We start from the raw sequence: 114,821 nt of genomic DNA, 5'->3' as shown, positions 1-114,821 counted from the left end.
AGCGGCTGCGTCGTTATTGGTGGGTAAGCCAATGGCCAGTCTATCGGCGGGAATTGTTGTGAAGCCACGTGTACCGTGGATCAGGCTATCAGTCAGGTAGTAGAGAAAATCTTTCTTGTGAGCATCGTTGTTTTGAGTGACCCACAGGCCGCTGCCATTATTGGCTTCATCGACCCATAAGCCATCGCCGCCCTGGTTGTAGTACTGGGGCGCAATAAAGTCATAGATGTCTTCCAGAGCGTTGATGTAGGCCAGGTAAGCGCCGCCGCTTCTCAACGATTCCAGGAACGTCACGACGTCTTTTAGAAACGGAAAGTACGTAGTGATTTCTTTCAATAAAGGAAGTTTTTTGCTGACTCTAAGGTAAGGAAATTCCGGGGCCATGCTGATGATGAAGTGCTTCCCTTCTGTCTCGTAATACTCGCGCACCATCCTCAACGCAGCGGGTAATACGGTCTGGTTATCGGCAAAGGTAATAGCAGCTTGTTCAAGGTCGATATCCAGGCCGTCAAAGCCATAGGTTTCAACCAGACGAATAATTTCATAGGCCAGTGCATCTTCCTGACCGGCATGCAACTCAATATGCGCGTCAGCCCCGCCAAGAGAAATCAGCACTGCACGGCCTTGTGCATTCAGTGCTGCCACCTGAGCGCGAAACGCATCATCACTCAGGTTATAAGGTTTGAAGGTGGGAATGCCGGCACCTTTCATAAAGGCCACTGCCACAACGTTATACGCTTCGGGTATGTCGGTCAGCGCCATCTCTTTGAAGAGGCCTTGCTGGTAACCTTGATCGGGTTCGGAAGGCCAGTTATGCCAGAACCCCATGAGAATATTTTTGCCCCTTATATCCGGCATGGCCGAGGCGGCATCGGTTGTTTTGTTTTTATATTGATCAATGATTTTTGGGTTGAGCATAGTCCGTGTCTCCTTCCGTTGGATTGACTTCCACGAGAGTTGATCACGAGAGGGGTTTTCAGGTAACTGTCAGAAATGACGGTATCGGCGGAGGAGTTGTTGTGCGGGGGAAACGGGAAATTCGTCAGTCGACGATCGTTTGAGCAGGCTCACCTCGCTGAAGAGTGAGCCGTACTCAGTATTGCCAAGGGCAGGTGTGCCCTCTACTCGTGATTCACCGCCACGCCCTTCAGATAGGGTGCTGGCTCTGCCCCGAGGTTTTCCAGCATACGCGAGCTGTACCAGTCGACGAAGTTGACCACGCCGAACTCATAAGTTTTCGAATAAGGCCCGGGTTGATAGGCGGTAGAGTTAATGCCGCGCTGGTTTTCTTCGGCAAGACGGCGGTCCTGATCATTGGTGGCATCCCAGACCTGGCGCATGCGTTCCACGTCATAGTCAACGCCTTCGACTGCATCCTTGTGGACAATCCACTTGGTGGTGACCATGGTTTCCTGTGCACTTATCGGCCACACCGTGAATACGATGATGTGATCGCCCATGCAGTGGTTCCAGGAGTGCGGCAAATGCAGAATACGCATCGAGCCCAGGTCCGGGTTCTGGATGCGGCCCATCAGCTTTTTGCAGCCGACCTTGCCGTCCAGGGTCATCGACACCGTGCCTTTGAGCAGCGGCATGCGCACGATACGGTTACGCAGGCCGAAACTGGCGTGGGCGTAGGGGATTTTCTCGGCGTCCCACGCAGCAGCAGATGCGGCCACGTGATCCTTGAAGGCCTGATCGGCGCGCGGGTCTGTGACATCGTCCCATTCCAGCAGGGTTTTGAGCAGCTCAGGGTGCGAGCCACCGCAGTGATAGCACTCGCGGTTGTTCTCCAGCACCAGCTTCCAGTTGGCCTTTTCCATCAAGGTGGTTTGCACCGCCACCTTGGTGTTCTCCATATCATAGGGTTCCATGTAGTGCCGCAGCGTCGACAGGAACTCGTCGATGGCAGGCGGGTTCTCCGCCAGGCTGATGAAAATGTAACCGCCTGCGGTCTTGACGTGCACCGGCTTGAGGCCGAACTGCTTCATGTCGAAGTCGTCGCCCATTTCAGTGCCCGCATACAGCAGGCGGCCATCCAGCTCGTAGGTCCACTGGTGATAGTGGCAAACCAGTTTGGCGACTTTTCCTTTCTCGGCAGTGCACAGGCGCGAGCCGCGATGGCGGCATACGTTGTGGAACGCGTTGACTGCGCCGTCCGGACCACGCACCACCAGGATCGGGTTCTTGCCGATCTGCAGCGTCAGGTAATTGCCCTTGGTCGGGATCTCGCACGTCATCCCGGCAATCAGCCACTCCTTGTGAAAGATTTCCTGCATGTCGATTTCAAACAGTCGGTCATCACTGTAAAAAGGCTGCGGCAGCGAGTAGGTGCGCTCGCGATTCTGCAGCATCTCGGCAGTGGCCTTGCGTGCAGGTTCCAGCGGATCGCCCAGGCTCAAGGTTGCGGTGACGTCCATCGATTAAATCCCTCATGACCGCGGCATGGGCGGCCTGCGAATGTGGCTGATACGGGTGTGATCGCGTTGCACGCATGACGATAGATCAGTCAATCATGCTCATGACCCTTGATGGCGAGTGTGGAGCCGGGCGCTGAGTGAACCTTATCCATAGGCGACATGGCCGCATCCGTTCCCGACGCGACAGGCCTTGTTGCACGGGGCTGGTCGCGGTAAGTACGTGAATGTCGTTGATAGGTAAATGGCCGCCTCGCGCGTTACGCAGAATCCGCAGCATGAGAGGCCGACAGTCGGCCGTGGAGATCGAGTATGTCGCAAAGTTTCCTGAGCCCGGTCACGACCCAGACATGGGCCAACGGTCGCCACCAGGTACGTGTCGTCAAAGTCATCCAGGAAACCTGGGATGTGCGCACGTTCTGCTTCATGGCCGACCAGCCGATCATGTTCTTCTTCAAGCCGGGCCAGTTCGTGACCCTGGAGCTGGAGATCGACGGCCTGCCGATCATGCGCTCTTACACCATCTCCAGCTCGCCGTCGGTGCCCTACAGCTTTTCGATCACCGTCAAACGCGTACCGGGTGGCAAGGTCTCCAACTACCTGCATGACACGCTCAGTGAGGGTCAGGAATTGGCCGTGCACGGGCCGGTCGGGCTGTTCAATGCCATCGATTTCCCCAACCCGAAGATTCTCTACCTTAGCGGTGGCGTCGGCATCACGCCGGTGATGTCCATGGCGCGCTGGTTCTATGACACCAACGCCAATGTCGACATGGTGTTTGTGCACAGCGCCCGCTCGCCCAAGGACATTATCTATCACCGCGAGCTGGAACACATGGCCTCGCGGATCGATAACTTCAGCCTGCATCTTGTCTGCGAAAAGCATGGGCTGGGTGAGCCGTGGGCCGGTTATCGCGGCTACCTGAACCAGAAAATGCTTGAACTGATGGCCCCGGACTTCATGGACCGCGAGGTGTTCTGCTGCGGGCCGACGCCTTACATGGCGGCGGTCAAGCGACTGCTGTTGGAAAACGGCTTCAACATGGCGCAATACCATGAAGAGTCGTTCGGTGCGACGCCGCCCGAGGCCAGGGCAGACGCCGTCGAGCAGGCCGAAATCGCCGCCGACGCGCCGGATGTCGACGCCGCCGACCTGCATCAGGTGGAATTCACCGACACCGGCAAGAGCATTCGCGTGGCCCCGGGCGAAACTGTTCACGCCGCTGCCGCCAAACTCGGCCTGATGATCCCCAAAGCCTGTGGTATGGGCATTTGCGGCACCTGCAAGGTTATGAAGCTGAGCGGCGAAGTGGAAATGGAACACAACGGCGGCATCACCGACGAGGATGTTGCAGAGGGTTACATTCTGTCCTGCTGCAGCGTTCCGAAGGGGGATGTGCGGATTGAGTATTGAGCACGCCGAAACTGTGTAACGCGGAGCGTCCGGAACGGCATACCCACGCGGAGCATGGGCACGATAGTGATCTCTCTGACGACTATCGTTCCTCATGCTCCAGCGTGGGAATGCCGTGGGTGACGCTCTGCGTCACAAATCTACGCCGCGCTGCAGGTTCAAGACCGGACGCGGAGCGTCCAGAACGGCATGCGACGCGGAGCGTCGCACGATAGTTGGTGTCATCCTTCCGCACGCTCCAGCGTGGGTACGATAGGCGTTCTTTAGGGCACCTATCGGTTACGTTCCACTATGACTCTGCTTATAAGCCGCCAGCGCTGGCAGCAGTTGCTGGTCGATGGCCTGGCGTACCGCGGGGAGGAGGGTGGCGCTGCCGGTCAGGAGTTGCTCTACCAGACGTCGCAGGGCTGTAGCGCGTTCGGCGTTCAGGCCGCAAACGGCTTGCGCGCAGGCTTGTTCAGCGGTTGCGCCGCCGGGTGCTTCGAAGCCCAGGGCTCTGAGTTGGCCGAGCAGGTCTTCCTGGTCAATCAAATCTGCGTGCATCATGGCTTCTGTTCCTTTGATCGGGCTTTTTTCCGATTCTGGTAGGGCAGGCTGCCAAGGGCAAGTCCTGTGCGTCGCGCATGGCAGGATTGACTACAGGTACGTCGTTTTCAGTTCAGGTCGCGCTTATTCGATTTGCAGGTTTTCTATTGTGTTGTCGACCATGACCTTTGCCATTTCCACCAGGTGCATGATCGTGAGCGTCATATCTCTTTGCGCGCCGGTCATGCTGTCGCTGAACTCGTAAGCGCTGGTTGCTGCACAGCGCAGCAGGTCGCTGGCATACATCAGCGCATCTTCATGGCTGACTTTGGGGCGGGCGTTGAAGAGGGGTGGGTCGGGGACGATTTTTAGCATGTGATGTATCTCCTGGAGTTTTAGAAGACCATCACCGTCGGCTACTAAGCGAGGGTGGTGATCATGCGCAGGTAGTAGCCCGGTCCAGGAACCCCGGTGCATCCGAAGATGCCCCACGCACGACCACCATAAAAAATGCAGGCCGTGAAAGGGCACCTGCACAAGGTGGCGCAATGCGCCTGGATTTAACGAGGGCTACTAATCCTCATCGCTGAATATGCAGCGACGGGCGCAGAGTAGTGATCGAAATCGGCAGGCACAAGGGGGCGGGAGTTTCTCGGAAATTTCCTTCAAACGAAAGAGACGAGTCCCGCAAATTCGTTACAAATTCTTGTTCATTGCTCAGGTTTGCTAAACTGCGCAGCTTGCCAGGAGCTGCCATGAATTACCGTCACGCCTACCATGCCGGCAACCACGCCGACGTGTTCAAACACCTGACTCTGACTCGCTTGATCGCCCTCATGGCGCGCAAGGAGCAGCCGTTCGCCTATCTCGACACCCACGCGGGGTTGGGGTTATACGACCTCAAGGGCGATCAGGCCACCCGCACCGGAGAGTGGCTGGAAGGCATCGGCCGTCTTTGGGATGCACCGGACTTGCCCGCGTTGGCCTCCGATTACTTGCAAGTGCTGCACGACATGAACCCCGACGGCGAGCTGCGCTACTACCCCGGCTCGCCGGAGCTGGCCCGCCGCCTGACTCGCGAGCGCGAGCGTGTGCTGCTCAACGAGAAGCACCCCGAAGATGGGCGTCTGCTCAAGGAAAACATGAAGGGCGATCGCCGCGTGGCAGTGCATCTGGGGGAAGGCTGGCATGTGCCACGCGCCTTGCTGCCGGTGGCTGAGAAGCGTGCCGTGATGCTCATCGACCCGCCATTCGAGCAGCTCGATGAAATGAAACGCTGCGCTGTAGCGCTCAAGGAAACCATCGGACGCATGCGTCAGACGGTGGCTGCTATCTGGTACCCGATCAAGGACCCGCGCCTGCTGCGGCGTTTTTATCAGGACCTGGCCGAGACTGGCGCACCCAAATTGCTGCGCGTCGAGCTGTTCGTCCACCCGCTGGACACCCCGGCCAGCCTCAACGGTTCAGGCCTGGCCATCGCCAACCCGCCGTGGGGTCTGGAAGAAGAATTGCGTGAGCTGATGCCTTATCTGGCAGACAAACTGGGCCAGACCCAGGGCGGCTGGAAGATGGACTGGTTGATCGCCGAGTAATTGAGCCAGCCGTGACCACTCTGAAGCCCGAAGGGTGCGAGAGGTTCAGGAGATAGCTCTTGTATTCCCAAGCGCAGCAATGAATGAGCTTTTGTGGGAGCGAGCTTGCTCGCGAAAGGGCCAGTGCAGTCCTCGAAAAAGGGGCGTTTGAACTATTGCCTTCGCGAGCAAGCTCGCTCCCACGGGGGCTAGCCCTATCCAGCTACCAACGCTTCAGCCCCTTTTTTCAGCTAGTCAGCCAGTTCAAGCTGGCAGACAAACTCCGGTACCACCCAGGCCGCAATAGCCCTGAGGGTTCTTGGCCAGGTATTGCTGGTGGTAGGCCTCGGCAAAGTAGACCGTCGGGGCTTCTTCGATTTCAGTGGTAATTGCGCCTAGCCCGGCCTTGCTCAGTTCCGCCTGGAACTCCGCAGCGCTGGCCTTGGCGGCGTCGAGCTGTTCGGGAGTGGTGCAGTAGATCACCGAGCGGTACTGAGTACCGATGTCGTTACCCTGACGCATACCCTGGGTCGGGTTGTGCGCTTCCCAGAACACCTTGAGCAACGACTTGTAGCTGATTTTCTCGGGCTCGTAGACAACCAGCACCACTTCAGTTTGGCCAGTCAGACCGGAGCAGACTTCTTCGTAAGTCGGGTTCGGGGTAAATCCGCCCGCATACCCCACGACAGTGCTCACCACACCGTTCTGTTGCCACAGGCGGCGTTCTGCGCCCCAGAAGCAACCCAGGCCGAAGATGGCGAATTCCACATTGCTCGAAAACGGTCCCAGCAGCGGGTTGCCGTTGACGAAATGAGTTTCCGGAAGCGCCATAGGCGTTTCACGACCCGGCAGTGCCTGTTCGGCGGTGGGCAGTACGTTTTTGTTCACTAGAATTTCCGAGCGCAGAGTCATGAACCATATCCTCTCGTTTAGAGACAGGCAGCAGGGGCCAGGACAGATGAGCAGAGTTACATAGGTCCCGTTACACGCACAAACAAGTGCTGCCGTGTAATAACAGCCTGACAGTGTGCCCGAGAGAGCAGGGTGCAGGGAAGGTTGTCAGGCGGACGGACGACGCGGGTAGCGCTTCAGTTTCTCGATCAGCTCTTCGCCGGGGATAGGCTTGTCGAACAGATAGCCCTGGCCCACATCGCAACGATGACGGCGCAGGAACGTCAACTGTGCAGCGGTTTCAATGCCTTCGGCGACCACTTTGAGCTTGAGGTTGTGGGCCATCGCGATGACCGCAGAGGTGATTTCCATGTCGTCTTCATCATCCGGAATATCGCGGATGAAGCTGCGATCGATCTTGATCACATCAATGGGGAATTTCTTCAGGTAGCTGAATGACGAGTAACCGGTGCCGAAGTCATCCATGGCCAACGACAGGCCAAGCTTCTTCAGCGAGTCCAGCTGCTGGCGCGTGTCTTCGGTGGCTTCCAGCAGCAGGCCTTCGGTCAGTTCCAGTTCCAGCAGCGAAGGATCCAGCTCTTCTTCTCTGAGGATAGCGGCAATCGATGACACCAGCTCGGGGTCGGAAAACTGCTTGGGTGACACGTTGATCGCCACCTGCAAATTGCCGAAACCAGCGGCGGTGAGGTCCTTGCTCATGCGGCAGGACTGGCGAGCGACCCACTTGCCGATGGGGATGATCAGGCCGGTTTCTTCCGCCACGCTGATGAACTGATCGGGGCGGATCATGCCTTTTTCAGGATGATTCCAGCGCAGCAGCGCTTCCATGCCCAGCAGACGACCGGTCAGCAGGCACAGCTTGGGCTGGTAGAACACCTCCAGCTCGTTCTGGGTCAGGGCGCGGCGCAGGTTGTTTTCCACAAACAGCTTGTAGCTGGCCTCGGCATTCAAGGCTTCGGTAAACACCTGAACCTGGTGCTTGCCGTTGGCTTTGGCCTTATGCAGGGCCAGGCCGGCGTTTTTCATTAAGGTCTGCGGGTCACGGCCGTGCAGCGGCGCGCAAGCAAGGCCCACCGAGCCGGTAACGCTGATCAGCTGATTATCGACGAACATCGGCTTGTCCAGCGTGGCCAGTACCTGACTGGCGGTGGCCTGTCCGGCTTCCTGATCCGTGTTGTCGAGCAGAACGGCGAATTCGTTACTGGCAAAGCGCGCCAGCACGTCGGACGGGCTCAAGGTGTTACGCAGACGGCGCGCCAGACTGATCAGCAGTTTGTCGCCGGTCTGGTGGCCAAGACTGTCGTTGATGCGCTTGAAGTTGTCGATGTCGACCAGCAACAGGCTCATCGGCGTGTCGGTGTCACGGACAAAGCGTTCGTCCAGGTTGCGGATGAAGGCCGGACGGTTGCCCAGATTGGTCAGGTTGTCAGTGTAGGCCAGGCGCTCGATACGCTGCTGGGCCAGCTTGCTCTGAGTGATGTCTTCATAGATGCCGATGTAGTGCGTCAGCTCGCGATTATCGCCATACACCTTGGAAATCGACAGCTGGCCCCAGTAGGGTTCGAGGTTCTTGCGTCGACTTTTGAACTCGCCCTGCCAGCTGTTGCTGTTGGTCAGGCTGGAGTTGGCTTCCAGCAGCAACTGGTTGAGGTTTTCCAGCGCAGGCAGTTCAGAGAGCTTGTGCCCGGAGACTTCATCGGAACTGTACTGCGTGATCGCCGTGAAGCTTGGGTTGACGTATTCGACCACGCCGTTGCAGTTGACCAGCAGAAAGGCGTTGGCGCTCTGTTCGACCGCACGCTGGAACAGGTGCAGCGCATTGGTCGCGGCTCGACGGTTATGGTTGTTGATGACCTGAGCGAACTGGTCGGCCAGCTCCCCGGCGAAGGCGATTTCGTCGGACTGCCACTCGCGTGTCGAGCCGGACTGTTCCAGGCAGAGCACGCCAATGACCTGGCCATCGATACGAATACTCGCATCGAGGACCGCCTTGTCTTCTCCAGGGTTCAGGCTTTCGGCCATTTCGCGGGTGCGCGGGTCGGTCTGGATATTGCTGGCGTCAATCGCCCTGCTGGTATTGAGCGCTTGGAGATAGGTGGGGTAGGCGCTGATATCAATCGGCGTACGCGACTGATAGTCGCCGCTTTCCCGACGATAGTCGGTGATCGGTTCCAGACGCTTGTCGATGAGGTTCCAGATACTGACATGATCGACGTCATAAATGTCGCAGGCACTCTTGGTGATCAGCTTTGCCGCTTCCAGCAGGGTATTGGCTGTGGTGTAACGATGTCGGGTCAGGCGCAGGATCAGGTCCTGCTGGGCACGCACGCGTTCCAGATGGGCAAACTGGTCACGCTGGGCGCGCTGGTTGAGTTCAAGGGCAATCTGCAGGCGCAGGTTACGGGTTTCGAGATCGGAGTCAGTGGCGGTCTCGCTTTCTGTGACAAGGCCATCGACGATCAGAAAATAACCACGCAGCAGATGACGATTGTGCTGCTTGTAGGCTTCGCCGATTTCCAGCAAGCCAAGCGCGCCCTTGGGGCTGTGCAGGGTGTAGCGAATCAGGTAATTCGGAGAAGAAGCCAGTTGCTGCTGGATGTCGTCATGCAGTTGATAGCGTGCTTGCGGCTCCATGAGGCTGGCATAAGGGGATCCAATCAAGGCGCAAAGGTCGACGGCGGGCAGGCCGAACTGCTTTTCGCAATTCGGATCGAGAAACAATAGCGCCCAATTGGCTTCATTCAGCCGCTCGAAACGCAGCATGCCCAGGCGCGAAGGCACTGGCAATTGCGTCACTACCTCGGCTGCGGATCTACCGGCAGCATCGGTTTGGCTTTTCATGAACAAACTCGCTTCCGGAATACTAGTCGCGACGGGCGTAAACCCCACTTTCGCGTATGGCAAGGTTGCATGATGCGGCTCGTGCTTACAAGAGACCACAGTGGCTTAGTGCTATAAAAGTGTCGGCCGATTGCCCAGGTTCTTCAATGTATCTGGTCGGATACTTGAAACTGCTCGTTTTTCGGGCAAAGTTCCTGTTTTAAAGGGGATTTCGCCATACAGGTTTGCTCCTGTCCGGAAGGGTTGTCAATCAAGTCGTCGCTACCCTGGCCTCCTTCGCTGGTAATTGCAGGAAAATCCCGGCGGCAAACATGGCCAGAACTCCGACGCTCAGGAACGTCAGCTGGAAAGCCTCCAGCACGCTGCTCAGCTCGCCGGTGGCCACTTCTTCGCTGAAACCGCCCAACAAGGCCGCAGCGCTTGCAACCCCAAGGCTCAGCGAAAGTTGTGCCACCACCGAGAGCAGGCTGTTGCCGCTTGCCGCGCTGGCATCGTCCAGATCGATCAGGGTGACGGTATTCATCGCGGTGAACTGCAAGGAGTTGACCGCACCGAGCAGGCCCAGATGCACCAGCAGAACCCAGTAAGGCGTCTGCACATCGACCAGTGCCAGGCTTGCCAGCAGGATGCCCAGCAGCAATGTGTTACCGGTCAGAATGAGGCGATAGCCCATATGCTCGATCAGCCAGCGCGCTACCGTCTTGGCGAACATTCCTGCAGCTGCCAGCGGCAACATGCTCATGCCCGCCTCGGAAGGCGAATACCCCAGTGCCACTTGCAGCAGCAATGGGATCAGGAAAGGCAAGGCTCCGCTGCCCAAACGGGCGAACAGATTGCCCAGAATACCGACGGCAAATGTCCGGGTGCGAAACAGCGAAGGGGCGAACAACGGCGATTCGATGTGCCCGGCGCGCAGCCAGTAGGCCGCCAGGCAGCCCATCCCGGCAAACAGCAGAAGCACCACGCGCATATGTGGCAGGTTCAGCTCGCCCAGCCCCTCGAGGGCAATGGTGATCAGCACCATTGCCGCGCCAAACAGGATAAACCCGATGCCGTCAAAACGCGTTCGACCGCCTCCGGGAAGGTCGGGGAGAAGTGTTTGACGGCGTAGCAGCCGAGAATCCCGACTGGAATATTGAGCAGGAAAATCCAGTGCCAGCTCAGGTACTCGACCATCCAGCCGCCAAGCGTCGGCCCCAGCAACGGTCCCAAAAGACCGGGCACGGTGATAAAGCCCATGATCCGTACCAGCTCCGACCGAGGATACGCACGTAAGACGATCAGGCGTCCGATGGGCAGCATCAGCGCGCCACCCAGCTCCTGAATCACCCGCGCCGCCACCAGCACGTTGAGTGACCAGGACAGCGCACGCAGCAACGAGCCGAAGCTGAACAGCAGAATGGCGCTGAAGAAGATGCGCTTGATCCCGAACCGATCGGCAATCCAGCCCGAGGCCGGGATCAGCAGTGCGATGGTCAGCATGTAGGCGATAACCACCGACTGCATGCGCAGGGGGTCTTGCGCCAGCGAGCTGGCCATGGACGGCAGGGCGGTGTTGAGGATCGTGCCGTCCAGGCTTTGCATGAAGAACGCAATGGCGATGACCCAGGGCATCCAGCGCAGGGTCTTTTCATCCATGATTGGCGCTGCTGAGTTCGACATAAGCTCCTGCTACAAGGTTAGGGTGAGTCGGCTTATCAGAGCGCCGGGCAGTTGAATCGACCCCGTCTGGCGCTGAGTGTAGGTACTCGATTGAAGAATCAGTTCCCGCTCGCGAGTCAGGTCCTCCAGTGCGCTACCCAACAGGCTGTAGGCGCTGTCATCGAAACGCATGGTGCTGACCGGTGCGACGATCTTGCCGTCTTCGACCCAGAATGTTGCGAAACGTGTCATCCCGGTCAGACGTGCGGCAGCGCGATCCGAAAAGTTCAGGTACCACAGGTTGCTGATGTAAAGGCCTGTGCCGAGCTTTTCAAGGATCTGGTCCAGCTCCAGCGAGCCACCGGCAATGCTCAACGCGCTTGGACCCTCGCCATAATCCGCGCCGTTGGCAGGCAGGTCGTACTCAGCGGCGCTGCTCGAGTCCACCAGTCGCTCGCGGGCCTGCCCGTTGACGATCAGCTTCAGATCCTTGCGCGGGTAGCCTTCGCGTGAGAAGGCTGGCGAGAGCGAGCCACTGACTTGCTCGTCGAAGCTGATCAGCGGGCTGAAATGAGTCTCGCCGTCATACAGCCTTTGCAACGGGCTGCGCTTGCTGGCCACCGCTTGCGCGGAAAACCCGCCCCAGCTGAGCATGCCAATGACTTCGTCCAGCGCCGCCGGAGCCAGATAGGCACGGTATTGACCGGGCTTGAGGGTGTGCAGTGGGCGGCCGAGAAATTCGAGCTGTTCACGGGCCTGCTGAAAGCGTTGCGCGAACGCTTCGTTGTTCCAGTCGTGACCTGCGTAATTGGCTTTCACCGCCTGGCCGTTTTCATGAAACAGGCTCCAGTCGAAATTGAAGCTGTTGGCCTGATGCCAGCCCAGCGCGCCCCACGAACTGGCGAAACCCCGATACAGCGGACCAGCCGCGTAAAAACCCACCAGATCGAGGTCGCCTGACAGTTGGCTGATCTGCTCGACTACCTGCGCGCTGTCCGGCAGCGGTAAGTCCTGCACATTGCTGCTTTGCCAGGCCTGCGTGTTAGGCAACAGATACGGGTCTTTCGCCAGCGAAGGCAGGGTTTCGCGCAACTGCTGCAAGGCATTGGAAAGGCGCCGAGTATCGGTCTCCTGATCCCCGGACAAGGTCACTTCCAGGTTGGCATGACGCCCGTCGTCGATCAGTTTGAAGGTCGCAATGACCTGCTGCACGCTCCCGGCCTGCCGAACCTGGCCGTGGTTGAAACGAATGAAGTCGGACGCTTCGGCGTCGTAGGCCAGGGTGAAGTGTTCCGTCGGGCTGATGGCAGCCTTGAGCACGGCGACCAGCGCCTCGAATTGCTGTTGGTGCGACATCAGGCATCCCCTCCAAACACATCGACATTGGCAAATACACACGCCGGAGAGGCATGGCCTACACGGATCACCTGATTGGGTTCGCCCTTGCCGCAGTTGGGCGTGCCCAGCACTTTGAAGGTACTGGCGTCACCGACTGCGCTGAGGTTTTTCCAGAACTGAGCAGAAATCGCCCGATAGTTGGGGTTCTTCACAACGCCCTTGAGTTCACCGTTTTCAATCAATTGGCCCCATTCGCAGCCGAACTGGAACTTGTTGCGCGCGTCGTCGATGGACCAGGAGCGATTGCTCGACATCAGGATGCCGTGCTCGATGTTACCGATCAGGCCGTCCAGTGACTGGTCGCCCGGTTCGATGTTCAGGTTGGCCATGCGATCGATGGGCGCACGGTTCCAGCCGCAGGCGCGGCTGTTGGCAACCCCGTCCAGGCCGCTGCGGTATTGCGACAGTGCGCCGCCGAGCGGGCGTTGCAACAGGCCGTCACGAATCAGGAACTGTTTGCTGGCGGCCGTGCCATCGTCGTCGTGCGCATAGCTGGCCAGCTGTTCAGGAATGTCCGGGTCGAACGTCACGTTCAACAGGCTGGAGCCATATTGCAACGTGCCGAAATCAGTCGTCTTGACGAAGCTGGTGCCTGCGTAATTACGCTCGTCGCCAAGAATCCGGTCCAGTTCCAGAGGATGGCCGATGGACTCGTGAATCTGCAGAACCATCTGATCCGGCATCAGCAGCAGGTCGCGTGGGCCTGACGGTGTGTTGGGTGCGAGGATAAGCTGCAAGGCCTCATCGGCGACGTTGGCCGCAGAGCCGATCAGGCCGCAACTGCTCAGCACTTCGATGCCGCCCTGCTGGCCGAAGTTATGGCCACCCAGCGTGCGGGTCTGGCTGTCACGACCGTCGTAGGCTGTCACGCTCATGCCGGGGAAAATGAAGCGTTGCGCCTGACGAAGCTCTGCGCCCGCGGTGTTCAGGTAAATCTGCTCAACCGTTTCCAGCCCCAGTACGGCCTGCCAGTTGACCAGCCGTTCGTCTTTCGGGACGGCGCTGGACTCGGCCATCAGCAGGCCGATGCAGTCGCTCAGTGGCGGGAAGGCTTGATCCATGTGCGGCGACAGATAGTCAGCCTTGGCAGTCGAGACAGCTTGATCGCTCAGGTTCAGTAACGCATGCGGTGCCAAGCGACGTGCCAGCGCTTCGGCCTGCTGCAAGGCGGCTTGCAAACCCCGAAGGGAAATGTCGTTGGTGGCGGCGTAGGCTTCAACACCGTTCAGGCGCACGGTCAGCATTGCGCCCTCGTCGCTGCTCAGCGACGGCGGCTCGGCCACATTCTTGCGCACGCACAGGCGTTGGCCGGTGCGGTGCACGTAACGTACGGAAAAAAATTGCGCTTCACTCTGCAGAGCAGCGAAATGCTGCTTGAGCCGGGCGGAGAAATCGAACATGCAGACAAGCTCCTTCTTGAGGGTGGTCAGTGAAGTCCGGGCGGCCTTTTGGGCCGATTGCCGTTGAGGGGGAGATTGCCCCCACCACGATTGCCAGGCTGCACCTGCAAGCTTTGAGCCAGACGCTTCAGCCCTGCATCACCAGCTTGATATCGGCGGCCAGTTCACGCACGCGCTCTTCTTCGGTGTCCCACGAGCACATGAAGCGTGCGCCGCCGTTGCCGATGAAGGTATAGAAACGCCAGCCCCTGGCCGTCAATGCTGCAATGGCCGGTTGCGACAATTGCAGGAACACACCATTGGCCTGTACCGGAAACATCAGCTCCACGCCGGGAATATCCTTGACCAGTTCGGCCAGCAGTTGTGCGCAATGGTTGGCGTGGCGTGCGTGTTTGAGCCAAGCGTCGTTTTCCAGCAGCCCGACCCACGGAGCAGACAGAAAGCGCATTTTCGACGCAAGCTGCCCGGCCTGTTTGCAGCGGTAATCGAAATCTTCAGCCAGGTCATGGTTGAAAAACAGGATGGCTTCACCCACCGCCATGCCGTTTTTGGTACCGCCGAAGCACAGCACATCGACGCCGGATTTCCAGGTCAGTCCTGCCGGTGAGGCCTCCAGAAAGGCGCAGGCATTGGAGAAGCGGGCACCGTCCATGTGCAGATGCAGGCCCAGCTCCTTGCAGGTCGCACTGATTGCCTTGAGTTCTTCGGGCTGATAAACGCCGCCTACCTCGGTGGCCTGGGTCAGCGTCACGACGCGCGGTTTGGGGTAGTGAATATCCTGACGCTTGAGCGCCACTTCGCGAATCGACTCCGGGGTCAGCTTGCCGCCTGCGCTTCGTGCTGTCAGCAGTTTGGAGCCGTTGGAGAAAAACTCCGGCGCGCCGCATTCATCGGTTTCAACGTGAGCCGTTTCCGAACAGATGACACTGTGGTAACTCTGGCACAGCGATGACAGCGCCAGCGAGTTGGCCGCTGTGCCGTTGAAGGCAAAAAACACTTCGCAGTCGGTTTCGAACAGACGGCGGAAATCATCTGATGCGCGTGCAGTCCATTGATCGTCACCATAGGCACGTTGATGCCCCTTGTTCGCCTGCTCCATGGCTGCCCAGGCTTCAGGGCAGATACCGGAATAGTTGTCGCTGGCGAACTGTTGGCTTTGGTCTGTCATGGCCGATTCCTTATGGGCGATTATGGTGCGCACTGTAGCGACAATATAAGGTTCGGTCATGTGTTGACTGCATGACGCAATTCCCCATTCAGGAGCGATATGGATCTGTCCAACCCGCCTTTTCTGCCCGGACGCAACAAGGCGCTGGACCTGCTCAAGTGGCTGGCGATGCTGAGCATGGTGCTCGATCATCTTCGCTATGTGGGCTGGTCAGTTGATTTTCTTTACGTACCGGGGCGTTTCGCCTTTCCCTGGTTCTGTCTGGCAATTGCCGTAAACCTTTCCCGGCGCAGCGCAGCCATTCTGGCCCCGCGGGTGCAATGGCGCTATCTGGGCTGGCTGCTGGCATTCGCAGCGCTAGCAGAAATCCCGTATCGGCTGTTCATGGCGGACGTGACCGTGCTGAACGTGATGCCGACCCTGTTGCTGGGGCTGCTGATTGCTCAAGGCTGGCAGCATCGCAACGTGACGACGCGGATCATGGCCATCGTGGCCCTGCTGTTTGGGGCGGTTTTTCAGCAACAATTGATGTTTGGTTTTGCTGGCGTGCTGCTGCCGCTGGTTTTTCTGTTGGTGCTGCAAAAGCGCCTTTGGTATTCGGTGTTTCCGGCAGTTTTCTGTCTCGCAGCCAATGCCTGGCCGCAGATGATTGCCGGCGCGAGCTGGGGCGACCCGATTTCCATTGGCTCGATAGCCGCCTGCCTGGTGGCACCTGCGCTGGGCATAGCGCTACTGCGCACCAGACCGAAGTTCGCAGTGATCCCGATGCGGCGCTGGGCCTATGCGATTTACCCGCTGCACTTTCTGGTATTGCTGGGTTTACGGACGGCGTTGGAGCGTGGCTGAACGATAACCTCAACTATCGTGCGACGCTCCGCGTCGCATGCCGTTCCGGACGCTCTGCGCCCTCTTGCAAGGCAGAGCGTCCTGAACTGCATTCCGATGCTGGAGGCATCAGCTATTAGGCAGCAACCGGCAAGTAATGCTCTTGATGTAGCGTGTCTCGGCAATTGCCGGGTGCACCGGATGGTCCGGGCCCTGGCCGCCGCGTTCCAGTAGCTGGATATTGCGGTCCAGATGGCGGGCGCTGGTCAGGAGGATGTTTTGCAGGTCGTCTTCCGGCAGGTGCATGGAGCAGGAAGCGCTGACCAGAATGCCGTCCTTGCTGAGCAGGCGCATGGCTTGCTCGTTCAGGCGGCGGTAAGCGCCTTCGCCGTTTTTCATGTCTTTCTTGCGTTTGATGAACGCAGGTGGATCGGCAACGATCACATCGAAACGCTCTTCACCGGCTTTCAGCTCTTTCAGCGCCTCGAAAACATCGCCTTCGATGCAGGTCATTTTTTCTGCGAAGCCATTCAGGGCTGCGTTGCGCTCAACGCCATCAAGGGCGAAGGACGATGCGTCGACGCAGGTCACGTCACTGGCACCAAAAGCCGCTGCCTGAATTCCCCAGCCACCAATGTAGCTGTACAGGTCCAGTACACGCTTGCCTTTGACGTAGGGGGCAATGCGTGCGCGGTTCATACGGTGGTCGTAGAACCAGCCGGTCTTCTGCCCGGCCATCACCGGTGCTTCGAACTTCACGCCGTTTTCTTCCAGCGCAACCCATTCGGGAACCAGGCCGAACACGGTTTCGACGTAACGATTCAGACCTTCCGCATCGCGAGCGGCTGAGTCGTTCTTGAACAGGATGCCGCTTGGCTTGATGACCTGAACCAGCGCGGCAATGATGTCTTCCTTGTGGTTTTCCATGGTGGCCGAGGCCAGCTGGACAACCAGAATGTCACCGAACCGGTCCACCACCAGACCCGGCATCAGGTCTGAATCGCCGTAGACCAGACGGTAGAAAGGCTTGTCGAACAGACGCTCGCGCAGCGACAGCGCCACGTTCAGGCGGTGGACCAGCAAAGACTTATCGAGCGGCAGCTTGATATCGCGCGATAGCAAACGTGCGCAGATCAGGTTGTTGGGGCTCATGGCGACGATGCCCAGCGGCTTGCCGCCAGCAGCTTCGAGGATGGCCTGATCACCGGCTGCAAAACCATGCAGCGGGGTGGCGGCTACGTCGATTTCGTTGCTGTAGACCCACAAGTGACCGGCGCGCAGGCGGCGGTCGGCGTTGGCTTTGAGGCGCAAGCTAGGCAGGGACATGACGTCGCTCCTGAAAAAAGAGCGGGATTATAGCGCGTCATCCCGGTAGTGCGCCGGGATGACTACAATAATCGCAACCGATCAAGCCGACAGCGCTTCAATCAACTTGCTGTTGAAGGCCGGGATGTCATCAGGCTGGCGGCTGCTGATCAGCGTGCCGTCAGTGACAACTTCCTGATCAACCCATTTAGCCCCGGCGTTGACCAGGTCATCCTTCAGCGTCTTGAAGCTGGTCAGGGTTTTACCCTTCACCAGGCCTGCCGATATCAACAGCCAGCCGCCGTGACAGATAACCGCCACTGGTTTGCCGGAGCCCTCTATGTCCTTGACGAGCTTCTGTGCGTCAGTGTCTATGCGGATGGTGTCGGAGTTCTGTACGCCGCCCGGCAGAACCACGCCATGGTAGTCGCTGGCGTTGGCCGCCTTGAACGTGCGGTCGATCTTGAAATCATCGGCAGGTTTGTCGTGATTCCAGCCTTTGACCTGGCCCTCTTCGGTGGACAGGATTTCCACGGTGGCACCTGCTTGCTCCAGCGCTTCTTTCGGGCCGGTCAGTTCGACCTGCTCGAAACCGTCGGTTACAAGAATTGCGATGCGTTTGCCAGTCAGTGCTTTAGACATGGGATCCTCCAGTGTCGGGCTTTCAGGGTGGCGTCTGGCGGTCGTTTTGAGGCCGCCATATACGCCGTCAACACAAGGTCCGAAGCCTGGCATTTGGCAAAGTTCCGAGAATATCTTCGTCTTGGGTGATGGACCGTTTCCCCGCAAGGGGTCAGAATCCAGTCATTACGGTGAGTAAATTCCTATGTCCGAAGAGCTAAGCCCAGAACAGATCCAGCAAGCGTTGCAGGGTATCAGTGTGCCCCCGCAGCCGCAGATCATGGTGGATCTGCAGATGGAGCAATACATGCCCGATCCGGACCTTGGGGTAATTGCGCGGCTGATTGCGCAAGATCCGGGGTTGTCCGGGGCGCTGCTGAAGATCGTCAACTCTGCGCACTATGGCCTGTCCAACAAGATTGCCTCGATTGACAAGGCTGTGAATCTGCTGGGCAGCCGTACCGTGATCAATCTGATCAACGCGCAGTCGATCAGGGGTGAGATGACCGATGAGACCATCGTCGCGCTTAATCGCTTCTGGGACACCGCGCAGGATGTCGCAATGACCAGTCTGACGCTGGCCAAGCGCATCGGCTCGCAGACTGTGGATGAATCCTACGCATTGGGCCTGTTCCATGACTGCGGTATTCCGTTGATGCTCAAGCGCTTCCCGAATTACATGCCGGTCCTTGAAGAAGCCTACGCCAACGCAGGGCCTGATTGTCGCGTTGTCGATACTGAAAACGCTGCGTTCGACACCAATCACTCGGTGGTCGGCTATTACACGGCCAAGTCATGGCGCTTGCCTGCGCACGTGACTGACGCGATCGCCAATCATCACAACGCATTGGCGATTTTTCAGGACGATACCAGTCGCAATGCCCCGCTCAAGAACCTCTTGGCCCCCCTGAAAATGGCCGAGCACATCTGCCAGTCCTACCAGGTGCTGGGCAATCAGGGCGAAGATCACGAATGGGAATGCATTGGTGCGCTGGTGCTGGATTACGTGGGCTTGTCCGAATATGACTTTGAATACCTGAGGGAAAGCATCCGCGAGCTGGGCGCGCGCTGAGCCTGTGCGCTGCTGGCTTGCCCTTCCTGTAAAACCGAGTGATACATGCCTGAATTACCCGAAGTAGAAACCACCCGTCGCGGCATTGCACCCCATCTTGAAGGTCAGCGTGTCAGCCGCGTTATCGTACGCGACAGCCGTTTGCGCTGGCCCATTCCCGAAGATTTGGACATCCGGCTTTCCGGACAGCGCATTGTGCAGGTGGACCGGCGCGCCAAGTACCTGCTGATTCAGGCCGAAGTGGGCACGCTGATCAGCCACTTGGGCATGTCGGGCAATCTGCGCCTCGTCGAGGCCGGGCTTCCGGCGCTCAAGCACGAGCATGTCGATATCGAACTGGAGTCCGGGCTGGCCTTGCGCTACACCGACCCGCGTCGATTCGGGGCGATGCTCTGGAGCCTTGATCCGCATAACCACGAGTTGTTGATTCGTCTGGGGCCGGAGCCGCTGACTGATCTGTTCGACGGTGAGCGCCTTTACGAGCGCTCGCGCGGCAAGTCGATTGCGGTCAAACCGTTTGTCATGGACAACGCCGTGGTGGTCGGGGTGGGCAATATTTACGCGACCGAAGCACTGTTCGCGGCTGGTATCGACCCGCGACGCGAAGCCGGAGGCGTCTCACGGGCTCGTTATCTCAAGCTTGCCATCGAGATCAAGCGCATTCTGACCTACGCTATAGAGCGCGGCGGTACCACCCTGCGTGACTTCATCGGCGGCGACGGCAAGCCGGGGTATTTCCAGCAGGAATTGTTTGTCTACGGGCGTGGCGGCCAGCCATGCAAGGTCTGCGGTACAACGCTGCGTGAAATCAAGTTGGGGCAGCGCGCCAGTGTTTACTGTCCAAAATGCCAGCGCTGAAACACCAGAGGCGCAGAGCGTCAGGCCACTTGCTTAAGCTGCACCCCTGTTTATAGTGATGGCACCTTAATTATTTGCTACGCCTGAAGGACCAAGCCATGAGACCGTTTCGTATTCTTGCTGCCACGCTGGCGCTGTTTATCGGCCTGCAGGCGCTGCCTGCGATTGCCGCCGATGTCTCCACCGGCAGCGGCGATCCGGTCTACACCATTCAAAACCCGCCAGCGTTCGCGATGATCGGCGATCTGCTGATTGCCCGACCGCTGTTGATAGCAGCCACGGTCATCGGTACAGGGCTGTTCGTGATTGCAGCGCCTTTTGCAGCGGCAGGCGGCAACCTCGGCGCAACGGGCAAGGCGCTGGTGGTCGATCCGGGCAAGGCAGCCTTTGTGCGTTGCCTGGGTTGCACCGGTGACGGGTACGGCAAGCAGCAGTAAAGGCTGTATCAGACCTTGCTGGTGATGATTCGGTACTTGTCCATCAGCTGCTCTTTGCTCTCGACGTGATTTTCATCCAGGGGGATGCAGTCGACCGGGCAAACCTGCTGGCATTGAGGCTCGTCGTAGTGACCCACACATTCGGTGCACAGGTTCGGGTTGATCACGTAGATCTCCTCGCCTTGTGAAATCGCCTCGTTTGGGCACTCGGGTTCGCAGACGTCGCAGTTGATGCAATCGTCAGTGATGATAAGGGACATGAATTGCTCCTGCCGCAGCCGACGCCGGGGCACATTAAAACCAATGCGGCGAATTGTGCCGCATTAGGCTTCGGGATGCACCTTCACATGCGGTGCGTCTAGCGCTTGAAGCGTTCGGTCAGCGCCTGAGCGACGGCAGGATGAACGAATTTGGTGATATCACCGCCCAATGCCGCTATTTCACGCACCAACGTCGAGGAAATGAATGAGTAGCGCTCTGAGGGCGTGAGGAACAGGCTTTCGACGTCCGGTGCCAACTGACGGTTCATGTTGGCCAGCTGAAACTCGTACTCGAAGTCTGATACCGCGCGAAGGCCGCGCAGAAAGACGTTGGCATTCTGTTCCTTGGCAAAATGCGCGAGCAGCGTCGAGAAGCCGACGACTTCCACGTTGGGCAGGTGTTTGGTGACTTCGCGGGCCAGTTCGACGCGTTGTTCCAGAGGAAACAGCGGGTTTTTCTTCGGGCTGGCGGCAACCGCAATGACCACGTGGTCGAACAGGCGCGAGGCGCGCTCGACCAAATCTCCATGGCCCTTGGTAATCGGGTCGAAGGTGCCTGGGTACAACACTCGGTTCATCGCGTCGTCCTGGTCGGAGTCCGTTGTGGGACTCGGATGGTATCGCAGCCTTCCCGATGGGCCAAGCTGCGTAATAAGCGCCAAGCGTCGTATTGCGCCGATTATCGGCCATGTTTCAGCCCAAACCCCCGATTTTGGGGCTATTTACTGTGGTGCGGATGATGCTCGACGCGCAGCAATTGGCTAAGACACCTTGTGTTCAGCTTGCCTGCGTCGACTCTTCACTGGTGCTGCTTCGATTCTGCCACCATTGCGGCATCTGCCTGCGTTAAGATTGCCATCATCTGATTAGCACTTAGAGTGGCCTTGTCCGCATGGCAACCCGTACCAAAACCCGTGAACGCATCGTGCAAACCAGTCTGGAGCTGTTCAATCAGCAGGGCGAACGAAGCGTGACCACCAATCATATTGCTGCGCACATGGAAATCTCGCCCGGCAATCTCTATTACCACTTCGCCAACAAGCAGGTGATCATCGCCGAGTTGTTCACCGAGTATGAAACGCTGGTGGGCAGTTTTCTGACCCTGCCTGCCGACCGCCCGCCGACCATCGAAGACAAGCGCGATTATTTTCTGGCGATAATGGACGCCATGTGGCGCTACCGTTTTCTGTACCGCGACCTTGAGCATCTACTGACGTCGGATGCAGAGCTGGCGAGGCGTTACCGGCGCTTTTCGTATCGCTGCCTGATGCAGGCGATGACTATCTATCGGGGGTTTATCAAGGCTGGCATCCTGAAAATGGATGAATCGCAGATCGAATGGACCAGTCTCAACACCTGGATCGTTCTGACGTCGTGGGTGCGTTTTCTGTGCACCAACCGGGAAAACGCTACAGAGTTGAACGAATCGGCGATTCGACGTGGCGTCTATCAGGTACTTATGCTCGAATCTGTGTTTGTCGCGCCTCAGGCTCGCGAAGCGTTCGACGCGCTATGCGAAACGTTTCACTCGACGTTGCCTGAGGTTCTGATGTGAATTTCAGAGCCGATGAGCGGCCTGCTTGTCGGTTCTCTGCCACAGGAGTGTGTCATGTCCATTGCGCAACTGATCAGCCCCGAGCAACTGGCTGCACGACAGAAAACCCCAGGTCTGGTGATTCTCGATTGCCGTTATGCGCTTGAAGATTCCGATTACGGTCAGCGCACTTACGCCCAAGGGCGTATCGAGGGCGCGTCCTTTGCCGATTTGAAGCGCGACCTCAGCGGGCCGATGATCAAGGGCAAAACAGGCCGCCACCCGCTACCGGACCCCGACGCCTTGTTACAGTGCTTTCAGGCATGGGGTATCAACGCTGACAGCGATATCGTGCTGTACGACGACGGACCTGGAATGTATGCCGCGCGCGCCTGGTGGTTGCTGGCCTGGATGGGCAAGCGCGAAGGCGTGTACCTGCTCGATGGAGGGCTGAAAGCCTGGCACGCCGCCGGGTTGCCGTTGAGCCTTGACGCGCCGAATCGTGAGCCAGGCAGTTTCAGCGGTGAGCCGGACATGTCGATGGTTCTCAGCGGCAGTCGCTTGCATGGCCGTCTCGGTCGCCCGGAAATGACCTTGATCGACGCCCGCGCCGAGGCGCGCTTCCGAGGTGACGTAGAGCCTTTGGACCCTGTCGCCGGGCATATTCCAGGTGCTCAGTGTGCGGCCTGTACCGATAACCTCGGGCCGGATGGACGCTTTTTGCCACCTGAGCAGCTCAGGCAGCGTTTTGCCGAAAAATTGCAGGGTCGTCCGCCGGAAAGTCTGGTGTCCTACTGCGGATCAGGCGTCACGGCCTGCCATAACCTGTTCGCCCTGTGTCTGGCCGGCTATCCGCTGGCAACGCTGTATGCGGGCTCGTGGAGCGAGTGGATCAACGATCCCGAGCATGAAATCGCCACGGGCGCCGGTTGATGCTTCGTCAGCCTGATCAGGCGTTTTCGCGCTGATGTGCAGCGCTTAGCCATAACGGGATGCGGCGCTCAAGGTAATAGCCCGGATTGCGCAGCGAGCCGTCGACGAAACCGACATGCCCGCCTTTGGCGTGTAGCTCGAACTCGGTGCAGGACGACAGCTCGCTCGGTTCGGGGAGGCTGTGGGGGAACACGAACGGGTCGTCGCTGGACTGAATGATCAGCGTCGGCGTCTGAATCTGACCCAGATAGTAGCGGCTGGATGCCCTGCGGTAGTAATCCGTGGCGTCGGAAAAACCATGCAGCGGTGCAGTCACCCGTCCATCGAAGTCCCAGAACGTTCGCATGTTCTCCAGTGAGCCCAGCGCGGCGAGTTCGGCCAGCCCCTCGCTGATGCCTTCATGCTGGAAGCGATGCTGCTTGTCACGGATATACGCCAGCATTTCGCGCATGAAGTGCCGTTGATAAACCCTGGAGAACCCTTGGCCGATGCGGTTGGCGGATTCGTCCAGCCGAAACGGCACTGACACCGCCACCGCGCCCCGAAGATCACTGCTGGCGCCGGATTCACCCAGGTACTTGAGCAACACATTGCCGCCCAGCGAATACCCCGCCGCATAAATCGGAGCCAATGGCCGCAGCGAACGCAAATGAGCGATCACCTCGGCCAGATCCTCGCTCGCGCCTGAGTGATAGCTGCGCGACAGCAGATTCGGCTCTCCCGAGCACCCGCGCCAGTTCAGCGCCACACTGGGCCAGCCCTGCGCCGCCAGGGCCTTTTGCAGACCGGCTACATACGGCGAATTGGACGACCCGGTCAGGCCGTGCAGTACAAGAACCAGGGGTTTATGGGGCTCATCCGGACCATGCCAGTCCATATCCAGAAAATCCCCATCCTTCAGCCACAACCGCTCGCGAGTGCGCGCCAGCAGCGTCGGCCTGCGCAGCAGCGGGCCCCACAACGTCTGCAAATGCGGATTGCCCATGCCAGCGGCCGGGACGAATGGATTGGCATGGGACAGAAAGGTAGGGCGTGTGGACACGTGCTTGCTCAACGATCGGTGCAGTGACTGAAGCTGTACGTTGCCATTAAGTGGACCGGGATGTAAGTGGCTTGACGGTGTCGTTGCGTATAGAAATGCGTTTCGTGACGCTCTGCATCGCAAAAGAGTACGCACAGCGTCCAGAACTGCATGCGACGCGGAGCGTCGCACGATAGTCGAGGTTATCGTTCCGCACGCTCCAGCGTGGGAATGCCTTTCACGACGCTCTGCGTCGTCAAGAGGATGCGGAGCGTCCAGAACTACATGCGACGCGGAGCGTCGCACGATAGTTGTAGTTGCTCCAGGGTGGGAATGCCTTTCATGACGCTATGCGTCGTCAACAGGACGCGGAACGTTCAGAGCTGCATGCCAAACGCGGAGCATTGGTTCGTGAGCTGTAAGCCCTGGCCCCGCTGCCACAACGCGTAATACACCTGACCAGCCTTTTTCTCGCGGTGCAATCGCCAACTGCCCGGCAAGCCGGTGGTCGATGGCGGGGTTTCGCTTTCGGTGTAGATCCAGGCAGTGTCGGCCAGCCAGCCGTGGCTTTCCAGCAGGTTGCAGGCTGAAGCCAGCAGGCCTTGATGGAAGGGCGGGTCGAGGAACACCACGTCAAAGGGCGATGCCGTGGCGGTTTCCAGATGGCGCAGGGCGTCGGTCTGGGAGACCTGGCCGCTGGTGCAGTTCAGTGCGTTGAGGCTCTGGCGCAGGCTGGCGATGGCTGCCGCGTTGCTGTCCAGCGCCAGGCCCATGCTGGCGCCACGGGACAGGGCTTCGAAATACAGTGCGCCGCTGCCAGTGAAAACGTCCAGCACCCTGGCACCAGCGATGTAGGGCGCCAGCCAGTTGAACAGGGTTTCGCGCACGCGATCAGGCGTCGGGCGCAGGCCGGGGGCGTCGGGGAAGGTCAGGCGACGGCTGCCCCATTCTCCGCCGATGATACGAAGCTGACCCAGGCCGTTGTGGCCCTTCGGACGTGGATTGGCCATCAGTGTTCCGGGACCCCTACAGGTTGGCGAGTGGGTTTGTCGGTCGGTGCCGGCAGTGGCTTCTGCTCCACGGTCGGGCCAACGGTAACAATGACCATCTTGTCGGCGCTCAGGTGCTTGCTCATCGCAGCTTTCACCTGTTCGACGGTCACGCTCTGGGCGGCGGCCATGTAGTCCTCAAGGTAGGTCAGCGGCAGGTTGTAGAAGCCGATTGCACCTAGCTGACCCACGATGGCCGAATTGCTGGCTGCGGTGAGCGGGAAGCTGCCGGTCAGTTCGCGTTTCACATCGTCGACTTCTTTCTGGGTCGGGCCGTTGGCGAGGAAGTCGCGAACGATGTCCTGCACCAGCTTGAGGGTGTTTTCGCTCATTTCCGCACGCGTTTGCAGGCCGATCATGAACGGTCCGGCAACCTGCATGGCGGTGAAGCCTGACGACACACCGTAGGTCAGGCCGCGTTTTTCCCGCACTTCGGTCATCAGTCGACTGCCAAAGCCGCCACCACCCAGTACCGAGTTACCCACGGTCAGCGCCGCGTAATCCGGGTCGTTACGGTCGATGCCCAGTTGCGCGAGCATCAGGTGGGTCTGGTTGGACGCGAATTCGATATGCGTGGTGCCTGCCTTCGGTTCAACCGGATCGGCGGCCTTCGCCAGCGCCGGGCCTTTGGGCAGCGAGGCGGAAACCTGCGCCGCGACGGCTTGCGCTTCGTCTCGCGACAGATCGCCTACCAGAGCAATCACCGCGTTGCCTGCCGCATAGCCTTTGGCGTGGAAAGCCTTGAGCTGAGCCAGGGTAATGGCATTGATGCTTTTTGCGTCGCCTTCGCTCGGGTGAGCGTAGGGATGGTCGCCGTAGAGACGGTTGAACAGTTCCTTGCTGGCGATAGCGCCGGGGTTCTGTTTCTGAGTCTCGAAGCTGGCGATCAACTGGTTTTTGATACGGGCCAGAGAGTCGGCAGGGAAGGTGGGCTTGCCCACGACTTCGCTGAACAGCTTCAGTGCCGGGTCGCGCTTGTCGGCAGCACTCAGGCTGCGCAAGGACGTGACCGCCATGTCACGGTAGGAACCGTTGCTGAAATCCGCTCCCAGGCCTTCGAAGCCCTGAGCGATGGCATTGACGTCCTTGCCTTTGACGCCCTCGTTGAGCATGGCGTTGGTCAACAGGGCAATGCCGGGCGATTTCTGGTCCTGGCTGCTGCCTGCGGCGAATGTCAGGCGCATGTCGAACATCGGCAATTCGCGTGATTCCACGAACAGCACCCTGGCACCCTCGGCGGTATTCCAGGTTTGTATGTTCAGGGCACGACGGGCCGGCGCCTTGCCGTCCAGTTCCTTGAGGGTTTGCAGGTTGCTGCCCAGTGCAGGAGTGGTCTGGCCCTGCTCGGCAGGGGCGGCGTTGTCTGCCACGGCTGGCAATGCGACAAAGGTGCCGAGTGAACCGGCCAGGATCAGGCCAAGCAGCGCATGACGTGGAGCGTTGCGCGTGATCATTTGGCTTTCTCCTCAGGCAGAACGTGCGCAACGCTGAGGCGCTCACGGGTGAAATAGGTATTGGCTGCTTTCTGGATGTCTTGCGGGGTCACGCTTTGCAGCGCCTCCAGTTCATTGTCCATCAGCTTCCAGGACAGACCGACGGTTTCAAGCTCGCCGATCATGGTCGCCTGGCTGGTAATCGAGTCGCGTTCATAGACCACGCCCGCAATGACCTGAGCCCGAACGCGCTCCAGTTCTTCGGCCGACGGTGCCTTGGTTTTCAGCTCGTCGAGCAGACGCCAGATGCCGGCTTCCACATCGGCCAGGGTCTTTTTCTTTTGCAGATTGGGTGTAGCGCTGATCATGAACAGGCTGTCGCCGCGAGCAAATGCGTCGTAGCGCGACGATGCGCCGGAGACCAGTTCTTCGCCACGTTCCAGGCGTGAGGAAATGCGTGCGCTGTAACCACCGTCGAGCAGTGCCGCAATCAGGCGCAGGGCATTCGCCGAACGTGGGTCTTCAGCGGTCGCAACGCTTGGCACGTTGAAGCCGTAAATCAGGCTCGGCAACTGGGTTTTGACGTGCAGAGTGATCTTGCGCTCGCCCGGCTCGGCCAGTTCCAGCGGTTTTTTCGAGGGCGGCACGTCGCGGCGCGGGATCGGCCCGAAGAAACGCTCTGCCAGGGCTTTGACCTCGTCCGGCTGCACATCGCCAACCACCACCAGCGTGGCGTTGTTCGGCGCATACCAGGATTCGTACCAGTGGCGCAGCTCTTCAACCTTCATGCGCTCCAGGTCCGCCATCCAGCCAATGGTCGGCGTGTGATAGCCGCTGGCAGGGTAGGCCATCGCCTTGAAGCGTTCGAATGCCTTGCCCATCGGCTTGTCATCGGTGCGCAGGCGACGCTCTTCCTTGATGACTTCGATCTCGCGGCTGAATTCGTCGGCGGGCAATTTCAGGGTTGCCATGCGATCGGCTTCCAGTTCCAGCGCTACGCTCAGACGATCGCGGGCCAGGACCTGATAGTAGGCGGTATAGTCATCGCTGGTGAACGCATTCTCTTCAGCGCCCAGATCGCGCAGAATCAGCGAGGATTCACCCGGTCCGGTCTTGCTGCTGCCCTTGAACATCATGTGCTCAAGCGCATGGGACAGGCCGGTCTGGCCGGGTGTTTCGTAGCTGGAGCCGACCTTGTACCAGATCTGCGATACCACCACTGGAGCGCGGTGGTCTTCGCGGACGACAACTTTCAGGCCATTGTCCAGGGTAAATTCATGAGTCGGTTGCGAATCAGCAGCCAATGCTGTCAAGGGCAGACAAATAGTGCTGAGCAGCAGGCCTGCGGCGCGGCGGGCTAGAGCATTCATTCGTAGTTTGAACCTGTAGGACGGCCCGCGTGAACTTAGCGTCGGCGGGCGCGGGGGTGTTAGGATACTGATCCGTTTGCTTCAGAGACAGCCTTCACTGGCCGATTGCGAGTGAAACCTGTCTGAAACGCAGGTAAAGGTAGCGCTTCAAGCGGCCGTTGAGTGAACAAGAAGTCCTAAACGCAGTCTGTTTTGCATGTCAGAATTTTTCCGGGTCGCCCTCTGGCGCCCCGCAACCTTGAGATAGCCGTCCTCCATGTTTGGTTCCAACGACGACAAGAAGACCCCAGCCGAGGCTGGAGAGAAGAAAGGCCTGTTCGGATGGCTGCGCAAGAAACCGCAGCAAGCCGAGCCAGCGCCACAAGAATCATCCCCGACGCAACCCGATCCGGTCCACGACCCGGTTGTGATCACGCCGCAGGTTGAGCCTGCTGTTGCCTCGCAATCTGTACCCGAGAGCATCGTCGAGCCGGTTGCGAATTCGCAGCAAGGCCATGTCAAGCCAGGTGCGCCGTCGCCTCAGCCGTGGCTGACCTTGCCGGTAACCGAGGAGCCAGTGGCACTGAGTGACGAGCGCGAGCCGCACATCACCCCGCCAATTCCAGAGCAAAGTCAGGCTCATGCCATGCCCGAGCCGGTCGCAGCGCAACCTGTGGCTGATATCGTGCCGCTGAGTGTTCCCGAGCCACTACTGGTTCAGCCTGTTCCAGAACCAGAACCCGTCGTAGCGCAGGCTGTGCCACAACCGGTAGCGCCTGTTCCGCAAGTGGTTCCTGCTCTGGCCCCTGCTCCGGTACAAGAGCCCGAAACCGGCAAGGTCGGCTTCTTTGCTCGCCTGAAGCAGGGGCTGTCGAAAACCAGCGCCAGCATTGGCGAAGGCATGGCCAGCCTGTTCCTGGGCAAGAAAGCCATCGATGATGACCTGCTGGAAGAAATCGAAACCCGTTTGCTGACCGCCGATGTCGGCGTTGAGGCCACATCGGTCATCATCAAGAGCCTGACTCAGAAGGTCGCGCGCAAGCAGTTGACCGATGCTCAGGCGTTGTACACCTCGTTGCAGGGCGAACTGGCTGCGATGCTCAAGCCTGTCGAGCAACCGCTGGTGATCAAGGCCGAACACAAGCCGTTCGTGATTCTGGTGGTCGGCGTCAATGGCGCGGGCAAGACCACCACCATCGGCAAGCTGGCCAAGAAGCTGCAACTGGAAGGCAAGAAGGTCATGCTGGCCGCGGGCGACACGTTCCGCGCTGCAGCCGTCGAGCAATTGCAGGTCTGGGGTGAGCGTAATCACATACCGGTCATCGCTCAGCACACCGGTGCCGATTCCGCCTCGGTGATTTTCGATGCCGTGCAGGCCGCCAAGGCCCGTGGCATTGATGTGTTGATCGCCGACACCGCCGGTCGCCTGCACACCAAGGACAACCTGATGGAGGAGCTGAAGAAGGTTCGCCGCGTGATCGGCAAGCTGGACGCAGATGCTCCTCACGAAGTCCTGCTGGTCCTCGATGCGGGCACCGGGCAGAACGCTATCAATCAGGCCAAACAATTCAACCAGACGGTTACGTTGACCGGGCTGGCGCTGACCAAGCTGGATGGCACAGCCAAAGGCGGCGTGATTTTCGCCCTGGCCAAGCAGTTCGGCTTGCCGATTCGCTATATCGGCGTTGGTGAAGGTATCGATGACTTGCGTACCTTCGAGGCCGAACCCTTTGTTCAGGCACTGTTTGCGGAGCGGGAGCGTCCATGATTCGATTCGAGCAGGTCGGTAAGCGCTACCCGAATGGACATGTCGGGTTGCATGAACTGAGCTTTCGAGTACGTCGCGGCGAGTTTTTGTTTGTCACTGGTCATTCCGGTGCCGGTAAAAGCACGCTGTTACGCCTGTTGCTGGCCATGGAGCGTCCGACCACCGGCAAACTGATGCTGGCCGGCCAGGACCTTGGGCAGATCAGCAACGCACAGATCCCGTTTCTGCGTCGTCAGATCGGCGTGGTGTTCCAGAATCACCAGTTGCTGTTCGATCGCACGGTGTTCAACAACATCGCGTTGCCCTTGCAGATCCTCGGTCTGTCCAAGCCCGAGATTGCCAAACGGGTCGATTCGGCCCTTGAGCGTGTGGCGTTGTCCGATAAGGCCGAGCTGTACCCCGGCGACCTGTCCACCGGTCAGCAACAGCGTGTCGGGATTGCTCGCGCCATTGTCCATCGCCCGGCCTTGCTGCTGGCCGATGAACCGACCGGTAACCTCGACCCACGTCTGGCGGCGGAAATCATGGGCGTGTTTGAAGATATCAACCGACTGGGGACCAGCGTGCTGATCGCCAGTCACGACCTTGCATTGATTGCCCGCATGCGCCATCGCATGTTGACCCTGCAACGCGGTCGTTTGATCGGTGACGGGGAGGCCGGAGTATGAGTGCTACACGCAGCCCCAAGGTTTCCGAACGCGTTGCGCCCAAGGCCGCCGATCCAGTGCCGCCGAAAAAGAAAAAGCAGCGTCACGACCATGATGATGACGGCCCGGATTTCAGTGCGTTGTTGTCGGCGTGGCTGGAAAGCCATCGCTCCAGTCTGCTGGACAGCCTGCGACGTCTGGCCAAACAGCCGATAGGCAGCTTTTTTACCTGTCTGGTGATGGCGATTGCCTTGAGCCTGCCGATGGGCTTGTCATTGCTGCTAAGTAATGTCGAGCGTCTGGGTGGTTCATGGCAGCGTGCGGCGCAGATTTCCATCTACCTGAAGCTGGATGCCAATACTGCTGATGGCACTCGCTTGCGCGATGAAATCAAGTCGATGCCCGGTGTGGCAGATGCCGAGTACATCAGCAGCGAGCAGGCATTGGGTGAATTCAAGCAACAGTCCGGTCTGGGCGAGGCGCTCAAGGAATTGCCAGAGAACCCGCTTCCAGGCGTGGTGTTGGTAACGCCGGATGAAGTGGACAAACCTGCGCTGGAAGCCTTGCGCACGCGGTTGGCAGAACTGCCTAAAGTCGAGCAGGCGCAACTGGATCTGGTCTGGGTCGAAAGGCTGGCCGCGATCCTCAAGCTGGGTGACCGATTCGTTTTCGGCTTGACGGTTTTGCTTGTCTCAGCTTTGCTGTTAGTAATTGGTAACACAATTCGTCTACATATTGAAAACCGCCGTATCGAAATCGAAGTTATCAAGCTGGTGGGCGGTACTGACAGCTACGTGCGCAGACCCTTCCTTTATATGGGCGCGCTGTACGGTTTCGGGGCAGGTATCCTGTCCTGGGGCGTTCTGGCTTATGGCCTGAACTGGCTGAACGGTGCGGTCGTCGGGCTGGCAGGTCTCTATGGAAGCGACTTTGCGCTGGCAGGTGTTCCGATGGGTGATGGTCTTTCGCTCTTGCTTGGAGCGGTTCTGTTAGGGTATATCGGTGCCTGGATTGCGGTCGCTCGTCACTTGCGTGAGCTGGCGCCCCGTTAGAGGCAAATTTTTCGTTCACCAGACTGGCTTCTGAAAATCAAGGAACTTGGTTAGCGGTTCCGGGTCAATCTGGCTATTGCTGAACTGCACATAACCTGTGCGCTGGAGGTTTTTTCGTATGACCACTTCTTTGCGACCTGCTTATGCTTTAGTCCCGGGTGCGAACCTTGAGGCCTATGTGCACACGGTCAACAGCATTCCCTTGCTGACGCCCGAGCAGGAGCGTGAACTGGCTGAAAGTCTCTACTATGAGCAGGATCTGGACGCGGCCCGACAAATGGTCCTCGCCCACCTGCGCTTTGTCGTGCACATCGCTCGCAGTTATTCGGGTTACGGTCTGGCTCAGGCTGACCTGATTCAGGAAGGTAACGTTGGTCTGATGAAGGCCGTGAAGCGTTTCAACCCCGAAATGGGCGTGCGTCTGGTGTCCTTTGCCGTGCACTGGATCAAGGCCGAAATTCACGAGTTCATCCTGCGTAACTGGCGCATCGTCAAGGTCGCCACCACCAAGGCGCAGCGCAAGCTGTTCTTCAACCTGCGCAGCCAGAAGAAGCGTCTGGCCTGGCTGAACAACGACGAGGTGCATCGCGTCGCTGAAAGCCTTGGCGTCGAGCCGCGTGAAGTCCGTGAAATGGAAAGCCGTCTGACGGGCCATGACATGGCCTTTGACCCGGCAGCCGAAGCGGATGACGACAGTGCGTTTCAGTCACCAGCCAATTATCTGGAAGACCACCGTTACGACCCGGCGCGTCAACTGGAAGACTCCGACTGGACTGACAATTCCACCGCCAACTTGCATCAGGCGCTGGACGTGCTGGACGAACGCAGCCGCGACATCCTCTACCAGCGCTGGCTGGCAGAAGAAAAAGCCACGCTGCACGACCTGGCGCAGAAGTACAACGTCTCCGCCGAGCGTATTCGTCAGCTGGAAAAAAGCGCGATGAACAAGCTCAAGACGTCGATAGCTGCGTAAGGCTACCCGGTGACGAAAAAACGCCCCGAGATGATCGGGGCGTTTTTGTTTGTGTACCAGCTATCGAGCGTCGCTCCGCATCGCATGCCGCTTCAGACGCTTCGCGTTCTCTTTTGTGACGCAATCACCACCGACGGCTGCTATTGAGTCCCTGCAAATACTCATCCCCACCCAACTGACGCATTTGCTGACGAATCCAGCCGGCGCGACGCGAGACGTAGCTGCTCGGGTGGCTGGCGCTCCACTCGCGCGGGTTGGGGAGGACGGCGGCGAGGTAGCTGGCCTGCTGTACAGAAAGCGCGCTGGCGTTGGTGCGGAAGTGATGTTGCGCTGCTGCCTGCGCGCCGAATACGCCTTCGTCCCATTCGACGCTGTTCAGGTACACCTCAAGGATGCGCTCCTTGGACCACAGCAGCTCGATGAGCATAGTGAACCACGCCTCCAGCCCTTTGCGCAGGTAGCTGCGACCGGACCACAGGAACAGGTTTTTCGACACCTGCTGGCTAAGCGTACTGGCGCCACGGATCGAGCCGCCGCGCTCGTTGTGCAGGATGGCCGCTTGAATGGCGTCGACGTCGAAACCCCAATGCTCTGCGAATTTCTGATCCTCGCCGGCAATGACCGCAATTTTAAGGTTGTCGGAGATCCTGTCCCACGGTTCCCAGTCGCGTTGCAGGTCGATAGGCTCGCCGTCGACCCAGGATTCGACCTTGCGTTCGACCATCAGCGCGGTGCCTGGTGGCGGTACCCAGCGCAGAACCAAAACCACGAGAACACTGCCTGCGGCGAACCACAGCAGGGCTTTGACGATGCGACGAAGGATAAACTGCAGCATAGAGATGGCTTGGCCGAACCCGTTGAGCGGGCCATTATACAGACCGTGCGCCTTTCGACGATTTTTCACTGGAGTTCCTGATGCTTCGTAGCTTTTTGATGCTTGCTGCCTTCTTTGGCTTCACGGGTGTGGCGTTGGGCGCATTTGCCGCCCACGGTCTCAAGGAACGCCTGAGTGCCGAGTACCTGGCGGTGTTCCATACGGGTGTGCTTTACCAACTGATCCACGCGCTGGCCCTGCTCGGTGTGGCGATACTGGCGACGCACATCCCCGGGCGTCTCGTCACTTGGGCCGGATTCTCGTTCGCTATCGGCATACTGTTGTTCTCCGGCAGCCTGTACGCGCTCACCCTGACCGGCATCGGCAAGCTGGGCATCATCACCCCGTTCGGTGGTCTGGCCTTTCTGTTTGGCTGGTCGATGCTGGGTCTGGCTGCCTGGCGGTTGGGCTCTGCTCCTTGAGTGACGGCTTGCACGGCAGATCGCGCTTGAGACGAATGGCGTGGCTTTGCCTTGGTCATACCCGCTGATCGGGCTAGAATGCTGGCCCCCCAAAAATGATGGCTGCTCTCGCATGCACATTCAGTTGAACGGTGAACCCTTTGAATTGCCCGATGGCGAAACCGTCGCGGCATTACTGACCCGCCTGGACCTTGCCGGACGCCGGGTTGCGGTGGAACTGAACCTGGATATCGTGCCGCGCAGTCAGCATGCGGCGACCGTCCTGGGTGAAGGCGATCAGGTCGAAGTGGTTCATGCCATTGGCGGTGGCTAGTTCGCAACCTGCACTTAGCCCAACCCCCATCTGCACGTTATGAGGATTTCCGATGAGCAATGTTCGCAGCGACAAGCCCTTCGTCCTGGCCGGTCGGACTTTCGAGTCGCGTCTGCTGGTAGGCACCGGCAAGTACATCGATATGGAACAGACCCGTCTGGCCATTGAAGCCTCGGGTGCCGAGATCGTGACTGTTGCCGTGCGTCGCACCAACCTCGGCCAGAACCCCGGCGAGCCGAACCTGCTGGATGTGCTGCCACCTGATCGCTACACCATCTTGCCGAACACCGCTGGCTGCTTCGATGCAACCGAGGCCGTGCGCACCTGCCGCCTGTCCCGCGAACTACTCGACGGCCGCAATCTGGTCAAGCTCGAAGTGCTGGCCGACCAGAAAACCCTGTTTCCGAACGTCATCGAAACCCTCAAGGCCGCCGAGATACTGGTCAAGGACGGTTTCGACGTGATGGTCTACACCAGCGATGACCCGATCATCGCCCGCCAGCTGGCCGAAATCGGCTGCATCGCGATCATGCCGCTGGCCGGCCTGATCGGCAGCGGTCTGGGTATCTGCAACCCCTACAACCTGCAGATCATCCTTGAAGAAGCCAAAGTGCCGGTGCTGGTCGATGCCGGTGTCGGCACTGCCTCCGACGCCACCATCGCGATGGAACTGGGCTGTGAAGCCGTATTGATGAACTCGGCCATCGCCCATGCGCAGCAGCCGGTGATGATGGCCGAAGCCATGAAGCACGCTGTAATTGCCGGTCGTCTGGCGTACCTCGCCGGGCGCATGCCTCGAAAACTCTATGCCAGCGCATCTTCGCCGCTGGATGGCCTGATCAAGTAAGAGCCCGTTGATGACTGATTCGCACGTTCCGCACCCAGAGTCGCCTGCTGTCGAAGAAGGCGAAGAGCGCCCGCACCGCCGCATCAAGAGTTTCGTGATGCGTGCCGGTCGCATGACCGAGGGTCAGCAGCGCGGCCTTGATCAAGGTCTCCCCCTGTATGGCCTGTCGCTGACCGATGCACCGGTGGATTTCGATCAGGTGTTCGGTCGCGCTGCGCCGCGCACGCTGGAAATCGGTTTCGGCATGGGCCACTCGTTGCTGGAAATGGCGGCAGCGGCTCCCGAGCACGATTTTATAGGTGTCGAGGTGCACTCCCCAGGCGTAGGCGCGCTGCTCAACGGTGTGCTGACCCAAGGGCTGACCAATGTGCGCGTCTACGATTGCGACGCCATTGAAGTGCTGAACCGCTGCGTCGCCGATAACAGCCTTGATCGCCTGATGCTGTTCTTCCCGGATCCGTGGCACAAGAGCCGTCACCACAAGCGCCGTATCGTGCAGCCGGAATTCGCCGCACTGGTGCGTAGCAAGCTCAAGGTTGGCGGTGTGTTTCACATGGCCACCGATTGGGGGCCTTACGCGGAATACATGCTGGAAGTGATGAGCGTAGCGCCTGGTTATCGCAATCAGGCTGAAGACAACCAGTACGTTCCGCGCCCCGCGGAACGGCCGATCACCAAGTTCGAACGCCGTGGCGAGAAGCTCGGACACGGCGTATGGGATCTGAAGTTCGAGAAAGTCGACTGAGCGTGCTGATCGTGCCCGGTTACATGGGCACGATCACGCAGTATGAAGCCCGTTACTGAATCTCGTCCGGCTTGACGATCACCCAGTTCTTGTCCGCCGTGACCGGCAGCTTCTCCTTGGCCTGAGCTTCGGCATTGTCCTTGATCATGCCGTTCAGCTGGGTCATGTACTTGTCCTTGCGGTTGATCCACAAGTGCACGCCGCCCTTGCTCACGTCGACGCTGTGAAACAGCATGTAGCCGTCGCTGGTCGGGGTATCGCCGCCGACCAGAACCGGTTTTTTCCACTGATCGATGTAGGTCAGAATCGCCGCCTGCTTGCCGGCCATCCAGGTCGCCGGGGTCCACAGATAAGGTGTCAGCTCCAGTCCCATGTTGCTTTTCGCATCGTATTTGCCTGCGGTGATCTGCTTGCGTGCGGTAGTCAGCTCACCGGTCTTGCGGTCTTTGAGCAGGGTGGTGACGCCTATCACGTTCTGCGGTTTGACGTTGTAGCCGTACTTCGGATCGGCGGCGACCATGCGCACCAGCTCTTCGGACGCTGCGGTCATCACGTAGACCTCGATGCCGTTCTCCATCAGCTTGTTGTACAGCTCGGTCTGCCCGGTGAATACGCGCGGCGGCTCGACATTGAGTTGCTTGACCGTATCGCCGTCGTAATAGGTCGCCGGGATCGGCTTTTTCAGGGCCATCAGCTCATCGACATAGCCTTTGAGCTCCTGCAGGGTAAAGCCGGAAAACACCTGCACGACCCACGGGTAGCAGACCATGTCGTCTATTTCGCAAAGGCGATAGTAGTAACTGAACAGGCTTTCCTTGTGGTCGGCGGTGTCTTTGAAGGGGATCAGCTTCAGCGAAGGGTCGAGCGTTTCGCGGGTAATCAGTCCTTTGTTTTCCATGTACGGCAGCAGCGACTCTTCAAGGTCGAAGCGGTAGCTGGTGTTGTCCATGTCGAAGACCGCATAGTTGCCCTTGTTGGCATTGGCGGCAATCATCGCGTCGAGTGCCTTGGCGGCAGGCTCGGGCCAATGCTTCAATTCGGTGGCCGCGGTAGCCTGGCTGGCAAGCCCGAAAAAGACGGCAGCAGCCAACAGTTTTGGCACGAGTTTCATAGGCGATTTCCCCTTGTCGAAAAAACGAAGGGGCAGACCGTAACAAATTATTGTGAAGGCAAAAGTACGTCAGCGACCCGAAAAAGGCCAAAAGACGCCGTTTGCCCCTTTATTTGCGACAGTTAAACCAAAAGCGACACTTTTATTGCAGTTTTTCGTCAGCGACCTCAAATGCGCCGAAAAACGCTTATCAGACGCGCTCCCAGACTTCGAAGTTGTAGGCAGGCTTGCCGTCGACAGCCGCGTTCTCGGTATCGGACACCAGCGCCCACTGCGCCGTATCGAATTCAGGAAACCACGCGTCGCCATCAGGGCTCAGCGCTACGCGAGTCAGGTACAAGCGATCCGCCTGTGCAAGGCCCTGAGCATAAAGCTGCGCGCCGCCGATCAGCATCACCTCGTCGACACCCTGTTCCTGCGCCCATTGCTCGGCGCGCACGACTGCGGCATCCAGCGAAGGGAAGACTTCCGCGCCCTCGAGCTGCAAATCAGTCTGGCGGCTGACCACCAGGTTCAGGCGACCGGGCAGGGGACGGCCCAGCGAATCCCAGGTCTTGCGACCCATGATGATCGGCTTGCCGAGCGTCGTGGCCTTGAAGTATTTGAAATCCCCCGGCAAATGCCAGGGCATGGAATTGTCGACGCCGATCACTCGGTTTTCACCAAGGGCGGCAATCAGGCTAAGGGGGAGATGAGTTTTCATGCGCCGAGGATATCAGAGGTCGCAGGGCAGGCGAATGAACTGACACGCACCGTGCTCAGTCCCATGACAGCGGTTATGCTCACCGCTGAATTCAATCAAGAGACACTGTGTGACTGCACTGACCCCACTCGATACCCTCTGGCTGACCGAAGCCGTGCGCCTGCGTGAACAACAGGCTGGCGCGCTGGATGATCAGGAAGCCAATCGCCGCGCCCGGGCGGCCGGAGGCGACCTGACTGCCCGTATCACCCATCGCGCCCTTGGGCTGGCACAGCGCGACGGCATGCTCGGCGCATTGCATCACTGGAAGCAGGGCGCGCGGTTGGCGTTGATTGCGCTTGCCGTATTCGCTGTCATCAGTGGCGCGGGCCTGGCCTTCGCCGCAATGGGCGACGGGCAGGCACCGGTCAATGTGTTCTGGGCGCTGGGCAGTCTGCTTGGGTTTAATCTGGTGCTGCTGGCTACCTGGGCGCTGGGCTTTATCTTCGCTGGCCGCAGCAACAGCGGGCTGGGCCGCTTATGGCTGTGGTTGAGTGAAAAGCTTGCCCGTGACGCCCAGGCTGCGCAATTTGCTCCGGCATTGGTTCTGCTGCTGCAACGCAAGCGTCTGAATCGCTGGGTGCTTGGCCTGGTGGTTCACAGCCTGTGGCTGCTCTCGCTGGTCAGTGCGCTGGTGGTGCTGTTGATGCTGATGGCGACCCGGCGCTACGGGTTTGTCTGGGAAACCACCATTTTGAGCAGCGACACGTTTGTCAGCCTGACTCAGACACTCAGTACCGTCCCGGCCTGGCTGGGCTTCAGTGTGCCGGACGAAGCCATGATTCGCGCCAGCGGCAATGCAGCGCTGAGTATCGAGAATGCACGCCAGGCCTGGGCTGCGTGGCTGGTGGGCGTGCTGCTGGTCTACGGCATTGTGCCGCGTCTGTTGCTGGCAGCGTTCTGCCTGTGGCGCTGGAAGCAGGGGAGTGCGGGGCTGCGTCTCGATCTTGAGCTGCCCGAGTACCTTGAGCTGCGTGAACGATTGATGCCCAGCAGCGAGCGATTGGGTGTCAATGACGTCGAACCTGCCGCGCTGCATCAGATTCAGCCCGGCGTGGGTGCGTCCGACAGTAATGGCGCGTTGCTGGTGGCCATCGAGCTGGATGATCAACAAGTCTGGCCGCCAGAACTGCCGTCAGGCGTGGTCGATGCAGGCATTCTCGACAGCCGTGAGTCGCGCCACAAGCTGCTTGAACAACTGACTCACTATCCGCCTGCGCGCATGGTGGTCGCCTGTGATCCGCGCCGCTCACCGGATCGTGGCAGTCTGGCACTGATTGCCGAACTGGCGCGCAGCGCGGGGGCGACACGTGTATGGCTGTTGCCCGCGCCTGCCGGGCAGGTGCTCGATCTGGAGCGTCTGGGCGACTGGCACAGCGCGCTGGATCAATTGCAGTTGCCGCGCACAGACAGCGCGCCCTTGAACTGGCTGGAGACGGGCCATGACTGAAGCAGACAATGTCCGCGCCATCAAGCTGGCGGTGGTTGGCCACACCAATGTCGGCAAAACGTCGCTGCTGCGTACCCTGACCGGCGATGTCAGCTTTGGCGAAGTGTCTCACCGGCCAAGCACCACCCGCCATGTGGAAGGTGCGCGCCTATCCGTGGACGGTCAGGCGCTGGTCGATCTGTACGACACGCCCGGCCTGGAGGACGCCATTGCGCTGCTCGATTACCTGGAGCGGCTTGATCGTCCTGGTGAACGTCTGGATGGCCCGGCACGGCTGGCGCGCTTTCTGGAGGGCAGCGAGGCACGCCAGCGTTTTGAGCAAGAGGCCAAGGTCATGCGCCAGTTGCTCGGCTCGGACGCCGGGCTGTATGTGATCGATGCACGCGAACCGGTGCTCGCCAAGTACCGTGATGAGCTGGCGGTGCTGGCCAGTTGTGGCAAGCCGTTGCTGCCGGTGCTGAATTTCGTCAGTGCGCGCGAGCACCGCGAGCCGGAATGGCGAGAGTCACTTTCACGCCTGGGGCTGCATGCATTGGTGCGCTTCGACAGCGTCGCACCGCCGGAAGATGGCGGTCGTCGTCTGTACGAAAGCCTGGCGCTGCTGCTGGAAAGCGCGCGGCCTCGGCTTGAGCGTTTGATTGAGGATCAGGAGAAACAACGTCGAGCCAGAAAACACAGCGCGGCGCGGCTCATCGCCGAACTGTTGATTGACTGTGCAGCGTGTCGGCGTAGCGTCGAGACCACTGCCGAGCAGGAACATCAGGCTGTGGAAGCGTTGCGCAAGGCTGTTCGCCAGCGTGAGCAGCAATGTGTCGAGGCGCTGCTCAAGCTGTATGCGTTTCGCAAGGATGATGTGTCTACCAGCGATTTGCCGTTGATGGATGGCCGTTGGGGCGATGACCTGTTCAATCCGGAAACCCTCAGGTTGATGGGCGTGCGGGTTGGCGGCGGCGTGGCAGCCGGTGCGGCGGCCGGGGCAGGGGTCGATCTGATGGTCGGCGGCGTAACGCTTGGCGCGGCGGCTTTGGTTGGTGCGATTGCAGGCGGTGCCCTGTTGACGGCGCGCAGCTACGGCGGACGATTGCTGGGCAAGTTGAAGGGCCGCAGGGAATTGACGGTGGACGATGCAGTGCTGCGCCTTCTCGCACTGCGACAGGGGCACTTGTTGCTGGCATTGGGAGTGAGAGGCCACGCGGCCATTCACCGCATGGAATTGACCACCCCGCAGGACAAAACCTGGCGCAAAGGCAAAATCCCCGAGCCGCTCACCCGTGCCCGCGCCCACCCGCAATGGTCAACACTCAACTCGCACGCCAAACCGAATCAGGCTGAGCGGCAGGAAGCGATTGATGAGCTGGCGGATGTGGTTTTGCAGGATTGACTATTCCAGCGCTGAAGACCGGACGCAAAGCGTCCAGAACGGCATGCGACGCGGAGCGTCGCACGATAGTTGAGGTGATCGTTCCTCACGCTCCACCGTAGGAATGCCGTTGCGTCACAGGTCTGTGCAGCGCCACGGCCCCAAGACTGGACGCGGAGCGTCGTACGATAGTTGAGGATGAAGCTGAGCACGATAGTTGAGATATCGTTCCTCACGCTCCAGCGTGGGAATGCCGTGGGTGACGCTCCGCGTCACAAATCTGCGCCTTGACGCATCCTCCAGAACCCTCGCATTCAGGCGCTTTTCAGCTTGCCGTTTGCCGGCGAAAACCTGCCGATTATTTTTATTGATTGATCGTTCAATAAAAAATCTTTAGACTGGCCTCACCGTTTTGGTACAACGATCATTGCAGACACCCGGGAGAATCGCGCCAATGCCCAAGGTCGGAATGCAACCCATCCGCCGCCAACAACTGATCCAGGCCACGCTTACTGCGGTCGATCAGGTCGGTATGGGCGACGCCAGCATTGCTCTGATCGCACGACTGGCGGGCGTGTCCAACGGCATCATCAGTCACTATTTTCAGGACAAGAACGGCCTGATCGCCGCCACGATGCGGCATCTGATGAACGCCTTGATCCAGAACGTCCGCGAACGTCGGCAGGCGCTGACCGAAGACAGCCCAAGGGCTCATCTGCAAGTGATCATCGAAGGTAACTTCGACGCCAGTCAGGTCAGCGGCCCGGCCATGAAAACCTGGCTGGCCTTCTGGGCGACCAGCATGCATCACCCTTCGCTGCACCGATTGCAGCGTATCAACGACCACCGTTTGTATTCGAACCTGTGCTGTCAGTTCCGCCGTACCTTGCCACTGGAACAGGCACGCAGCGCCGCCCGCGGGCTTGCTGCCCTCATAGATGGGCTGTGGCTGAGAGGCGCGCTGTCAGGCGATGCATTCGACACCGAGCAAGCGCAACGGATCGCTTACGAGTACATGGATTTCCAATTGGCGAAATCGGCGAGCTGAGGCTTTCGAAGCCCCTTACCGAACGACTGTAAAAGCCTGTTGCCGAACGAACCTGGCACACTGAAATCAGTCATCGCCCCCCACTGAATTTGCGAGGACTTTATGGCCCGTTTTGAACTGCAGAAACTTTACATCGATGGCGGTTACGTCGATGCCAGCAACACTGAAACCTTCGATGCCATCAACCCGGCGAACGGCGAAGTACTGGCGCAGATCCAGCGCGCCGGCAAGGAAGACGTCGAGCGCGCAGTCGTTGCTGCTGAAAAAGGCCAGAAGATCTGGGCGGCCATGACCGCCGTCGAGCGTTCGCGCATCCTGCGCCGTGCTGTCGACATCCTGCGTGAGCGCAACGATGAGCTGGCCGCGCTGGAAACGCTGGACACCGGTAAAGCCATTTCCGAAACCCGCTACGTGGATATCGTGACCGGCGCTGACGTACTGGAATACTACGCAGGCCTGGTGCCTGCAATCGAAGGCGAACAGATCCCGCTGCGTGATTCCTCTTTCGTTTACACCCGCCGAGAGCCGCTGGGTGTGGTTGCAGGCATCGGTGCGTGGAACTACCCGATCCAGATCGCCCTGTGGAAATCCGCACCGGCGCTGGCTGCGGGCAACGCGATGATCTTCAAACCAAGTGAAGTCACCTCGCTGACCACTCTGAAACTGGCAGAAATCTACACCGAAGCTGGCGTGCCAAATGGCGTGTTCAATGTGCTGACCGGTAGCGGTCGCGAAGTCGGCACCTGGATCACCGAGCACCCGCGCATCGAGAAAGTCTCGTTCACCGGCGGCACCGACACCGGCAAGAAAGTCATGGCCAGCGCCTCGAGCTCGTCGCTCAAGGAAGTGACCATGGAGCTGGGCGGCAAATCACCGCTGATCGTGTTTGACGACGCTGATCTGGACCGTGCTGCCGACATCGCAATGATGGCCAACTTCTATAGCTCCGGCCAGGTCTGCACCAACGGCACGCGTGTGTTTGTACCGAACGCGTTGAAAGCCGAGTTCGAAGCGAAAATCCTCGAGCGTGTGAAGCGTATTCGCGCCGGTAACCCGGAAGACGAAAACATCAACTTCGGCCCGCTGGTCAGCTTCGAGCATATGGAAAGCGTGCTGGGCTACATCGCCAAGGGCAAAGAGCAGGGCGCACGCCTGTTGTGCGGCGGTGATCGTCTGGCCGGTGGTGTGTTCGACAAGGGCGCTTTTGTTGCGCCAACCGTGTTCACCGACTGCACCGACGACATGACCATCGTGCGTGAAGAAATCTTCGGCCCGGTAATGAGCATCCTCGGCTACGACACCGAAGAAGAAGTGGTGCGCCGCGCCAACGACACCGACTTCGGTCTGGCCGCAGGCATCGTGACTCGCGACCTGAATCGCGCACACCGCGTGATTCATCTGTTGGAAGCCGGTATCTGCTGGATCAACGCCTGGGGCGAGTCGGCGGCACAAATGCCGGTCGGCGGTTACAAGCAATCGGGTGTTGGTCGTGAGAACGGCATCAGCTCGCTGGCGCAGTACACGCGGATCAAGTCGGTACAGATCGAGCTGGGCGACTACGCCTCGGTTTTCTAAACACGCTTCAAGTGGCACGCGGCAAATCTCAAGCAGACGCAATCAAAAGCGGTTTGCCGCACCCCATTTTCACAAGTATCGCCTCGCTGCTTCTGCTTGCAGCCAAGGCTTGAGACTTGCAGCTCTATGAGGGAGCCTCTATGACGACTCAATCCGAATACGACTACATCATCATTGGTGCCGGCTCTGCCGGTAACACCCTGGCAGCCCGTCTCACCGAAGACGCAGGCGTCACTGTTCTGCTGCTGGAAGCCGGTGGCCCGGACTACCGTCTGGATTTCCGTACCCAGATGCCAGCCGCACTGGCATTCCCGCTACAGGGACGCCGCTATAACTGGGCCTACGAGACCGAGCCAGAGCCACACATGAACAACCGCCGCATGGAATGCGGTCGTGGTAAAGGCCTGGGCGGCTCGTCGCTCATCAACGGCATGTGCTACATCCGCGGCAACGCGATGGACTATGACGGCTGGGCCAAGGAGCCGGGTCTCGAAGACTGGAGCTACCTCGATTGCCTGCCGTACTTCCGCAAGGCCGAAACCCGCGACATCGGCCCGAATGACTACCACGGTGGTGAAGGTCCGGTCAGCGTGACCACGCCCAAGGCGGGCAACAATCCGCTGTTCCACGCGATGGTCGAGGCGGGCGTGCAAGCCGGTTTCCCGCGCACTGACGACCTCAACGGTTATCAGCAGGAAGGTTTCGGTCCGATGGACCGCACCGTGACGCCTAACGGTCGTCGCGCCAGTACCGCCCGTGGTTATTTGGACGAGGCCAAGAAGCGCTCGACCCTGACCATCGTCACTCACGCGCTCACCGATAGCATTCTGTTCGAAGGCAAGCGTGCCGTCGGCGTGGCGTACCTGGTAGGTGACAGCGACACCCGCATCCAGGCCCGTGCCCGCAAGGAAGTGCTGCTGTGTGGCGGCGCGATCGCTTCGCCACAGATTCTCCAGCGTTCCGGCGTCGGCCCGGCCGAAGTGCTGAACAAGCTGGATATTCCGGTGGTTCATGACCTGCCGGGCGTTGGCCAGAACCTTCAGGATCACCTGGAGATGTACCTGCAGTACGCCTGCACCCAGCCGGTGTCGCTGTACCCTTCGCTGAAGTGGTGGAACCAGCCTGCCATCGGTGCAGAGTGGATGTTCCTCGGCACCGGTATCGGTGCGAGCAACCAGTTTGAAGCCGGTGGTTTCATTCGCTCCAGCGAAGCGTTCGAATGGCCGAACATTCAGTACCACTTCCTGCCGGTCGCGATTAACTACAACGGCACCAAGGGCGTTCAGGAACACGGCTTCCAGGCTCACGTCGGCTCCATGCGTTCGCCGAGCCGTGGTCGTGTGCAGGTCAAATCCAAAGACCCGCGCGAGTACCCGAGCATCCTGTTCAACTACATGTCCAGCGAGCAGGACTGGCAGGAGTTCCGTGATGGCATCCGCCTGACGCGCGAGATCATGCAGCAACCGGCTCTGGACCCGTACCGTGGCCGCGAAATCAGCCCCGGTATCGATGTGCAGTCTGATGAAGCGCTGGATCAGTTCGTGCGCGAGCATGCTGAAACGGCTTATCACCCGTCCTGCTCGTGCAAGATGGGCACCGACGAGATGGCCGTTGTCGACGGTCAGGGCCGTGTGCATGGCCTGCAAGGCCTGCGCGTAGTCGATGCCTCGATCATGCCGATCATCACCACGGGCAACCTGAATGCACCGACAATCATGATCGCCGAGAAAATCGCCGACAAGATCCGCGGTCGTCAGCCCCTGCCACGCAGCACCGCCGACTACTTCGTTGCAGGCGACAAACCTGCACGTGGCAAGCCGCTGCGCGAAATCAGCCACCAGGCCTGATCTGACAACGGGCGTCCTCCCTGGACGCCTTTCGTTGTGCATGCTCCAGCGTGAATGCATTTCACACTGGAGCATCGGCACGATAGTTACAAGATTCTCGTTCCTCACGCTCCAGCGTGAGACTGCATTTCCCCGACGCTCCGCTTCGCAATTTGCGCTGAGCATGGGTACGAGCGCCAACTCGATTCAGACCCTCCTCCCGACAGACGCGAATTGCCACCATCCCTCCGCTCTGCCACAATCGCGAATGATTCTCTTTAGTTAGATCTTTCTCATCGAGGCTATTCGTGTCGTCAGTCCCAAGCACTCATAGCGAGATTGTTGGCGCGCTGTATCGCGATCATCGTGGTTGGCTGCTGGCCTGGCTCAGACGCAATGTCGCCTGTCCACAGCGTGCTCAGGATTTGAGTCAGGACACGTTCGTGCGTTTGCTCGGGCGACAGGAATTGCTGACGCCCAGAGAGCCGCGAGCGTTCCTGGCGGCCGTTGCCAAGGGACTGATGTTCGACTACTTCCGCCGCGCTGCGCTGGAGCAGGCTTATCTCGGGGAGTTGATGCAGGTTCCTGAGGCCGAGCAGCCTTCGCCGGAAGAGCAGATGCTGATTCTGGAAGACCTCAAAGCGATCGACCGTATGCTGGGCAGTCTCTCCAGCAAAGCACGGGCAGCCTTTCTGTACAGTCGCCTCGACGGGCTGAGCCACGGCGAAATTGCCGAGCGGCTGGGCGTCTCGGTTTCGCGCGTCAGGCAATACCTGGCTCAAGCCATGCGTCAGTGCTATGTGGCGCTCTACGGTGAGCCGACATGAACACCAGGCCGGTATCCGCTCATGTTCTGGACGCCGCGATCCAGTGGCAATTGAACATGGATGGCAGCAGCGGCAATGACGCTGAGCTTGCTCGCTGGCTGGCCGCCGACGAAGAGCATGCCAGGGCCTGGAGCCAGTTGGGCATGGTCAATCAGCGTTTTGCCTTGCCAGCAGGTCCGGCGCGCAAGGCATTGCAGCAATCGCCTGGTGCCCAGCGGCATAGCTTGCGCAAGCTTGGCGGCGGTCTGGTCGGCGTGTTCATGGCGTTGGGGCTGGCATTGTTCGTCGGCGACCGCTACCTGCCGATAGATTACTGGCTTGCCGATCAGCGCACCGCCACCGGTGAACAGCGTGACGTGCGTCTGGCGGACAACACCCTGATTCGCCTTAACACCCACAGCGCGATTGATGTGCGCTTCGATGCGCAGCAACGTCGGGTGATTCTGCAGGACGGCGAAATAATGGTGCAGACCGGCAATCATGACGATCCGCGTCCCTTCATCGTCGAAACTGCGGATGGCAAAATGCGCGCCCTGGGTACGCGCTTTCTGGTCCGTCGCGAGCCAGACGGAACACTGCTCAGCGTGCTGCAATCAGCGGTTGCCGCCAATGCGCGCAATGCGTCCGGTGAACAGGTTCTGCGCGAGGGCCAGCAGGTTCTCCTCACGCGCAATGGCCTTGGCCCGTTGCTCAGCATGCCTTCCGGCGTCGACGCCTGGACGCGCGGCATGTTGGTGGTGGACAACGCCCGGCTGGCGGACATGCTTGCTGAACTGGGTCGTTACCGTACAGGCCATCTGGGTGTCGACTCGACCGTGGCTGATCTGCGTATTACCGGCACATTCCCGCTGGCCGACACTGACCTGGCGCTCAAGGCGTTGTTGCCGACCTTACCCGTGCAGATCGAACAACACACCGCGTGGTGGGTCACTGTGCTGGCCAGGGATGAGCAGGCCAGCAGCAATCCGGCAAAACTCTGAAACATACCTCTTCATGCCTGCACCGGATCGCCCTGACACTTTTCCGGTTTCGAGCGGCTTAGTCTTACAAGTCATTTCGGGGACGCGCTCGGTTTTGCGTCCCTTCGCCTGTGGATAAACCATGAAAAGCCAAACCGTGCGCCGCTGGTCCATCGTGCATACCTGGAGCAGCCTGATTTGCACCCTGTTTTTGTTGATGCTCGCGGTTACAGGACTGCCGTTGATCTTCCATCATGAAATCGATCACCTGCTGGGCGACGCCCCGCAGTACCAGGAGATGCCTGCCGACACGCCGCATCTGAACCTGGAGCAACTGGCCAGGGCCGCCGAAGCACATCGCCCCGGCGAGGTGATGCAGTATTTCGGCTGGGATGACGAAGACCCCAATGGCGTGATGGCCATCACCGCGGCAACCGCAGATACCGAGCCCAACTCATCGCACACCTTCGCCCTTGATGCACGCACCGGTGAAGCGCTGGAAATGCCTTCTGCCAACGGCGGCTTCATGATGGTCATGCTGCGCCTGCACGTAGACATGTACGCCAACCTGCCCGGCAAATTGCTGCTGGCGTTCATGGGTTTGCTGTTTGTGGTGGCGATTGTTTCCGGGACCGTGTTGTATGCGCCGTTCATGCGCAAGCTGGAGTTCGGCCAGGTGCGGGTCAATAAATCCAGGCGTACGCGTTGGCTGGACCTGCACAACCTGATCGGCGTAGTGACATTGACCTGGGCGCTGGTGGTGGGCGTGACGGGGGTGATCAGTGCCTGTGCCGATCTGCTGATTGCCTCCTGGCGCAATGATGCGCTGGCCACCATGATCGCCCCTTACAAAGACGCGCCGCCATTGACCCAGCGCGCCCCGGCGACTCGATTGCTGGAAATTGCCGAATCCGCTGCGCCCGGTATGCAGGCCGATTTCATCGCTTTCCCCGGCACGCGCTTCTCCAGCGAGCATCATTACGCGGTGTTCCTCAAAGGCAACACGCACTTGACTGCGCACCTCGCCACACCGGTGCTGATCGACGCGCAGACCCTGCAAGTTACCGCCGTGGTCGAACGTCCCTGGTATATGGACGCACTGGGCATGTCGCAACCTCTGCATTTCGGTGATTACGGCGGCATGCCGATGAAGATTCTCTGGGCAGTGCTGGACGTGCTGACCATCATCGTACTCGGCAGCGGCGTCTATCTGTGGTGGGTGAGGCGTCGTGCCGCGCGCTCGGTGAGCGTGGTTCGGGCTCAGGTGGCGCAATGAGTTCCAGGCCATCGCGATTCTGGAGGACCTTTGCGATACCCGCCGTGATAGCGCTGCTTATCGGCGTCGGCTTGTTCGCCGCGCTGCTGGGTGATGGCTGGTGGGATACGCTGGCGTGGCTGGGCATGGGGACGGCTGCCCTGTTGAGCATCAAGGGCTTGCTGGTGCGGCGCGGCTGATTGAAACGCTGATTGCAGACGCGTCACAGGCTGACTAGTCTAGGATCCTGTCTCATTCGAGGAATACCCATGTCAGCGCCCACGATGACGTTGTACTTCAACGCGGCTTCACCCTTCGCCCGCAAGGTGATGGTGATGCTGCATGAAACCGCTCAGCTCGATCGCGTCGAGTTGCAGACCACAGTGCTGACGCCGGTCAGCCCGTCTGCCGAGCTCAATGAAGACAACCCGGCCGGCAAACTTCCCGCGCTAAGGCTGGCTGACGGCAACGTCATTCACGACAGCCGGGTGATTCTTGATTATCTCGACCACCAGCACGTGGGCCTGCCACTGATCCCCCGGGAAGGCTCGGCACGCTGGAGGCGCCTGACCCTGGCTTCGCTGGCCGATGCGGTGTTGGATGCAGCGGTAATGATCCGCTACGAAACTGCCTTGCGTCCGAAGGAAAAACACCGGAACCAGTGGCTGGACAACCAGCAGCAGAAGATTGAGCGCTCGCTGCATTACTTCGAAAGCGACGCGGTCACCGAGCTCAGCACGTCCTTCGATGTCGCATCGATCAGCGTCGCCGCTGCACTTGGATATCTGGATTTCCGCCAGCCGGATCTGAACTGGCGCAGCACTTATCCGCGACTGGCCGCCTGGTATCTGGACGTCAGTCAACGCCCGTCGATGATCGCGACCCTGCCGCCAGTTTGAGTCAATCTGCGCCGCGCCGCATAGTCAAGATTGGACTCGGAGCGTCCTGAACGGCATACCCACGCGGAGCATGGGCACGATGGTGTTCTCGCGTGCGGCTATCGTTCCTCACGCTCCAGCGTGGGAATGCCGTGGGTGACGCTCTGCGTCACAAATCTGTGCCGCGCCACGCCCTCAAGACCGGACGCGGAGAGTCCAGAACGACATGCGACGCGGAGCGTCGCACGATAGTCAGGAAGAAGCATGAGCACGATAGACGCCTCAGCAGTCAGGCTGGTCAGCGGTATAGCGGCGTGCCGGATTAACCGCAGCGTCAAACTCGCGCAGGGCCTTGGCACCGATCAGTAGCGGGAAGTTGAAATGGCTGCGGTCGACCAGGTTGACTTCGACCGTACGCTTCTTGTTTCCCAGGCACAGTTCCAGGTCTACAACAGGACGCTTGGCAGGGTTGATACCTTCGTCGTCTTCGTCATCACCTTCTGCACGCCCTTTGATCTTGCTGATCCGCGACACCTTGTGCTCATACACCTTGTTGTCGGCGCCCTTGGTTGCCAGACGGAATCGCACCCAGTCATCGCCATCACGCTGGAACAGCTCGATGTCCTTGGCCGACAGCGATGCAGTGAGTGCGCCGGTGTCCATCTTGGCCTTGAAGGTCTGGTCCACGTCCAGAACCTTGATGTTCTCGTAGCGGCCATACAACGTCGGTTCAGCGGCCATGACCGGCAGGGCCAGCAAAGACAATAGCGCCAGGATCGGTTTCACGTGAGAGGTTCCTCGCAATAGTCAGCGCCTGATTGGCGCCCGTTTTTAGACAGCGAACCTGCAGTAGGTTCGTCAGGATGAATATGACGTCAGCATAAAGGCCGAGACGTGAAACATTTGTAAGCACCTGTGTAATTGGCGTAAAACGCGTGGGTCTTTATTATTGCCGCCCCTGAACCTTCAAGAGTCCGTCATGCGCCGTCTGCTCACCGGCTGTTTTGTTGCTTTGTTGTTACTGATCAATACGCTGGTATTGATAGGTCCGTTATTGGTTTTTGCCTTGCTCAAGCTGCTGTTCAGAGGCCGAATGCGTGATCGCTGTTCAGTCGCCGTTATGTGGATTGCCGAAACCTGGGCCGAGATCGACAAGGTCATCTTCGCAACCTGTGTACCGACGCAATGGGATATTCGTGGCGATGAGGGCTTGCGCGGTGATACTTTGTATCTGGTCATCAGCAATCATCAGTCGTGGGTGGATATTCCCGCGCTGGTCCAGGCACTCAACCGGCGCACGCCCTTCTTCAAGTTTTTCCTGAAAAAAGAACTGATCTGGGTGCCTCTGCTGGGCCTGGCGTGGTGGGGGCTGGATTACCCGTTCATGAAGCGCTATAGCAAGGCGTTTCTGGCGAAGCACCCGGAACTGAAGGGCAAGGATCTGGAAATCACCAAGGCCGCCTGCGAGCTGTTCAAGCGTCAGCCAGTGACCATCGTCAACTATCTGGAAGGCACGCGCTTTACTCCGGGCAAACATGCGACTCAAGCATCGCCCTATACCCATCTGCTCAAGCCCAAGGCCGGTGGCGTCGCATTCGTGCTGGCTGCCATGGGCGAGCAACTGGACGCCATTCTGGATGTCACCGTGGTCTATCCGGGTTCAGGCATCCCGGGGTTCTGGGACATGCTGTGCGGGCGGGTGCCCAAGGTGATTGTCGACATCAAAACCCGCGAAATGGACCCGGCACTGTGGCAGGGCGATTACGAGAACGATCCGGTATTTCGCGAGAAAATCCAGAGCTGGGTCAACCAGCTCTGGGTGGAGAAAGATGCGCGTATTGCGGCGTTGCGGCTTGAATCAGCTGCCTGTACCCCATAACCCACTCAGGCTCTGCAACGCCGAACCGCTGGCACCTTGCTGCCCGAGGTACTGCAGAATCAGCGGGGCAAACTGGCTGACCATCGTGCTGTCCATGCCCAGTGCCTTGAAGGCGTTATTCACATCACCCATGCTCTGCACGTTGCCCAGTGCGCTGTTGAGCATCGAGTTATCGCCGGACTTGCCACCGAGCAGGCTGCCCAGTGCGTTTGCGCCTCCCAGGCTGTCCAGTGCGGAGGTGCCGGACATCTGCTCCAGACCGGGAACCGATTTGGCCAACTGCGAATAATCGGTGCTGGTCAGCTTGTTCTTCGCCAGCCCGAGCAATGCGCCTGTTCCGCCAACGGCTTGTTCAGGGGTGACATTGAGCTGGGTGCCAAGGGTATTAAGCAGTCCTGCGACTTCAGGGGCCGCTGTGGCTTTCTGATTGCCACTCGTGGCATTGGAAACCGCATTTGCGGCGTCATTCAGATTGAAGGCAAACACCGGGCTTGCAGCCAGTGCCATCAACGTTACCAAAGCCATACCGCGTGCAGTTTTCATTGCGTCACCCTTATCAAACCTGAACCGCCCATGAGTGGGCGGTAAAGCAGACGGTTTGACTGTGAGCAACAGAGGCTTGTTCCCAACGCGCTGAAGACAGGCAGTTATTTCATTTGCCTGAATCGGCTCTGGCAGACGAGGTGGGGTCCCTAGCATTTCTGCTAGCTGTGCAGCACGAGATCACACGCCCAGAATTACGGTTCTATCATCGATTGCCGCAGGTGATGTTCATGTCTTCTGCCAGCCCTGTAGTGCTCTGCACTTACCATTACGACGCAACGGATCGCTTGGCCGACTGCTCGCCTGCGGGGCAGGGGAGCGCCCGGTTCTTTTATCAGCAGAATCGCTTAGCGACGCAAATTCAGGGGCAGATACAGCACACGCTTCTGCGTACGGACGAGCATTTGCTGGCTCACCTGAGTGTAGAAAACAACCAGAACGATTGTCTGTTACTGGCGACGGACCAACAGCAGTCCGTGATCGCGGCACAGGGTTTGGCGTTTGCTTATACGCCTTACGGCCATCGTTACCCTTCAGGCCCCGCAAGCCTGCCGGGCTTTACCGGCCAGCGGCTTGACCCGATTACAGGGCATTATTTGCTGGGCAATGGGTACAGGGCTTTTAATCCGGTGTTGATGAGGTTCAATAGTCCGGACAGTTTGAGCCCGTTTGGCGAGGGCGGGTTGAATGCGTATGCGTATTGTGAGGAGGACCCGGTTAATCGGGTTGATCCGGGCGGACATTTGCCAACGTTTTTAGTGAATATTTTGAAAAGAGCAAGCAGTGTGAAAAAGCGCTTACTTGGTCGAAAAGTTAGCCAGGATTCTCTATCTTCCCCGTTGCTTTATCCTGTCGAAAGTTTCGGGTCCACACAGGTACCTACTTCAACTAACTCGGTGAGCTCGCATATGTCTGCATCTGGTATTATCGATGGGTCACAATTTGTAGCCCCACCACCCCGTCCTCCCAAGAAAGGACTGCCGAGCAATGTACCTCCGCCCATCCCTCCAAAGAAAGCGCCGCCCAGCAATGCCCCACCATCCGTTCCTGCTCGAAAAAGTTACCTGAGGATAGAAGGTGAAGATGTAGATATTCATGAAGCTAAAAGACGGCTTGATGAACTGGTCCTGACAAATGAATCATATATTGGTAAAGGTGATGTTGTACCGTATGTTGTAAGGAATAATCTTGACTATTATAGACGTGCGGTTAAGCGTCTTAGAGGTGGCAGTGGCACTATCGAGAAGCGGGCGGGCGCGTCAAATCGATTCCGATAATGGCCAACCACCCAGTTGGTTAAAGGGGTAGGCGGAGCGCCTTTTAACCATGACGCTGATAATAAGTTTTGTTGCGTTTAAGTCACGCCCATCAATGAGTGAAGAGCGCTTCGGTCTGTGCGCCGGCATGACTGTGTTCAGCGCCTTTCGGCCTGGCACCTAGTAGTTCTGCTAGCTGGGCGCAAGCAGATAGTCAGCCCAGACTTGCTGCCATGGGTGACTTCAAAGGAGTGAAGCCATGGCTTCGTCTGGGCAATCCGTGCTCTGTGTTTATCGCTACGATCCATTGGATCGCCTGGCCGATTGTTCGGCCGCGGGGCAGGGCAGCACTCGCCTTTTTTATCAGAAGACACTCTTGGCTACGCAGATTCAGGGGCAGGTCCAGCACACGCTTATGCGCACGGATGAGCATTTGCTGGCGTGCCTGAGTGCAGAAAATAATCAGCGCGACGGCGCGTTGTTGGCGACGGATCAACAGCAGTCAGTGATTGTCGCTCAGGGGTTGGAGTTTGCCTACACGCCTTACGGACATCGTCATCCTTCAGGCCCCGCAAGCCTGCCGGGCTTTACCGGCCAGCGAGTTGACCCGGTGACGGGGCACTATTTGCTGGGGAATGGGTATCGGGCGTTTAACCCGGTGTTGATGAGGTTCAACAGCCCGGACAGTCTGAGCCCGTTTGGTGAGGGTGGGGTGAATGCGTATGGGTATTGTGGGGGGGATCCGGTTAATTGGGTTGACTTGACAGGGAGTACACCAACCTTGATGAAGGGACTTTTAAGAGCTTTTAAAATAATGAAGCCTTCCCGGCGTTTGTCTACGGATGGCGTTATTGGTAGTTCTGTGTTGCGCGGTTCTGACGGGATGAACTTAAGTGCGAGTGCGCCACAGTTAAGTCGCTCTGCAGCGGTGCGACAAGTCGAGTCAGTGAGTGTGTCTGCAAAAAAATTGAATAAACAAGCAGGTCTTGACTATAGAAAATCTGCAAAAGAGTTTAAGGCCAACGATAAGCTTTATAGTCAGTATGTTGAAAGGGCTACACAGCTGAAAAGAGAGGCAAACACGGCGTTAAGTTTGTATGATGAGGATGGTCTCCCTTATGAGTATGATCTGGTTCAACAATACAAGAAATCGCAGAAAAACCTCGCTAACCCTATTCAGAATCTATCGACGCCACCCTCTTACAAATTAGCGCTTAAAATTTCTAATGCTGAAGAAGAGTTAAGATTAATACGCCAGCAGATGTGAGAGAGCATTCCCCGCTCTTGAATCTGCTGACGTAATTAGTCAATAAACCCATTTGCTATTAGATGCCTACACAGCACCAAACAACCGATGCGGATCAATCACAAACTTCTTCGGCACGCCCGCATCAAACTCCCCATAACCCCGCGGAGCCTCATCCAGACTGATCACCTCGACACCCACTATGTCGGCGATCTTGATGCGGTCCCACATGATTGCCTGCATCAGCTGGCGGTTGTATTTCATGACCGGGGTCTGGCCGGTGTGGAAGCTGTGGGATTTGGCCCAGCCCAGGCCGAAGCGAATGCTCAGGCTGCCCATTTTTGCGGCAGCGTCTACGGCACCTGGGTCTTCGGTGACGTACAGGCCGGGGATGCCGATCTTGCCTGCGACGCGCACTACGCCCATCAACGAGTTGAGAACGGTGGCGGGTGCTTCGGCCTGTGCTCCGGCGTGACCGTGGCCGCGAGCTTCGAAGCCTACGGCGTCGATGGCGCAATCCACTTCAGGCTCGCCGAGCAGGGCAGCGATCTGTTCGTGCAGTGGCGTGTCCAGGGACAGGTCAGCAATTTCGAAGCCTTGGGCCTTGGCGTGGACCAGGCGTTTCGGGTTGACGTCGCCGACGATTACCACCGCCGCGCCCAACAAGCGTGCTGACGCCGCCGCAGCCAGGCCGACCGGGCCAGCGCCTGCTACGTAAACCGTGCTGCCAGGGCCAACCCCGGCAGTCACTGCACCGTGGTAGCCGGTGGGCAGGATGTCGGACAAGCAGGTCAGGTCGCGGATTTTCTCCATCGCCGCGTCGCGGTCTGGCAGTTTGAGCAGGTTGAAGTCAGCGTAAGGCACCAGGACGTATTCAGCCTGACCGCCGACCCAGTCGCCCATGTCGACGTAGCCGTATGCACCGCCGGGGCGGGCCGGGTTGACCGTCAGGCAGACGCCAGTGTTCTGTTCCTTGCAACTGCGGCAGCGACCGCACGCCACGTTGAACGGCACAGAAACCAGATCACCGACTTTCAGATGTTCCACGTCTCGCCCGGCTTCCAGCACCTCGCCGGTGATTTCATGACCCAGGACCAACCCGGTTTGCGCCGTCGTGCGACCACGCACCATGTGTTGGTCCGAGCCGCAGATATTGGTGGAGACTACGCGCAGAATCACGCCGTGTTCGATGCGCTTGCCGCGTGGGTCTTCCATTTTCGGGAAAGGAATTGATTGCACTTCGACCTTGCCAGCGCCGAGATACACTACACCGCGATTACCAGACATACATGTCACCTCGCTTTTATTGTGGTGGAGCAGAGAGAAGCCGTTGCAGCTATAAAACCACCGTCCTGTTGGCGTTGAGAAACACCCGCCGTTCGATGTGATAACCGACCGCACGGGCCAGTGTCAGTCCTTCGATGTCCCGACCCTTGGCGATCAGGTCTTCGGGATAGTGGCTGTGATCGACCACTTCCACGCCCTGGGCAATGATCGGACCTTCGTCCAGATCGTTGTTGATGTAATGCGCCGTGGCTCCGACCAGTTTTACCCCCTTGTTGTAAGCCTGATGGTAGGGCTTGGCACCTTTGAAACCGGGCAGCAACGAGTGGTGGATATTGATCGCCTTACCGTCCAGCTTGCGACACAGGTCCGGAGACAGGACCTGCATGTAGCGGGCAAGAATCACCAGTTCTGCACCAGACTCTTCAATGACCTGCCAGACTTTGGCTTCCTGCGCAGGCTTGTCGTTCGGGTCCAGAGGGAAATGGTAGTACGGAATACCGTGCCAGCCAGCCAATGGCTCAAGATCCGGGTGATTGGACACCACCGCGACCACGTCCATGGACAGTTGATTGATACGCTGGCGATAGAGCAGATCGTTCAGACAGTGATCGGCTTTTGAAACCATGATCACCACTTTTGGCCGGTAGTTGGGTGCTGTGAGTTCGAAGATCATGCCGAAGGCTTCGCCTCGTTCGCTCAGCCCGGCCCGGAAAGCCTGTTCGTCGAAAGCCTGGGGCTGACGAAATTCCACGCGTATGAAGAAACGCCCTGACAGGCGATCATCGAAGGAGTGGTGCTCAGTGACGTAGCAGCCCTGCTCGAACAGGAAGCGGGTCACCGCATCTACCGTGCCCAGTACACTGGGGCAGTCGGCGGTCAAAATCCACGTATCGGGCGCGCGGCTCATTGAATCAAAGCTCCTGAATGTTCGTTATCCACAGATCCGGCTGACTCTTGTGCCAATGCTCCGCGTTATACACAAATCTTGTGGGAGCGTACCGGGCGACGCTTCGCTTGTTCGCGAAGGGGGCGGTACATTCACCGGAAATGTATCGTCTGGACTACCGTCTTCGCGGACAAGTCCGCTCCCACAGGCCTCTCCCTCTGGAGTCTTCATTGAGACCGGCGCTGCGGTTTCAGCCCCGGTTCCCGGCTCTTCACGCCTGAATGCTCAGCCCGTACTCTGCGCTCGCATCCTGCAACCACAGCCACCAGTAATCCGAGAAGCTGCGGCGGACCAGCAGTTCCCAGGTTTCTTCACCGGTCCGGCGGATCACCAGTTGCGACTTGGCGAACACCGTGCCGACGGCCTTGCCCACCGGGAAGTTGTCCGGGTGCACGTCGTAGCTGGTGGATTTCATCAATACCTGGCGCACTTTCGGACCGGTCAGTTCGAGGATCGACTGGCCGCCACTGACATTGACGATGGAGATATGCAGCCCGGTCAGCGCCTCGCGCAGCTTTTGCTCTGCCGCGAACTCTTCGCCGCTCGGCACGATCAGCAGCCATTCATCCGGGCCAAGCCATTGCAGCGAGCTTTCGCCACTAATGACCAGCATCAGTGCGGCGGGCAGCTCCATGCCCAGCGCCTTGTGTACGCCTGCGGCGAAGGCCTGGTCGTGGGCATTGCCACGAATCGTCAGATGGCCCAGCAGCTTTTTCTCGCGCAGGAACACGCCGGGGCTGGCGCGTCCCTTGCCGATCAGGCTGTCGAGGTTTGCGTGGAACAGCGGCGACTCGGCTTTGACATCGGTGGTCGGGCGCTGCTGGTAAACGTTCGCTGTGGTCATGAATCACCTGCCTTGAATTCTGTGTGCTGCTGATGATCGGCGCTCCGCGTGTTACTCGACATTCTGGCGCTCGCCCTTTGGATCGAAGAACACCGAAGAAACGATCTCGGCTTCGATCACGCTGCCGTCTGCCAGAGGCGCGAAGACCCGCTCTCCCATGCGCGCCAGGCCGCCTTTGACCACGCCCATCGCAAACGAATAGCCCAGCGAGTTGTGTGCATAGCTGGAAGTCACATGGCCAACCATGCTCATCGGGATCGTCTGTTTGGTATCGGACACCAGTTGCGCGCCCTCTGGTAGCCATTTGGTCGGGTCGACAGGCTTGAGGCCGACCAGTTGCTTGCGCTGTTCTCGTACACAGTCTTCGCGATTCATGCCGCGCCAGCCGATCCACGAGAATGGCTTGGTCCGGCCGACACACCAGCCCATGTTCAGGTCGTCCGGAGTCATCGAACCATCGGTGTCCTGGCCAACGATGATGAAGCCCTTTTCGGCGCGCAGTACGTGCATGGTTTCAGTGCCGTAAGGCGTCAGGTTGTACTGTTTGCCTGCCTCGGCGATCTTTTCCAGAACGCCCATGGCGTAGTCAGCCTGAATGTTGACCTCGTAGGACAGCTCGCCGGTAAACGAGATACGGAACACGCGAGCTGGCACACCGGCGACCAGACCTTCCTTCCAGGTCATGAACGGGAAGGCTTCACGGCCCAGGTCGATATCAGTGACTTCGCTGAGCAGCTTGCGGCTGTTGGGGCCGGACAGCGTCAGCGTCGCCCAGTGATCGGTCACTGAGGTGAAATACACTTTCAGGTCCGGCCATTCGGTCTGCTGATAGATTTCCAGCCATTGCAGGACGCGTGCAGCGCCGCCTGTGGTGGTAGTCATCAGGAAGTGGTTGTCGGCGAGGCAGGCAGTCACGCCATCATCGAAGACCATGCCGTCTTCCTTGCACATCAGGCCGTAGCGGGCCTTGCCCACGTCCAGTTTGGTCCACGCGTTGGTGTAGATGCGGTTGAGGAATTCGCGGGCATCCGGGCCTTGAATGTCGATCTTGCCCAGCGTCGAAGCGTCCAGCAGACCCACGCTGTCGCGCACCGCCTTGCATTCGCGAGCGACGGCTGCGGGCAGGTCTTCGCCGTTTTTCGGGAAGTACCACGGGCGTTTCCACTGGCCGACGTCTTCGAATTCGGCACCGTTTTTGACATGCCAGGCGTGCAGTGCGGTGAAACGCACCGGTTCGAAGATGTGCTTGCAATGACGCCCGGCTATCGCGCCGAACGTGACCGGCGTGTAGTTGGGGCGGAACATGGTGGTGCCCATTTCCGGGATCGACACGTTCAGTGAACGGGCGGCGATGGCCAGACCGTTGACGTTGCCCAGCTTGCCCTGATCAGTACCGAAACCCAGCGCGGTGTAGCGTTTTACGTGCTCGACCGACTCGAAGCCTTCACGGGTCGCCAGCTCGATGGCAGCAGCGGTCACGTCGTTCTGCAGGTCGACGAATTGCTTGGGTGCCCGTGCGGTGCCTTTTTCGTGCGGCACCTGAAACAGCGCCAGTGTCGGTTCTTCGGCGCGACTGAGGGCTTTGGGCATCACGCCTTCGACCACCTTGAAGCCTGCTTCGCTGGCCGCGCGCACGCCACCTTCAAAACCATCGGCCAGGCTGTCTGCAAGACTGTAGACACCATTGACGCCGCCTACGCAAATACGTTTCTGCGGTGCTTCACCCGGCACAAACCCGAGGATGTCTTCACGCCATACCGGTTTGCCACCCAAGTGCGAGGCCAGGTGCACGATCGGGCTGTAGCCGCCAGAGCTGGCCACCAGATCGCAATCAAGCCATTCGCCGGGGCTGGTGACTGCGTGCGTCTTGACGTCGATTGCGGCGACGCGGGCAGCTGTCACGCGTTTGCTGCCACGGGCTTCAATCACTGCGCTGCCGGTCAGAATGCGAATGCCTTTGGCGCGGGCTTCCTCAACCAGCGGGCCGCGCGGGTTGTGCCGCGCATCGGCAATCGCAACCACTTGCAGGCTGGCGTCGAGCCAGTCCAGCGCAACGCGGTAGGCATGGTCGTTGTTGGTGGACAGCACCAGTTTTTTACCCGGTGCTACGCCGTAACGCCGGACATAGGTCGAAACGGCGCCGGCCAGCATGTTGCCCGGCACATCGTTGTTGCCGTAAACCAGCGGGCGCTCGTGAGTACCGGCAGCCAGCACCACACGCTTGGCGCGTACCCGGTGCATACGTTGGCGAACCATGCCGATGGGCGCGCGATCACCGAGGTGATCGGTCAGACGTTCGTGAATGGTCAGGAAATTGTGATCGTGGTAGCCGTTGACCGTGGCGCGCGGCAGCAGTGTCACGTTGCGCAGGCTTTTCAGCTCGGCGACCACCGTAGCCACCCATTCGGCAGCGGGTTTGCCATCTAGACTTTCACGGCTGTCGAGCAGACTGCCGCCGAACTCTTCCTGTTCATCCGCAACGATCACTCGGGCACCACTGCGGCCCGCAGCCAGCGCGGCGGCCAGGCCGGCAGGGCCTGCGCCTACGATCAGCACGTCACAGTGCTGGTTCATCGCGTCGTAGCTGTCCGGATCGTTCTCGGTCGGCGAGCGCCCCAGGCCCGCAGCCTTGCGGATGTACTTTTCGTAAGTCATCCAGAACGATTGCGGGTACATGAAGGTTTTGTAGTAGAAGCCCGGTGGCATCAGCTTGCCGCCGACCTTGCCCAAAATGCCCATGACGTCGGTGTTCACGCTTGGCCAGCCGTTGGTGCTGGTGGCGACCAGTCCTGCATAGAGCGCTTGTTGCGTGGCGCGCACGTTGGGGATTTGCGTCGCTTCGGTCGCGCCGATCTGCAATACGGCGTTTGGCTCTTCCGAACCCGCTGCGAAGATGCCGCGCGGGCGGGAGTATTTGAAACTGCGGCCGATGATATCGACGCCATTGGCCAGCAGGGCAGAGGCCAGCGAGTCGCCTTCAAAGCCCTGATAGGTCTGGCCGTTGAAGGTGAAGTTGAGCACCTTGCTGCGATTGATACGGCCGCCGTTGGGCAAGCGCTGGGTCTGGCTCATACCTTGTCTCCCTGATCCGTGAACTGCGGCTTCGTACCAATCGGATAGGTTTCGAGAATCTCGTAGGTCACGGTATTGCGCGTCATGTTGAAGTACTGGCGGCAACCGGCAGCGTGTATCCACAGCTCGTGGTGCAGGCCGCGCGGGTTATCGCGAAAGAACATGTAGTCGCCCCATTGCTCATCGGTGCAGGCACCTGGGTCCAGCGGGCGTGGAATATGCGCCTGGCCGGACGGGTGGAATTCCTCTTCGGAGCGCAGTTCGCCACAGTGAGGACAGAAGATATGCAGCATGGTCGGGTTCTCCTGTTAGTGGGCTACGGCTGCAGCGCCGTGTTCGTCGATGAGCGCGCCGTTGTGGAAACGGTCGATGGAGAACGGCTTGGCCAGCGGGTGCATCTCGCCCTTGGCCAGGCTGGCGGCAAATACGTTGCCCGAGCCCGGCGTGGCCTTGAAGCCGCCTGTGCCCCAGCCGCAGTTGAAGAACATGTTCGGCACCGGCGTCTTGGAAATGATCGGGCAGGCGTCCGGCGTGGTGTCGACGATGCCGCCCCACTGGCGGTTCATGCGCACACGCGACAGCACCGGAAACATCTCGACGATGGCCTGAATAGTGTGTTCGATCACCGGGTATGAGCCACGCTGGCCATAACCGACCCAGCTGTCGATACCGGCACCGATCACCAGGTCGCCCTTGTCGGACTGGCTGATGTAGCCATGCACGGCGTTGGACATGATGACGCTGTCGATAATCGGCTTGATCGGCTCGGAGACCAGTGCCTGCAAAGGATGTGATTCGATCGGCAGACGAAAGCCTGCCAGTTTGGCCATGTGCCCGGAGTTACCGGCGGTTACCACGCCGACACGTTTGGCACCGATGAAACCCTTGTTGGTTTCGACGCCGATGCACACGCCGTTTTCCTTGCGAAAGCCGATGACTTCGGTCTGCTGGATAAGGTCCACGCCCAGGGCATCGGCGGCACGCGCGAAGCCCCAGGCCACTGCGTCGTGACGGGCCACGCCGCCACGGCGCTGAACGGTTGCGCCGATGATCGGGTAGCGGGTGTTTTTCGAGCAGTCCAGGTATGGGATTTCCTCTGCGACCTGCTTGCCGTTGAGCAGTTCGCCATCTACACCGTTCAGGCGGTTGGCACTGACACGCCGCTCGGAGTCGCGCATGTCCTGCAAGGTGTGGCACAGGTTGTAGACGCCGCGCTGGGAAAACATGACGTTGTAGTTCAGGTCCTGAGACAGGCCTTCCCACAGTTTCATCGCGTGCTCATAAAGGTGGGCCGACTCGTCCCACAGGTAGTTGGAGCGCACGATGGTGGTGTTACGTGCGGTGTTGCCGCCGCCCAGCCAGCCTTTCTCGACCACGGCCACATTGGTGATGCCGTGCTCCTTGGCCAGATAGTAGGCAGTCGCCAGACCGTGCCCGCCACCGCCGACGATGACCACGTCGTAGACCTTTTTCGGGGTCGGCGTGCGCCACATGCGCTGCCAGTTTTCGTGATGGCTGAGGGAATGCTTGAGAAGGCCGAAGCCTGAGTAATGCTGCATGTAAGGCTACTCCTGACTCAGCGATAAACCGGGAAATCGGCGCACAGGTCTGCTACCTGACTGGCGACGTTGGCCTCGACATCGGCATCACCGAGGTTATCGAGAATGTCGCAGATCCAGCCTGCCAGCTCGACGCATTGGGTCACCTTGAAGCCGCGGGTGGTGACGGCCGGCGTGCCGATGCGCAGACCGGAGGTCACGAACGGCGACTGCGGGTCGTTGGGCACCGAGTTCTTGTTGACGGTGATGTGCGCACGGCCCAGAGCGGCGTCGGCGTCCTTGCCGGTCAGGCCCTGACGGATCAGGCTGACCAGAAACAAATGGTTGTCGGTCCCGCCTGAAACCACATCGAAGCCGCGGTCGATGAATACCTGCGCCATCGCTTGTGCGTTGTCGATGACCTGCTGTTGATAAGCCTTGAAACCTGGCTCCATCGCTTCCTTGAAGCACACGGCCTTGGCGGCGATAACGTGCATCAGCGGGCCGCCCTGACCGCCGGGGAAGACGGCGGAATTGAATTTCTTCTCCAGCTCTTCGTTGGCCTTGGCGAGAATCAGGCCGCCGCGTGGGCCGCGCAGTGTCTTGTGCGTGGTGGTGGTGACCACATCGGCATACGGCAGCGGGTTCGGATAGAGACCGGCAGCCACCAGACCTGCAACGTGTGCCATGTCGACAAACAGGTAGGCACCTACCTTGTCGGCGATTTCACGGAAGCGCGGAAAATCCAGCGTCTTCGAATAGGCCGAGAAACCGGCAATGATCATTTTCGGCTGGCATTCCACGGCGATGCGTTCGACTTCGTCGTAATCGATCAGCCCGGTGGTGGTGTCGATGCCGTACTGCACGGCGTTGTAGAGTTTGCCCGAGAAGCTGACCTTGGCACCGTGGGTCAGATGACCGCCGTGCGCCAGGCTCATGCCCAATACAGTGTCGCCTGCCTGCAGCAACGCCAGATAGACCGCTGCGTTGGCCTGGCTGCCGGAGTGTGGCTGGACGTTGGCGTAATCGGCCCCGAACAGCTGTTTGGCGCGCTCGATGGCCAGTTGCTCGACCTTGTCGACGTGCTCGCAGCCGCCGTAGTAACGCTTGCCGGGATAGCCCTCTGCGTACTTGTTGGTCAGGCCGCTGCCCTGCGCCTGCATCACGCGTTTGCTGGTGTAGTTCTCCGAGGCGATCAGCTCGATATGGTCTTCCTGACGCTGCTCCTCGGCGTTCATTGCCGACAACAGTGCGTCGTCATAACCCTGGATCTGGTCTTGCTTGCTGAACATCGCGGATCTCCCAGCGGCGGCGCGGCGCCTGACTTGTCGTTAGGGCCGAACAGAGCCCTCTGAGAGCGATGGTAGGGCCGGACCGAAGTCGCCAAATGCCTATGGACGCCACACAAAGGTGCGTTTACGACATGGGGGCCAAGGGAACGGAAATAGCAGAAGAGGCGTTGCGCGGTGACGAGGCCGCAAACGAAAAAGCCCGCTCCCGGCTGGAGTGATTCCAGCACAGGGAAGCGGGCTTGTCGGTTTCAGACTTTAATTTTCAGGCCTTAGCCGTGGTTTTTGCCCAGCAGCGCGTGATACAGCTCGGTATCCCCGAGAATGCCGACCACTTTATTGCCGTCCTGCAGGACCAGCTTGTTGCCGGTCTGGTAGCGGATCTGCAATGCGTCGCGCATGCCGATGTTGGAGTGCACCAGGGTAGGGCGACGGTCGAGCGTGCCGACGTCCTGGCCGGGGGTCCAGTTCTGCAGATCGAGGGGCGTAGCACCTTGCCGTGCGCCCTTGATCACATTGCCTTCAGCCAGGTCAAGCCATGAGTCGCCGCTCGGGTCCAGGCACACCGAATCGTTGACGTGCGTGCACTCATCGACCGTGCGCATCAGGCTACGACCACACAGCACGTTCAGTGGATTGGTGTGCGCAACGAAGGTGCGCACGTATTCGTCTGCCGGATTGAGCACGATCTGCTCTGGCACGCTGTATTGCACGATGCGGCCGTCTTTCATGATCGCGATTCGGCTGCCGAGCCTCAGGGCTTCATCCAGGTCGTGGCTGACGAAGACGATGGTCTTGCTCAGCTTGCTTTGCAGGGCCAGCAGTTCGTCCTGCAAGCCTTGGCGGATGAGCGGGTCAAGCGCCGAGAACGGTTCGTCCATCAGCAGAATGTCGGCATCCATTGCCAGTGCGCGGGCCAGCCCGACTCGCTGCTGCATGCCGCCGGACAGCTCGTCCGGCTTCTTGTTGCGCCACTGGGTCAGGCCCACTAGCTCGAGCTTTTCATCGACCAGCTTGCGTCGTTCCTTTTCCGGGCGACCCTGCATTTCCAGGCCGAAGCTGATGTTCTCGCGTACTGTCAGCCAGGGCATCAGGGCGAACTTCTGAAAGACCATCGCAATGCGTTTGGTGCGCATCATTTTCAGTTCGGCCGCGCTGCAGTTGGCGATGTTGATCTGCGAGCCTTCATGCTCGACGAACAACGAGCCACGGCTGACGGTATTGAGACCGTTGATGCAGCGCAACAGGCTGGACTTACCCGAGCCGGACAAGCCCATCAACACGCAGATTTCGCCTTTCTCGATGTCCAGACTGGCGTTCTCGACGCCGACGATCTGCCCGGTTTTCTTCAGAATCTGGTCACGCGTGAGGCCTTCGTCCAGCAGCTTGAGGGCTTCACGCGGATCCTTGGAGAAGATGACGTCTACCTTGTCGAATTTGATGATACTCATGCGTCGGACCCTACCTTGGCTTCGGGTTGTTTGCAGATGCGGTCGAGCATGATGGCCAGCAATACGATTGCCAGACCGGCTTCGAAGCCGAGCGCGATATCGGCTGTGTTCAGTGCGTTGACCACGGGTTTGCCCAGACCATCGGCACCGACCAGCGCGGCAATCACCACCATCGACAACGACAGCATGATGCACTGGGTGATCCCGGCAGCGATGCTGGGCATGGCGTAGGGCAGTTCGATGCGGGTCAGCAACTGGCGGCGCGACGAGCCGAAGGCCTTGCCGGCGTCCAGCAATTCCTGGGGTACATCGCGGATGCCCAGATACGTCAGGCGAATCGGTGCAGCAATGGCGAAGACCACGGTCGAGATCAGGCCGGGCACCACGCCCAGACCGAATAGCGTAAGGGTCGGGATCAGATAGACGAACGTGGGAACAGTCTGCATCAGATCGAGCAATGGCCGGATGATGGTGTAGAACAGCGGCTTGTGCGCGGCAATGATGCCCAGCGGCACGCCGATGACGACACACACCAGCGTGGCGAAGAGCACCTGCGCCAGGGTTTCTATGGTTTCCTGCCAGTAATGCAGGTTGAGGATCAGCAGAAACGAAAGGATGACGAAAACCGTCAGGCCCCACTTGCGCTGGATGAAATGCGCGAGGGCGGCGATAAGGCCGATCAGTACGAATGGATTGAACCAGGTCAGCGCGAAAGTGAACCCGTGGATCATCATTTCCAGTGTCGAGGCAATCGCGTCGAAGTAGTCGGCGCCGTTGGCCGTCAACCAATCGACAAATGCGGCGATGTACTCGCCCAGAGGGATTTTATGGTCAGTCAGCATGATTTCGGGTGTCCGCTTGCGGAAGGTGAGGAGGGCAGCAGGCGGGTCAGCCCCGCCTGCTGTCGGCTTACTGGGTCAACTTGGCTTTGGCTGCCTCCAGGCCTGGCTTGCCATCGACGGTGGTCACGCCGGCGAGCCAGGTGTCGAGTACTTGCGGGTTTTTCTTGATCCACGCCTTGGCGGCGGCATCAGGCTTCATTTTGTCGTCCAGGACGTTGCCCATCAGGGTGCTTTCCATGTCCAGTGTGAAGGACAGGTTCTTGAGCAACTGACCTACGTTGCTGCATTCCTGACTGTAGCCTTTGCGGGTGTTGGTGTAGATGGTCGCCTGGCCATAGTTGGGGCCGAAGAAGTCATCACCGCCAGTCAGATATTTCATCTTGAAACGCGTGTTCATCGGATGCGGTTCCCAGCCGAGGAACACGACATCGTTTTTGCGTTTCACGGCGCGGTCGACCTGCGAAAGCATTGCGGCTTCGCTGGACTCTACAACCTTGAAACCTGCGTCCTTGAGGCCGAAGGCGTTCTTGTCGATCATGCTCTGGATCAGGCGATTGCCATCATTGCCGGGCTCGATGCCGTAGATCTTGCCGCCCAGTTCCTTCTTGAATTTGGCGATGTCGGCGAAGTCATGCAGGCCTTTGTCGTAAAGCGCCTGAGGCACTGCCAGGGTGTACTTGGCGTTCTCCAGGTTGGCACGCACGGTTTCGACAGTCCCGGCTTCGCGATACGGCTTGATGTCGTTTTCCATGGTCGGCATCCAGTTGCCGATGAACACGTCCATGTTCTTGCCGTCGGCCAGCGACTTGTAGGTCACCGGTACGGAAATCATGGTGGTCTTGGTCGTGTAACCCAAGGACTCGAGTACGGCGCTGGTGACCGCAGTAGTAACGGTGATATCGGTCCAGCCTACGTCGGAGAAGTTGACCGTATGACAGGCCTCTGGCTCGGCTGCCTGAGCAAGCACCGGCATACAGAGCGTAGCGGCCAATAGCAACGATTTGGAACCTTTCATGGGTGGACTCCTGTGAGTTTCTTCTAGTCATCAGCAGGTGAACGCTGACGCGGCTTATGGGTTGGCGAGGCTTTTCGCGAAGCTCCATCACTGCGCCGGGCGATCGAGTCGGAACTGATCATGTAACAGGGAAAATCAAACGCCTACAGGGGGCGTCGTATCCAGTGCAGGAGGCGTCGTATCCAGTGCGCGCAAGGTCGCTTACAGATTCGTTGCATCGTACACACGCCCGGTTGCAGTGTTGGGACTGCTGAAAAACGGCCAGTACGTTACACAGTCGCTGCGCAGGTCGGCAGCGGTCGGTTGGCAGGTCGGTGCCTGCGCGAACGCGGTCTTTTGGAGGGGGGTAACGCCGACAAGTTCATTATCGGGTCAGCCCGTGCGGTCGTGACGTCAGGTCTGACCATCACTTTTGATGGCTGCGCGGTTTTTGATCACACGTCTCGATGGCCGCCACCTTTTAGCGCGAAAACCCGCTGACGATCTGATTTTTCAGGGCGTGCCTTGAGTAGCACTTGGGGCACGTCTAGCCCCATGACGTTTCCCCGCGTGCTACCGAATTGCTCATCAGGAGTGCAGCCAGCGCGCCTTGGCGTCGCAAACAGACACTCGGGTCGCTGCTGGATAGACACTTCGCGACGTCGTTTTCAGGTGTTGTTGAATGGCTGATCAATTTCCGGCATGGGATTTGCGATGTCATCACAAAGCCCATCAATGAAGAGGGCTATAAGAAGAGCCTGTCCTGGGGCCAACCAATGCCATATGTGAGGAGATAGTGTGATGACATCGTTCAATCAAGGGGCCCAACCTCAGAACCGCGCGCCACAATCCATCGGCTTTCTGCTGCTGGATAACTTCACCCTGATCTCCCTCGCATCGGCGGTAGAACCTCTTCGCATGGCTAACCAGCTGTCGGGCCGCGAGTTGTATCGCTGGACCACGCTGAGCGTGGACGGCGGTCAGGTGTGGGCCAGTGACGGTTTGCAGATCACACCGGATGCCGCCATGCACAAGGCTCCGGCACTCGATACCGTCATCGTCTGTGGTGGTGTCGGCATTCAGCGCACCGTGACGCGTGAACACGTGAGCTGGCTGCAGAGCCAGGCGCGTCAGTCACGTCGCCTCGGCGCGGTGTGCACCGGCAGTTGGGCGCTGGCGTGTGCCGGCTTGCTGGATGGCTTCGATTGCAGTGTGCATTGGGAGTGTCTGGCTTCAATGCAGGAAGCCTTTCCACGCGTGTCGATGAGCACCCGGCTGTTTACCCTGGACCGCAACCGCTTCACCAGCTCGGGTGGCACGGCGCCATTGGACATGATGCTGCACCTGATCAGTCGCGATCATGGTCGTGAATTGTCTGCCGCGATTTCCGAGATGTTCGTCTACGAACGCATTCGCAACGAACAGGATCATCAGCGCGTGCCGCTCAAGCACATGCTGGGTACCAATCAGCCAAAGCTGCAGGAAATTGTGGCGTTGATGGAGGCCAATCTTGAAGAGCCGATCGACCTTGACGAGCTGGCGGTGTACGTCGCCGTGTCGCGCAGGCAGCTGGAGCGACTGTTCCAGAAATACCTGCACTGCTCGCCGTCGCGCTACTACCTGAAACTGCGCCTGATCCGCGCCCGGCAACTGCTCAAGCAGACACCGATGTCGATCATCGAAGTGGCGTCGGTGTGCGGCTTCGTATCGACGCCACACTTCTCCAAATGCTACCGCGAATACTTCGGCATTCCGCCGCGTGACGAGCGCGTGGGTTCCAACACCGCGCAACAGGTCGCCATGATGCCGATCCCGCAGGCAATGGTGCTCGCCCCATTGTCCGGACCGATGTCGGCGTTGAGTCAGGCGCGTAATGAATCGACGTTTGCGAGTGTGAGGCTTTAGTCGCCCTACGCCACAAGAGGACGCGGAGCGTCCGGAAAGGCATGCGACGCGGAGCGTCGCACGATAGTCGGGATCCAGCGTGGTATGCAGTTCGCGACGCTCTGCGTCGCAAGAGGACGCGGAGCGTCCAGAACGGCGTACTGACGCGGAGCGCCGGCACGCCAGCTGGGTTTTCGCGTGTTTACAGTGCGAAGCGCGACACCATGCTGTTGAGGTCCACGGCCAGGCGGGATAGCTCGGTGCTGGCCGCGCTGGTCTGATTGGCGCCGGTGGTGGATTGTGCAGACAGGTCGCGGATGTTGACCAGGTTGCGGTCCACTTCGCGAGCGACTTGCGCCTGCTCTTCGGCAGCACTGGCGATGACCATGTTGCGTTCGTTGATCTCTTCGACTGCAACGTTGATGGTGTTCAGCGCCAAGCCCGCGCCTTTGGCGATGTTCAACGTCGATTCGGCGCGTTCGGTGCTGTTGCGCATCGAACTCACTGCCTGCTCTGTACCGCTCTGAATGCTACCGATCATGCGTTCGATTTCACTGGTCGATTGCTGCGTGCGGTGCGCCAGGGCGCGGACTTCGTCGGCGACTACAGCAAAGCCACGCCCGGCTTCACCAGCGCGTGCAGCCTCGATGGCGGCGTTGAGGGCGAGCAGATTGGTCTGGTCTGCCAGGCCGCGAATCACGTCCAGCACCTTACCGATATCACGCGATTCACTGGCCAGATTGATGATCAGTTCAGCCGTACCTTTCACATCGCCGCTCATGCGTTCGATGGCGCTGACGGTTTCCTGAACCAGATCACGACCGTCGCCAGCAGATGTCGCAGCATTGCGAGACGCTTGTGACGTGCTGACGGCATTGCGCGCGACTTCTTCCACGGCGCTGGTCATCTCGTTGACCGCGGTTGCAGCCTGCTCTATTTCGTTATTCTGCTGCACCAGCCCGCGTGCGCTTTCGTCGGTGACAGCATTGAGCTCTTCAGCAGCCGAGGCCAGTTGCGTGGCCGAACCGGAAATTCCCTGCAACGTATCGCGCAGCTTGTCCTGCATGGTTTTCATGGCCAGCAGCAAACGACCGGCTTCATCGGTACCGTCGATCTGGATCGGCCGGGTCAGGTTGCCTTGTGCGATGGTTTCCGCTGCATGCAGAGCCGTGGCAATCGGCGTGGTAATACTTTTGATCAGCATCCAGGCAAACACGATGGTCAACAGGGTGGCAGCTATCAACAGTCCGACGACCAGATTGAATGCCGAATCGTACTCGCTGGACGCATCCTTCTTCACCTGGTTCAACTGAGCCGTGTTGAACTCCACCAGTTTGCTGAGCACAACATTCATCTGGTCGGAGTTGTTGAGCATTTCGTTATTGAGCAGGCCCTGCAATTCATCGATCTTGTTGGCGCGAGTCAGGGTCTTCAGGCGCTCTTCAAGCTGGCGATATTGTCCCAGCAGTTGTACGTACTGGCTGTAAAGATTGCGCTCGTCGGGATCGCTGATGAGCTTCTCGTAAATCGCCTGAGCGTCAGTGATCTGCTTGTTGCGCATCGCCATCAACTCGATGGTTTTCTGCTGGGTTTCCGGGTCGCGGTTGACCAGCAATCGATAGGACAGAACGCGCAAACGAATGCTGACTTCAGCGAATCGGTCAAGGCTCTTGATGCTCGGCACATTGTTATCGGCCAGCACTTCAGTGGCGCCACGGATCTTGCTCATCTGAGACAGTGCAAATACACCCAGAACCAACATGAGTGTGCCGATAATGGCAAATCCAAGAAACGCTCGGGGCGCGATGTTCATATTTCGCAGGGACATAGAAAGCTTCCAGGGTCAGGTACGCAATTCATGCGATTTAACGGTGAAGGGAATGCAGTGAATGGCTGCCTATCGGTCATGCGACTAACGTCTTGAGTCAGCAGGCACTAAATATTGACGACTTATTACTGACGGTTATCTTTGGATATGGCTGACATTCGCGCAAACCCTTGAAAAGGCTGGGTTGAGGGGGGCTAGGGTGATGTCAGTTTGCCCATTGGCTGCGCGCATTTGTCGCAGTTCTGGGCGGTCTGACGAACAGCAGGAACCGGATTCCGAATACGTAGTCACAAGCCCCCTACGCGTCTACGTTATGGACATGTCAACGTCATGACAGATCAGTATCAAAGCCTGAGCGCTGGCATGCGCAGCGACTTTTCTTTATCGTACGCGCCCGTTGAAATTTGCTTGAGAAATCAAAATGTTGGAAGCCTCCCTTAGCCAATTGGAACAACTTGTCGGTGATCTGGTGCAACAGAACCAGGCCCTTCAAGACACAAATGCACAGCTCGGTGCCGAGCTGGCAAAAGCCAAGGACGAGAACGAGAACTTGCAACTGAGCCTGATGGAGCAGGAAGAGAAGCAGGGCAGCACCGCCGCCCGTATCCAGGCACTGGTTGATCGCGCGACCAGCGCAAGCGCTGTTGGCGCATGAACGTCGATGGCAACGGTGTAACCGTTCTCACCATTCTGGGTAATGAGTACTCGGTCAAAGCCCCTGCCGGTGAAGACCTGACCCTCATGAAGGCCGCGGCGATGCTCAACGCGTCGCTGGCCGACACCAAGCGCAAATACCCGACGTTGATCGGTGACCGTCTGCTGGTTCTGGCTGCGCTGAACCTCTGTTCGCAGCAAATCGAGCTTGAGCAATTGCACAGGGTCGAGCTCAAGCGTTACCGCGAGCAGGTCGACGCGACGGTGGATGTAATCGCCAAGACCATTTCCCAGAGCTAAGTGCAGGTCGCAGTCAAAACGAGTGCGATTGCTTGCGTCTGCGCCATTGCCCGAGTCGCTCCTCCAGTAGCCGCGGGCTGTCGATCTGCTGACGACGGGCGTGGCTGAACAGGATCAGCGCCAGCTCTGCGGTGACCAGTGCATCAGCGCTGGCGTTGTGACGCTCTTCGGCATGCAGGCCAAAAAACTGCGTCCAGTCGTCCAGCCCTGCGTGACGCAGGTTGGCTTGTTCACAGAGCATCGGGGCTATTTCTGCGGCATCGAAAAACGGATGCCGCAAGCGGTAGTCCAGGCTTTCTTTCAGTGCGCGCGACAGCATGTGCTGATCGAACGGCGCATGAAAACCCAGAATCGGGCTTTCGCCGACGAACTCCATGAAATCCAGCAACGCCTCGGCCGGCTCGCTGCCCGCGGCAATCGCACTGGGCGCCAAACCATGAATAAGCACGGCCGGGCTGACCTTGTGGTCGACGCGCAACAGCGTACGCTCGAACTGTTGACCCAGATCGATGGCACCGTCTTCAATTACGACCGCACCGATGGACAGCACTTGATCGCGGTTCATGTTCAAGCCGCTGGTTTCAAGGTCCAGCACGACCCAGCGCTGTTGGCGCAAAGGCTTGTCGCTGAGGTTCGCGCAGACCGGCAGCTTTTTGAGGCGATCCAGTTGATGCGCTTGCAAGGGTGTCTTTTTCGCGCGCGGCTTGAGCCATTCGAACAGGTTCATAGTTGATAACGCAGGGTCAGGCTGGTTTGCAGCCGCTGCGCCTGGCGAAACGATTCGCGCAGAATGCGTCTGTCCAGATGGTTGAGCGTGTCAGGGTCGATGCGGTTGGAGTAAGGAAGGTTCTGGCGGCTTTGCAATTGATGTTGCTGCATGCGTGTCTGCTGAATGAAGTGGTACGCCTCTTCATACGCAGCGCCATCCAGGGGGTCGATGACTTCACGTTCGACCAGTTGGCGCAGGCGTTCCTGGGTATTGTTGACGCCGACACCATTGGCAAGCGCCAGCAGGCGCGCACCGTCGACAAAGGGCGTCAGGCCTTCGGTCTTGAGGTCCAGGGTGTCTTTTTCGCTGCCTTTGCGCGCCAGGACGAAATCCTTGAAGCGGCCCACCGGCGGCCTTTGGCGCAGTGCGTTCTCGGCCATCATGCGCTGGAACAGCTTGTTGTCTGCTACCTGATCAAGAATGCCGCGGCGCAGTTGCTCGCCGCCGCTCTCATCGCCCCAGACCACGCGCAGATCGAAATAGATACTCGATGCCAGCAGGTTCTCCGGAGTTGCCTCGCGAATAAAGGCTGCAAAGCGCTGTGACCACTCAAGCCGGGACAGGCACAGGTCGGGATTGCCGGCCATGATGTTGCCCTTGCACAGGGTAAAACCGCACTGTGCCAGGCTCTGATTGATACGTTCGGCAATCGGCAACAATAACGTGCGGATCTGCTCTGCCTCCGCCGCATCGCTGGCTTCAAACAGAATGCCGTTGTCCTGATCGGTATGCAGCGTCTGCTCGCGACGGCCTTCGCTACCAAAGCACAGCCAGCTGAATGCAATGCCGGGGTCGCCATTTTCTGCAAGCGTCAGCTCGATCACGCGGCACACGGTGTGGTCATTGAGCAGGGTAATGATCTGGGTTATCTGGGTCGAAGAGGCACCATGGGCCAGCATGCGGTCGACCAACTGGATGATATCGCCCCTCAAACCGGCGAGCGCCTCGATACGCGGCGCATTGCGGATGGTCCGTGCCAGGTGGACCAGGTCGACCCGTTGCAAGGAAAACAAATCGCGCTCCGATACCACGCCACACAATCGCCCGTCTCTGACCAGGCACACGTGGGCGATGTGACGTCCGGTCATGGCGATGGCCGCGTCGAATGCGCTGGCGTCCGGGCTCAGATGGAACGGCGACAGGCTCATGGTGCGTCTGACCGGCGCGCTGAAATCGGCATTCACATCGGCAACTGCCTCACGCAGGTCGCGCAGGGTAAAAATCCCCAGCGGGGCCTGCTGCTCGTCGACAATCACGATGCTGCCTACCTGCTGTTCATGCATCAGTTTCACCGCGTCGCGCATGGGTGTTTCAGGGCTGCACATCACCGGGTGACGCATGGCCAGTTCGCCCAGACGTGTATTCAGGGAATACTGCGTGCCCAGGGTTTCAGCGGCGCGCTGCTGGACCTGCTGATTGACCTGATCCAGCAGGCTGCTGACACCACGCAGGGCAAAGTCGCGAAACGTTGTGGAAAGCGCGAATAGCTTGATGAACGCCTGCTTGTTCAATTGCAGGCAGAAGGTGTCTTCTGCAGCCAGGTGTTCAGTGCGAGTGGCACGCTCGCCCAGCAGGGCCGCAAGTGGAAAACACTCGCCAGTGGTAATTTCAAATGTTGTTTCTGTGCCGCCTTTGGCAGAATGCGGACGTTCACCGACGATTCGCCCCTGCTTGACGATGTAAAAGTGCTCTACCGGGCCATCGCCAGGCTTGATGATGCTTTCATCCGCAGCATAGAACCGGAGCTGACACTGCTCTACAAGGTACGCCAGATGCGCGTTTTCCATCTGGTTGAAAGGCGGGAATTTTTGCAGAAACTGCATGGTGCCGTGTATGTTCTGTAGCACGGCTGTCTTGCCTGCCTGGGTGAAAGCATCTGCCTTGCTCATGGCCTGTTCCGCGTTCTTGTTATTGGTGCTCATGGTCGGCCGCTTGCAGCCAGGTGCCCATTGGACGTAAGTCTTACGCTTGAACCGAGTGACAGTGCCGTGCCTGCTGCGGCGTAACTGATTTGACGAACGCAATGGATTGCGAGCGAAGACTGGCCAGGATGCCGACGAAATGCATCGCAGATTTATCCATATCTGCTGTCGGATTAGTTCAGGGAATGATGAGACTGCAATGATTGACCACGACATTTTGAGCGATGAAGAGCGCAATGCCCTCCATGAGGTCATGCTCACGCCCGCCCGTGACGCACCGCAACGAGTTCTGATCGTCGATGACGACAGCGACGCGCGCGAGCTGCTGGCCGAAATTCTGAGCCTCAATGACATCAGTTGCATGACCGCACCCGGTGGCGACAGCGCGCTCGAAATGATCCAGACGCGTCAGTCCATCGGACTGCTGATTACCGATTTGCGCATGGCACCTTTCGACGGGCTGGACCTGATCCGCAAGGTAAGGGAGTCGGATCGCGCCGAACTGCCGATCATTATCGTCTCCGGCGATGCCAACGTGCGCGATGCCATCGATGCCATGCACTTGAACGTGGTGGACTTCCTGCTCAAGCCGCTTAACACCAAGCAGCTGGTGAAGCTGGTAAAGCGTGAGCTGGGAATGAATTGACGCGTTAGTCGTACAGTTGAATGACCAGCGTGTCGATCCCCGTTTTCATGGCGGCGGAAACTGCGCTGCAGTGCGCTGACCGTCGATATTGGAGAGCTTCTGCCAACGCAGCAGGTTACGCCAGCCGACAACGGTTGAGTCCCGTGCCCGTTCACGAACGATCAACATCAGTGGTCGCCAGGTTTCTTTGGTCAGCAAAATATCGTCAATGGCCTGCTGGGCCTTCTCCGCTGCCTGCACATCCCCGCGCTGCAAAGCCACAGCCTGAATGCCGCGATAGCCGTCTATTTCGGCGCCTGCCCGGCCCTTCATCGAGTAATTGACGTTGTACTGGCAATACTTGCTGTCCTTGCCCAGACGTTTGATTGTCGCCTCGAAAGCGTCAAGGTGTATAGCCGCGCGCAGGCGGTTGTCGGGGGTGTTTTTGTTGCCTGTCTCATCCGGCTCCAGTGTTTCGATGCAACGCATCAACCACAGATCGCGGTTGGCGGTGATTTCGGCCTGCATGTCGCGCGGCGTGGAGTAGTGCCGGTCCAGATCGGCGTCCTGTTTGTCGCCAATCAGGAAGGGCGATATTTCGTTCTTTTCCAGCGCCCAGGCCAGGTCTCGGGACATGCCCAGTTGCAAACCCAGCCCCTGACCCTGAACCCCATGGTTGGCACCTTTTTCTACTGACGTGGCCGAGCTGGCAATCGGCGCGAAGTTCAGGTTGGCGGTGACCCCCGCCCGTTGCTGAGCAGTGTCACCCTTGGCGCCGACAACGCTGATGAATCCGCCGGTTTCCGTGCGTGTTTCCTTGATTCGATCCGCTTCGACGTACACCGAAGGTTCCGGCGTCAGGGTTTGAGAGGCATCGCTTGCGCCATCCTTGAAACGTACCGCCGGGACGCGCAATGCCACACGCGCCGCGACGTTCCGGGTGCTGGACGTCGCATCTATCTGGCTGACAGAGACCTCCGGGTTACGCGCCAGTATGGCTTCCAGCGGCCCGGCGTAGCGCTGGCCCTTTTGCGGGTCGATGATGTCCCAGCGCACCATGCTGTCCAGCGCGGTCAGCATGTTGCCGCGCATTTCATCGTCCTTGTGACGGGTGCGGAAAAAGCGCATGAGGGTCGAGCTGGTTTGGGTTTCCTGAGCGGTAAAGCGGCCAGTGAGCGCAGCCTGTATCCCCACACCCTCTGCAACCGCGCTTCCTGCCGCCACACCGATGGTGACCTCGGCGGCTTCGGTTCGTGCTTTGCCGAAGGACATTTCCATCCCCAGAATCGGCATGAACAACTGGGCAAACGCTTCGTCACTGCGAGATTTCTCTGCCGAAAAGATCGGTGACACGATGGGCGATATCAAGCTGTAGGGCAGCGACGGCAAGCCTACGCCCAGCGTGCCTCCGCCGCCCAGCCGAAGCCGGTCGCGCAGGCGGCTTTCAAGAATGAACGGCTTGAAAAACGTCACAATGTCGCTTTTCTCGCTCAAATGCCGTGTTTTCAGCAGTTTTATCGCCGCGTTCAAGTCCTGATCAAGCACCTCTTCAACAGACTGAGCAGGTTGCAGCGCTGGCGGCAATATCTCGCGCAGGTGCTCATCCACGCGATTGATTGCCTCGTAGACCGACAGCTTGCTGTTCGCCAGTTCGCTGTACAGCGGCGGCAGTTCGATGTGCTGAGCTTTGTGCAGTACGTTGACTGCGCGCTTGCCGTTCGCGTCCGGCTTATCCCATATCTGTGATAGCCGCTGCTGTTGAACGCGGGCCTTGAGCAGGCTTTGCATCGATTTGCCATCGCGGTTTTTAAGCGTCACCTGCGACAGGTGAGTGCCTTTCTTTTCCAGAGATTTGAGGTGATCGAGCATGGCGTGGGCGGCCGAGATTTCAAGTTGCAGTCCTGGTGCACCCTTGGCGTTTTTCAGGGTTTCTTCCAGCATGCTGATACGCGCAGAAATCACCTGATCAACCTGCTTTCTGGGCGATTGCAGGCCCATGCTTTCGCCCACCGAGTAGGCCCGATCCAGCGTCGATTTAGCAAAGGGTGTTTTGTTCAGCGTGGGGACCAGGCGGCGTGGTAACGAGCTTTTCGCTGGGGCAGTTGCTGTTGCTTGCTCCGGGGTATTGGCCGCCACGGCGCGCATGACCCATTCCATCGTCGCTTTTTTCAGGCGCTGGTCATGCTGCGCATAGGGCGTGCCGGGAGCGTTGCTGAAATAACCGTTACGAACCGCGTTGAAGGCGGCGTGATCAACATCGTCGAACGACTTCTCGTCTCCATCCAGCTTGCTGCGCGCCACCTGTTTGGCGGTTTGCAGCCATGCCTTGACCTTGCCGTCGGGCTCTTTCTGCTGCGCTTCATCGGCATTCCAGAACACGCGCAAAGGCTTGGCCCGCTCGGCCACTATCGGTGCAGTGCCATCGCTGGAGAGCACTTGCAGCATTTCCATGCCACGCGGCACAGTTGCCAGTTTTCGACAGAGGTTGAGCGTGTCCTGCTGAATGCTGTTGTTTGTGGCGCTGCGGGTCCTGACCGACTTCGACATTTCTTCGGCAACGCGTGGCCAATGTTCCAGTGGGTGCTGGCTCAGTACGTCGAGCACACGGTTGGCACGTGTGGCGTCATTGCCCGTCACGTCTGCCAGCGCCGACGTTATTACCTCGATAACCGCGAAGGCTGGCAGCGATGTGGGTGGCGGCGTGCCTTGCAGGCGATCGCCGATACGTTGCAGGGCCGCTTGAATTTCATCCGCACCGGTTGCTACAAAAGCGTGCGCTTGACTGATCTGACTGGCGAGGTACTGCTCGCGGACGTTCTTGAGAGCGGTTTTATCGATTCGTTCTTGGACCTCGCCCTCTGCAGGCGTGGTGACCTGGTCTGATGCGGGCAGTTTCTGATCAAGTGTCTTGAGTGCAAAGCGCTCGTCATTGACGATCGCGATTCGCTGATGAATCTCGCCCAGCTCGTCGTTCAGGCGCGCAACATCGGCATCGACCCGCACCAGTCTTTTTGCCAGTTGCTGATGTGTTTGCATGGCCTGTGAACGCGTTGCAAGCGTCTGTCCAATGGCGGTGTCCAGCCTGGCGGCTTCGTCTGACCCTTCGGGCGTCTCCTGTCGCTGGGCGCGCAACGCAGAAAGCTGCGTATTGGCGTGCGCGGCCGTGTGCTCGGCCGCGGTCATGTCGTGATCGAGTGAAATCAGCTCACGAGTCTCTGCCACCTTGAGTTGCAGTTCGATTTCGATGGCAGCGTGCCGGTCGGCGAAACGGACATCCAGCGCCTGCATGCGTGTGCGCAACTCGCCCAGCCACTGCTGAGAGAACTCGGCTTTCTGTTTAACCTGATCCTGCCCCTCACTCAGCGCGCCCAGTTGCAGTACCTCTGTGCCCTGAATCAGCTCCCGAAGTTGCTGGCTGGCCAGGCGGGTGGTGGAGTCGGCCTGTTGAACGCGAGCCCTGGCATGGTCCAGTCGTTCGGTCGACGTGGGCGGGGTGGCCTGTTCGAGCGATTCAAGATGCTCGCGCGCAGCGACCAATGCGAGGGTGGCTGTGGCGAGCACCTTGCTCTGATGATCCAGCCGGGTGCTCAACTCTTTCACCGCCGCTGCGATGGTTTCAGGGCTCTGCTGTGATTTATCGGCCTTGGTCTTGGCGTTGCTGCCATTGCTGGCGACCTCGCGTAGCGGGGCAGGCTTTAGCCACGGAAAAACCTTGGTGGTAATACCCCTTACCGTTGAAGGGGCGGGGCGCTCCCAGAGAGACGTCGGCGCCGCCTTCAGGTGGGTCAGCGCCGAATCGACCATGCGCTGCAGTTCATGCGCTTCTTTTAGCAACGGATCGTGTTTCTCCTCGCTCGATAGGTGCTCACCTTCCTCCGGAATCCCGCTGCGCAAGGGCCGGTTTAAAGTACGACCGGTGCCGGGAATACCGAGACTGAAATTGGTCTGACGCTCGGAAAGCTTGCCAGCGATGCGCGTCTTCAGCCCGTGAGTTTGCTGAACACCTGGCGCTGATTTAGGTGCAGCAGGATTGGCGACTGGCGGAGGCTCAGTCGGTCTTGCCGTGACAGACGGTACTGCCGGCTGCGACGAAGATCCTGTTTCCAGAGGTACAACCGGGGTAGCAGAACGAGTATTGATTCTTAAGGTCATGAGCGGGCTCCATCGGCTCAGATATCAAGTTCGACAGATCAATACAGGTGGTGGTAGTAATCGACACTGCACATTCGGTGGTGCGTAAAACGTGTTTGAAGGGCTGTCGCCATGACGCCAAGAGGTTGCAGGCGACACTTCTTCAAACTGCCAGGGCGGCACGGGGCAGGCGTGTTTGCTCGGGGGCATAACGGGGGCTACGTTGCTGACTCGCGGTTTGCTTCCGTTGGTGAGTCAGCTGTGGCAGGTGCCTGAAACGTTTCCCTGCTTGAACGGGAGGTTTTCGTACCTGTCTGGATGGGTGGTCGATATGTGGATTCGGTTCCGCTTTTATTTTGGTGCGCGCGAGGATGGGTGAAAGGTCGTCGGGGATTCAAGGAATGGCAGGTTGATCACCGACGCAATCAGAGACGTTCGGCCCGATGAGGATCATTCCGGCATAGGCCATTCCTGACCCACCGCCCCAAGACATTGGCCCACCTGCCGACTCCAGATCATGAATCTCGGTTTCCGAGAGCAATTCGCCGGTGCGGTTATCGTAGAGACGGAAAAATGCAGGGTAGCCCCACCAAGGAAGCCATTTCGGTGAATGATCTTTATAGGGGTATGACTTTTATTAATGCGGCAGGGAGAGATATCACTGTGTGTCGTGCGCGGAAATACCTTGTAGTTACATTTTTATAATTAAGGATCGGGCTTACACATGTTGATCAAGCGCCTTACATCGGGAATGACTTTTTCCCACAAATAGGGTGGGATTCGTTTTGCTTCCACGATGTGGCGAGTTGGAAAGTATCTGGGGTATTCGAACAAAAAACGCGATGTTTACTCATCGCCTTCCCGAAGAGGCAGCAAGCTGCCTCTCAGGTCCGATGACTAAAATCCTTACATTCCTTTTTTGGCCTTGAACTCACGACGGCGACGATGCAGTACCGGCTCGGTATAGCCGTTAGGCTGTCGCGTACCTTCGATCACCAGTTCGACGGCTGCCTGGAAGGCAATGTTGCTGTCGAAGTCTGGCGCCAGCGGGCGATACAGCGGGTCATTGGCATTCTGGCGATCCACGACCGGTGCCATGCGCTTCAAGCTTTCCAGCACCTGAGCTTCGCTGACAACGCCGTGACGCAGCCAGTTGGCCATGTGCTGGCTTGAGATGCGCAGCGTTGCGCGGTCTTCCATCAGGCCGATGTCGTTGATATCCGGTACTTTCGAGCAACCTACACCCTGATCGATCCAGCGCACCACGTAGCCGAGAATGCCCTGTGCGTTGTTGTCCAGTTCGTTCTGGATTTCTTCGGGCGTCCAGTCGGTGTTCGGCGCAAGGGGAATGGTCAGAATATCATCCACCGATGCCTGCTCGCGTTGAGCCAGTTCGGCCTGGCGAGCGAATACATCGACCTTGTGGTAATGCAGGGCGTGTAGCGCAGCCGCTGTAGGCGAGGGCACCCAGGCAGTGTTTGCGCCAGCCAGCGGGTGAGCGATTTTCTGTTCCAGCATGGCGGCCATCAGGTCGGGCATGGCCCACATGCCTTTGCCGATCTGTGCGCGACCTTGCAGGCCGCATTTCAGGCCGATGTCGACGTTGGAGTTCTCGTAGGCACTGATCCATTTCTCGGCTTTCATCTGCGCCTTGCGCACCACCGGGCCCGCTTCCATCGAGGTATGGATTTCGTCACCGGTGCGGTCGAGGAAGCCGGTGTTGATGAATACCACGCGCTCGCTGGCTGCCTGAATACAGGCTTTGAGATTGACCGTGGTACGGCGCTCTTCGTCCATGATGCCGACTTTCAATGTGTTGCCCGGCAAGCCCAGCACCTGCTCGATACGCCCGAACAGTTCGTTGGTAAACGCGGCTTCCTCCGGCCCGTGCATCTTCGGTTTGACGATGTACATCGAGCCGCTGCGGCTGTTGCTGCGCGAGGTATTGCCGTTAAGGTTGTGGATCGCAGCCAGACTGGTCAGCAGGCCGTCGAGAATACCTTCCGGCACTTCCTTGCCATGCTTGTCGAGAATCGCGTCGATGGTCATCAAGTGACCTACGTTACGAATGAACAGCAGCGAACGACCGTGCAGCGTGACTTCGCCGCCTTGTGGCGTGGTGTAGACGCGGTCCGGGTTCATGGTGCGGGTGAAGGTTTCGCCGCCTTTGGACACCGATTCCGCCAGGTCGCCTTTCATCAGGCCTAGCCAGTTGCGGTAGACGACCACTTTGTCGTCGGCGTCGACGGCTGCAATGGAGTCTTCGCAATCCATGATGGTGGTCAGCGCGGCCTCCATGAGGATGTCTTTCACGCCTGCCGCATCGGTTTGGCCAACCGGGCTGGAAGCGTCGATCTGCAATTCGAAATGCAGGCCATTGTGTTTGAGCAGCACGGCGAACGGCGCTGAAGCCTCACCCTGAAAACCCACCAGTTGTGCATCGTCGCGCAGGCCCGTGTTGCTGCCGCCCTTGAGGCTGATGACCAGTCTGCCGTCGATCAATTTGTAAGCAGTCGAATCAACGTGCGAGCCAGCCGCCAAAGGGGCTGCCTGATCGAGGAATGCGCGGGCGAAGGCGATCACCTTGTCGCCACGCACCTTGTTGTAGCCCTTGCCTTTCTCCGCGCCGCCTTCTTCGCTGATGGCATCGGTGCCATAGAGCGCGTCATACAGCGAGCCCCAGCGGGCATTTGAAGCATTGAGCGCAAACCGTGCGTTCATTACAGGCACGACCAGTTGCGGTCCGGCCATGGTGGCTATTTCTTCATCGACGTTTTGTGTGGTGATCTGGAAGTCCGCTGCTTCTGGCAGCAGGTAGCCGATCTCCTGAAGGAAGGCTTTGTAAGCCGAGGCGTCGTGAGCCTGTCCGGCGCGCGATTGGTGCCACGTGTCGATCTGCGCCTGCAATTCATCTCGTTTGGCGAGCAGTGCCTTGTTCTTTGGCGCAAGGTCGTGGATCAGTTGGTCCGCACCCGCCCAGAACGCAGTGGCGTCGATGCCGGTTCCGGGTGTGGCTTCGTTCTGCACGAAGTCGAACAGGACTCTGGCGACTTGCAGGTCACCGACTTGAACGTACTCAGTCATTGCACTTGCCTCACTCTGCTCAGCAGGGTCGAGCACACTCGGGGAGCGCTCTGTTATTGATCTTGGTGTCATGTAGTACGAGATTCTGGATACTACATGAGCCGCCGTTGCGTGAAAACGTCGCTGAATATGTCATTAAACGACTGGATATTCATATCGGGTCACGATGATATTCATTGTGTTCCCAAAAGCGCCCGGGATTGTTCCATAAAGCGTGGCAAACGGTACACGATTTACCGTGCACGGGCTGCCTTCGGGGCTGTCTATACTGGTGCGACCGACGCCGTTTTCAAATCACCTGCACAGAAAAAGGAATAGACCGTGGATCATCTCGTCGTAACGCTGGTTGCTCCCGACAAACCGGGTCAGGTCGAACGTATCGCGCAGTGCATTGCCGAGCAGGGCGGTAACTTGCTGGAAAGCCGCATGTCGCGCATGGCAGGGCAATTTGCCGGGATCCTCAAGGTGGGCGTCGAGCCGGAAAAGTACGATGACCTGATCAAAGCGTTGAACGCCTGTCGGCCCATGGCATTCGCATGCTGTTGGCTGAAAGCGTGATAGAGACAACCGCCCCGACTCAGTTGATCAGCATGCAACTGGTCGGTAACGACCGCCCCGGCATTGTGCGCGACATCACCCGCTTGCTGGCCGGGCAGGGTGTCAACGTTGAACACTTGATCACCGACGTTCTCCTGCGCCCATGAGCAGCGAGTTGCTGTTCCACGCCGATGCAGTGCTGGGCGTACCGGTGGGCTTGTCGCTGGATGACCTGCAGGCAGGGCTTGAGACCCTGGCTGATGATCTGATGGTGGAGCTGGTGTTGGGTACTGAGGACTAGATTAACTTTCAGGTTATCCAAGTTAACCGTGCATCTGCCTGTGGATAACCTGGGGGAATAGCCTTGCACGCCACGTTCGCCGTGGGCTGGCGAAAGTTGATCAAAAAACCAACAGTTTCAATGGCTTGTGCACAGATAAGGTTAGCCTGCCTGTGGATAACCCTTGGAGAACCTCTTGCAGGCCACGGGGGGCGTGGCTTGCGAGGTGTTGTGTGTTTTTTGATCAGCCTCGGCTGCGGGATTTCAGCCAGATATCCACACTGTAGATTGCCAGCCCCGCCCAGATGAAGGCGAAGGTGATGATGGTGCTGGTGGTCAGGTGCTCCCCATACAGCAGCACCGCCAGCAGCAGAACCAGCGTGGGCGCGAGGTATTGCAGGAAACCCAGGGTGGTGAAGGGCAGGTGACGGGCTGCGGCGTTGAAGCACACCAGCGGGATCAGCGTCACCGGGCCTGCGGCGGCGAGCCAGATGGCTTGCGTGGTGGTCCAGAATTCCGGCTGGGCGCTCACGGCCGTCGGGTTGAGCGTTAGCCAGATCAATGCCAGCGGCACCAGCATCCAGGTTTCCACCACCAGGCCAGGCAAGGCGGCAACCGGGGCTTTTTTGCGGATCAGGCCGTAGAACGCAAAGGTCAGCGCCAGGGCCAGTGACACCCACGGCAGGCTGCCGACGTTCCAGACCTGCTGGGCGACACCAATGGTGGCGAAAGCGACCGCCAGCATTTGTAGACGCCTGAGCCGCTCGCCCAGCAACAGCATGCCCAGCAGCACGTTGACCAGCGGGTTGATGTAATACCCGAGACTGGCTTCAAGCATGCGGCCGTTGTTAACGGCCCACACGTAGACGATCCAGTTCGCAGCGATCAGCGTCCCGCTGAGTGCCAGCACGGCCAGTCGCTGTGGGTTGTTGCGCAGGTCACGCCACCAGCCGGGATGTTTCCAGAACATCAGCACGATCGAGCCAAAGAGGGCTGACCAGAGCACTCGATGGATGATGATCTCGATGGCCGGAACGGCGGAGATGGCCTTGAAGTAGATGGGGAACAGGCCCCAGATGGTGTAAGCACTCAGGCCCAGGATGTATCCACGGCGTGGATTGGCAGCTTGCATGGAGCGTCCCTTTAATACAGAAATTTCCGGTTTTATTGTGGGGTGATGCGGTTGATGGTTTTGATCGTACTCACGCTGGAGCGCTGGATGTTATACACAGGTTCGGCTGATTCACGACATCTGTGCCGCGTCGCTTGTTCAGGATCGGACGCGGAGCGTCCAGAGCTGCATGCGACGCGGAGCGCCGCACGATAATCTGGGGCTCATCAGGTCAAAACAGCTTCAACGGCTCTTCATTCAGCGCTGACATCTGCTCGCGCAGGGCCAGGATATGGTCGCCCCAGTAACGCTCTGTGCCGAACCATGGAAAGCTGTGCGGGAATGCAGGGTCGTCCCAGCGCCTGGCCAGCCAGGCGCTGTAGTGCATCAGGCGCAGGGCACGCAGTGGTTCGATCAGGGCCAGTTCGCGTGGATCGAAATCATGAAACTCGTTGTAACCGTCCATCAGCTCCGACAACTGGCCGAGGCGCTCCTGGCGATCACCGGCCAGCATCATCCAGATGTCCTGAACGGCAGGACCAAGGCGGCAGTCGTCCAGATCGACGATGTGGAACATCTCGTCGCGGCACATCATGTTGCCGGGGTGACAGTCACCGTGCATGCGAATGTTGGTATGCGGCGTGGCGGCGTAAACGTCCTCGACACGCTTGAGCAGGTCACGGGCTACCGACTCGTAAGCCGGAAGCAGGCTGCGCGGGATGCAGTCGTTTTCCAGCAGGTAATTGACCGACGCATGGCCAAAGTTATTCACACCCAGTGCTTCGCGGTGCGCAAACGGTTTGGTCGAGCCGACCGCATGCATACGCCCCAGTAACTGACCCAGGCGATACAGCTGATCCAGATTGCCCGGCTCCGGCGCGCGTCCGCCTCGGCGCGGGAATAGCGTGAAGCGAAAGCCGGCATGTTCGAACAGGGTTTCGCCGTTATGCACCATGGGCGCAACAACGGGCACTTCGACCTCGACCAGCTCGTAAGTGAAGCTGTGTTCTTCAAGGATGGCTTCGTTGGTCCAGCGCTGTGGCCGATAGAACTTGGCGATCAGCGGCTGACCATCTTCGATACCGACCTGATACACGCGGTTTTCGTAGCTGTTGAGTGCCAGGATGCGGGCATCGCTGAGAAAACCGATGCTTTCAACGGCATCTAGCACCAGATCGGGAGTGAGTGTTGCAAACGGGTGAGCCATGACTACTCCTGCGCGCAGCAGGTTGCCGCGTCGGACCGCTGATGGTAACGCAGACCGGTCCCGGTTCGCTAAACCCCTTCTGTTTAAAATGCCCAAGGGTCGAGTTGTCACCAAACGGTCATCCTCCGGTCGCTGTTTAGCCATGTTCGCCACTTAGAGTTGCCGCCAATGAGATCGATCTCAAGCGAGCGACCATGACTGATTTGAAAGAAGTTGCACGACTGGCCGGGGTTTCCCGGGCGACTGCTGCACGCGCCTTCGCAAGCCCTGAGGTGGTGCGCGCCGAGACCCGCGAGCGAGTATTCGTCGCTGCTCGTGAGCTGGGCTTTCGCCCCAATCGGCTGGGCAGACAGTTACGTCTGCAAACCACCAATCTGATTGGCGTCATCGTGCCAAACCTGCTCAACCCGGTGTTCGCCGAGCAGTTTCAGGCTATGGAAAGGGCGGCGCGGGCACGGGGCTACAACCTGTTGTTGGCGACCACCGACTACAGCGCCGAGCGTGAAAGCGCCGTTGTTGAGGAACTGCTGCGCCAGCGGGTCGACGGGCTGGTGCTGACCGTAACCGACGCCGAGCACAACCGTGTGCTGGAGAGCCTGGCCATCGAGGACACGCCGTTCGTGCTGGCCTATCACCAGACCGACAATGAGGAGTACAGCGCTGTGTCTGTGGATAACCGCGCAGGCATGGCGCTGGCGACGCGGTATCTGATCAACGCCGGCCATCGGCGTATTGCGATGGTCGCAGGCCCGGTCATGCAGTCCGACCGCGCCCGCCTGCGTTACGAAGGCTATCGCGATGCCATGAACGAGGGTGGGCTTGAGGCGCGCCCGGTGATTGAAATGCCTGCCCATACCAACGCCGACTTCGCCGCGCTCGAACCGTTGTTACGTGGTCCGACTGCGCCAAGCGCGCTGGTCTGTTCCAACGATCTATTGGCTATCAGCCTGATCGCCGAATTACGCCGCAATGGTTGGGGTGTTCCCGAGCGTCTTTCGGTCATCGGCTTCGACGGCATCACGCTGGGCACGCAGATGCACCCGACGCTGTGCAGTGTGGTTCAGCCGATTACCGAACTGGCGCACATCGTCATCGACCAGTTGCTGTCGCGGATTGCCGGCGCGGCACCGGTTTCTCATTGTCTGCCGTGCCATATCCGGCCCGGCGAAAGCACCCAGCCCTACCAGGAGATGCTTCATGCTCAGCCTCAGTAAAACCCTCGCGGCACTGCTGTTATGTAGTGCGGCCAGCCTCGCCCAGGCCGCCGAAACCGCCATCTGCTACAACTGCCCGCCTGAGTGGGCTGACTGGGGCACGCAGCTCAAGGCCATTGCCGACAGCACCGGTGTACAAGTGCCGCTGGACAACAAGAACTCGGGGCAGGCGCTGGCGCAGATCGTCGCCGAGCAGGCCGCGCCGGTCGCAGACGTGGTGTATTACGGCGTGACCTTCGGCCTGCAAGCGCAAAAGGCCGGTGTGGTCGATACCTACAAACCCAAGCACTGGGACGACATTCCCGCAGGCCTGAAGGACCCTGAAGGGCACTGGTTCGCCATTCATTCCGGCACGCTGGGCATCATGGTCAATGTCGACGCACTGGGCGGTCTGCCGGTGCCGCAAAGCTGGGCGGATCTGCTCAAGCCCGAATACAAGGGCATGGTCGGCTACCTCGACCCCTCCAGTGCATTCGTCGGGTACGTGTCCGCCGTTGCGATCAATCAGGCCATGGGCGGCACACTGGACAACTTCGGCCCGGCCATCGACTACTTCCAGAAGCTGGCGAAGAACTCGCCCATCGTGCCCAAGCAAACCGCTTATGCACGCGTACTGTCCGGTGAACTGCCGATTCTGGTCGACTACGACTTCAACGCCTATCGCGCTCGCTACAAGGACAAGGCCAACGTCGCTTTCGTGATTCCCAAGGAAGGCACCATTGGCGTGCCGTACGTGATGAGCATGGTTGCCAAGGCACCGCACCGCGCCAATGCCGAGAAGGTGCTGGATTTCGTCCTGTCTGACGAGGGCCAGGCGCTGTGGGCCAAGGCTTATTTGCGTCCAGTGCGCTCGAAGATGCCTGCCGACGTGGCCGCGCAGTTCCTGCCCGACAGCGATTACGCTCGTGCCGGTGTGGTGGATTACCAGCACATGGCTGCCGTGCAGGAAGCCTTTGCTGCCCGTTATCTGCGTGAGGTGAAGTAATGTCAGCCTCGCCGGGACACGCGCTGGCTCTGCACAAGGGCGGATTTATGAAGCTGCGGCTGCGCCCGACCGCTGCGGTGGCACTTGCTCCGGCGCTGGCGGTGTTGCTGGCATTCTGGCTGCTGCCGCTGACCCACCTGATCCTGCTCGGCGCGCAAGGTTCTGACGGCAGCGGTTACTGGCAGGTGTTGAGCAGTGCTCAATACCTAGGCAGCCTGGCGCAGACCTGTCTGCTGGCACTGGTGGTCACGCTTGCGGCGTTGCTGGTCGGCGGTATCAGCGGTGTGTTTCTGGCCCGTAACCAGTTTTTCGGACGCTCTGCGCTGGTGGCGTTGCTGACCTTTCCGCTGGCGTTTCCTGGCGTAGTGGTGGGCTTTCTGGTGATTCTGCTGGCCGGTCGCCAAGGCATCTTCGCGGGACTCGGGCTGGAGCTGGCTGGCGAACGCTGGATATTCGCCTATTCGCTTACCGGTTTGTTCATTGGCTACCTGTATTTCTCGATTCCGCGCGTGATTCTCACCGTCATGGCCGCTTGCGAAAGCCTGGACCGCAGCCTTGAAGAAGCTGCGCATTCGCTGGGCGCGGGTCATTGGCGGGTGGTGTGCGATGTAATCGTTCCGGGGCTGGCACCCGCGCTGGTGTCCTGCGGGTGCGATCTGCTTCGCCACGTCGATGGGCGCATTCGGTACTGCATTTACGCTTGGTACGCGCCTGAACGTCACGCCGGTGGCGATCTACAACGTGTTCACCAATTACGCCAACTTCACCGTAGCCGCCGCGCTGTCGGTGATCCTCGGGCTAGTGACATGGGCGGTGCTGTTGCTGGCCCGTCGCATGGTCGGGACATCAGGGGTTGCCCTTTGAAACGTTCTCCATTGTTTGCTGCGCAACTGGCATTCACGTTACTGGTTTGTGCGTTCATGCTGGTCCCGGTAGTGCTTTCGCTGCTTGCCGGGCTGACCCGCAATTATTTTCTGGGCCTGTCGAGCGGTTTGACATTCGACTGGCTGGTGCAGGTCTGGCAAGCCTATTCACCGACCGTCTGGTTGTCGCTGCAACTGGCTGTGGCCTGTGCGATCTGCGTATGCCTGGTCGGCGTTCCGGCGGCGTATGCGCTGGTGCGCATGAACAATCGCTTCAGCCGGGCCTTTGAAGAACTGATGGTCCTCCCCGTCGCCATGCCCGGCCTGGCCAGCGCCCTGGCGTTGCTGCTGACCTACGGCCAGTTCGGCAGCTTTCGCAGCAGCTGGCTGTTCATTCTGGTGGGCCATGTGTTGTTCACGTTGCCGTTTCTGGTGCGCCCGGTCATGGCGGTCATGCAGCGTCAGCAACTGCCGGTTCTTGAAGAGGCTGCCGCCAGTCTGGGCGCCGGGCCGATCAAGCGCTTTTTCAGCGTGGTGGTGCCCAATTGCCGGGCCGGAATTCTGGCCGGTGTGCTGATGGTCGTGACCCTGTCGCTGGGCGAGTTCAACCTGACCTGGATGCTGCACACGCCGATGACCAAGACCCTGCCGGTCGGTCTGGCCGACAGCTACGCCTCAGCCCGACTGGAAGTCGCCAGTGCCTACACCCTTCTTTTTCTGTTGCTGATTGTGCCGCTGCTGATTGCGTTGCAGGCCATCAGTGCGCGTCTTGCCCGTGGAGAGAGCCGATGAGCGGAACTACCATTCGCCTGAAAGGCTGCCGCAAGGCATTTGCCGACGGCACCGTTGCTGTACAGGATCTGCACTTGACCATCGAGCCTGGCGAAACGCTGGCGATTCTCGGTCCGTCCGGTTGCGGCAAGACCACCACCTTGCGTCTGATCGCCGGGCTTGAACGTCCGGACGTCGGTCAGGTGTTGTTCGATGATCAGGACGTTACGCGCCTGCCTATCGAGCGGCGTGACGTCGGGATGGTGTTTCAGAACTACGCGCTGTTCCCGAATCTAGACGTCGCCGGGAACATTGTTTACGGCCTGAAGATTCGCGGCCTGTCGCCTGCCGAACGAAGCAAGCGTTGCGATGAGTTGCTGGAACTGGTTGGCCTGACCGGTCATGGCAATCGTCGTGTCAACGAGCTTTCTGGTGGTCAGCGTCAACGGGTCGCGCTGGCCAGGGCTCTGGCACCGCGTCCGCGGGTGCTGCTGCTCGACGAGCCGCTGGCGGCACTGGATGCGCAGTTGCGTGAGCGCTTGCGCAGCGAGCTCGATCAGTTGTTGCGTGGGTTGGGCATCACCTCGGTGTTCGTCACCCACGATCAGGGCGAAGCCATGGCCCTGGGCGACCGGATTCTGGTCATGGAAAAAGGCTGCGTCTCGCAATTGGCGACGCCCAGGGAAATCTATCAACAACCTGCCAATGCGTTCGTCGCCGGGTTTGTCGGCAATCTGAATGCGTTCAGCGTGGTCGAGCGCACCCCGTCAGGCCTCAAGGTGAGCGGCGGCGAGCTGCCGTGGAACGGCGCTGATCTGCCGGGCACGGTCTACTGCCGCCCGGAACATCTGCGCCTGATGCCGGAGCGCGGGCACCTTCAGGGTCGCTTGGTCGGGCAGTTTTTTCAGGGTGCGCAAAGTCGTTTGCTGGTCGATGTCGGAGGTCCGCAGCCGATGTTGGTGGACAGCACCGACAACGTTATTCACGCCGCCAACGCTGCCATCGCCCTGAGTGTTGAGCCGCAGGCGCTGTTCACCCTGCATTCGTAACATCGTTTCCGTAGAGAGATTATTTTGAATCGTCCGTTTCTTATTGCCCAGATCAGTGACTTGCACCTCAAGGCCGACGGGCGCCTGACCTATGGCGTGGTCGATACACTGGGTGCATTGCGCCGCGCAGTCGAACACATCAACGCCAGCAAGCAGCGCCCAGACATAGTGGTGATCAGTGGTGATCTGGTGGACTTCGGGCGTGAGGACGAATACGCCGTGCTCAAGCCTGAGCTGGAACGCCTGCACATGCCGTTCTATCTGGTGCCCGGTAATCATGACGATCGACACAACCTGCTGGCTGCGTTTGCCGAACAGGTGTACCTGCCATTGTCGGCCAGCGGACCTCTGGACTGGGTGGTGGAGAAATACCCGGTACGTCTGATCGGCATGGACACGACCATTCCCGGCGAGCATGGCGGACAACTGGATTACTGTCAGTTGGACTGGTTGCACGCGCAGCTGTCACGTCGTCCTTATGTACCGACGGTGATCATCCTGCACCATCCGCCGTTCATTACCGGCATAGGGCACATGGACCGCGAACCCTTCGGCAACGCGTCGGCGCTGGAGCGTGTGATTGCCCAGCATCCGCAAGTGGAGCGTTTGTTGTGCGGGCATTTGCATCGCCCCATGCAGCGGCGTTTTGGTGGCAGCGTGGCAAGCATCTGCCCTGGCACCTCACACCAGATCGTGCTGGACCTCGACGAAGCCGCGCCTGCCCATTTCAACCTGGAACCGGCAGGCTACGTGCTGCATCGCTGGCATTCGGAACAGGGGTTTGTCAGTCATAACGCAGTGTTCGGCGACTATGAAGGGCCATACCCGTTCTACGATGTGAACGGGTTGATTGATTAATTGATTGCTCATCGCTCCCACGCTCTGCGCCCGGCGTGATACTCAAGTCTTGATGAGCCCGGAAAGCGGGGCTCGACGCGCAGTATCAGGCGGAGTAAAGATCCTTGTGGGAGTGAGCTTGCTCACGAAGACGGTGTTTCAGTCGATGCATTTTCGACGATCATACAGCCCTCTTCGCGAACAAGTTCGCTCCCACGGCCTCCGGCCAGAATCAATAGCAGACCTTTATATAACGATGAGCGATCTGCGTCCTCTTCCTGATTGCCGATCAGGCGCCGATAACGCCGCCATCTTCCCGGGTGATGACCATCACCGATGAGCGCGGTTTACCGTTGGGCAAATGCTCGGGGAACGTGGAACCACCGTTTTCACCGGGATGCTGGATGCCGATGAACATGGTTTTATAGTCCGGCGCAAAGCTGATGCCGGTGATTTCGCAACCAATCGGCCCGACCAGAAAGCGACGAATTTCGCCGCTGGCAGGATCGGCGCAGAGCATCTGGTTATTGCCCATGCCCGCGAAGTCACCCTTGTTGCTTGAGTCGCCATCGGTCTGAATCCACAGCCTGCCGGCTTCATCAAAGCTCAGGCCGTCGGGGCTGTTGAACATGTTCTGCGCGTTGATATTGCTCGACCCGGCCTGCGGTGTACCGGCATGCACAGTAGGGTTACCCGCGACCACGAACAGGTCCCAGTCGAAGGTCATCGCTGAAGGATTGCTGCCTTCTTCGCTCCAGCGCAGGATCTGCCCGTATTGGTTCTTGGCGCGCGGATTCGGCCCGCCTACAGGCTGACCCTCTTCGCCGCGTTTGACGTTATTGGTCAGTGTGCAATAGACCTGACCGTCTTTGGGACTGACTACGATCCACTCCGGGCGGTCCATGCGCGTGGCTTTTACAACGCTGGCCGCCAGGCGCGCGTGAATCAGCACTTCTGCCTGATTATTGAAACCGGCAGCCACGTCCAGGCCATTCTTGCCATGAGTCAGTTCGACCCACTGGCCCTTGCCTTTCGGATGATCCGGATTGCTGTCGCCTGCATCGAACTGCGCCACGTACAAGGTGCCGTGGTCGAGCAGGTTACGGTTGGCTTTGGGGTTCTGGTGATCGATCTTGTCGCGGCTGATGAATTTGTAGATGAACTCGCCACGCTCGTCGTCGCCCATGTACACCACGGCGCGGCCACCCTTGGTTTGGGTGAAGGCCGCGTTCTCATGCTTGAAGCGACCGAGTGCAGTGCGTTTGACCGGTGTGGACTTGGGGTCGAACGGATCGATCTCGACCACCCAGCCATGACGGTTGACCTCATTGGGGTTTTTCGCAACGTCGAAGCGTGGGTCGTGCGGGTGCCAGTTGATCTCCTTGCTGGCGGCAACCACGCCATAGCGCTTCATGCCTGCGTCGAACTTCTGCTCGGCGTTGCTGCTGCCGAAGCAATCAGTGAAGTTCTCTTCGCAGGTCAGGTAAGTGCCCCACGGCGTCTGGCCGCTGGAGCAGTTCTGAAATGTGCCGAGCGCCTGGGTGCCGGTCTTGTCGGCGTCCGTTTTGAGCCAGTCGTGCCCGGCTGCCGGACCACTCAGGCTGATCGGCGTGTTGCCATGAATGCGACGGTTGTAGCGCGAGTCCTGAACGAACTGCCACTTACCATTGTGCTGCTGCACTTCGATCACGGAAACGCCTTCTGCAGCCAGTGCCTTTTGCACTTCTTCAGCCGATTGCGGCTCCTTGCCGTGATCGAAAAGGTAGCGGTAATTGGTGTATTCGTTGTTGATCGCCATCAGTGCGCGATCCTTGTGGCCTGGCATCGGGAACAGGCACATGCCGTCGTTGTTGTCGCCGAACTGCACCTCCTGAGCCTGGGCTGTGCCCTTGCCGCTCGGGTCGAAAGCCGGGCCGCCTGCCTGCAAAGGCTGGCCCCAGCTGATCAGAACCGATGAGGTGTAGCCTTGCGGCAGGCTGATGCTGTCGGCAGTGGCGGCAGGGATGCTCTGGAAGCCCAGCAGTGTGCCGGACGCTGCGCTGATGCTGTTCGCGAGAACCGTGCGGCTCAACAGGTTGCCACCCAGAAACATCGCTGCGCCGCACAGGGCACCTGCGCTGATGAAGCCGCGGCGGGTGAGGCCGACCTTGTCTGTGCCGACCAGGTTTTCCAGATCTGTGGTTTGATTTTCTTCTAATAGTTTCATCATCACGGCTCCCTCGAATATGGCAGCCACCTTAGTGCGCACATATGACGGAATTGTGTCGCGGTAATGACTTGCCGACGCTTACATCGGTATACCCAGCAACACCAGTGAAGCGGCAAATCTTGCCTGCACCGTGGCACCGGTTTTCAGCTGTCGTGCATGCAGGTGCTCAGGTGTCGCCAGGGCGCACAGCGTCTGGCCGCTGGGGAGTGTGATTCGCACTTCGCTTGGGCCATCTTCAGCGTCGGTCACGCTGTCGATTCGGCCGATCAGGCAATTGTTTCCATTTGTTTCTTTGCTGTTGTCTGCATGCAGTTCCAGCCAACCGGCCTTGATCAGTGCAACCACCTCCGTGCCGTTTTCCAGCTCCAGACGCAGGGTGCTGTCATGGGTAACCTGTGCTTCGATGAACACCTCGCCAGCCAATTGCAGGCGAACCTGATCGTTGTGTCCCTGACGGGTGATGTTGACGATCCGCCCCAGCAACTGGTTGCGTGCGCTGGTACGCAAGGTCAGGCGATTGAGCAGGTCAAGGTCGCTGCTGTCTTCGGCCGCTTCCAGCACTTGGGCCTGCAATGCCTGCACCCGCTGATAAAGACGCAGCACTCGCTCGCCCTCTAGCGACAGCTTAGCGCCGCCACCGCCACGTCCGCCGACACTGCGTTCTACCAGCGGCTTTTGCGCCAGATTGTTCAGCTCATCAATGGCGTCCCATGCTGCCTTGTAGCTCAAGCCTGCGCTTTTCGCGGCACGGGTGATCGAGCCCTGTTCGGCAATGTGCTGCAACAACGCGATACGTTGCGGGCGGTGGACCATGTGTTGCGTCAGCAAGGTGGGTAGCGACATGGTAATCCGGGGCGGTCGAGTAGGAGAGGGCAGTATGATCGCTCTCGCGCATGGCGTCGAAAACCGGACGCGGAGCGTCCAGGGCTGCGCTACCACGCGGAGTGTGGAAGCGATGAGCGTTTTGAGGTTTCTGAGCATAGCGCCCAATCAATCCCCAGGCTTCGGCGTTCTTGCCAGGCAGTACACGTCCACTCTTCGCGCGCCGGCCTTGTTCAGGAGTCGCGCAATGACCTCTGCCGTCGAACCGGTGGTCAGGACGTCGTCCACCAGCGCCAGGTGCTTGCCCTGCACCCAGTCGGGATCAACGAGGGTGAAGGCGTCGCGCAGGTTGCGTTTGCGTGCCTTGGCGTCCAGCCCCTGTTGCGCTGTTGTCTCCCGGCTGCGCAACACATGGTGTTCGTCAACGGGCAGTTGCAACTGTTTACCCAGCCACCCGGCCAGCATCGCCGCCTGGTTATAGCCGCGCTGGCGCAGGCGCTTGTTGGCGAGAGGAACAGGAATCAGGTAATCGGGACGTGGCAGGTCTTCCTCGAAACGGTGGTGCAGAAACTGCCCGCACAGTTCGGCCAGCAGGCGTCCCATCGGCCATTTACCGTTATGTTTGAATCGGGTAATCAGGCTGTCCACCGGGAAGTCGTACAGCCACGGCGCGATGACCTGCGCAAATCCGGGAGGGCGCTTGCAACATTGCGCGCAGCTCATGCCGGAGAGGGGTAACGGCAGCGCACAGCAGTCGCACTGGCCGCCCAGCCATGGCAGCTCGGCTTCGCACGGCACGCAGACAGGCATTGGCACCTCGCTGCGCTCATCGCATAACAAACAGTGTTGTTTGTTTTTTAACCAGATGTAAACCTCGTATTGGCGGTTGGGTTGACAGCGCATGGCTCTTCCTTAAATATGCCCGACATCCGTGTAGCGCATGGTGCCTTTACGCCCTCGCGCATTGCCCAGAAACACCAAGGAGCCGCCCGATGAGCGCCAGCACCACCGCCACTTTGCGTCACGACTGGACTTTAGCCGAGGTCAGGGCGCTGTTCGTACAGCCATTCAATGACCTGCTGTTTCAGGCGCAAACGGTGCACCGCGCTCATTTCGACGCCAACCGTGTGCAGGTTTCCACGCTGCTGTCGATCAAGACCGGCGCTTGCCCGGAAGACTGCAAGTACTGTCCGCAGTCCGGTCACTACAACACCGGTCTTGAGAAAGAAAAACTGCTGGAAGTGCAGAAGGTGCTTGAGGAAGCAGCGCGTGCCAAAGCCATTGGTTCGACCCGTTTCTGCATGGGCGCGGCCTGGAAGCATCCTTCCGCCAAGGACATGCCTTACGTGCTGGAGATGGTCAAAGGCGTGAAAGCCATGGGCATGGAAACCTGCATGACCCTCGGCCGTCTCGATCAGGAGCAGACCGAAGCGCTGGCCACTGCCGGGCTGGACTACTACAACCACAACCTCGACACCTCGCCGGAGTTCTACGGCAGCATCATCACCACCCGGACCTACAGCGAGCGCCTGCAAACCCTGGCCTACGTGCGCGATGCCGGGATGAAGATCTGCTCGGGCGGCATTCTGGGCATGGGCGAGTCCCTCGACGACCGCGCCGGGCTGCTGATCCAGCTGGCAAACCTGCCGGAGCACCCGGAGTCGGTGCCGATCAACATGTTGGTCAAGGTTGCCGGTACGCCGCTGGAAAACGCCGAAGACGTCGACCCGTTCGACTTCATCCGCATGCTCGCGGTGGCACGGATTCTCATGCCGCAGTCCCACGTGCGGTTGTCTGCCGGGCGCGAAGCGATGAACGAGCAAATGCAGGCGCTGGCCTTCTTCGCCGGTGCCAACTCGATTTTCTATGGCGACAAGCTGCTGACCACCGCCAACCCGCAAGCCGACAAGGACATGCTGTTGTTCTCCCGTCTGGGCATCAAGCCCGAAGCGGGCGAAGGCCATGCTGATGAAGTGCATCAGGCTGCCATCGAACAGGCGCTGGTCGAACAGCAAAGCAGTTCGATGTTCTACGACGCTGCTTCTGCCTGACCCCTTGAACGGGCCGGCCTGCTCCGGCCCGTGTTGAACTGCCATCTTTCGGACCGGGGCCTGCATGTCTTTCGATCTCCGCACGCGCCTCGACGCCCGTCGCGCCGAACATCTCTACCGCCAGCGCCCATTGCTGCAAAGCCCGCAAGGCCCGCAGGTGGTTGTCGATGGTCAGCCATTGCTGGCGTTCTGCAACAACGATTACATGGGCCTGGCCAACCATCCGGAAGTGATCGCCGCCTGGCAGGCAGGTGCCGAGCGTTGGGGCGTGGGCGGCGGGGCGTCGCATCTGGTGATCGGCCACAGTACGCCGCACCACGAACTGGAAGAAGCATTGGCCGAGCTGACCGGTCGTCCTCGCGCGCTGTTGTTCTCCAATGGCTATATGGCCAACCTCGGCGCGGTGACAGCCTTGGTCGGGCAGGGCGATACGGTGCTGGAAGACCGCCTCAATCATGCCTCGCTGCTGGATGCCGGTCTGCTCAGCGGCGCACGGTTCTCGCGCTATCTGCACAACGATGTGACCAGCCTGACAAGCCGCCTGGAGAAATCCGTGGGCGATACGCTGGTGGTCACTGACGGCGTGTTCAGCATGGATGGCGACATCGCTGACTTGCCTGCGCTGGCCCAGGCTGCGAAGGCCAAGGGTGCCTGGCTGATGGTGGATGACGCCCACGGCTTCGGGCCGCTGGGTGCAAACGGTGCCGGAATCGTCGAGCACTTCGGCCTGAGCATGGAGGATGTGCCGGTACTGGTCGGCACCCTCGGCAAATCGTTCGGCACCTCTGGAGCATTCGTGGCCGGCAGTGAAGAGTTGATCGAAACCTTGATCCAGTTCGCCCGGCCCTACATTTACACCACCAGCCAGCCACCTGCGCTGGCCTGCGCGACCTTGAAAAGCCTGCAACTGCTGCGTACCGAACATTGGCGTCGCGAGCATCTGGCGAGCCTGATCCAGCAGTTTCGTCAGGGGGCCGAGCAGGTCGGCCTGCAATTGATGGACAGCTTTACGCCGATCCAGCCAATCCTGATCGGCGATGCCGGACGGGCTCTGCGTCTGTCGCAGTTGCTACGTGAGCGTGGCTTGCTGGTGACGGCGATTCGTCCGCCGACCGTGCCTGCTGGCAGTGCCCGATTGCGCGTAACGTTGTCTGCAGCGCACAGCAAGGCCGACGTACAGCTATTATTAGAGGCTCTGGAGCAGTGCTACCCGCTGCTGGATGCAAGTGAATCCACGGAGCCCGTCCATGCGTGATCGTTTGATTCTACTGCCGGGCTGGGGCTTGGGCGTTTCGCCGCTGGAGCCGCTTGCCGCCGCGTTGCGCGGGCTTGACGAGCACCTGCGGGTCGAAATCGAGCCGTTGCCGGATATCGACAGCTGCGACCTGCCTGACTGGCTCGACGAACTGGACGCCAACCTGCCGGATAACGCCTGGCTGGGCGGCTGGTCGCTGGGCGGCATGCTCGCCGCCGAGCTGGCAGCACGGCGTGGCGAAGGTTGCTGCGGGCTGCTGACCCTGGCCAGTAATGCCTGTTTCGTCACCCAAGGCGCGTGGCCGAATGCGATGCCCGCGCAGTATTTCGATGCGTTTCTGGCCGGCTGTTCCGCTGACCATGACGCGACCCTCAAGCGTTTCAGCCTGTTATGCACTCAAGGCGCAGTAGACTCACGCGGTCTCGCCCGGTTACTCAAGGCTGGCGCGCCGCACAGCTCCAAAACTGCTTTGGTCGATGGGCTGAAGATACTCCAGCAACTCGATACACGTAGCGCGCTGCAAACCTATCGCGGCCCGCAACTGCACCTGTTTGCCGGACTCGATGCGTTCGTGCCGGCTGAAGCAGCAAGTGATCTGCTGGCCTTGTTGCCGGATGTCGAGGTCGGTCTGATCGAACAGGCCAGCCATGCATTCCTTGTGGAAAACCCCCACGGAGTAGCCGCTGCGATTCACGCCTTTCTGCACGAGTTGGACGATGACTGATCTTTCTATGCCCAAACCGCCCTCTGTCCTGCCGGACAAACGGCAGGTCGCCGCGTCCTTTTCCCGGGCCGCGGGCAGCTATGACAGCGTGGCCGAACTACAGCGCAGCGTCGGCAGCGAGCTGCTGTCGCGTCTGCCTGCGCAGTTCAGTCCGGTTCGCTGGCTGGATCTGGGGAGCGGCACTGGCTATTTCAGCCGGGCACTGGATCAGGTTTTCAGTGGCAGCGAAGGCATCGCGCTGGATATCGCCGAAGGCATGTTGCGCCATGCGCAGCCATTGGGCGGTGCACAGCACTTTGTGGCAGGTGATGCCGAGCACCTGCCACTGCGTGATCAGAGTTGCGGGCTGATTTTCTCCAGCCTCGCTGTGCAGTGGTGTGCGGATTTCGCCGCGGTGCTCCGTGAGGCTCACCGGGTATTGCAACCAGGCGGTGTGTTTGCCTTCGCCAGCCTGTGCGTCGGCACGCTGTACGAGTTGCGTGACAGCTGGCAGGCAGTCGACGGCCAGGTTCATGTAAACCGCTTTCGTCACGAGGATGATTATCGTCAGTTGTGCGCTGCCAGCGGTTTACAGGTGCGCAGCCTGGATGTGTGCCCGCAGGTGTTGCATTACCCCGATGTGCGCAGCCTGACGCATGAGCTGAAAGCGCTCGGGGCGCACAACCTCAACCCTGGGCGGCCCAGTGGCCTGACCGGACGCGAGCGGATCAAGGGCATGGTTCAGGCCTACGAAGCCTTCCGTCAGGAAGCCGGTCTGCCCGCTACCTATCAAGTGGTGTACGCGGTGCTTGAAAAAGCCTGACGGCTCCACGTCATAAGGAAGATTACCGAGATGAGCGCTGCTTATTTCATCACCGGAACCGATACCGATGCTGGCAAGACCACGGTAGCTGCCGGTTTGCTGCATGCCGCCCGCTTGAAGGGCTTGAGCACCGCAGCGGGCAAGCCTGTGGCATCCGGTTGCGTAGTGACTGCACAGGGACTACGCAATTCCGACGCGCTGGCGTTACAGGCCGAGTGCTCTGTCGAGCTGAATTACGATGAAGTCAATCCGCTTGCTTTCGAACCGGCCATTGCGCCGCATCTGGCCGCGCGCGAGGCAGGTGTCGTGTTGACGGTCGACTCGTTGCTGAGGCCGATGCAGCATATTCTGGATAAACAGGCCGACTTCACCTTGATCGAAGGCGCAGGCGGCTGGCGCGTGCCCTTGGCCGGGCAGAGCAACCTGTCCGATCTGGCGCTTGCGCTGGATCTGCCGATCATTCTGGTGGTGGGCGTGCGTCTGGGCTGTATCAATCATGCGCTGCTGACTGCCGAAGCCATCGCCCGGGACGGTCTGCACCTGGCAGGCTGGGTGGCCAACGTCATAGACGCAAACACCTCGCGGCTTGAGGAAAACCTCGCCACGCTGGTCGAGCGTCTGCCTGCACCCTGTCTTGGACGCGTGCCACGATTAAACGAGGCGAGCGCCGGAAATGTGGCGCAATACCTTGAATTAGGGCAACTGCGCTGACAGCGTCGCTATCTTGCTGACAGGCAACGTTGTTTTGGTTTTTTCAAGAGTCAGGCTATCATGCGGCCTAGTGCCATTAGTCTATTTGTCGAGTATTTCTGCGCAAATGCTGGTTCAATGGCACGTGTTCGTTTTTTTGAACTGAGGATCGGCTTATGCAAATCACCATGAACAACACCCTTTATCCGGGCCTGAGCGCTATGCAGGTCGGGCAAGGTCGTGTGGATCAGGCGGCCACCCAGATCGCCAGCTCCAACATCGAAGTGTCGGGCAGAAGTCAGTCTTCTGACTTTCAGCTCGAAAACCTGCGTTCCGTCGACCGCAGCCAGCGTTCTGACCTGTCTGCCAATATTGTCGAGCTCAACGCTGGCAAGAATCAGGTCGAAGCCGGGGTTGCGGTTCAAAAGGCCAGCGACGAAGCGCTTGGCACTCTGATCGACACTTACGCTTAACATCCTGTGTTCTAAAGCTTCGTGTAACGCCCACGCCGTGCCACACCTGCACGGCGTCGTTTGCTGAATTGCCCGCCATCACCCTCCTGTATCGCCCCCGTAGCACCTTCCGCCCTCGACTAAACTTGCGCTTACGTTTTTCCTGCGCCTGATCCCTTTGCCTGCGCGGTCTGTAGAGCAGGGTGGACGAATGGTGCGCGCTTCGCTATTGACAAGGTTTAGGCGTAAACGTATGTTTCAAACACCTGTTTGACCGCAAGGCATACGAGATTGTCTGGTGCTTGAGGCTATGCTTTCAGCGACCGCCCGGTCATTCGTTCCAGGATTCATCAGCAGAGGTTTATCGCTATGCCTGACTACAAGGCCCCCTTGCGTGATATTCGTTTCGTCCGTGATGAGCTGCTCGGTTATGAAGCGCACTATCAAAGTCTGCCAGCCTGTCATGACGCCACCCCGGACATGGTCGACGCCATTCTCGAAGAGGGTGCCAAGTTCTGCGAGCAGGTTCTGGCACCGCTGAACCGGGTGGGCGATACCGAGGGCTGCACCTGGAGCGAGTCGGGCGTGAAGACACCGACCGGTTTCAAGCAGGCTTACAAGCAATTTGTCGAGGGCGGCTGGCCGAGTCTGGCGCATGACGTTGCGCATGGCGGCCAGGGCTTGCCCGAGTCGCTGGGTCTGGCGGTGAGCGAGATGGTCGGCGAAGCGAACTGGTCGTGGGGCATGTACCCTGGCCTGTCGCATGGTGCGATGAACACCATCTCCGAGCACGGCACCCCCGAGCAGCAGGACGCCTACCTGACCAAGCTGGTCTCCGGCGAATGGACCGGCACCATGTGCCTGACCGAATCCCACTGCGGCACTGACCTGGGCATGCTGCGCACCAGGGCTGAACCTCAGGCTGACGGGACCTACAAGGTTACCGGCACCAAGATTTTCATTTCCGCTGGCGAACACGACATGGCCGATAACATCGTCCACATCGTGCTGGCGCGCCTGCCGGACGCACCGGCTGGCACCAAAGGCATTTCGCTGTTCATTGTGCCCAAGTTCCTCTCGGCTGCCGATGGCAGCATCGGTGAGCGCAACGCGGTTAACTGTGGCTCCATCGAACACAAGATGGGCATCCACGGCAACGCCACCTGCGTGATGAACTTCGACGGCGCTACCGGCTACCTGATCGGCCCGCCGAACAAGGGCCTGAACTGCATGTTCACGTTCATGAACACCGCGCGTCTGGGCACTGCGCTGCAAGGTCTGGCGCATGCCGAAGTGGCCTTCCAGGGCGGCCTGCAATATGCCCGTGACCGTCTGCAGATGCGTTCGTTGACCGGCCCTAAAGCACCGGACAAGGCCGCTGACCCGATCATCGTCCATCCAGACGTGCGCCGCATGCTGCTGACCATGAAGGCTTTCGCCGAAGGCACGCGTGCCATGGTGTACTTCACGGCCAAACAGGTCGATATCGTCAAGTACAGCGAAGACCCGGAGCAAAAGAAAGCCGCCGACGCCTTGCTGGCGTTCATGACGCCGATTGCCAAGGCTTTCATGACCGAAGTGGGCTTTGAGGCCGCCAACCACGGTGTGCAGATCTACGGTGGTCACGGTTTCATTGCCGAGTGGGGCATGGAACAGAACGTTCGCGACAGCCGGATTTCGATGCTGTACGAAGGCACCACTGGCATTCAGGCTCTCGACCTGCTGGGCCGTAAAGTGCTGATGACTCAGGGCGAAGCGCTCAAGGGCTTCACCAAGATCGTCCACAAGTTCTGCCAGGGCAATGAGGGTAACGAAGCGGTGCAGGAGTTCGTGACGCCCTTGGCCGCGCTGAACAAGGAGTGGGGCGACCTGACCCTGAAAGTCGGCATGGCGGCCATGAAGGATCGCGAAGAAGTCGGCGCCGCTTCGGTGGATTACATCATGTTCTCCGGTTATGCCTGCCTGGCGTACTTCTGGGCCGACATGGCGCGTCTTGCGGCCGAGAAGCTGGCTGCCGGGACATCGGACGAGGCGTTCTACCGCGCCAAGATCCAGACCGCGCGCTTCTACTTCCAGCGCATCCTGCCGCGCACTCGCACGCACGTTGCCGCGATCCTGTCGGGCGCTGCCAACCTGATGGACATGAAAGAGGAAGACTTCGGCCTGGCTTACTAAGCCTCGCTGCGGTCATGAAAACCGCCTGATCGCTGATCAGGCGGTTTTTTATGGGTGCGTTTGGGCTCATTGTTAACACCAATCTCAACGAGACTTTGGGGAGCACTGACCCCGGATAACTCTCGTTTCCATCACTGCTCGTGGTAATGCATTTCGTGACGCTCTGCGTCACATCGCAGCCATGGGGCGCTATTCAATGCGGTCCGAGATACAGATAGCACCAACGCCCGCGACTTCCGCAATAAACATTTCCCACCTCCTGCCGTTACAGAAAGTAGCTCGTTTATTGATCCTGCCGATGCATTGTTCGCTGGCGGAGGGCACAATGCCATCAGGCCAGCCATTCATTCAGATGCCGGGTAGGAGATAACCCCTTTTGTTGCGTCCATCAGCTGCGCGATTGAGTCATTTTTTGCCTTCACTGGGTCTGCTGGTGGCGGGGCTTGCGGCTGCGTACGTAAAGGACCTGAACGTCTTCTTCACATCGCTTTTCAATGTGCTGCCCACGCTGGTCCTGCTATTGGGCGGTGCGTATTGCTGTGTTTACCGGCGTCAGCGCGAGCTGTTTCTGATGCTCACGGTGTATATCGCCTACTACCTGCTGGATACCCAGACCGATTTTTACCGCGATAACGGCAAGGTCCGTGAGGATGCGGCGGTGATTTTCCACCTGGTCTGCCTGCTGCTGCCGGTGCTGTTCGGGCTGTATGCCGCGTGGGAAGAACGTACGCATCTGTTTCAGGACATGGTCGCGCGGCTCGCGGTATTGGTGGCGGTAGGCAGTGTGGCGCTGGGTCTTGAACAGAGTTATCCGGTCGAACTGCAAGTCTGGCTGGCCGACATCCGCTGGCCTGCGCTGCACGGTGCCTGGATGAGTCTGATTCAGCTGTCCTATGCCATGTTCCTGGTGTCATTCGGGGTGTTGATCTGGCAATACCTGGAAAAACCGCGACCGCTGCACGCCGCGCAGATTGTCGGCCTGCTGGGATTGTTCTGGGCACTGCCGAAAACCTTCATCCTGCCGTTCACGCTGAATATCCTCTGCAGTCAGGTGATGCTGATGATTGCCGCCGCCGTGGCTCACGAGGCGTATCAGATGGCCTTCCGGGATGAACTGACCGGACTGCCTGGTCGCCGGGCGCTCAATGAACGCATGCAGCGTCTGGGACGCAACTATGTGCTGGCGATGAGCGACGTGGATCACTTCAAGAAATTCAACGACACCCACGGCCACGATGTGGGCGATCAGGTGCTGCGTCTGGTGGCCAGCAAACTGTCGAAAATCACCAACGGTGGTGGCAAGGCGTATCGCTATGGGGGCGAAGAGTTCGCCATCGTGTTTGCCGCCAAGACCATTGATGAATGCATGCCGCATCTGGAAGCCATCCGCGAGACCATCGCCAATTACGAGATTCAGCTGCGCAACAAGGACAGTCGTCCTCAGGATGATCAGCAAGGCCGACAACGCCGCGGTGGAGCGCAGGCAGGCAGCGTGTCGGTAACGGTCAGTATCGGCGTTGCCGAACGCCAGCCGGAACATCGCACGCCGGAAGAGGTGCTCAAGAGTGCTGACCAGGCGCTGTATGCGGCCAAGGGGGCCGGGCGCAACTGCGTGGTCGCTTACGGGCAGTTGAACCGGCGCGGCGCTGTTCGTACAACTGAAGCGGCCACCTGAGCCAATCCTGCTATTTTTCCCCGTGACCTGCTGTGACTATTCAGTCATGACACGACCCTATGTCTCTGAAATGTTGTTCGGGTAGACTCGTGAAACTCGACTGCTGATCTGCGTCTCTGCATGCATCGATCAGCCTCCAACAGAATTTCGCTCCGTGTTCACGAGGTTTGCCATGGCTGACTACAAAGCGCCACTGCGCGATATGCGCTTCGTCCTTAATGAAGTCTTCGAGGTTTCAAAGCTCTGGGCTCAACTGCCCGAGCTGGCCGAAACAGTCGATGCTGAAACGGTCGAAGCCATTCTCGAAGAAGCCGGTAAAGTGACCAGCAAGACCATTGCGCCGCTGAGCCGTAACGGTGACGAGGAGGGCTGCCACTGGAAGGACACCGTCGTCACCACACCTGCAGGTTTTCCCGAGGCCTATAAGACCTACGCTGAGGGCGGCTGGGTCGGTGTAGGCGGCAATCCCGAGTTTGGCGGCATGGGCATGCCCAAGGTGGTGTCGGCTCAGGTCGAAGAGATGCTCAACTCTGCCAGTCTGGCGTTCGGTCTGTACGCGATGCTCACGTCCGGCGCCTGCGTATCGATAGACACCCACGCCAGCGAAGCGCTCAAGACCAAATTTCTGCCCAATATGTATTCAGGCGTCTGGGCCGGGTCGATGTGCCTGACCGAGGCCCACGCCGGTACCGATCTGGGCATCATTCGGACCCGGGCCGAACCGCAGGCGGACGGCGCTTACAAGATCACCGGCAGCAAGATTTTCATTACCGGCGGCGAACACGACCTGACCGAAAACATCATTCATCTGGTCTTGGCCAAGTTGCCGGATGCACCGCCCGGGCCGAAAGGCATTTCGCTGTTTCTGGTGCCCAAGTTCATGGTCGGCGACGACGGCAGCCTTGGCGAGCGCAACACCGTCAGCTGTGGCTCAATCGAGCACAAGATGGGTATCCAGGCTTCGGCGACCTGCGTGATGAACTTCGACGACGCTACCGGCTACCTGGTCGGCGAACCGAACAAGGGGCTGGCGGCGATGTTCACGATGATGAACTACGAGCGTCTGGGCGTTGGTATTCAGGGCCTGGCGTCGGGCGTGCGGTCTTACCAGAGCGCCGTCGAGTATGCGCTGGATCGTTTACAGAGCCGCGCCCCGACCGGAGCGCAGAACAAGGACAAGGCTGCTGACCCGATCATCGTCCACCCCGACGTGCGTCGCATGCTGTTGACCATGAAAGCGTTCAACGAAGGCGGTCGTGCGTTTTCCAGCTACGTCGCCCTGCAACTGGATATCGCCAAGTTCAGCGAAGACGATGCCGCGCGCAAGCGTGCCGATGATCTGGTGGCGCTGCTGACCCCGGTCGCCAAGGCGTTCCTGAGTGATATCGGTCTGGAAACCACTGTTCATGGCCAGCAGGTTTTCGGCGGTCACGGTTACATCCGTGAGTGGGGCCAGGAACAGCTGGTACGTGACGTGCGCATTACGCAGATCTACGAAGGCACCAATGGCATTCAGGCGCTTGACCTGGTGGGGCGCAAGATCGTCGGTTCGAACGGCGCGTTCTATCAGTTGTTTTCGGATGAAGTGCGCCAGTTCATCAATGGCGCGGATGGCGCACTTAACGAGTTCGCCCAGCCGCTGGCAAAAGCCTTGAACATGCTGGATGAGCTGACTGGCTGGGTGCTGGACCGCTCGCGCGGTAATCCCAATGAAATCGGCGCTGCGTCTGTGGAGTATCTGCATCTGTTTGGTTACACCGCCTACGCCTACATGTGGGCGATGATGGCCAAGGCGGCGCTCGGTAAAGAGCAGCAGGAGGAGTTCTATGCGAGCAAGCTGGGCACCGCACGCTTCTACTTCGCGCGCCTGCTGCCGCGTATCCACTCGCTGGATGCCTCGGTGCGCGCGGGCAGCGATTCGCTGTACCTGTTGAAGGCGTCACAATTCTGACCTGCAAAAGCCTTGTAAGCATTTGCTTACACTGCGTGGTGCCAATTGACCTCTTCCCAAGAAAGGGATCCAAAGTTAATCTTCACCCATGGACGTAGCGCAGGACGCGCAACAAGACATAACAGGGACACGTAGGGAAGCCTGCCAGGACGGTGGGGTGAAAGGGAAATCAGGGAAACAGTCTGGAAAGCCCCGCTTAGGCGGGGTTTTCTTTGTTTGCGTTTTGACGATTCTGTTTTCTTTCCGCTCGCAGCACACGATGCTGTGCCCGCAGTGCAACGCTTGTCCTGATCCTCTCCCGAGAAAGAATAATGGCGCGGTGCCAGAGCCGGTTGAACCCTCACCGACGGCCAGGGTCGATTAGCTGTATGGCCAATCAGAGCCAATTCAATCAGGAGCTTTTCATGGACATCATTCGTATCATTTTCGCCATTCTGCTGCCTCCGGTAGGCGTGTTCATGCAAGTAGGCTTTGCTGGCGCTTTTTGGCTGAATATCCTGCTGACCCTGCTGGGTTATATCCCGGGGATCATCCACGCGATCTACATCATCGTCTCGCGCAAGTAACTCTCGCGCAAGTAACAAGGTCGCCCGACCACGCAGTAGCACTCGTTGATCGTTCCCTGCTGCGGGAACGATCACACGGCTTGATCAGGCATCAAGCACATCCCGATAAAAACGCCATTCTTTCTCCAGAGCATCTGCCAGGTTACTCGCCTTGCGGAATCCATGATGCTCGTCTGCGTAGAAGTGCGCTTCAGTCTTGATGCCGTTGTCTTGCAGGGCTTTGAGCATGGCCCGGGTCTGTTCGGGCACTACCACGGCATCCAGCTCGCCTTGAAAGAAAATCACCGGCACCTTGATGCGGTCTGCGTGCAACAGCGGCGTTCGATCCTGATAACGCTCGATGTCCTTGTCCGGGTCGCCGATCAGCCAGTCCAGGTAATCGCCCTCGAATTTATGCGTGGCCCTGGCCAGTGCTACCGGGTCGCTGACGCCATAAAGACTGGCACCTGCACGAAACACATCCTTGAAGGCCAATGTACAAAGTGTGGTGTAACCACCCGCGCTGCCGCCGCGAATGAAGGCCTGTCCTTGGTCAATCAGGCCACGTCCCGCCAGATGCGTGACAACCGCACAGGCATCTTCCACGTCCGCCACGCCCCATGCCAGGTGCAGGCCTTGCCGATAGGCGCGACCGTAGCCGCTGCTGCCGCGATAATTGAGGTCTGCCACGGCGAAGCCGCGGTGTGTCCAATACTGAATACGTGGGTCCAGCACCGGGTAGCAGGCGGAAGTCGGGCCGCCATGGATGAACACCACCAATGGCGGTTTTTGCGTGCCGGTCATGGCCGGGTAGAAATAGCCGTAGGCCTCGGCTCCACCGCTGGGATAACGCAGCGGCTGAGGGCGGCTGATCAGTTCGGGCGGCAGCGGCGAGCCTCCCCCGGCAAGCACCTGAACACCGGCGTCGTGGCGAGAAATAGCCAGCACGGCAGATGTGCTCACCGCGGATGCCGCGATGCAATACACGAACTCTTCGTCAATGGCGAGGCTGCGAAAGCGGCTGTAGCCAACGCTGAAATCCTCGACGCTGCCGTCAGCCTGACAAAGCCCCAGAACACTGGAGCCGTCTTCGATCCAGCTCGCCAGATAGCCATCGTTGATCGGCAGCCAGGTGCAGCTGCCCAGTTGCCAAGGCGCAGAAGCGTGATCGGCCGGGCTGGCGGGCAGCGGCGCAAACCCGGAAGGCGATTCACCCCACGGCTGCCAGAAGCCAGCGCGATCAGTCAGGCAATGCAGGCGACCGTGGGCGTCAAAACGTGGCTGTTGCAGCGACTCTTGTGCGCCTTCGCCTGCAACACACTGCGCAGTGCCCCAGCTGCCGTCGTCTTGTCTCGCTGCACACATCAAGCGGGTGCTGGTCCACGGCTGATGCGGGCGTTGCCATTCGATCCAGGCCAGGCGCTTGCCGTCGGCGCTGATGATCGGCGATGCGTAGAAATCAGCGCCTTCTGCCAGCAATCGGCGCTGCCCGTCAGCCAGATCGATAGCGACCAGCCGATGCGTATTGCGGTCTTCTTCAACGGCGAGAATCTGACCACCGCTAAAGAACAGGCCGCCATAACGCTTGTCGCCCTCCGTCAGCGCAACCGGCGCGCTGGCGCCCAGCGTCTGGCGGTACAATTGCTGGTCGCGCTCATTGACGAACACTAGCGCGTCGTCGGCCAGACAGAACGAACCACCACCGTATTCATACACCCGGCTGCGAACGCTGAAGCCTTGTGGCGTCAGGCAGCGCTTGCTGTTCGCGTACCAGTGCCAGATACGACAGGCGCCGTCTTCGGGGCGGTATTCGTTCCAGAACAGGCCCGCCGAGCTGACATCCAGTTCGGCGAAGTCGACGCCTGCAGCGACCGCTTGGGCGGCGCTCAGGCGTTCAGGAGGATTTTGCGATGAGTCGTGAGTTTCGGTCATTGCGAAAGGCCAGCTCTTCAATGGTTTGAGTAGCGGTTTCGGACTCGTCACGAGCCTGAGTGATGATCCCGTGGTGATAGGATTTGCTGCACACCGGGTCGGCATTGGCGGCGTCGCCGGTCAGCATGAAGGCTTGGCAGCGACAACCGCCGAAGTCCTTTTCCTTTTCGTCACACGAGCGGCACGGCTCGGGCATCCAGTCGTAACCGCGAAAGCGATTGAAGCCAAACGAGTCGTACCAGATGTGCTGCATGCTGTGGTCGCGCACATTGGGGAACTGGATCGGCATCTGCCGTGCGCCGTGGCAGGGCAGTGCGGTGCCATCTGGTGTCACGGTCAGGAAGATATTGCCCCAGCCGTTCATGCACGCTTTGGGACGCTCTTCGTAATAATCAGGCGTGACGAAAATCAGCTTGCACGGATGATTCTCTGCCTCCAGCCGGACGCGGTATTCATTGGTGACGGCTTCGGCGCGGACCAGTTGATCCTTGGTCGGCAGCAGGCCGAGGCGATTCAGGTGCGCCCAGCCATAGAACTGACAGGTGGCCAGTTCGACGAAGTCCGCTTCAAGCGCCAGACACAGCTCGATGATCTTGTCGATGCGGTCGATGTTGTGCCGATGGGTGACGAAATTCAGCACCATCGGGTAGCCGTGCTTTTTGACCGCCTTGGCCATCTCCAGTTTTTGCGCGAAGGCTTTTTTCGAGCCGGCGAGCATGTTGTTGACCTGCTCGTCGCTGGCCTGAAAGCTGATCTGGATGTGGTCCAGGCCTGCTTCCTTGAAGGCGATGATCTTTTCTTCGGTAAGGCCGATGCCCGAGGTGATCAGGTTGGTGTAGAAACCCAGGCGCCGCGCCTCGGCGATCAACTCGGCAAGGTCCTGGCGCACCAGCGGTTCGCCGCCGGAAAAGCCGATCTGTGCCGCGCCCATCTCCCGCGCTTCCTGCATGACCTTGAACCACTGCTCGGTGGTCAGCTCCTGGCCCTGTTTGGCAAAATCCAGCGGGTTGGAGCAATACGGGCATTGCAATGGGCAGCGATAGGTCAGCTCGGCGAGCAGCCACAGGGGCAGCCCGACCTCGGGAGTGAGCGGTATGTACGGGGTGTTGGTGACGGGGGCCAGGTCAGACAAGATCGATCCAGTTTTTCTTTTTGGCGCCTTCCATGAACTCGTCGACGTCCATGCCCAGTTCGGGAACATTGGGGAACTGCTGCTGAAGCTCATGAATGATGGCGGTGATGGTGCGCTTGCCATCGATCAGCCCGCCAATCAGGGCAGCGCTATCATTGAGTTTGATCATGCCCTCAGGGTAAAGCACCACATGCGCCTTTTGCGCAGGCTCGTACTGAAAGCGGTAGCCTTGATGCCATTTGGGTGTCAACGCTCGGAACTGCGGATCGTGCTTCATAGCGTAATCCCCTTATGCCAGACTTTTTGGTCTGTAACGCTGTGATACGGCGGGCGGTTCAGCTCGTAGGCCATGGACATCGCATCGAGCATGCTCCACAGGATATCGAGCTTGAACTGCAGGATTTCCAGCATGCGCTGCTGGCCTTCATATGTAGTGTAGTGCTGTAACGTGATGGCGAGGCCGTGTTCCACGTCGCGTCGGGCCTGGCCCAGGCGAGTGCGGAAATACTCGTAGCCTGCCGGGTCGATCCACGGGTAATGCTGCGGCCAGCTGTCCAGGCGCGATTGGTGGATCTGCGGCGCGAACAGTTCGGTCAGCGAGCTGCTGGCCGCTTCCTGCCAATTGGCGCGGCGGGCGAAGTTCACGTAGGCGTCGACGGCAAAACGCACGCCTGGCAGCACCAGTTCCTGAGAGCGCAGTTGGTCCGGGTCGAGCCCCACGGCCTGGCCGAGGCGCAGCCAGGCTTCGATGCCGCCGTCTTCGCCGGGCGCACCGTCATGGTCAAGCAAGCGCTGAATCCACTCGCGACGGATCTCGCGATCCGGGCAGTTGGCCAGAATCGCCGCGTCCTTGAGCGGAATGTTCACCTGATAGTAGAAACGGTTGGCGACCCAGCCCTGAATCTGCTCGCGGGTTGCACGACCCTCGTACATCGCCACATGGTACGGGTGATAGATGTGGTAATAGGCACCCTTGGCGCGCAAGGCCTGTTCGAATTCGGCGGGGGACAGTGCAGTCGCTTCGCTCATGTCAGCTCCTAAAGCTCGATGCTCATGCCATCGAAGGCCACTTCGACGTTGCGACGAACCAGCTCCGCACGTTCCGGGGAGTCTTCGTCGAGAATCGGGTTGGTGTTGTTGATGTGGATAAGCACTTTGCGCTGCTCGGGAAAGCCTTCGAGGACTTCCAGCATGCCGCCGGGGCCGTTCTGTGCCAGATGGCCCATTTCCCGGCCGGTACGCGTGCCGACGCCACGGCGCTGCATTTCGTCGTCGTCCCACATTGTGCCGTCGACCAGCAGGCAGTCGGCATCACGCATTTTCTCGGCCAGTGCTTCATCGACCTTGCCCAGGCCCGGGGCATAGAACAGCTTGCCGCCAGTGCGGGTGTCTTCGACCAGCAGGCCGATGTTGTCGCCCGGGTGCGGGTCGAAACGGTGTGGCGAGTAGGGCGGGGCGGCGCTGCGCAGCGGAAAGGGCGTGAAGCGCAGGTTCGGGCAGGCCGGAATCACAAAGCTGCCCTGTAATTCGATGCGGTTCCAGTTCAGGCCGCCGTTCCAGTGCTTGAGCATTTCGAACAGCGGGAAGCCGGTGCTCAGGTCTTCATGGACCATGTCTGTACACCAGACCTGGTGCGGGCAGCCTTCGCGCAGGCTGAGCAAACCGGTGGTGTGGTCGATCTGGCTGTCCATCAACACGATCGCGCTGATGCCGGTGTCGCGCAATGCGCGCCCCGGCTGCATCGGCGCAAAGCTCTGCAGTTGCGCACGGATATCCGGTGAGGCGTTGCACAGCACCCAGTTTATGCCGTCGTCGGACAGCGCAATCGACGACTGAGTCCGCGCGTGAGCACGCAGGCTACCGTCGCGAAAACCTGCGCAGTTGACGCAGTTGCAGTTCCACTGGGGGAATCCACCACCAGCAGCAGAACCTAGAATCTGGATGTACATGACAGCTCCTGGCACACGTTCTGAAATAAAAAACAGCCACAACCATAAAAAAAGCCCCGGCGAACCGAGGCTTCACAGCGCACTGAAATCAACGGCTTGCGAAGTACATGGTGACTTCAAAACCGATACGCAGATCAGTGTAAGCAGGTTTAGTCCACGACATAAAAATCTCCTCGGATAAGTGCTGCGGTTGGTGACTACATCTTAGTGCATCGCTGAAGGCATCCGTTCAGATAGTTAGGGAGCTATGTTACTCAATTTAACAATTGCGCAGGACTGGAATCTGCAGGAAAGACCATTACCGTTCAGGTAAGGATAGCGGGATGGCCGCGTTGGCAGGGCGATTGGCCACGATCAGCCAGCCGCCAGTGGCATTGGTCAGCTGCTCCGTAGCAGTGAGTAACGAGTGTGTATCCAGATTTGACAGAGCGCGTTGCAACGCCTGCGAGTGGCTACCCTGATGGCCGGCAAGATGCGCTTGCCACTGCATTTCCGCCTGCTGCTGGTCCGGCATGCTCGACGGCTCGAATTGGGCTGAAAGGGCTTTTATCTGCTCAGACACATCTGCGTCGCGAACCCGCTCGGGCAATCTGCCGATGAACGTCTCAATGTGCTGAAAAAGCTGCCCTGCGTCGCAGGAGGGCGATTGAACACCAAACAGTAATCCGGTCCTTCCATTGATCTGTCTGATGCCACTGAACACGGCGTAACCCAGTTGCAGCTCGACCCGCAGCCGCTGGTAGAAGAGCGCTTGTGACACGTGCGCGAGCAACCGCCAGGCAGCTTCATCTTCAATGGAGGCCGTAAGGGCCGGGCAAAACACCAGCACTGCGTCTTCCGACGAGGACGATGCTTCAGTCGCCCAGCGTTTGCCTGGGAAAGTGGCGGGCGGCTTTGGCGAGTCTGTTTGCCGAACGCCCGGTGCTGCATTCAATGTGGCGTCTATCAAGGGCTGGCTGGCAGCAGAGAAGCCACTGGCGAAGCTGATCCAGCGCGAAGCCGCCCATACGCTTGGCAGATCGCCAACCGTCAGCTGCGGTTCGCTTCTCAGGTAATGATCGGCAAGCTGTTTGAGCAACTGACGAATCGGAATCAGCTCAGGTTCGTCGCCTGCCAGCGATGCGGGCTCAGGGTGCTGCAAGCGATGCAGGGCGTGTTCGATAACCGCAACCATCGGCTCGCGCAGGCCGTTCAGTTGAAGCTGCCAATAAGGCCCGTAAGCACTGAATGTAAGAGTTACACCGGCCTGACGTGCGTCTTCGGTCAATGGCTTGAGCTCTGCATTGAGCATCCGCCAGAGGGCTGGCTGCGGGGAGGGCAGTTCCCAGCGCAGATAAAACGCGGCTTCATCGCTGTTGGTGAGTGCCGTATCGAGAAACGGATTCGGCGCTGGCAAACGCCAATTGACCTGCTCGATGCTGTGGGTATCGGCGAGTGCGGAGCCGATCAGCGCGTCGGGCGTGAACTGTTCGAGCAGCGCGCGCAATGCCTCTTGGCCTTGCGCGCCTAACTGCGCAGGCGTCTCGCGACAGTAATGATGTGCCAGCGCCAACGCACCGAGCATGTGCAGGCGGCGTTGTTCGAGGCGTTGGTATTGCTCGACCAGCAACGGCCAGTGAGCCTTGAAAAAATCGAGCCAGCTGAAAAACAGGCTGTTGATGGTGAGAGTGTTCGCGAGGGCATCTTTCAGTTCGATATCAAGCAAGAGCTGCCCGCCGAACTGGTACAGCGGTGCGGCTTTCAGGGAGCTGGCAAGGCCCCTGTCGACCAGCTCGGCAATCAGTCCGCCCGGCTGAGTTGCATTAAGCCAGTGACAGAAGAACGCCAGCGCTTCGTCAGACTTGTCCGGCAAGTCCTCAAAGGCAAACAGCAGGTGGTTTTGCTGGTCAGCCTTTGGTCGATTGGCAATCAGCGGTGGGGGCGGTTGTTGTATGGCCTTCACACCACTGGCGAACATTGCGCCATGGTTGATTGCCAGTGTTTCCAGCTCGGCCATTGGTAGCGGCCCACTCAGGCACAGGGTCATCTGCCCTGCCTGATAGAAGCATCGATAAAAGTCCTGCAACGCCTGTTGAAACGCAGGGTTGGGCACTGACAGGCTGTAACGATTGCCAGCATGAAAGCCGCGCAGCGGATGCTGTGGATTGATCGATGCCAGCCGGCGCGCCTGATCGCGTGATGCGCTATCGCCGACCCAGGCGATGAACTCGGCGTGCAGCACTTCGCGCTCGCGCAGTTGATCGGCCATGGTCATGCGCGGCCGGGCAAGCATGTCGCACAGTCGCTCCAGCCCTTGGGCAAAGACCGCCTGCGGCAGCTCAAAGAAGAAGTCAGTGGTGCGTTCGCGTGTGCTGGCATTGACCTGACCGCCATGGCGCTGCACGAACGTCATCAGGTTTTCGCTGGCAGGGAAGCGCTCGGTGCCGAGGAACAACAGATGCTCCAGAAAATGCGCCAGCCCCGGCCAGGCCCGCGGCGCATCATGGCTGCCCGCCGCGACGCGCAATGAAGCTGCGCAGCGCTTGAGGCGCGGTTCGTGACACAGCACCACATTCAGGCCGTTGGCCAGCGTGAGGCGTTTGATGTCAGAGGAAGGCGGGGCAGGCATGAGGGTGTCCACGGCAGCAGGGAATGCAAAGCATCATGCTAGCGGATAACCGGCGAAGTTCGCGAGCATGGCTGAACCAAGGCAGGACGCGGAGCGTCCAGAACTGCATGCCGACGCGGAGCGTCGCACGATAATCGAGATTGTCACTCCAGTGCAGCACCGCCCAGCGTGACGCCTCGGGATCAAGTCAGCGACGTATACAGCCCCGGCCGACGATCGACGAAATAGTCGTTCACCGTCCTGGCCTGGGCCAGCAATGCCTTGTCCAGCGTCCCCACCAGCAAGCCTTCGTCCTGACCTGCCAGCAACGGGCGGCTGCCGTCCGGTGCGCAGAGGCTGCTGAGCCCGCAGTAACGAATCGCGCCTTCGCTGCCGCAATAGTTGGCGTACACCACGTAGCAGTGGTTCTCGAACGCTCGCGCCCGTACGGTCACTTCACAGACAAAGTCGTAAGGCAGCATGTTCGCGGTCGGCACCAGAATCAGTTCGGCCCCTGCCAGCGCAAGCCGACGGGTGTTTTCAGGGAACTCCACGTCGTAGCAAATCAGCATGCCCAGACGCCAGCCGTTCAATTCGACCACCGGGTAATGATCCTCGCCTGCTGCGAACATCGACCTGTCCAGCTCACTGAACAGATGGGTCTTGCGGTAGTTGCACAGACGTGTGCCCCGGCTGTCGATCAACTGCACGGCGTTGTATACCTGTTGATCAGGCCCGCGCTCCGGATAGCCGTACAGAATCGCAATGCCGCTTGCTTGCGCGATGGCGGCAATGCGCGACGCTGCCGGACCATCCTGCGCTTGCGCCAGTTCACTGACCGCCTGTGCACCGATGTTGTAGCCAGTCAGGAACATCTCCGGGCAGATCAGCAGCTGTGCCCCTTGCTCTGCGGCAGCCTGGGCCTGTTGTTCCAGACGCGTCAGGTTGCCGCTTATATCCAGCGGCAACGGCGAGCATTGATACAGCGCAATGCGCATGGTTTTTCCTTCTGTCAGTCGCCCAGTGCAATCGGGCCGATTTCATGAAACACGTCACCGGGGCCGGGGTTCTCGGCGTGAGTCTTGCCGCCGAAGTGGTTCATGATGCCCCACACGGCGTTGAGCGATGTCTGCACTGCGCCTTCAACCCAGGCCGGTGTCCAGGACACATCGTCACCGGCGATGAACATGCCGCGCTGTTCGCTGGGCATGTCCTGCTGCATGAAGTGCGCGTACATGCGCTGGTTATAGCGGTAATGGCCCGGCAGCGCACCTTTGAAGGCACCCAGGAAGTGCGGGTCGGCCTCCCAGGAAACGGTGATCGGGTCGCCGATGATGCGCGCTGCGATGTCCACTTTCGGGTAGATCTTCTTCAAGGCATCCAGCGCCAGCTTCACCCGCTTCTCGATGGGCTGCGGGAGCATCTTCAGTGCATCGCTCATCCACGAGTAGGACAGGCAGATCACGCCTGGCTTGTCGTCGCCGTTATCGAACAGGTAAGTGCCACGGGTCAGGCGGTCGGTGAGGGTCATGCTCATCAGGTCGCGGCCGGTTTCCGGGTCCTTGTCTTTCCAGAACGGACGGTCGACCATCACGAAAGTCTTCGAGGATTGCATGTAGCGCGTGCGATCCAGGGCCATCCACATCTTCTGCGAAAACAACGATTCTTCGCACTCGATCTGCGTGGTCAGCAGCCAGCTCTGACAGGTGGTCAGCACGGCGGCGTATTGCCGGGTGTCGCCCCAGTTGTCGGTCACGGTAAAGCTTCCGTCCTCGGCGCGGGCAATGCGTTTTACGCCAGGACGCGGTGCGCCGCGGTGCAGCGAAGACAGGCTGGTGCCCTTGGGCCAGTGTGCGCAACGCTCGGGCACATGGCTCCACAAACCGACCGGCACCTGCTGCACGCCGCCCACGATCAGGTGCTGGTGCTCATCGCAATTGGTCATCACCACGCGGAAGATTTCCAGCATCGAGTTGG

Annotated in this window: 99 protein-coding genes and 5 pseudogenes (2 of these 104 only partly in view); 50 read left to right on the top strand and 54 right to left on the bottom strand. The window is 59.3% G+C overall.

Translation table 11 applies throughout. The annotated features are described in order from the left end of the window. Window positions 1–918, bottom strand: partial view of a fibronectin type III domain-containing protein gene (locus AC4ANE_RS25625; RefSeq protein WP_031597332.1) — the 5' end (the start) only. Its footprint begins 1,503 nt before the window's first position; the window shows 918 of its 2,421 coding nt (coding positions 1–918); it begins with the start codon at window positions 916–918; the stop codon falls past the left edge of the window. 203 nt (window positions 919–1,121) lie between these two features. Next, entirely contained in the window at window positions 1,122–2,420 is a 1,299-nt protein-coding gene (gbca, locus tag AC4ANE_RS25620; protein ID WP_002555658.1) for a glycine betaine monooxygenase oxygenase subunit, read from the bottom strand. Between the two features lie 309 nt (window positions 2,421–2,729). On the opposite strand from gbca, the gene gbcB reads away from it, so the two are divergent. Next, window positions 2,730–3,830, top strand: coding sequence for a glycine betaine monooxygenase reductase subunit (gbcB, locus tag AC4ANE_RS25615; protein ID WP_002555657.1), 1,101 nt, complete (start codon window positions 2,730–2,732; stop codon window positions 3,828–3,830). Between the two features lie 279 nt (window positions 3,831–4,109). On the opposite strand, the gene AC4ANE_RS25610 is transcribed toward gbcB, so the two are convergent. Continuing rightward, window positions 4,110–4,376, bottom strand: coding sequence for a hypothetical protein (locus AC4ANE_RS25610; RefSeq protein WP_002555654.1), 267 nt, complete (start codon window positions 4,374–4,376; stop codon window positions 4,110–4,112). 123 nt (window positions 4,377–4,499) lie between these two features. After that, the gene (locus AC4ANE_RS25605) at window positions 4,500–4,730 is read right to left on the bottom strand and encodes a DUF6124 family protein (protein WP_004654874.1); all 231 of its coding nucleotides are present in this window, start codon (window positions 4,728–4,730) and stop codon (window positions 4,500–4,502) included. A 380-nt stretch (window positions 4,731–5,110) separates the two neighbouring features. On the opposite strand from AC4ANE_RS25605, the gene AC4ANE_RS25600 reads away from it, so the two are divergent. Continuing rightward, window positions 5,111–5,947, top strand: coding sequence for a 23S rRNA (adenine(2030)-N(6))-methyltransferase RlmJ (locus AC4ANE_RS25600; protein ID WP_002555652.1), 837 nt, complete (start codon window positions 5,111–5,113; stop codon window positions 5,945–5,947). A gap of 243 nt (window positions 5,948–6,190) precedes the next feature. On the opposite strand, the gene msrA is transcribed toward AC4ANE_RS25600, so the two are convergent. The 6 genes and pseudogenes from msrA to AC4ANE_RS25570 form a co-directional block, all read right to left on the bottom strand. Next, window positions 6,191–6,838: a peptide-methionine (S)-S-oxide reductase MsrA gene (msrA, locus tag AC4ANE_RS25595; protein ID WP_002555651.1), complete on the bottom strand. Its 648-nt coding sequence runs from the start codon at window positions 6,836–6,838 to the stop codon at window positions 6,191–6,193. 147 nt (window positions 6,839–6,985) lie between these two features. Beyond that, window positions 6,986–9,679, bottom strand: a complete 2,694-nt coding sequence (locus tag AC4ANE_RS25590) for a sensor domain-containing phosphodiesterase (protein WP_031597329.1) — start codon at window positions 9,677–9,679, stop codon at window positions 6,986–6,988. A 250-nt stretch (window positions 9,680–9,929) separates the two neighbouring features. Then, a pseudogene (mdtD, locus tag AC4ANE_RS25585) lies at window positions 9,930–11,341 on the bottom strand (multidrug transporter subunit MdtD). A 9-nt stretch (window positions 11,342–11,350) separates the two neighbouring features. Then, window positions 11,351–12,676 carry a TldD/PmbA family protein gene (locus AC4ANE_RS25580; protein WP_044423878.1) on the bottom strand — a complete coding sequence of 442 codons (1,326 nt, stop codon included), beginning with the start codon at window positions 12,674–12,676 and terminating at the stop codon, window positions 11,351–11,353. Continuing rightward, a complete protein-coding gene (locus tag AC4ANE_RS25575; RefSeq protein WP_031597326.1) occupies window positions 12,676–14,118 on the bottom strand; it encodes a TldD/PmbA family protein in 1,443 nt (480 codons plus the stop codon). Before AC4ANE_RS25575 ends, AC4ANE_RS25580 begins: the two co-directional genes overlap by 1 nt. Window positions 14,119–14,245: 127 nt before the next feature. Then, window positions 14,246–15,286 carry a threonine aldolase family protein gene (locus AC4ANE_RS25570; RefSeq protein ID WP_460408595.1) on the bottom strand — a complete coding sequence of 347 codons (1,041 nt, stop codon included), beginning with the start codon at window positions 15,284–15,286 and terminating at the stop codon, window positions 14,246–14,248. Between the two features lie 99 nt (window positions 15,287–15,385). Between AC4ANE_RS25570 and AC4ANE_RS25565 the strand changes: the two genes are divergently transcribed. After that, window positions 15,386–16,132: a TraX family protein gene (locus AC4ANE_RS25565; protein WP_002555645.1), complete on the top strand. Its 747-nt coding sequence runs from the start codon at window positions 15,386–15,388 to the stop codon at window positions 16,130–16,132. Window positions 16,133–16,240: 108 nt separating this feature from the next. Here the strand turns inward: AC4ANE_RS25565 and AC4ANE_RS25560 are convergent, their stop codons facing one another. Together AC4ANE_RS25560 and AC4ANE_RS25555 are read right to left on the bottom strand one after the other, a co-directional pair. Further along, window positions 16,241–17,437, bottom strand: a complete 1,197-nt coding sequence (locus AC4ANE_RS25560; RefSeq protein WP_005744093.1) for a class I SAM-dependent rRNA methyltransferase — start codon at window positions 17,435–17,437, stop codon at window positions 16,241–16,243. Between the two features lie 81 nt (window positions 17,438–17,518). After that, window positions 17,519–18,058 carry a type 1 glutamine amidotransferase domain-containing protein gene (locus AC4ANE_RS25555; RefSeq protein WP_005735018.1) on the bottom strand — a complete coding sequence of 180 codons (540 nt, stop codon included), beginning with the start codon at window positions 18,056–18,058 and terminating at the stop codon, window positions 17,519–17,521. A gap of 238 nt (window positions 18,059–18,296) precedes the next feature. Here AC4ANE_RS25555 and AC4ANE_RS25550 point away from each other — a divergent pair, with 238 nt between their 5' ends. From AC4ANE_RS25550 to AC4ANE_RS25540, 3 genes are all read left to right on the top strand, one after another. Continuing rightward, entirely contained in the window at window positions 18,297–19,109 is an 813-nt protein-coding gene (locus AC4ANE_RS25550; protein ID WP_011169740.1) for an HDOD domain-containing protein, read from the top strand. A 45-nt stretch (window positions 19,110–19,154) separates the two neighbouring features. Beyond that, window positions 19,155–19,967, top strand: a complete 813-nt coding sequence (gene mutM / locus AC4ANE_RS25545; protein ID WP_002555642.1) for a bifunctional DNA-formamidopyrimidine glycosylase/DNA-(apurinic or apyrimidinic site) lyase — start codon at window positions 19,155–19,157, stop codon at window positions 19,965–19,967. 98 nt (window positions 19,968–20,065) lie between these two features. Further along, window positions 20,066–20,404, top strand: a complete 339-nt coding sequence (locus AC4ANE_RS25540; protein WP_002555641.1) for a hypothetical protein — start codon at window positions 20,066–20,068, stop codon at window positions 20,402–20,404. A gap of 8 nt (window positions 20,405–20,412) precedes the next feature. On the opposite strand, the gene AC4ANE_RS25535 is transcribed toward AC4ANE_RS25540, so the two are convergent. After that, window positions 20,413–20,664, bottom strand: a complete 252-nt coding sequence (locus tag AC4ANE_RS25535) for a YfhL family 4Fe-4S dicluster ferredoxin (protein WP_002555640.1) — start codon at window positions 20,662–20,664, stop codon at window positions 20,413–20,415. A 98-nt stretch (window positions 20,665–20,762) separates the two neighbouring features. Next, on the bottom strand, window positions 20,763–21,242 hold the full coding sequence (gene coaD / locus AC4ANE_RS25530) for a pantetheine-phosphate adenylyltransferase (RefSeq protein WP_002555639.1): 480 nt from the start codon (window positions 21,240–21,242) through the stop codon (window positions 20,763–20,765). 314 nt (window positions 21,243–21,556) lie between these two features. On the opposite strand from coaD, the gene AC4ANE_RS25525 reads away from it, so the two are divergent. Both AC4ANE_RS25525 and AC4ANE_RS25520 read left to right on the top strand, forming a co-directional pair. Next, the gene (locus tag AC4ANE_RS25525; RefSeq protein WP_002555638.1) at window positions 21,557–22,219 is read left to right on the top strand and encodes a TetR/AcrR family transcriptional regulator; all 663 of its coding nucleotides are present in this window, start codon (window positions 21,557–21,559) and stop codon (window positions 22,217–22,219) included. Window positions 22,220–22,273: 54 nt separating this feature from the next. Next, window positions 22,274–23,131 carry a sulfurtransferase gene (locus AC4ANE_RS25520; protein ID WP_002555637.1) on the top strand — a complete coding sequence of 286 codons (858 nt, stop codon included), beginning with the start codon at window positions 22,274–22,276 and terminating at the stop codon, window positions 23,129–23,131. Between the two features lie 16 nt (window positions 23,132–23,147). Here the strand turns inward: AC4ANE_RS25520 and AC4ANE_RS25515 are convergent, their stop codons facing one another. The 4 genes from AC4ANE_RS25515 to AC4ANE_RS25500 form a co-directional block, all read right to left on the bottom strand. After that, on the bottom strand, window positions 23,148–24,173 hold the full coding sequence (locus tag AC4ANE_RS25515; RefSeq protein WP_031595041.1) for a hydrolase: 1,026 nt from the start codon (window positions 24,171–24,173) through the stop codon (window positions 23,148–23,150). A 356-nt stretch (window positions 24,174–24,529) separates the two neighbouring features. After that, a complete protein-coding gene (gene rsmD / locus AC4ANE_RS25510; RefSeq protein WP_460408594.1) occupies window positions 24,530–25,162 on the bottom strand; it encodes a 16S rRNA (guanine(966)-N(2))-methyltransferase RsmD in 633 nt (210 codons plus the stop codon). Then, a complete protein-coding gene (locus AC4ANE_RS25505) occupies window positions 25,162–26,655 on the bottom strand; it encodes a M16 family metallopeptidase (RefSeq protein WP_460408592.1) in 1,494 nt (497 codons plus the stop codon). Before AC4ANE_RS25505 ends, rsmD begins: the two co-directional genes overlap by 1 nt. Next, window positions 26,652–28,004, bottom strand: coding sequence for a M16 family metallopeptidase (locus AC4ANE_RS25500; RefSeq protein ID WP_002555633.1), 1,353 nt, complete (start codon window positions 28,002–28,004; stop codon window positions 26,652–26,654). Before AC4ANE_RS25500 ends, AC4ANE_RS25505 begins: the two co-directional genes overlap by 4 nt. 256 nt (window positions 28,005–28,260) lie before the next feature. On the opposite strand from AC4ANE_RS25500, the gene ftsY reads away from it, so the two are divergent. From ftsY to rpoH, 4 genes are all read left to right on the top strand, one after another. After that, on the top strand, window positions 28,261–29,751 hold the full coding sequence (gene ftsY, locus AC4ANE_RS25495) for a signal recognition particle-docking protein FtsY (protein ID WP_002555632.1): 1,491 nt from the start codon (window positions 28,261–28,263) through the stop codon (window positions 29,749–29,751). Further along, window positions 29,748–30,419, top strand: a complete 672-nt coding sequence (gene ftsE / locus AC4ANE_RS25490) for a cell division ATP-binding protein FtsE (protein WP_002555631.1) — start codon at window positions 29,748–29,750, stop codon at window positions 30,417–30,419. Before ftsY ends, ftsE begins: the two co-directional genes overlap by 4 nt. Continuing rightward, the gene (ftsX, locus tag AC4ANE_RS25485; protein ID WP_002555630.1) at window positions 30,416–31,450 is read left to right on the top strand and encodes a permease-like cell division protein FtsX; all 1,035 of its coding nucleotides are present in this window, start codon (window positions 30,416–30,418) and stop codon (window positions 31,448–31,450) included. The genes ftsE and ftsX overlap by 4 nt, the downstream gene beginning before the upstream one ends. 118 nt (window positions 31,451–31,568) lie before the next feature. Next, a complete protein-coding gene (gene rpoH, locus AC4ANE_RS25480) occupies window positions 31,569–32,423 on the top strand; it encodes an RNA polymerase sigma factor RpoH (protein WP_460408591.1) in 855 nt (284 codons plus the stop codon). Between the two features lie 124 nt (window positions 32,424–32,547). On the opposite strand, the gene mtgA is transcribed toward rpoH, so the two are convergent. Beyond that, window positions 32,548–33,258 (bottom strand): monofunctional biosynthetic peptidoglycan transglycosylase, encoded by a 711-nt coding sequence (mtgA, locus tag AC4ANE_RS25475; protein ID WP_002555628.1) that lies wholly within the window; start codon window positions 33,256–33,258, stop codon window positions 32,548–32,550. Between the two features lie 80 nt (window positions 33,259–33,338). Between mtgA and AC4ANE_RS25470 the strand changes: the two genes are divergently transcribed. The 4 genes from AC4ANE_RS25470 (at window position 33,339) to trmB (ending at window position 35,624) form a co-directional block, all read left to right on the top strand. Beyond that, window positions 33,339–33,719, top strand: a complete 381-nt coding sequence (locus AC4ANE_RS25470) for a DUF423 domain-containing protein (RefSeq protein WP_002555627.1) — start codon at window positions 33,339–33,341, stop codon at window positions 33,717–33,719. Between the two features lie 112 nt (window positions 33,720–33,831). Beyond that, a complete protein-coding gene (thiS, locus tag AC4ANE_RS25465; RefSeq protein WP_002555626.1) occupies window positions 33,832–34,032 on the top strand; it encodes a sulfur carrier protein ThiS in 201 nt (66 codons plus the stop codon). A gap of 52 nt (window positions 34,033–34,084) precedes the next feature. Continuing rightward, entirely contained in the window at window positions 34,085–34,879 is a 795-nt protein-coding gene (locus AC4ANE_RS25460) for a thiazole synthase (protein ID WP_002555625.1), read from the top strand. A 97-nt stretch (window positions 34,880–34,976) separates the two neighbouring features. Further along, the gene (gene trmB / locus AC4ANE_RS25455) at window positions 34,977–35,624 is read left to right on the top strand and encodes a tRNA (guanosine(46)-N7)-methyltransferase TrmB (RefSeq protein WP_215907216.1); all 648 of its coding nucleotides are present in this window, start codon (window positions 34,977–34,979) and stop codon (window positions 35,622–35,624) included. A 52-nt stretch (window positions 35,625–35,676) separates the two neighbouring features. Here trmB and AC4ANE_RS25450 read toward each other — a convergent pair whose 3' ends face one another. Both AC4ANE_RS25450 and AC4ANE_RS25445 read right to left on the bottom strand, forming a co-directional pair. Then, window positions 35,677–36,735, bottom strand: coding sequence for an HAD family hydrolase (locus AC4ANE_RS25450; RefSeq protein ID WP_002555623.1), 1,059 nt, complete (start codon window positions 36,733–36,735; stop codon window positions 35,677–35,679). Between the two features lie 190 nt (window positions 36,736–36,925). Further along, window positions 36,926–37,438 carry a dihydrofolate reductase gene (locus AC4ANE_RS25445; RefSeq protein WP_002555622.1) on the bottom strand — a complete coding sequence of 171 codons (513 nt, stop codon included), beginning with the start codon at window positions 37,436–37,438 and terminating at the stop codon, window positions 36,926–36,928. A gap of 109 nt (window positions 37,439–37,547) precedes the next feature. On the opposite strand from AC4ANE_RS25445, the gene AC4ANE_RS25440 reads away from it, so the two are divergent. The 10 genes from AC4ANE_RS25440 to AC4ANE_RS25395 all read left to right on the top strand — a co-directional run bounded on the left by AC4ANE_RS25440 (window position 37,548) and on the right by AC4ANE_RS25395 (window position 48,676). Continuing rightward, window positions 37,548–38,927 (top strand): DUF2868 domain-containing protein, encoded by a 1,380-nt coding sequence (locus tag AC4ANE_RS25440; RefSeq protein ID WP_460408590.1) that lies wholly within the window; start codon window positions 37,548–37,550, stop codon window positions 38,925–38,927. Continuing rightward, window positions 38,920–40,308 carry a GTPase/DUF3482 domain-containing protein gene (locus AC4ANE_RS25435; RefSeq protein WP_031595049.1) on the top strand — a complete coding sequence of 463 codons (1,389 nt, stop codon included), beginning with the start codon at window positions 38,920–38,922 and terminating at the stop codon, window positions 40,306–40,308. The genes AC4ANE_RS25440 and AC4ANE_RS25435 overlap by 8 nt, the downstream gene beginning before the upstream one ends. Window positions 40,309–40,741: 433 nt before the next feature. Further along, window positions 40,742–41,335, top strand: coding sequence for a transcriptional regulator BetI (betI, locus tag AC4ANE_RS25430; protein WP_002555619.1), 594 nt, complete (start codon window positions 40,742–40,744; stop codon window positions 41,333–41,335). A gap of 102 nt (window positions 41,336–41,437) precedes the next feature. Beyond that, complete coding sequence (gene betB, locus AC4ANE_RS25425) at window positions 41,438–42,910, top strand: betaine-aldehyde dehydrogenase (RefSeq protein ID WP_002555618.1); 1,473 nt, start codon at window positions 41,438–41,440, stop codon at window positions 42,908–42,910. 140 nt (window positions 42,911–43,050) lie between these two features. After that, window positions 43,051–44,757 carry a choline dehydrogenase gene (betA, locus tag AC4ANE_RS25420; protein ID WP_002555617.1) on the top strand — a complete coding sequence of 569 codons (1,707 nt, stop codon included), beginning with the start codon at window positions 43,051–43,053 and terminating at the stop codon, window positions 44,755–44,757. 287 nt (window positions 44,758–45,044) lie between these two features. Beyond that, window positions 45,045–45,563: an RNA polymerase sigma factor gene (locus tag AC4ANE_RS25415; protein ID WP_002555616.1), complete on the top strand. Its 519-nt coding sequence runs from the start codon at window positions 45,045–45,047 to the stop codon at window positions 45,561–45,563. Next, a complete protein-coding gene (locus tag AC4ANE_RS25410) occupies window positions 45,560–46,543 on the top strand; it encodes a FecR domain-containing protein (RefSeq protein WP_002555615.1) in 984 nt (327 codons plus the stop codon). The genes AC4ANE_RS25415 and AC4ANE_RS25410 overlap by 4 nt, the downstream gene beginning before the upstream one ends. Before the next feature lie 121 nt (window positions 46,544–46,664). Continuing rightward, window positions 46,665–47,798: a PepSY-associated TM helix domain-containing protein gene (locus AC4ANE_RS25405; protein WP_002555614.1), complete on the top strand. Its 1,134-nt coding sequence runs from the start codon at window positions 46,665–46,667 to the stop codon at window positions 47,796–47,798. After that, complete coding sequence (locus AC4ANE_RS25400; RefSeq protein WP_002555613.1) at window positions 47,795–47,977, top strand: hypothetical protein; 183 nt, start codon at window positions 47,795–47,797, stop codon at window positions 47,975–47,977. Before AC4ANE_RS25405 ends, AC4ANE_RS25400 begins: the two co-directional genes overlap by 4 nt. 69 nt (window positions 47,978–48,046) lie before the next feature. Next, window positions 48,047–48,676, top strand: coding sequence for a glutathione S-transferase family protein (locus tag AC4ANE_RS25395; RefSeq protein WP_002555612.1), 630 nt, complete (start codon window positions 48,047–48,049; stop codon window positions 48,674–48,676). Window positions 48,677–48,937: 261 nt separating this feature from the next. Here the strand turns inward: AC4ANE_RS25395 and rloA2 are convergent, their stop codons facing one another. Beyond that, on the bottom strand, window positions 48,938–49,441 hold the full coding sequence (gene rloA2 / locus AC4ANE_RS25390) for a retropepsin-like aspartic peptidase RloA2 (RefSeq protein WP_002555611.1): 504 nt from the start codon (window positions 49,439–49,441) through the stop codon (window positions 48,938–48,940). Window positions 49,442–49,634: 193 nt separating this feature from the next. Between rloA2 and yihG the strand changes: the two genes are divergently transcribed. After that, window positions 49,635–50,534, top strand: a complete 900-nt coding sequence (gene yihG, locus AC4ANE_RS25385) for a 1-acylglycerol-3-phosphate O-acyltransferase, YihG family (protein WP_002555610.1) — start codon at window positions 49,635–49,637, stop codon at window positions 50,532–50,534. Here the strand turns inward: yihG and AC4ANE_RS25380 are convergent. Further along, complete coding sequence (locus AC4ANE_RS25380; RefSeq protein ID WP_005735044.1) at window positions 50,514–51,077, bottom strand: DUF2780 domain-containing protein; 564 nt, start codon at window positions 51,075–51,077, stop codon at window positions 50,514–50,516. The two genes, yihG and AC4ANE_RS25380, sit on opposite strands and share 21 nt — an antisense overlap. Before the next feature lie 230 nt (window positions 51,078–51,307). Between AC4ANE_RS25380 and AC4ANE_RS25375 the strand changes: the two genes are divergently transcribed. Continuing rightward, window positions 51,308–52,354: an RHS repeat-associated core domain-containing protein gene (locus AC4ANE_RS25375; RefSeq protein WP_162837002.1), complete on the top strand. Its 1,047-nt coding sequence runs from the start codon at window positions 51,308–51,310 to the stop codon at window positions 52,352–52,354. A gap of 238 nt (window positions 52,355–52,592) precedes the next feature. Further along, a complete protein-coding gene (locus AC4ANE_RS25370; protein ID WP_460408588.1) occupies window positions 52,593–53,600 on the top strand; it encodes an RHS repeat-associated core domain-containing protein in 1,008 nt (335 codons plus the stop codon). 66 nt (window positions 53,601–53,666) lie between these two features. Here the strand turns inward: AC4ANE_RS25370 and fdhA are convergent, their stop codons facing one another. The 10 genes from fdhA to AC4ANE_RS25320 all read right to left on the bottom strand — a co-directional run bounded on the left by fdhA (window position 53,667) and on the right by AC4ANE_RS25320 (window position 65,863). Then, complete coding sequence (gene fdhA / locus AC4ANE_RS25365) at window positions 53,667–54,866, bottom strand: formaldehyde dehydrogenase, glutathione-independent (RefSeq protein WP_002555607.1); 1,200 nt, start codon at window positions 54,864–54,866, stop codon at window positions 53,667–53,669. A 49-nt stretch (window positions 54,867–54,915) separates the two neighbouring features. Then, window positions 54,916–55,773, bottom strand: a complete 858-nt coding sequence (gene purU / locus AC4ANE_RS25360) for a formyltetrahydrofolate deformylase (protein ID WP_004655932.1) — start codon at window positions 55,771–55,773, stop codon at window positions 54,916–54,918. 250 nt (window positions 55,774–56,023) lie between these two features. After that, window positions 56,024–56,656: a sarcosine oxidase subunit gamma gene (locus tag AC4ANE_RS25355; protein ID WP_002555605.1), complete on the bottom strand. Its 633-nt coding sequence runs from the start codon at window positions 56,654–56,656 to the stop codon at window positions 56,024–56,026. A 51-nt stretch (window positions 56,657–56,707) separates the two neighbouring features. Next, window positions 56,708–59,728: a sarcosine oxidase subunit alpha gene (locus tag AC4ANE_RS25350; protein WP_460408587.1), complete on the bottom strand. Its 3,021-nt coding sequence runs from the start codon at window positions 59,726–59,728 to the stop codon at window positions 56,708–56,710. Further along, window positions 59,725–60,021, bottom strand: coding sequence for a sarcosine oxidase subunit delta (locus tag AC4ANE_RS25345; RefSeq protein WP_002555603.1), 297 nt, complete (start codon window positions 60,019–60,021; stop codon window positions 59,725–59,727). The genes AC4ANE_RS25350 and AC4ANE_RS25345 overlap by 4 nt, the downstream gene beginning before the upstream one ends. A 15-nt stretch (window positions 60,022–60,036) precedes the next feature. Continuing rightward, entirely contained in the window at window positions 60,037–61,287 is a 1,251-nt protein-coding gene (locus AC4ANE_RS25340; RefSeq protein WP_002555602.1) for a sarcosine oxidase subunit beta family protein, read from the bottom strand. A gap of 17 nt (window positions 61,288–61,304) precedes the next feature. Beyond that, entirely contained in the window at window positions 61,305–62,558 is a 1,254-nt protein-coding gene (gene glyA / locus AC4ANE_RS25335) for a serine hydroxymethyltransferase (RefSeq protein WP_002555601.1), read from the bottom strand. A gap of 269 nt (window positions 62,559–62,827) precedes the next feature. Continuing rightward, complete coding sequence (gene choV / locus AC4ANE_RS25330) at window positions 62,828–64,006, bottom strand: choline ABC transporter ATP-binding protein (protein WP_031595060.1); 1,179 nt, start codon at window positions 64,004–64,006, stop codon at window positions 62,828–62,830. Then, on the bottom strand, window positions 64,003–64,851 hold the full coding sequence (gene choW / locus AC4ANE_RS25325; protein ID WP_460409012.1) for a choline ABC transporter permease subunit: 849 nt from the start codon (window positions 64,849–64,851) through the stop codon (window positions 64,003–64,005). The genes choV and choW overlap by 4 nt, the downstream gene beginning before the upstream one ends. A gap of 64 nt (window positions 64,852–64,915) precedes the next feature. Then, on the bottom strand, window positions 64,916–65,863 hold the full coding sequence (locus AC4ANE_RS25320; protein WP_460408585.1) for a choline ABC transporter substrate-binding protein: 948 nt from the start codon (window positions 65,861–65,863) through the stop codon (window positions 64,916–64,918). Between the two features lie 780 nt (window positions 65,864–66,643). On the opposite strand from AC4ANE_RS25320, the gene gbdR reads away from it, so the two are divergent. Next, window positions 66,644–67,747, top strand: coding sequence for a choline metabolism transcriptional regulator GbdR (gbdR, locus tag AC4ANE_RS25315; RefSeq protein WP_002555597.1), 1,104 nt, complete (start codon window positions 66,644–66,646; stop codon window positions 67,745–67,747). A 181-nt stretch (window positions 67,748–67,928) separates the two neighbouring features. On the opposite strand, the gene AC4ANE_RS25310 is transcribed toward gbdR, so the two are convergent. Next, entirely contained in the window at window positions 67,929–69,059 is a 1,131-nt protein-coding gene (locus AC4ANE_RS25310; RefSeq protein WP_404940567.1) for a methyl-accepting chemotaxis protein, read from the bottom strand. Continuing rightward, a pseudogene (locus AC4ANE_RS25305) lies at window positions 69,060–69,488 on the bottom strand (MCP four helix bundle domain-containing protein); the annotation flags it as partial. It abuts the gene before it with no gap. 487 nt (window positions 69,489–69,975) lie between these two features. Between AC4ANE_RS25305 and AC4ANE_RS25300 the strand changes: the two are divergent. Both AC4ANE_RS25300 and AC4ANE_RS25295 read left to right on the top strand, forming a co-directional pair. After that, a complete protein-coding gene (locus AC4ANE_RS25300; protein ID WP_002555595.1) occupies window positions 69,976–70,209 on the top strand; it encodes a hypothetical protein in 234 nt (77 codons plus the stop codon). Then, the gene (locus AC4ANE_RS25295) at window positions 70,206–70,508 is read left to right on the top strand and encodes a cell division protein ZapA (protein WP_002555594.1); all 303 of its coding nucleotides are present in this window, start codon (window positions 70,206–70,208) and stop codon (window positions 70,506–70,508) included. The genes AC4ANE_RS25300 and AC4ANE_RS25295 overlap by 4 nt, the downstream gene beginning before the upstream one ends. Window positions 70,509–70,521: 13 nt before the next feature. On the opposite strand, the gene AC4ANE_RS25290 is transcribed toward AC4ANE_RS25295, so the two are convergent. Both AC4ANE_RS25290 and AC4ANE_RS25285 read right to left on the bottom strand, forming a co-directional pair. After that, window positions 70,522–71,235: a 3'-5' exonuclease gene (locus AC4ANE_RS25290; RefSeq protein ID WP_002555593.1), complete on the bottom strand. Its 714-nt coding sequence runs from the start codon at window positions 71,233–71,235 to the stop codon at window positions 70,522–70,524. Continuing rightward, window positions 71,232–73,166, bottom strand: coding sequence for a putative nucleotidyltransferase substrate binding domain-containing protein (locus AC4ANE_RS25285; protein ID WP_002555592.1), 1,935 nt, complete (start codon window positions 73,164–73,166; stop codon window positions 71,232–71,234). The genes AC4ANE_RS25290 and AC4ANE_RS25285 overlap by 4 nt, the downstream gene beginning before the upstream one ends. A gap of 232 nt (window positions 73,167–73,398) precedes the next feature. Here AC4ANE_RS25285 and AC4ANE_RS25280 point away from each other — a divergent pair, with 232 nt between their 5' ends. Further along, on the top strand, window positions 73,399–73,845 hold the full coding sequence (locus AC4ANE_RS25280; protein WP_002555590.1) for a response regulator: 447 nt from the start codon (window positions 73,399–73,401) through the stop codon (window positions 73,843–73,845). A gap of 45 nt (window positions 73,846–73,890) precedes the next feature. On the opposite strand, the gene AC4ANE_RS25275 is transcribed toward AC4ANE_RS25280, so the two are convergent. From AC4ANE_RS25275 to AC4ANE_RS25265, 3 genes and pseudogenes are all read right to left on the bottom strand, one after another. Beyond that, on the bottom strand, window positions 73,891–77,628 hold the full coding sequence (locus AC4ANE_RS25275) for a coiled-coil domain-containing protein (RefSeq protein WP_170947354.1): 3,738 nt from the start codon (window positions 77,626–77,628) through the stop codon (window positions 73,891–73,893). 721 nt (window positions 77,629–78,349) lie between these two features. Next, window positions 78,350–78,589: pseudogene (locus AC4ANE_RS25270) on the bottom strand (hypothetical protein); the annotation flags it as partial. 272 nt (window positions 78,590–78,861) lie between these two features. After that, window positions 78,862–81,039, bottom strand: coding sequence for a malate synthase G (locus AC4ANE_RS25265; protein WP_002555587.1), 2,178 nt, complete (start codon window positions 81,037–81,039; stop codon window positions 78,862–78,864). 321 nt (window positions 81,040–81,360) lie between these two features. Here AC4ANE_RS25265 and AC4ANE_RS25260 point away from each other — a divergent pair. Then, a pseudogene (locus AC4ANE_RS25260) lies at window positions 81,361–81,877 on the top strand (glycine cleavage system transcriptional repressor). A 223-nt stretch (window positions 81,878–82,100) separates the two neighbouring features. Here the strand turns inward: AC4ANE_RS25260 and rarD are convergent. After that, the gene (gene rarD / locus AC4ANE_RS25255) at window positions 82,101–82,988 is read right to left on the bottom strand and encodes an EamA family transporter RarD (protein ID WP_010204883.1); all 888 of its coding nucleotides are present in this window, start codon (window positions 82,986–82,988) and stop codon (window positions 82,101–82,103) included. 211 nt (window positions 82,989–83,199) lie between these two features. After that, complete coding sequence (locus tag AC4ANE_RS25250; protein ID WP_460408584.1) at window positions 83,200–84,174, bottom strand: serine/threonine protein kinase; 975 nt, start codon at window positions 84,172–84,174, stop codon at window positions 83,200–83,202. A gap of 194 nt (window positions 84,175–84,368) precedes the next feature. Between AC4ANE_RS25250 and AC4ANE_RS25245 the strand changes: the two genes are divergently transcribed. The 6 genes and pseudogenes from AC4ANE_RS25245 (at window position 84,369) to AC4ANE_RS25220 (ending at window position 89,914) form a co-directional block, all read left to right on the top strand. After that, window positions 84,369–85,388, top strand: a complete 1,020-nt coding sequence (locus AC4ANE_RS25245; protein WP_002555584.1) for a LacI family DNA-binding transcriptional regulator — start codon at window positions 84,369–84,371, stop codon at window positions 85,386–85,388. Further along, the gene (locus AC4ANE_RS25240; RefSeq protein WP_002555583.1) at window positions 85,372–86,373 is read left to right on the top strand and encodes an ABC transporter substrate-binding protein; all 1,002 of its coding nucleotides are present in this window, start codon (window positions 85,372–85,374) and stop codon (window positions 86,371–86,373) included. The genes AC4ANE_RS25245 and AC4ANE_RS25240 overlap by 17 nt, the downstream gene beginning before the upstream one ends. Continuing rightward, window positions 86,373–87,237, top strand: a pseudogene (locus AC4ANE_RS25235) (ABC transporter permease). The gene AC4ANE_RS25240 and the pseudogene AC4ANE_RS25235 overlap by 1 nt, the downstream one beginning before the upstream one ends. After that, window positions 87,234–88,028 carry an ABC transporter permease gene (locus AC4ANE_RS25230; RefSeq protein WP_002555581.1) on the top strand — a complete coding sequence of 265 codons (795 nt, stop codon included), beginning with the start codon at window positions 87,234–87,236 and terminating at the stop codon, window positions 88,026–88,028. The pseudogene AC4ANE_RS25235 and the gene AC4ANE_RS25230 overlap by 4 nt, the downstream one beginning before the upstream one ends. Beyond that, a complete protein-coding gene (locus tag AC4ANE_RS25225) occupies window positions 88,025–89,056 on the top strand; it encodes an ABC transporter ATP-binding protein (protein WP_002555580.1) in 1,032 nt (343 codons plus the stop codon). Before AC4ANE_RS25230 ends, AC4ANE_RS25225 begins: the two co-directional genes overlap by 4 nt. A gap of 24 nt (window positions 89,057–89,080) precedes the next feature. Further along, complete coding sequence (locus AC4ANE_RS25220; protein ID WP_005735063.1) at window positions 89,081–89,914, top strand: phosphodiesterase; 834 nt, start codon at window positions 89,081–89,083, stop codon at window positions 89,912–89,914. A gap of 268 nt (window positions 89,915–90,182) precedes the next feature. Here AC4ANE_RS25220 and AC4ANE_RS25215 read toward each other — a convergent pair whose 3' ends face one another. The 3 genes from AC4ANE_RS25215 to AC4ANE_RS25205 all read right to left on the bottom strand — a co-directional run bounded on the left by AC4ANE_RS25215 (window position 90,183) and on the right by AC4ANE_RS25205 (window position 93,827). After that, a complete protein-coding gene (locus tag AC4ANE_RS25215) occupies window positions 90,183–92,099 on the bottom strand; it encodes a PhoX family protein (RefSeq protein ID WP_002555577.1) in 1,917 nt (638 codons plus the stop codon). A gap of 81 nt (window positions 92,100–92,180) precedes the next feature. Beyond that, window positions 92,181–92,945: a TOBE domain-containing protein gene (locus tag AC4ANE_RS25210; RefSeq protein ID WP_002555576.1), complete on the bottom strand. Its 765-nt coding sequence runs from the start codon at window positions 92,943–92,945 to the stop codon at window positions 92,181–92,183. Window positions 92,946–93,092: 147 nt separating this feature from the next. Beyond that, window positions 93,093–93,827 carry a ComFC family protein gene (locus AC4ANE_RS25205; RefSeq protein WP_002555575.1) on the bottom strand — a complete coding sequence of 245 codons (735 nt, stop codon included), beginning with the start codon at window positions 93,825–93,827 and terminating at the stop codon, window positions 93,093–93,095. A gap of 89 nt (window positions 93,828–93,916) precedes the next feature. Between AC4ANE_RS25205 and bioB the strand changes: the two genes are divergently transcribed. From bioB to AC4ANE_RS25155, 10 genes are all read left to right on the top strand, one after another. Continuing rightward, window positions 93,917–94,975: a biotin synthase BioB gene (gene bioB, locus AC4ANE_RS25200; protein ID WP_002555574.1), complete on the top strand. Its 1,059-nt coding sequence runs from the start codon at window positions 93,917–93,919 to the stop codon at window positions 94,973–94,975. 64 nt (window positions 94,976–95,039) lie between these two features. After that, entirely contained in the window at window positions 95,040–96,230 is a 1,191-nt protein-coding gene (gene bioF, locus AC4ANE_RS25195; RefSeq protein ID WP_002555573.1) for an 8-amino-7-oxononanoate synthase, read from the top strand. Continuing rightward, window positions 96,223–96,954, top strand: a complete 732-nt coding sequence (locus tag AC4ANE_RS25190; protein ID WP_044423848.1) for an alpha/beta fold hydrolase — start codon at window positions 96,223–96,225, stop codon at window positions 96,952–96,954. The genes bioF and AC4ANE_RS25190 overlap by 8 nt, the downstream gene beginning before the upstream one ends. Beyond that, on the top strand, window positions 96,947–97,756 hold the full coding sequence (gene bioC / locus AC4ANE_RS25185) for a malonyl-ACP O-methyltransferase BioC (RefSeq protein ID WP_002555571.1): 810 nt from the start codon (window positions 96,947–96,949) through the stop codon (window positions 97,754–97,756). The genes AC4ANE_RS25190 and bioC overlap by 8 nt, the downstream gene beginning before the upstream one ends. Before the next feature lie 30 nt (window positions 97,757–97,786). Further along, window positions 97,787–98,467 carry a dethiobiotin synthase gene (gene bioD, locus AC4ANE_RS25180; RefSeq protein ID WP_002555570.1) on the top strand — a complete coding sequence of 227 codons (681 nt, stop codon included), beginning with the start codon at window positions 97,787–97,789 and terminating at the stop codon, window positions 98,465–98,467. A 155-nt stretch (window positions 98,468–98,622) separates the two neighbouring features. Beyond that, entirely contained in the window at window positions 98,623–98,919 is a 297-nt protein-coding gene (locus AC4ANE_RS25175) for a hypothetical protein (RefSeq protein ID WP_002555569.1), read from the top strand. Between the two features lie 348 nt (window positions 98,920–99,267). Continuing rightward, window positions 99,268–101,073 (top strand): phenylacyl-CoA dehydrogenase, encoded by a 1,806-nt coding sequence (locus AC4ANE_RS25170; RefSeq protein WP_002555568.1) that lies wholly within the window; start codon window positions 99,268–99,270, stop codon window positions 101,071–101,073. 376 nt (window positions 101,074–101,449) lie between these two features. Next, window positions 101,450–102,748 carry a GGDEF domain-containing protein gene (locus tag AC4ANE_RS25165; protein WP_031596853.1) on the top strand — a complete coding sequence of 433 codons (1,299 nt, stop codon included), beginning with the start codon at window positions 101,450–101,452 and terminating at the stop codon, window positions 102,746–102,748. Between the two features lie 172 nt (window positions 102,749–102,920). Then, on the top strand, window positions 102,921–104,699 hold the full coding sequence (locus AC4ANE_RS25160) for an acyl-CoA dehydrogenase C-terminal domain-containing protein (protein WP_002555566.1): 1,779 nt from the start codon (window positions 102,921–102,923) through the stop codon (window positions 104,697–104,699). 404 nt (window positions 104,700–105,103) lie between these two features. Beyond that, a complete protein-coding gene (locus AC4ANE_RS25155) occupies window positions 105,104–105,265 on the top strand; it encodes a YqaE/Pmp3 family membrane protein (RefSeq protein ID WP_002555565.1) in 162 nt (53 codons plus the stop codon). An 84-nt stretch (window positions 105,266–105,349) separates the two neighbouring features. Here AC4ANE_RS25155 and AC4ANE_RS25150 read toward each other — a convergent pair whose 3' ends face one another. From AC4ANE_RS25150 to AC4ANE_RS25110, 9 genes are all read right to left on the bottom strand, one after another. Continuing rightward, a complete protein-coding gene (locus AC4ANE_RS25150; protein WP_005735076.1) occupies window positions 105,350–107,176 on the bottom strand; it encodes a S9 family peptidase in 1,827 nt (608 codons plus the stop codon). Then, on the bottom strand, window positions 107,139–108,308 hold the full coding sequence (gene pqqE / locus AC4ANE_RS25145; RefSeq protein WP_002555563.1) for a pyrroloquinoline quinone biosynthesis protein PqqE: 1,170 nt from the start codon (window positions 108,306–108,308) through the stop codon (window positions 107,139–107,141). Before pqqE ends, AC4ANE_RS25150 begins: the two co-directional genes overlap by 38 nt. Further along, a complete protein-coding gene (pqqD, locus tag AC4ANE_RS25140) occupies window positions 108,301–108,585 on the bottom strand; it encodes a pyrroloquinoline quinone biosynthesis peptide chaperone PqqD (protein WP_002555562.1) in 285 nt (94 codons plus the stop codon). The genes pqqE and pqqD overlap by 8 nt, the downstream gene beginning before the upstream one ends. Beyond that, on the bottom strand, window positions 108,582–109,337 hold the full coding sequence (gene pqqC, locus AC4ANE_RS25135) for a pyrroloquinoline-quinone synthase PqqC (RefSeq protein ID WP_002555561.1): 756 nt from the start codon (window positions 109,335–109,337) through the stop codon (window positions 108,582–108,584). The genes pqqD and pqqC overlap by 4 nt, the downstream gene beginning before the upstream one ends. Before the next feature lie 8 nt (window positions 109,338–109,345). Further along, window positions 109,346–110,257 carry a pyrroloquinoline quinone biosynthesis protein PqqB gene (gene pqqB, locus AC4ANE_RS25130; RefSeq protein WP_002555560.1) on the bottom strand — a complete coding sequence of 304 codons (912 nt, stop codon included), beginning with the start codon at window positions 110,255–110,257 and terminating at the stop codon, window positions 109,346–109,348. Between the two features lie 88 nt (window positions 110,258–110,345). Further along, window positions 110,346–110,420, bottom strand: coding sequence for a pyrroloquinoline quinone precursor peptide PqqA (gene pqqA, locus AC4ANE_RS25125; RefSeq protein WP_003422658.1), 75 nt, complete (start codon window positions 110,418–110,420; stop codon window positions 110,346–110,348). A 135-nt stretch (window positions 110,421–110,555) separates the two neighbouring features. Beyond that, the gene (pqqF, locus tag AC4ANE_RS25120; protein ID WP_002555559.1) at window positions 110,556–112,865 is read right to left on the bottom strand and encodes a pyrroloquinoline quinone biosynthesis protein PqqF; all 2,310 of its coding nucleotides are present in this window, start codon (window positions 112,863–112,865) and stop codon (window positions 110,556–110,558) included. 182 nt (window positions 112,866–113,047) lie between these two features. Continuing rightward, window positions 113,048–113,842, bottom strand: a complete 795-nt coding sequence (locus AC4ANE_RS25115; protein ID WP_002555558.1) for a carbon-nitrogen hydrolase family protein — start codon at window positions 113,840–113,842, stop codon at window positions 113,048–113,050. Between the two features lie 14 nt (window positions 113,843–113,856). Further along, window positions 113,857–114,821: the 3' portion of a flavin monoamine oxidase family protein gene (locus AC4ANE_RS25110; protein ID WP_002555557.1), read on the bottom strand. It continues 715 nt past the right edge of the window; only the last 965 of its 1,680 coding nucleotides appear in the window; its start codon lies beyond the right edge, outside the window; the stop codon is at window positions 113,857–113,859.

It is taken from the genome of Pseudomonas sp. Pme6b (assembly GCF_058129925.1).
Note: the sequence above shows the minus strand (reverse complement) of the source record. Positions and strands in the feature narration are given on the sequence as shown.

Excerpts from the sequence above, each read along its gene's own strand:
- gbca (WP_002555658.1), bottom strand. The coding sequence starts at position 2,420 with ATGGACGTCACCGCAACCTTGAGCCTGGGCGATCCGCTGGAACCTGCA.
- gbcB (WP_002555657.1), top strand. The coding sequence starts at position 2,730 with ATGTCGCAAAGTTTCCTGAGCCCGGTCACGACCCAGACATGGGCCAAC.
- AC4ANE_RS25610 (WP_002555654.1), bottom strand. The coding sequence starts at position 4,376 with ATGATGCACGCAGATTTGATTGACCAGGAAGACCTGCTCGGCCAACTC.
- AC4ANE_RS25605 (WP_004654874.1), bottom strand. The coding sequence starts at position 4,730 with ATGCTAAAAATCGTCCCCGACCCACCCCTCTTCAACGCCCGCCCCAAA.
- AC4ANE_RS25600 (WP_002555652.1), top strand. The coding sequence starts at position 5,111 with ATGAATTACCGTCACGCCTACCATGCCGGCAACCACGCCGACGTGTTC.
- msrA (WP_002555651.1), bottom strand. The coding sequence starts at position 6,838 with ATGACTCTGCGCTCGGAAATTCTAGTGAACAAAAACGTACTGCCCACC.
- AC4ANE_RS25590 (WP_031597329.1), bottom strand. The coding sequence starts at position 9,679 with ATGAAAAGCCAAACCGATGCTGCCGGTAGATCCGCAGCCGAGGTAGTG.
- AC4ANE_RS25580 (WP_044423878.1), bottom strand. The coding sequence starts at position 12,676 with ATGTCGCACCAACAGCAATTCGAGGCGCTGGTCGCCGTGCTCAAGGCT.
- AC4ANE_RS25575 (WP_031597326.1), bottom strand. The coding sequence starts at position 14,118 with ATGTTCGATTTCTCCGCCCGGCTCAAGCAGCATTTCGCTGCTCTGCAG.
- AC4ANE_RS25570 (WP_460408595.1), bottom strand. The coding sequence starts at position 15,286 with ATGACAGACCAAAGCCAACAGTTCGCCAGCGACAACTATTCCGGTATC.
- AC4ANE_RS25565 (WP_002555645.1), top strand. The coding sequence starts at position 15,386 with ATGGATCTGTCCAACCCGCCTTTTCTGCCCGGACGCAACAAGGCGCTG.
- AC4ANE_RS25560 (WP_005744093.1), bottom strand. The coding sequence starts at position 17,437 with ATGTCCCTGCCTAGCTTGCGCCTCAAAGCCAACGCCGACCGCCGCCTG.
- AC4ANE_RS25555 (WP_005735018.1), bottom strand. The coding sequence starts at position 18,058 with ATGTCTAAAGCACTGACTGGCAAACGCATCGCAATTCTTGTAACCGAC.
- mutM (WP_002555642.1), top strand. The coding sequence starts at position 19,155 with ATGCCTGAATTACCCGAAGTAGAAACCACCCGTCGCGGCATTGCACCC.
- AC4ANE_RS25540 (WP_002555641.1), top strand. The coding sequence starts at position 20,066 with ATGAGACCGTTTCGTATTCTTGCTGCCACGCTGGCGCTGTTTATCGGC.
- AC4ANE_RS25535 (WP_002555640.1), bottom strand. The coding sequence starts at position 20,664 with ATGTCCCTTATCATCACTGACGATTGCATCAACTGCGACGTCTGCGAA.
- coaD (WP_002555639.1), bottom strand. The coding sequence starts at position 21,242 with ATGAACCGAGTGTTGTACCCAGGCACCTTCGACCCGATTACCAAGGGC.
- AC4ANE_RS25525 (WP_002555638.1), top strand. The coding sequence starts at position 21,557 with ATGGCAACCCGTACCAAAACCCGTGAACGCATCGTGCAAACCAGTCTG.
- AC4ANE_RS25520 (WP_002555637.1), top strand. The coding sequence starts at position 22,274 with ATGTCCATTGCGCAACTGATCAGCCCCGAGCAACTGGCTGCACGACAG.
- rsmD (WP_460408594.1), bottom strand. The coding sequence starts at position 25,162 with ATGGCCAATCCACGTCCGAAGGGCCACAACGGCCTGGGTCAGCTTCGT.
- AC4ANE_RS25505 (WP_460408592.1), bottom strand. The coding sequence starts at position 26,655 with ATGATCACGCGCAACGCTCCACGTCATGCGCTGCTTGGCCTGATCCTG.
- AC4ANE_RS25500 (WP_002555633.1), bottom strand. The coding sequence starts at position 28,004 with ATGAATGCTCTAGCCCGCCGCGCCGCAGGCCTGCTGCTCAGCACTATT.
- ftsY (WP_002555632.1), top strand. The coding sequence starts at position 28,261 with ATGTTTGGTTCCAACGACGACAAGAAGACCCCAGCCGAGGCTGGAGAG.
- ftsE (WP_002555631.1), top strand. The coding sequence starts at position 29,748 with ATGATTCGATTCGAGCAGGTCGGTAAGCGCTACCCGAATGGACATGTC.
- ftsX (WP_002555630.1), top strand. The coding sequence starts at position 30,416 with ATGAGTGCTACACGCAGCCCCAAGGTTTCCGAACGCGTTGCGCCCAAG.
- rpoH (WP_460408591.1), top strand. The coding sequence starts at position 31,569 with ATGACCACTTCTTTGCGACCTGCTTATGCTTTAGTCCCGGGTGCGAAC.
- mtgA (WP_002555628.1), bottom strand. The coding sequence starts at position 33,258 with ATGCTGCAGTTTATCCTTCGTCGCATCGTCAAAGCCCTGCTGTGGTTC.
- AC4ANE_RS25470 (WP_002555627.1), top strand. The coding sequence starts at position 33,339 with ATGCTTCGTAGCTTTTTGATGCTTGCTGCCTTCTTTGGCTTCACGGGT.
- thiS (WP_002555626.1), top strand. The coding sequence starts at position 33,832 with ATGCACATTCAGTTGAACGGTGAACCCTTTGAATTGCCCGATGGCGAA.
- AC4ANE_RS25460 (WP_002555625.1), top strand. The coding sequence starts at position 34,085 with ATGAGCAATGTTCGCAGCGACAAGCCCTTCGTCCTGGCCGGTCGGACT.
- trmB (WP_215907216.1), top strand. The coding sequence starts at position 34,977 with ATGCGTGCCGGTCGCATGACCGAGGGTCAGCAGCGCGGCCTTGATCAA.
- AC4ANE_RS25450 (WP_002555623.1), bottom strand. The coding sequence starts at position 36,735 with ATGAAACTCGTGCCAAAACTGTTGGCTGCTGCCGTCTTTTTCGGGCTT.
- AC4ANE_RS25445 (WP_002555622.1), bottom strand. The coding sequence starts at position 37,438 with ATGAAAACTCATCTCCCCCTTAGCCTGATTGCCGCCCTTGGTGAAAAC.
- AC4ANE_RS25435 (WP_031595049.1), top strand. The coding sequence starts at position 38,920 with ATGACTGAAGCAGACAATGTCCGCGCCATCAAGCTGGCGGTGGTTGGC.
- betI (WP_002555619.1), top strand. The coding sequence starts at position 40,742 with ATGCCCAAGGTCGGAATGCAACCCATCCGCCGCCAACAACTGATCCAG.
- betB (WP_002555618.1), top strand. The coding sequence starts at position 41,438 with ATGGCCCGTTTTGAACTGCAGAAACTTTACATCGATGGCGGTTACGTC.
- betA (WP_002555617.1), top strand. The coding sequence starts at position 43,051 with ATGACGACTCAATCCGAATACGACTACATCATCATTGGTGCCGGCTCT.
- AC4ANE_RS25410 (WP_002555615.1), top strand. The coding sequence starts at position 45,560 with ATGAACACCAGGCCGGTATCCGCTCATGTTCTGGACGCCGCGATCCAG.
- AC4ANE_RS25405 (WP_002555614.1), top strand. The coding sequence starts at position 46,665 with ATGAAAAGCCAAACCGTGCGCCGCTGGTCCATCGTGCATACCTGGAGC.
- AC4ANE_RS25400 (WP_002555613.1), top strand. The coding sequence starts at position 47,795 with ATGAGTTCCAGGCCATCGCGATTCTGGAGGACCTTTGCGATACCCGCC.
- AC4ANE_RS25395 (WP_002555612.1), top strand. The coding sequence starts at position 48,047 with ATGTCAGCGCCCACGATGACGTTGTACTTCAACGCGGCTTCACCCTTC.
- yihG (WP_002555610.1), top strand. The coding sequence starts at position 49,635 with ATGCGCCGTCTGCTCACCGGCTGTTTTGTTGCTTTGTTGTTACTGATC.
- AC4ANE_RS25380 (WP_005735044.1), bottom strand. The coding sequence starts at position 51,077 with ATGAAAACTGCACGCGGTATGGCTTTGGTAACGTTGATGGCACTGGCT.
- AC4ANE_RS25375 (WP_162837002.1), top strand. The coding sequence starts at position 51,308 with ATGTCTTCTGCCAGCCCTGTAGTGCTCTGCACTTACCATTACGACGCA.
- AC4ANE_RS25370 (WP_460408588.1), top strand. The coding sequence starts at position 52,593 with ATGGCTTCGTCTGGGCAATCCGTGCTCTGTGTTTATCGCTACGATCCA.
- fdhA (WP_002555607.1), bottom strand. The coding sequence starts at position 54,866 with ATGTCTGGTAATCGCGGTGTAGTGTATCTCGGCGCTGGCAAGGTCGAA.
- purU (WP_004655932.1), bottom strand. The coding sequence starts at position 55,773 with ATGAGCCGCGCGCCCGATACGTGGATTTTGACCGCCGACTGCCCCAGT.
- AC4ANE_RS25355 (WP_002555605.1), bottom strand. The coding sequence starts at position 56,656 with ATGACCACAGCGAACGTTTACCAGCAGCGCCCGACCACCGATGTCAAA.
- AC4ANE_RS25350 (WP_460408587.1), bottom strand. The coding sequence starts at position 59,728 with ATGAGCCAGACCCAGCGCTTGCCCAACGGCGGCCGTATCAATCGCAGC.
- AC4ANE_RS25345 (WP_002555603.1), bottom strand. The coding sequence starts at position 60,021 with ATGCTGCATATCTTCTGTCCTCACTGTGGCGAACTGCGCTCCGAAGAG.
- AC4ANE_RS25340 (WP_002555602.1), bottom strand. The coding sequence starts at position 61,287 with ATGCAGCATTACTCAGGCTTCGGCCTTCTCAAGCATTCCCTCAGCCAT.
- glyA (WP_002555601.1), bottom strand. The coding sequence starts at position 62,558 with ATGTTCAGCAAGCAAGACCAGATCCAGGGTTATGACGACGCACTGTTG.
- choV (WP_031595060.1), bottom strand. The coding sequence starts at position 64,006 with ATGAGTATCATCAAATTCGACAAGGTAGACGTCATCTTCTCCAAGGAT.
- AC4ANE_RS25320 (WP_460408585.1), bottom strand. The coding sequence starts at position 65,863 with ATGAAAGGTTCCAAATCGTTGCTATTGGCCGCTACGCTCTGTATGCCG.
- gbdR (WP_002555597.1), top strand. The coding sequence starts at position 66,644 with ATGACATCGTTCAATCAAGGGGCCCAACCTCAGAACCGCGCGCCACAA.
- AC4ANE_RS25300 (WP_002555595.1), top strand. The coding sequence starts at position 69,976 with ATGTTGGAAGCCTCCCTTAGCCAATTGGAACAACTTGTCGGTGATCTG.
- AC4ANE_RS25295 (WP_002555594.1), top strand. The coding sequence starts at position 70,206 with ATGAACGTCGATGGCAACGGTGTAACCGTTCTCACCATTCTGGGTAAT.
- AC4ANE_RS25290 (WP_002555593.1), bottom strand. The coding sequence starts at position 71,235 with ATGAACCTGTTCGAATGGCTCAAGCCGCGCGCGAAAAAGACACCCTTG.
- AC4ANE_RS25285 (WP_002555592.1), bottom strand. The coding sequence starts at position 73,166 with ATGAGCAAGGCAGATGCTTTCACCCAGGCAGGCAAGACAGCCGTGCTA.
- AC4ANE_RS25280 (WP_002555590.1), top strand. The coding sequence starts at position 73,399 with ATGATTGACCACGACATTTTGAGCGATGAAGAGCGCAATGCCCTCCAT.
- AC4ANE_RS25275 (WP_170947354.1), bottom strand. The coding sequence starts at position 77,628 with ATGGTCGATTCGGCGCTGACCCACCTGAAGGCGGCGCCGACGTCTCTC.
- AC4ANE_RS25265 (WP_002555587.1), bottom strand. The coding sequence starts at position 81,039 with ATGACTGAGTACGTTCAAGTCGGTGACCTGCAAGTCGCCAGAGTCCTG.
- rarD (WP_010204883.1), bottom strand. The coding sequence starts at position 82,988 with ATGCAAGCTGCCAATCCACGCCGTGGATACATCCTGGGCCTGAGTGCT.
- AC4ANE_RS25250 (WP_460408584.1), bottom strand. The coding sequence starts at position 84,174 with ATGGCTCACCCGTTTGCAACACTCACTCCCGATCTGGTGCTAGATGCC.
- AC4ANE_RS25245 (WP_002555584.1), top strand. The coding sequence starts at position 84,369 with ATGACTGATTTGAAAGAAGTTGCACGACTGGCCGGGGTTTCCCGGGCG.
- AC4ANE_RS25240 (WP_002555583.1), top strand. The coding sequence starts at position 85,372 with ATGCTCAGCCTCAGTAAAACCCTCGCGGCACTGCTGTTATGTAGTGCG.
- AC4ANE_RS25225 (WP_002555580.1), top strand. The coding sequence starts at position 88,025 with ATGAGCGGAACTACCATTCGCCTGAAAGGCTGCCGCAAGGCATTTGCC.
- AC4ANE_RS25215 (WP_002555577.1), bottom strand. The coding sequence starts at position 92,099 with ATGAAACTATTAGAAGAAAATCAAACCACAGATCTGGAAAACCTGGTC.
- AC4ANE_RS25210 (WP_002555576.1), bottom strand. The coding sequence starts at position 92,945 with ATGTCGCTACCCACCTTGCTGACGCAACACATGGTCCACCGCCCGCAA.
- AC4ANE_RS25205 (WP_002555575.1), bottom strand. The coding sequence starts at position 93,827 with ATGCGCTGTCAACCCAACCGCCAATACGAGGTTTACATCTGGTTAAAA.
- bioB (WP_002555574.1), top strand. The coding sequence starts at position 93,917 with ATGAGCGCCAGCACCACCGCCACTTTGCGTCACGACTGGACTTTAGCC.
- bioF (WP_002555573.1), top strand. The coding sequence starts at position 95,040 with ATGTCTTTCGATCTCCGCACGCGCCTCGACGCCCGTCGCGCCGAACAT.
- AC4ANE_RS25190 (WP_044423848.1), top strand. The coding sequence starts at position 96,223 with ATGCGTGATCGTTTGATTCTACTGCCGGGCTGGGGCTTGGGCGTTTCG.
- bioC (WP_002555571.1), top strand. The coding sequence starts at position 96,947 with ATGACTGATCTTTCTATGCCCAAACCGCCCTCTGTCCTGCCGGACAAA.
- bioD (WP_002555570.1), top strand. The coding sequence starts at position 97,787 with ATGAGCGCTGCTTATTTCATCACCGGAACCGATACCGATGCTGGCAAG.
- AC4ANE_RS25175 (WP_002555569.1), top strand. The coding sequence starts at position 98,623 with ATGCAAATCACCATGAACAACACCCTTTATCCGGGCCTGAGCGCTATG.
- AC4ANE_RS25170 (WP_002555568.1), top strand. The coding sequence starts at position 99,268 with ATGCCTGACTACAAGGCCCCCTTGCGTGATATTCGTTTCGTCCGTGAT.
- AC4ANE_RS25160 (WP_002555566.1), top strand. The coding sequence starts at position 102,921 with ATGGCTGACTACAAAGCGCCACTGCGCGATATGCGCTTCGTCCTTAAT.
- AC4ANE_RS25155 (WP_002555565.1), top strand. The coding sequence starts at position 105,104 with ATGGACATCATTCGTATCATTTTCGCCATTCTGCTGCCTCCGGTAGGC.
- AC4ANE_RS25150 (WP_005735076.1), bottom strand. The coding sequence starts at position 107,176 with ATGACCGAAACTCACGACTCATCGCAAAATCCTCCTGAACGCCTGAGC.
- pqqD (WP_002555562.1), bottom strand. The coding sequence starts at position 108,585 with ATGAAGCACGATCCGCAGTTCCGAGCGTTGACACCCAAATGGCATCAA.
- pqqC (WP_002555561.1), bottom strand. The coding sequence starts at position 109,337 with ATGAGCGAAGCGACTGCACTGTCCCCCGCCGAATTCGAACAGGCCTTG.
- pqqB (WP_002555560.1), bottom strand. The coding sequence starts at position 110,257 with ATGTACATCCAGATTCTAGGTTCTGCTGCTGGTGGTGGATTCCCCCAG.
- pqqF (WP_002555559.1), bottom strand. The coding sequence starts at position 112,865 with ATGCCTGCCCCGCCTTCCTCTGACATCAAACGCCTCACGCTGGCCAAC.
- AC4ANE_RS25115 (WP_002555558.1), bottom strand. The coding sequence starts at position 113,842 with ATGCGCATTGCGCTGTATCAATGCTCGCCGTTGCCGCTGGATATAAGC.